The 111,514-nt window shown below is 70.7% G+C and carries 106 protein-coding genes, 1 tRNA gene, 2 pseudogenes and 1 riboswitch (2 of these 110 running past the window's edge); of the genes and pseudogenes, 55 read left to right on the forward strand and 54 right to left on the reverse strand.

The features are described from left to right. From ACTIE5_RS22130 to ACTIE5_RS22140, 3 genes are all read left to right on the forward strand, one after another. Positions 1-750, forward strand: partial view of a chromosome segregation SMC family protein gene (locus tag ACTIE5_RS22130; protein WP_439551890.1) — the 3' end only. The gene continues 3,357 nt to the left of window position 1, outside the view; the window shows 750 of its 4,107 coding nt (coding positions 3,358-4,107); its start codon lies beyond the left edge, outside the window; the stop codon is at positions 748-750. Between the two features lie 90 nt (positions 751-840). Further along, positions 841-1,296: a VOC family protein gene (locus ACTIE5_RS22135; RefSeq protein WP_439551891.1), complete on the forward strand. Its 456-nt coding sequence runs from the start codon at positions 841-843 to the stop codon at positions 1,294-1,296. Between the two features lie 89 nt (positions 1,297-1,385). Continuing rightward, a complete protein-coding gene (locus tag ACTIE5_RS22140) occupies positions 1,386-3,464 on the forward strand; it encodes a methyl-accepting chemotaxis protein (RefSeq protein ID WP_439551892.1) in 2,079 nt (692 codons plus the stop codon). Positions 3,465-3,585: 121 nt separating this feature from the next. On the opposite strand, the gene nhaA is transcribed toward ACTIE5_RS22140, so the two are convergent. After that, positions 3,586-4,782 carry a Na+/H+ antiporter NhaA gene (gene nhaA / locus ACTIE5_RS22145; RefSeq protein ID WP_439551893.1) on the reverse strand — a complete coding sequence of 399 codons (1,197 nt, stop codon included), beginning with the start codon at positions 4,780-4,782 and terminating at the stop codon, positions 3,586-3,588. Between the two features lie 189 nt (positions 4,783-4,971). Between nhaA and ACTIE5_RS22150 the strand changes: the two genes are divergently transcribed. After that, positions 4,972-5,505, forward strand: coding sequence for a DUF6653 family protein (locus tag ACTIE5_RS22150; RefSeq protein ID WP_439551894.1), 534 nt, complete (start codon positions 4,972-4,974; stop codon positions 5,503-5,505). Between the two features lie 31 nt (positions 5,506-5,536). Next, positions 5,537-7,405, forward strand: a complete 1,869-nt coding sequence (locus tag ACTIE5_RS22155) for an ABC transporter ATP-binding protein (RefSeq protein WP_439551895.1) — start codon at positions 5,537-5,539, stop codon at positions 7,403-7,405. An 84-nt stretch (positions 7,406-7,489) separates the two neighbouring features. On the opposite strand, the gene ACTIE5_RS22160 is transcribed toward ACTIE5_RS22155, so the two are convergent. Continuing rightward, positions 7,490-8,578 (reverse strand): site-specific DNA-methyltransferase, encoded by a 1,089-nt coding sequence (locus ACTIE5_RS22160; RefSeq protein ID WP_439551896.1) that lies wholly within the window; start codon positions 8,576-8,578, stop codon positions 7,490-7,492. A 62-nt stretch (positions 8,579-8,640) separates the two neighbouring features. Further along, the gene (locus ACTIE5_RS22165) at positions 8,641-9,276 is read right to left on the reverse strand and encodes a ribonuclease HII (protein ID WP_439551897.1); all 636 of its coding nucleotides are present in this window, start codon (positions 9,274-9,276) and stop codon (positions 8,641-8,643) included. 79 nt (positions 9,277-9,355) lie between these two features. Between ACTIE5_RS22165 and ACTIE5_RS22170 the strand changes: the two genes are divergently transcribed. Then, a complete protein-coding gene (locus ACTIE5_RS22170) occupies positions 9,356-9,865 on the forward strand; it encodes a cupin domain-containing protein (protein WP_439551898.1) in 510 nt (169 codons plus the stop codon). A gap of 268 nt (positions 9,866-10,133) precedes the next feature. Here the strand turns inward: ACTIE5_RS22170 and ACTIE5_RS22175 are convergent, their stop codons facing one another. Both ACTIE5_RS22175 and ACTIE5_RS22180 read right to left on the reverse strand, forming a co-directional pair. Beyond that, positions 10,134-10,499: a hypothetical protein gene (locus ACTIE5_RS22175; RefSeq protein ID WP_439551899.1), complete on the reverse strand. Its 366-nt coding sequence runs from the start codon at positions 10,497-10,499 to the stop codon at positions 10,134-10,136. Positions 10,500-10,534: 35 nt separating this feature from the next. Then, on the reverse strand, positions 10,535-10,960 hold the full coding sequence (locus ACTIE5_RS22180; protein ID WP_439551900.1) for a hypothetical protein: 426 nt from the start codon (positions 10,958-10,960) through the stop codon (positions 10,535-10,537). Positions 10,961-11,079: 119 nt separating this feature from the next. On the opposite strand from ACTIE5_RS22180, the gene ACTIE5_RS22185 reads away from it, so the two are divergent. Beyond that, entirely contained in the window at positions 11,080-13,407 is a 2,328-nt protein-coding gene (locus ACTIE5_RS22185; protein ID WP_439551901.1) for a xanthine dehydrogenase family protein molybdopterin-binding subunit, read from the forward strand. A gap of 63 nt (positions 13,408-13,470) precedes the next feature. Here ACTIE5_RS22185 and ACTIE5_RS22190 read toward each other — a convergent pair whose 3' ends face one another. Continuing rightward, the gene (locus tag ACTIE5_RS22190; protein WP_439551902.1) at positions 13,471-15,036 is read right to left on the reverse strand and encodes a sulfatase-like hydrolase/transferase; all 1,566 of its coding nucleotides are present in this window, start codon (positions 15,034-15,036) and stop codon (positions 13,471-13,473) included. 93 nt (positions 15,037-15,129) lie between these two features. Further along, entirely contained in the window at positions 15,130-16,248 is a 1,119-nt protein-coding gene (locus tag ACTIE5_RS22195; protein WP_439551903.1) for a branched-chain amino acid ABC transporter substrate-binding protein, read from the reverse strand. 171 nt (positions 16,249-16,419) lie between these two features. Here ACTIE5_RS22195 and ACTIE5_RS22200 point away from each other — a divergent pair, with 171 nt between their 5' ends. Then, positions 16,420-16,914 (forward strand): hypothetical protein, encoded by a 495-nt coding sequence (locus ACTIE5_RS22200; protein WP_439551904.1) that lies wholly within the window; start codon positions 16,420-16,422, stop codon positions 16,912-16,914. 184 nt (positions 16,915-17,098) lie between these two features. Here the strand turns inward: ACTIE5_RS22200 and ACTIE5_RS22205 are convergent, their stop codons facing one another. Next, positions 17,099-17,431: a 4a-hydroxytetrahydrobiopterin dehydratase gene (locus ACTIE5_RS22205; RefSeq protein WP_439551905.1), complete on the reverse strand. Its 333-nt coding sequence runs from the start codon at positions 17,429-17,431 to the stop codon at positions 17,099-17,101. 53 nt (positions 17,432-17,484) lie between these two features. Here ACTIE5_RS22205 and ACTIE5_RS22210 point away from each other — a divergent pair, with 53 nt between their 5' ends. The 9 genes from ACTIE5_RS22210 (at position 17,485) to ACTIE5_RS22250 (ending at position 26,885) form a co-directional block, all read left to right on the forward strand. Further along, on the forward strand, positions 17,485-17,880 hold the full coding sequence (locus ACTIE5_RS22210; protein WP_439551906.1) for a metallopeptidase family protein: 396 nt from the start codon (positions 17,485-17,487) through the stop codon (positions 17,878-17,880). Between the two features lie 219 nt (positions 17,881-18,099). After that, positions 18,100-19,791, forward strand: coding sequence for a flagellar basal-body MS-ring/collar protein FliF (gene fliF, locus ACTIE5_RS22215; RefSeq protein ID WP_439551907.1), 1,692 nt, complete (start codon positions 18,100-18,102; stop codon positions 19,789-19,791). Continuing rightward, on the forward strand, positions 19,788-20,786 hold the full coding sequence (fliG, locus tag ACTIE5_RS22220) for a flagellar motor switch protein FliG (RefSeq protein WP_439551908.1): 999 nt from the start codon (positions 19,788-19,790) through the stop codon (positions 20,784-20,786). The genes fliF and fliG overlap by 4 nt, the downstream gene beginning before the upstream one ends. After that, complete coding sequence (locus tag ACTIE5_RS22225; protein WP_439551909.1) at positions 20,786-21,409, forward strand: hypothetical protein; 624 nt, start codon at positions 20,786-20,788, stop codon at positions 21,407-21,409. Before fliG ends, ACTIE5_RS22225 begins: the two co-directional genes overlap by 1 nt. Next, positions 21,406-21,729 (forward strand): flagellar motor switch protein FliN, encoded by a 324-nt coding sequence (gene fliN, locus ACTIE5_RS22230; RefSeq protein WP_439551910.1) that lies wholly within the window; start codon positions 21,406-21,408, stop codon positions 21,727-21,729. The genes ACTIE5_RS22225 and fliN overlap by 4 nt, the downstream gene beginning before the upstream one ends. A gap of 4 nt (positions 21,730-21,733) precedes the next feature. Continuing rightward, the gene (locus ACTIE5_RS22235; protein WP_439551911.1) at positions 21,734-23,122 is read left to right on the forward strand and encodes a sigma 54-interacting transcriptional regulator; all 1,389 of its coding nucleotides are present in this window, start codon (positions 21,734-21,736) and stop codon (positions 23,120-23,122) included. A 3-nt stretch (positions 23,123-23,125) separates the two neighbouring features. Continuing rightward, on the forward strand, positions 23,126-25,225 hold the full coding sequence (gene flhA, locus ACTIE5_RS22240; RefSeq protein WP_439551912.1) for a flagellar biosynthesis protein FlhA: 2,100 nt from the start codon (positions 23,126-23,128) through the stop codon (positions 25,223-25,225). Further along, the gene (locus ACTIE5_RS22245; RefSeq protein ID WP_439551913.1) at positions 25,222-26,124 is read left to right on the forward strand and encodes a hypothetical protein; all 903 of its coding nucleotides are present in this window, start codon (positions 25,222-25,224) and stop codon (positions 26,122-26,124) included. Before flhA ends, ACTIE5_RS22245 begins: the two co-directional genes overlap by 4 nt. Then, positions 26,121-26,885, forward strand: a complete 765-nt coding sequence (locus tag ACTIE5_RS22250; protein WP_439551914.1) for a nucleotide-binding protein — start codon at positions 26,121-26,123, stop codon at positions 26,883-26,885. Before ACTIE5_RS22245 ends, ACTIE5_RS22250 begins: the two co-directional genes overlap by 4 nt. A 6-nt stretch (positions 26,886-26,891) precedes the next feature. Here the strand turns inward: ACTIE5_RS22250 and ACTIE5_RS22255 are convergent, their stop codons facing one another. Then, positions 26,892-27,779, reverse strand: a complete 888-nt coding sequence (locus tag ACTIE5_RS22255) for a polysaccharide deacetylase family protein (protein WP_439551915.1) — start codon at positions 27,777-27,779, stop codon at positions 26,892-26,894. A 92-nt stretch (positions 27,780-27,871) separates the two neighbouring features. Here ACTIE5_RS22255 and ACTIE5_RS22260 point away from each other — a divergent pair, with 92 nt between their 5' ends. Further along, a complete protein-coding gene (locus ACTIE5_RS22260) occupies positions 27,872-28,849 on the forward strand; it encodes a Bug family tripartite tricarboxylate transporter substrate binding protein (protein WP_439551916.1) in 978 nt (325 codons plus the stop codon). A 42-nt stretch (positions 28,850-28,891) separates the two neighbouring features. Here the strand turns inward: ACTIE5_RS22260 and ACTIE5_RS22265 are convergent, their stop codons facing one another. Then, positions 28,892-30,088: a tetratricopeptide repeat protein gene (locus tag ACTIE5_RS22265; protein ID WP_439551917.1), complete on the reverse strand. Its 1,197-nt coding sequence runs from the start codon at positions 30,086-30,088 to the stop codon at positions 28,892-28,894. Between the two features lie 29 nt (positions 30,089-30,117). On the opposite strand from ACTIE5_RS22265, the gene ACTIE5_RS22270 reads away from it, so the two are divergent. From ACTIE5_RS22270 to ACTIE5_RS22285, 4 genes are all read left to right on the forward strand, one after another. After that, the gene (locus ACTIE5_RS22270; RefSeq protein ID WP_439551918.1) at positions 30,118-31,299 is read left to right on the forward strand and encodes an OpgC family protein; all 1,182 of its coding nucleotides are present in this window, start codon (positions 30,118-30,120) and stop codon (positions 31,297-31,299) included. 14 nt (positions 31,300-31,313) lie between these two features. Continuing rightward, positions 31,314-32,090 (forward strand): SGNH/GDSL hydrolase family protein, encoded by a 777-nt coding sequence (locus ACTIE5_RS22275; RefSeq protein ID WP_439551919.1) that lies wholly within the window; start codon positions 31,314-31,316, stop codon positions 32,088-32,090. 61 nt (positions 32,091-32,151) lie between these two features. After that, the gene (locus ACTIE5_RS22280) at positions 32,152-32,862 is read left to right on the forward strand and encodes a hypothetical protein (protein ID WP_439551920.1); all 711 of its coding nucleotides are present in this window, start codon (positions 32,152-32,154) and stop codon (positions 32,860-32,862) included. Positions 32,863-32,908: 46 nt separating this feature from the next. After that, complete coding sequence (locus ACTIE5_RS22285; protein WP_439551921.1) at positions 32,909-33,112, forward strand: NepR family anti-sigma factor; 204 nt, start codon at positions 32,909-32,911, stop codon at positions 33,110-33,112. An 8-nt stretch (positions 33,113-33,120) separates the two neighbouring features. Here the strand turns inward: ACTIE5_RS22285 and ACTIE5_RS22290 are convergent, their stop codons facing one another. Continuing rightward, positions 33,121-33,618 (reverse strand): RNA polymerase sigma factor, encoded by a 498-nt coding sequence (locus ACTIE5_RS22290; protein ID WP_439551922.1) that lies wholly within the window; start codon positions 33,616-33,618, stop codon positions 33,121-33,123. Positions 33,619-33,739: 121 nt separating this feature from the next. Further along, positions 33,740-35,410, reverse strand: coding sequence for a formate--tetrahydrofolate ligase (locus tag ACTIE5_RS22295; RefSeq protein ID WP_439551923.1), 1,671 nt, complete (start codon positions 35,408-35,410; stop codon positions 33,740-33,742). A 92-nt stretch (positions 35,411-35,502) separates the two neighbouring features. Here ACTIE5_RS22295 and ACTIE5_RS22300 point away from each other — a divergent pair, with 92 nt between their 5' ends. Further along, on the forward strand, positions 35,503-35,712 hold the full coding sequence (locus tag ACTIE5_RS22300; RefSeq protein WP_439551924.1) for a DUF1289 domain-containing protein: 210 nt from the start codon (positions 35,503-35,505) through the stop codon (positions 35,710-35,712). Positions 35,713-35,716: 4 nt separating this feature from the next. Here the strand turns inward: ACTIE5_RS22300 and ACTIE5_RS22305 are convergent, their stop codons facing one another. Both ACTIE5_RS22305 and ACTIE5_RS22310 read right to left on the reverse strand, forming a co-directional pair. Beyond that, positions 35,717-36,868 (reverse strand): M24 family metallopeptidase, encoded by a 1,152-nt coding sequence (locus ACTIE5_RS22305; RefSeq protein WP_439551925.1) that lies wholly within the window; start codon positions 36,866-36,868, stop codon positions 35,717-35,719. Positions 36,869-36,872: 4 nt separating this feature from the next. After that, positions 36,873-37,862 (reverse strand): Bug family tripartite tricarboxylate transporter substrate binding protein, encoded by a 990-nt coding sequence (locus ACTIE5_RS22310; RefSeq protein WP_439551926.1) that lies wholly within the window; start codon positions 37,860-37,862, stop codon positions 36,873-36,875. A 174-nt stretch (positions 37,863-38,036) separates the two neighbouring features. Here ACTIE5_RS22310 and ACTIE5_RS22315 point away from each other — a divergent pair, with 174 nt between their 5' ends. Further along, positions 38,037-39,014, forward strand: a complete 978-nt coding sequence (locus ACTIE5_RS22315) for a Bug family tripartite tricarboxylate transporter substrate binding protein (RefSeq protein WP_439551927.1) — start codon at positions 38,037-38,039, stop codon at positions 39,012-39,014. Positions 39,015-39,119: 105 nt separating this feature from the next. After that, the gene (locus ACTIE5_RS22320) at positions 39,120-39,761 is read left to right on the forward strand and encodes an OmpW/AlkL family protein (RefSeq protein WP_439551928.1); all 642 of its coding nucleotides are present in this window, start codon (positions 39,120-39,122) and stop codon (positions 39,759-39,761) included. Between the two features lie 43 nt (positions 39,762-39,804). On the opposite strand, the gene ACTIE5_RS22325 is transcribed toward ACTIE5_RS22320, so the two are convergent. Beyond that, complete coding sequence (locus tag ACTIE5_RS22325; protein ID WP_439551929.1) at positions 39,805-40,152, reverse strand: hypothetical protein; 348 nt, start codon at positions 40,150-40,152, stop codon at positions 39,805-39,807. A gap of 124 nt (positions 40,153-40,276) precedes the next feature. Then, complete coding sequence (locus tag ACTIE5_RS22330; protein ID WP_439551930.1) at positions 40,277-41,161, reverse strand: LysR family transcriptional regulator; 885 nt, start codon at positions 41,159-41,161, stop codon at positions 40,277-40,279. A 125-nt stretch (positions 41,162-41,286) separates the two neighbouring features. On the opposite strand from ACTIE5_RS22330, the gene ACTIE5_RS22335 reads away from it, so the two are divergent. After that, on the forward strand, positions 41,287-41,637 hold the full coding sequence (locus ACTIE5_RS22335; protein ID WP_439551931.1) for a hypothetical protein: 351 nt from the start codon (positions 41,287-41,289) through the stop codon (positions 41,635-41,637). Here ACTIE5_RS22335 and ACTIE5_RS22340 read toward each other — a convergent pair. The 3 genes from ACTIE5_RS22340 to ACTIE5_RS22350 form a co-directional block, all read right to left on the reverse strand. Next, positions 41,621-42,598, reverse strand: a complete 978-nt coding sequence (locus ACTIE5_RS22340) for a Bug family tripartite tricarboxylate transporter substrate binding protein (protein ID WP_439551932.1) — start codon at positions 42,596-42,598, stop codon at positions 41,621-41,623. The genes ACTIE5_RS22335 and ACTIE5_RS22340 overlap by 17 nt on opposite strands. A gap of 429 nt (positions 42,599-43,027) precedes the next feature. Continuing rightward, a complete protein-coding gene (locus tag ACTIE5_RS22345) occupies positions 43,028-44,143 on the reverse strand; it encodes a 2-aminoethylphosphonate--pyruvate transaminase (protein ID WP_439551933.1) in 1,116 nt (371 codons plus the stop codon). A 60-nt stretch (positions 44,144-44,203) separates the two neighbouring features. Further along, positions 44,204-44,827 carry a DUF1194 domain-containing protein gene (locus ACTIE5_RS22350; RefSeq protein ID WP_439551934.1) on the reverse strand — a complete coding sequence of 208 codons (624 nt, stop codon included), beginning with the start codon at positions 44,825-44,827 and terminating at the stop codon, positions 44,204-44,206. Between the two features lie 86 nt (positions 44,828-44,913). Here ACTIE5_RS22350 and ACTIE5_RS22355 point away from each other — a divergent pair, with 86 nt between their 5' ends. The 5 genes from ACTIE5_RS22355 to ACTIE5_RS22375 all read left to right on the forward strand — a co-directional run bounded on the left by ACTIE5_RS22355 (position 44,914) and on the right by ACTIE5_RS22375 (position 50,737). Further along, the gene (locus ACTIE5_RS22355; RefSeq protein WP_439551935.1) at positions 44,914-45,897 is read left to right on the forward strand and encodes a Bug family tripartite tricarboxylate transporter substrate binding protein; all 984 of its coding nucleotides are present in this window, start codon (positions 44,914-44,916) and stop codon (positions 45,895-45,897) included. A 93-nt stretch (positions 45,898-45,990) separates the two neighbouring features. Next, complete coding sequence (locus ACTIE5_RS22360; RefSeq protein ID WP_439551936.1) at positions 45,991-46,803, forward strand: enoyl-CoA hydratase; 813 nt, start codon at positions 45,991-45,993, stop codon at positions 46,801-46,803. Positions 46,804-46,998: 195 nt separating this feature from the next. Further along, positions 46,999-47,607 carry an exopolysaccharide biosynthesis protein gene (locus ACTIE5_RS22365; RefSeq protein ID WP_439551937.1) on the forward strand — a complete coding sequence of 203 codons (609 nt, stop codon included), beginning with the start codon at positions 46,999-47,001 and terminating at the stop codon, positions 47,605-47,607. A gap of 73 nt (positions 47,608-47,680) precedes the next feature. Further along, positions 47,681-48,304 carry an exopolysaccharide biosynthesis protein gene (locus tag ACTIE5_RS22370; RefSeq protein ID WP_439551938.1) on the forward strand — a complete coding sequence of 208 codons (624 nt, stop codon included), beginning with the start codon at positions 47,681-47,683 and terminating at the stop codon, positions 48,302-48,304. A 39-nt stretch (positions 48,305-48,343) separates the two neighbouring features. Then, a riboswitch (cobalamin riboswitch) is annotated at positions 48,344-48,577 on the forward strand. Between the two features lie 162 nt (positions 48,578-48,739). Continuing rightward, on the forward strand, positions 48,740-50,737 hold the full coding sequence (locus ACTIE5_RS22375; protein WP_439551939.1) for a TonB-dependent receptor plug domain-containing protein: 1,998 nt from the start codon (positions 48,740-48,742) through the stop codon (positions 50,735-50,737). 39 nt (positions 50,738-50,776) lie between these two features. On the opposite strand, the gene ACTIE5_RS22380 is transcribed toward ACTIE5_RS22375, so the two are convergent. The 9 genes from ACTIE5_RS22380 to mbfA all read right to left on the reverse strand — a co-directional run bounded on the left by ACTIE5_RS22380 (position 50,777) and on the right by mbfA (position 57,615). Then, the gene (locus ACTIE5_RS22380; RefSeq protein ID WP_439551940.1) at positions 50,777-52,183 is read right to left on the reverse strand and encodes an alpha,alpha-trehalose-phosphate synthase (UDP-forming); all 1,407 of its coding nucleotides are present in this window, start codon (positions 52,181-52,183) and stop codon (positions 50,777-50,779) included. Continuing rightward, entirely contained in the window at positions 52,180-52,899 is a 720-nt protein-coding gene (gene otsB / locus ACTIE5_RS22385) for a trehalose-phosphatase (RefSeq protein ID WP_439551941.1), read from the reverse strand. Before otsB ends, ACTIE5_RS22380 begins: the two co-directional genes overlap by 4 nt. A 119-nt stretch (positions 52,900-53,018) precedes the next feature. After that, a complete protein-coding gene (locus ACTIE5_RS22390) occupies positions 53,019-53,240 on the reverse strand; it encodes a hypothetical protein (protein ID WP_439551942.1) in 222 nt (73 codons plus the stop codon). A gap of 120 nt (positions 53,241-53,360) precedes the next feature. After that, entirely contained in the window at positions 53,361-53,708 is a 348-nt protein-coding gene (locus tag ACTIE5_RS22395) for a winged helix-turn-helix domain-containing protein (protein WP_439551943.1), read from the reverse strand. Then, positions 53,708-54,838, reverse strand: coding sequence for a molybdenum ABC transporter ATP-binding protein (modC, locus tag ACTIE5_RS22400; protein ID WP_439551944.1), 1,131 nt, complete (start codon positions 54,836-54,838; stop codon positions 53,708-53,710). Before modC ends, ACTIE5_RS22395 begins: the two co-directional genes overlap by 1 nt. Continuing rightward, on the reverse strand, positions 54,838-55,536 hold the full coding sequence (gene modB / locus ACTIE5_RS22405) for a molybdate ABC transporter permease subunit (protein ID WP_439551945.1): 699 nt from the start codon (positions 55,534-55,536) through the stop codon (positions 54,838-54,840). The genes modC and modB overlap by 1 nt, the downstream gene beginning before the upstream one ends. A 10-nt stretch (positions 55,537-55,546) precedes the next feature. Then, complete coding sequence (gene modA, locus ACTIE5_RS22410) at positions 55,547-56,317, reverse strand: molybdate ABC transporter substrate-binding protein (RefSeq protein WP_439551946.1); 771 nt, start codon at positions 56,315-56,317, stop codon at positions 55,547-55,549. A 142-nt stretch (positions 56,318-56,459) separates the two neighbouring features. After that, positions 56,460-56,543, reverse strand: a tRNA-Leu gene (locus ACTIE5_RS22415). Between the two features lie 82 nt (positions 56,544-56,625). Beyond that, complete coding sequence (mbfA, locus tag ACTIE5_RS22420) at positions 56,626-57,615, reverse strand: iron exporter MbfA (RefSeq protein WP_439551947.1); 990 nt, start codon at positions 57,613-57,615, stop codon at positions 56,626-56,628. A 136-nt stretch (positions 57,616-57,751) separates the two neighbouring features. Between mbfA and yghU the strand changes: the two genes are divergently transcribed. Continuing rightward, positions 57,752-58,621, forward strand: coding sequence for a glutathione-dependent disulfide-bond oxidoreductase (yghU, locus tag ACTIE5_RS22425; RefSeq protein ID WP_439551948.1), 870 nt, complete (start codon positions 57,752-57,754; stop codon positions 58,619-58,621). A gap of 121 nt (positions 58,622-58,742) precedes the next feature. On the opposite strand, the gene ACTIE5_RS22430 is transcribed toward yghU, so the two are convergent. Both ACTIE5_RS22430 and ACTIE5_RS22435 read right to left on the reverse strand, forming a co-directional pair. Further along, positions 58,743-60,611 (reverse strand): putative bifunctional diguanylate cyclase/phosphodiesterase, encoded by a 1,869-nt coding sequence (locus tag ACTIE5_RS22430; protein WP_439551949.1) that lies wholly within the window; start codon positions 60,609-60,611, stop codon positions 58,743-58,745. Between the two features lie 139 nt (positions 60,612-60,750). Next, positions 60,751-61,653: a dienelactone hydrolase family protein gene (locus tag ACTIE5_RS22435; RefSeq protein WP_439551950.1), complete on the reverse strand. Its 903-nt coding sequence runs from the start codon at positions 61,651-61,653 to the stop codon at positions 60,751-60,753. Positions 61,654-61,773: 120 nt separating this feature from the next. Between ACTIE5_RS22435 and ACTIE5_RS22440 the strand changes: the two genes are divergently transcribed. After that, positions 61,774-62,361, forward strand: a complete 588-nt coding sequence (locus tag ACTIE5_RS22440) for a carboxymuconolactone decarboxylase family protein (protein WP_439551951.1) — start codon at positions 61,774-61,776, stop codon at positions 62,359-62,361. 3 nt (positions 62,362-62,364) lie between these two features. On the opposite strand, the gene ACTIE5_RS22445 is transcribed toward ACTIE5_RS22440, so the two are convergent. Continuing rightward, complete coding sequence (locus ACTIE5_RS22445) at positions 62,365-63,756, reverse strand: M20 family metallopeptidase (RefSeq protein WP_439551952.1); 1,392 nt, start codon at positions 63,754-63,756, stop codon at positions 62,365-62,367. Continuing rightward, positions 63,753-65,492: a M28 family metallopeptidase gene (locus tag ACTIE5_RS22450; protein WP_439551953.1), complete on the reverse strand. Its 1,740-nt coding sequence runs from the start codon at positions 65,490-65,492 to the stop codon at positions 63,753-63,755. Before ACTIE5_RS22450 ends, ACTIE5_RS22445 begins: the two co-directional genes overlap by 4 nt. A 193-nt stretch (positions 65,493-65,685) precedes the next feature. Here ACTIE5_RS22450 and ACTIE5_RS22455 point away from each other — a divergent pair, with 193 nt between their 5' ends. The 14 genes from ACTIE5_RS22455 (at position 65,686) to ACTIE5_RS22520 (ending at position 81,709) form a co-directional block, all read left to right on the forward strand. After that, positions 65,686-67,365, forward strand: coding sequence for an ABC transporter substrate-binding protein (locus ACTIE5_RS22455; RefSeq protein WP_439551954.1), 1,680 nt, complete (start codon positions 65,686-65,688; stop codon positions 67,363-67,365). Between the two features lie 7 nt (positions 67,366-67,372). Continuing rightward, entirely contained in the window at positions 67,373-68,350 is a 978-nt protein-coding gene (locus ACTIE5_RS22460; RefSeq protein ID WP_439551955.1) for an ABC transporter permease, read from the forward strand. Beyond that, on the forward strand, positions 68,337-69,197 hold the full coding sequence (locus ACTIE5_RS22465) for an ABC transporter permease (protein ID WP_439551956.1): 861 nt from the start codon (positions 68,337-68,339) through the stop codon (positions 69,195-69,197). The genes ACTIE5_RS22460 and ACTIE5_RS22465 overlap by 14 nt, the downstream gene beginning before the upstream one ends. Continuing rightward, entirely contained in the window at positions 69,197-70,210 is a 1,014-nt protein-coding gene (locus ACTIE5_RS22470; RefSeq protein WP_439551957.1) for an ABC transporter ATP-binding protein, read from the forward strand. Before ACTIE5_RS22465 ends, ACTIE5_RS22470 begins: the two co-directional genes overlap by 1 nt. Next, positions 70,207-71,181 carry an ABC transporter ATP-binding protein gene (locus ACTIE5_RS22475; protein ID WP_439551958.1) on the forward strand — a complete coding sequence of 325 codons (975 nt, stop codon included), beginning with the start codon at positions 70,207-70,209 and terminating at the stop codon, positions 71,179-71,181. The genes ACTIE5_RS22470 and ACTIE5_RS22475 overlap by 4 nt, the downstream gene beginning before the upstream one ends. A gap of 5 nt (positions 71,182-71,186) precedes the next feature. Beyond that, the gene (locus ACTIE5_RS22480) at positions 71,187-72,953 is read left to right on the forward strand and encodes a hydantoinase B/oxoprolinase family protein (protein ID WP_439551959.1); all 1,767 of its coding nucleotides are present in this window, start codon (positions 71,187-71,189) and stop codon (positions 72,951-72,953) included. Beyond that, positions 72,940-74,985, forward strand: coding sequence for a hydantoinase/oxoprolinase family protein (locus ACTIE5_RS22485; RefSeq protein ID WP_439551960.1), 2,046 nt, complete (start codon positions 72,940-72,942; stop codon positions 74,983-74,985). Before ACTIE5_RS22480 ends, ACTIE5_RS22485 begins: the two co-directional genes overlap by 14 nt. A 5-nt stretch (positions 74,986-74,990) precedes the next feature. After that, a complete protein-coding gene (locus ACTIE5_RS22490; RefSeq protein ID WP_439551961.1) occupies positions 74,991-76,322 on the forward strand; it encodes an LLM class flavin-dependent oxidoreductase in 1,332 nt (443 codons plus the stop codon). Positions 76,323-76,504: 182 nt separating this feature from the next. After that, positions 76,505-76,795: an acyl carrier protein gene (locus ACTIE5_RS22495; RefSeq protein ID WP_092955551.1), complete on the forward strand. Its 291-nt coding sequence runs from the start codon at positions 76,505-76,507 to the stop codon at positions 76,793-76,795. A 30-nt stretch (positions 76,796-76,825) separates the two neighbouring features. After that, the gene (locus tag ACTIE5_RS22500; protein ID WP_439551962.1) at positions 76,826-77,281 is read left to right on the forward strand and encodes a 3-hydroxyacyl-ACP dehydratase FabZ family protein; all 456 of its coding nucleotides are present in this window, start codon (positions 76,826-76,828) and stop codon (positions 77,279-77,281) included. 9 nt (positions 77,282-77,290) lie between these two features. Then, the gene (locus ACTIE5_RS22505; protein WP_439551963.1) at positions 77,291-78,514 is read left to right on the forward strand and encodes a beta-ketoacyl-ACP synthase; all 1,224 of its coding nucleotides are present in this window, start codon (positions 77,291-77,293) and stop codon (positions 78,512-78,514) included. After that, complete coding sequence (locus tag ACTIE5_RS22510; RefSeq protein WP_439551964.1) at positions 78,511-79,788, forward strand: beta-ketoacyl synthase N-terminal-like domain-containing protein; 1,278 nt, start codon at positions 78,511-78,513, stop codon at positions 79,786-79,788. The genes ACTIE5_RS22505 and ACTIE5_RS22510 overlap by 4 nt, the downstream gene beginning before the upstream one ends. Further along, positions 79,788-80,810, forward strand: a complete 1,023-nt coding sequence (locus ACTIE5_RS22515) for a zinc-binding dehydrogenase (protein WP_439551965.1) — start codon at positions 79,788-79,790, stop codon at positions 80,808-80,810. Before ACTIE5_RS22510 ends, ACTIE5_RS22515 begins: the two co-directional genes overlap by 1 nt. Then, positions 80,807-81,709 carry a lipid A biosynthesis lauroyl acyltransferase gene (locus ACTIE5_RS22520; protein ID WP_439551966.1) on the forward strand — a complete coding sequence of 301 codons (903 nt, stop codon included), beginning with the start codon at positions 80,807-80,809 and terminating at the stop codon, positions 81,707-81,709. The genes ACTIE5_RS22515 and ACTIE5_RS22520 overlap by 4 nt, the downstream gene beginning before the upstream one ends. Before the next feature lie 222 nt (positions 81,710-81,931). On the opposite strand, the gene ACTIE5_RS22525 is transcribed toward ACTIE5_RS22520, so the two are convergent. The 5 genes and pseudogenes from ACTIE5_RS22525 to ACTIE5_RS22545 form a co-directional block, all read right to left on the reverse strand. Beyond that, a complete protein-coding gene (locus tag ACTIE5_RS22525; protein WP_439551967.1) occupies positions 81,932-82,141 on the reverse strand; it encodes a transposase in 210 nt (69 codons plus the stop codon). Beyond that, positions 82,138-82,614: a transposase gene (locus ACTIE5_RS22530; protein ID WP_439552078.1), complete on the reverse strand. Its 477-nt coding sequence runs from the start codon at positions 82,612-82,614 to the stop codon at positions 82,138-82,140. The genes ACTIE5_RS22525 and ACTIE5_RS22530 overlap by 4 nt, the downstream gene beginning before the upstream one ends. Continuing rightward, positions 82,503-82,985: pseudogene (locus ACTIE5_RS22535) on the reverse strand (helix-turn-helix domain-containing protein); the annotation flags it as partial. The gene ACTIE5_RS22530 and the pseudogene ACTIE5_RS22535, both read right to left, overlap by 112 nt. A 1,072-nt stretch (positions 82,986-84,057) precedes the next feature. Beyond that, positions 84,058-84,294, reverse strand: a pseudogene (locus tag ACTIE5_RS22540) (integrase core domain-containing protein); the annotation flags it as partial. Between the two features lie 80 nt (positions 84,295-84,374). Beyond that, positions 84,375-85,610 carry an argininosuccinate synthase gene (locus tag ACTIE5_RS22545; protein WP_439551968.1) on the reverse strand — a complete coding sequence of 412 codons (1,236 nt, stop codon included), beginning with the start codon at positions 85,608-85,610 and terminating at the stop codon, positions 84,375-84,377. A 270-nt stretch (positions 85,611-85,880) separates the two neighbouring features. On the opposite strand from ACTIE5_RS22545, the gene ACTIE5_RS22550 reads away from it, so the two are divergent. The 4 genes from ACTIE5_RS22550 (at position 85,881) to ACTIE5_RS22565 (ending at position 90,136) form a co-directional block, all read left to right on the forward strand. Next, the gene (locus tag ACTIE5_RS22550) at positions 85,881-86,909 is read left to right on the forward strand and encodes an alpha/beta hydrolase (RefSeq protein WP_439551969.1); all 1,029 of its coding nucleotides are present in this window, start codon (positions 85,881-85,883) and stop codon (positions 86,907-86,909) included. A gap of 61 nt (positions 86,910-86,970) precedes the next feature. Then, positions 86,971-88,005, forward strand: a complete 1,035-nt coding sequence (locus ACTIE5_RS22555) for a hypothetical protein (RefSeq protein ID WP_439551970.1) — start codon at positions 86,971-86,973, stop codon at positions 88,003-88,005. Positions 88,006-88,052: 47 nt separating this feature from the next. Next, the gene (locus tag ACTIE5_RS22560; protein WP_439551971.1) at positions 88,053-89,087 is read left to right on the forward strand and encodes a hypothetical protein; all 1,035 of its coding nucleotides are present in this window, start codon (positions 88,053-88,055) and stop codon (positions 89,085-89,087) included. Positions 89,088-89,155: 68 nt separating this feature from the next. Then, positions 89,156-90,136 (forward strand): Bug family tripartite tricarboxylate transporter substrate binding protein, encoded by a 981-nt coding sequence (locus ACTIE5_RS22565; RefSeq protein ID WP_439551972.1) that lies wholly within the window; start codon positions 89,156-89,158, stop codon positions 90,134-90,136. Between the two features lie 15 nt (positions 90,137-90,151). Here the strand turns inward: ACTIE5_RS22565 and ACTIE5_RS22570 are convergent, their stop codons facing one another. From ACTIE5_RS22570 to ACTIE5_RS22585, 4 genes are all read right to left on the reverse strand, one after another. Beyond that, the gene (locus ACTIE5_RS22570) at positions 90,152-91,660 is read right to left on the reverse strand and encodes a tripartite tricarboxylate transporter permease (RefSeq protein ID WP_439551973.1); all 1,509 of its coding nucleotides are present in this window, start codon (positions 91,658-91,660) and stop codon (positions 90,152-90,154) included. 10 nt (positions 91,661-91,670) lie between these two features. Further along, positions 91,671-92,222 carry a tripartite tricarboxylate transporter TctB family protein gene (locus ACTIE5_RS22575; RefSeq protein WP_439551974.1) on the reverse strand — a complete coding sequence of 184 codons (552 nt, stop codon included), beginning with the start codon at positions 92,220-92,222 and terminating at the stop codon, positions 91,671-91,673. Further along, complete coding sequence (locus tag ACTIE5_RS22580; RefSeq protein WP_439551975.1) at positions 92,219-93,232, reverse strand: Bug family tripartite tricarboxylate transporter substrate binding protein; 1,014 nt, start codon at positions 93,230-93,232, stop codon at positions 92,219-92,221. Before ACTIE5_RS22580 ends, ACTIE5_RS22575 begins: the two co-directional genes overlap by 4 nt. A 78-nt stretch (positions 93,233-93,310) precedes the next feature. Continuing rightward, positions 93,311-94,159 (reverse strand): GNAT family N-acetyltransferase, encoded by an 849-nt coding sequence (locus ACTIE5_RS22585; RefSeq protein WP_439551976.1) that lies wholly within the window; start codon positions 94,157-94,159, stop codon positions 93,311-93,313. A 65-nt stretch (positions 94,160-94,224) separates the two neighbouring features. On the opposite strand from ACTIE5_RS22585, the gene ACTIE5_RS22590 reads away from it, so the two are divergent. Genes ACTIE5_RS22590 through ACTIE5_RS22600 form a run of 3 tightly spaced genes read left to right on the forward strand, consistent with a single transcriptional unit; the run spans position 94,225 to position 97,060 of the window. Continuing rightward, positions 94,225-95,049 carry a sugar phosphate isomerase/epimerase family protein gene (locus tag ACTIE5_RS22590; protein ID WP_439551977.1) on the forward strand — a complete coding sequence of 275 codons (825 nt, stop codon included), beginning with the start codon at positions 94,225-94,227 and terminating at the stop codon, positions 95,047-95,049. Beyond that, on the forward strand, positions 95,046-96,473 hold the full coding sequence (locus tag ACTIE5_RS22595) for a mandelate racemase (protein ID WP_439551978.1): 1,428 nt from the start codon (positions 95,046-95,048) through the stop codon (positions 96,471-96,473). Before ACTIE5_RS22590 ends, ACTIE5_RS22595 begins: the two co-directional genes overlap by 4 nt. Beyond that, positions 96,470-97,060, forward strand: a complete 591-nt coding sequence (locus ACTIE5_RS22600) for an NMCC_0638 family (lipo)protein (protein ID WP_439551979.1) — start codon at positions 96,470-96,472, stop codon at positions 97,058-97,060. The genes ACTIE5_RS22595 and ACTIE5_RS22600 overlap by 4 nt, the downstream gene beginning before the upstream one ends. Positions 97,061-97,160: 100 nt before the next feature. Here the strand turns inward: ACTIE5_RS22600 and ACTIE5_RS22605 are convergent, their stop codons facing one another. From ACTIE5_RS22605 to ACTIE5_RS22640, 8 genes are all read right to left on the reverse strand, one after another. Next, the gene (locus tag ACTIE5_RS22605) at positions 97,161-97,724 is read right to left on the reverse strand and encodes a DUF2585 domain-containing protein (RefSeq protein WP_439551980.1); all 564 of its coding nucleotides are present in this window, start codon (positions 97,722-97,724) and stop codon (positions 97,161-97,163) included. A gap of 8 nt (positions 97,725-97,732) precedes the next feature. After that, complete coding sequence (locus ACTIE5_RS22610; protein ID WP_439551981.1) at positions 97,733-98,713, reverse strand: Bug family tripartite tricarboxylate transporter substrate binding protein; 981 nt, start codon at positions 98,711-98,713, stop codon at positions 97,733-97,735. A gap of 34 nt (positions 98,714-98,747) precedes the next feature. Further along, entirely contained in the window at positions 98,748-99,557 is an 810-nt protein-coding gene (locus ACTIE5_RS22615) for a sugar phosphate isomerase/epimerase family protein (protein WP_439551982.1), read from the reverse strand. Then, entirely contained in the window at positions 99,557-100,717 is a 1,161-nt protein-coding gene (locus ACTIE5_RS22620; protein ID WP_439551983.1) for a dihydrodipicolinate synthase family protein, read from the reverse strand. The genes ACTIE5_RS22615 and ACTIE5_RS22620 overlap by 1 nt, the downstream gene beginning before the upstream one ends. A 4-nt stretch (positions 100,718-100,721) precedes the next feature. Further along, on the reverse strand, positions 100,722-101,876 hold the full coding sequence (locus ACTIE5_RS22625; RefSeq protein ID WP_439551984.1) for a Gfo/Idh/MocA family protein: 1,155 nt from the start codon (positions 101,874-101,876) through the stop codon (positions 100,722-100,724). Between the two features lie 13 nt (positions 101,877-101,889). Next, positions 101,890-102,945, reverse strand: coding sequence for a dihydrodipicolinate synthase family protein (locus tag ACTIE5_RS22630; RefSeq protein WP_439551985.1), 1,056 nt, complete (start codon positions 102,943-102,945; stop codon positions 101,890-101,892). Positions 102,946-103,014: 69 nt separating this feature from the next. After that, the gene (locus ACTIE5_RS22635; RefSeq protein WP_439551986.1) at positions 103,015-103,656 is read right to left on the reverse strand and encodes a TetR family transcriptional regulator; all 642 of its coding nucleotides are present in this window, start codon (positions 103,654-103,656) and stop codon (positions 103,015-103,017) included. Next, complete coding sequence (locus tag ACTIE5_RS22640; protein ID WP_439551987.1) at positions 103,643-104,668, reverse strand: NAD-dependent epimerase/dehydratase family protein; 1,026 nt, start codon at positions 104,666-104,668, stop codon at positions 103,643-103,645. Before ACTIE5_RS22640 ends, ACTIE5_RS22635 begins: the two co-directional genes overlap by 14 nt. A gap of 76 nt (positions 104,669-104,744) precedes the next feature. Between ACTIE5_RS22640 and ACTIE5_RS22645 the strand changes: the two genes are divergently transcribed. Next, positions 104,745-105,686 (forward strand): SMP-30/gluconolactonase/LRE family protein, encoded by a 942-nt coding sequence (locus ACTIE5_RS22645; RefSeq protein ID WP_439551988.1) that lies wholly within the window; start codon positions 104,745-104,747, stop codon positions 105,684-105,686. An 88-nt stretch (positions 105,687-105,774) separates the two neighbouring features. Here the strand turns inward: ACTIE5_RS22645 and ACTIE5_RS22650 are convergent, their stop codons facing one another. From ACTIE5_RS22650 to ACTIE5_RS22670, 5 genes are all read right to left on the reverse strand, one after another. Then, a complete protein-coding gene (locus ACTIE5_RS22650) occupies positions 105,775-106,947 on the reverse strand; it encodes a hypothetical protein (RefSeq protein ID WP_439551989.1) in 1,173 nt (390 codons plus the stop codon). Next, positions 106,944-108,434: a glycerol kinase GlpK gene (gene glpK / locus ACTIE5_RS22655; protein WP_439551990.1), complete on the reverse strand. Its 1,491-nt coding sequence runs from the start codon at positions 108,432-108,434 to the stop codon at positions 106,944-106,946. Before glpK ends, ACTIE5_RS22650 begins: the two co-directional genes overlap by 4 nt. Then, positions 108,431-109,477, reverse strand: a complete 1,047-nt coding sequence (locus ACTIE5_RS22660) for a hypothetical protein (protein ID WP_439551991.1) — start codon at positions 109,475-109,477, stop codon at positions 108,431-108,433. The genes glpK and ACTIE5_RS22660 overlap by 4 nt, the downstream gene beginning before the upstream one ends. Next, on the reverse strand, positions 109,474-110,574 hold the full coding sequence (locus ACTIE5_RS22665) for a hypothetical protein (protein WP_439551992.1): 1,101 nt from the start codon (positions 110,572-110,574) through the stop codon (positions 109,474-109,476). The genes ACTIE5_RS22660 and ACTIE5_RS22665 overlap by 4 nt, the downstream gene beginning before the upstream one ends. Before the next feature lie 77 nt (positions 110,575-110,651). Continuing rightward, on the reverse strand, positions 110,652-111,514 hold the end of the coding sequence (locus ACTIE5_RS22670; protein WP_439551993.1) for a hypothetical protein. Its footprint extends 1,060 nt past the window's final position; the window shows 863 of its 1,923 coding nt (coding positions 1,061-1,923); its start codon lies beyond the right edge, outside the window; it ends in the stop codon at positions 110,652-110,654.

Consider the following 111,514-nt stretch of genomic DNA (forward strand, 5'->3'; position numbering starts at 1 on the left):
GGCCACCCAGACCTGCCGGAGGAGGTCGGCGAGCTGACCGACCAGGCGGAGGAGAAGGCCCGGAAGAAGGTCGATCGCCTGACCAAGGAACGGGAGGAGATGGGCCCCGTGAACCTCCGGGCGGAGGTCGAGTTGAACGAGCTCGACGCCGCCCGCGCCAAGATCGAGCAGGACCGGCAGGAGGTGGCGACCGCCATCGCCAAGCTGCGCGGGTCCATCGGGCACCTGAACCGGGAAGGACGGGAACGCCTGCGCGTGGTCTTCGACAAGGTCGATGCCGAATTCCGCGGGTTGTTCACGCGGCTGTTCGGCGGTGGCCGCGCGCATCTGGCGCTGGTCGGCAGCGATGATCCGCTGGAGGCGGGGCTCGAGATCTATGCGGAGCCGCCGGGCAAGAAGCTCTCCTCACTTGCCCTGCTGTCGGGCGGCGAACAGGCGCTGACGGCGCTCTCCCTCGTCTTCGCCGTCTTCCGCTGCAACCCCGCCCCGGTCTGCGTGCTGGACGAGGTGGATGCACCGCTCGACGACGCCAACGTGGAACGCCTGTGCGACCTGCTGGAGATCATGGCCAGGCCCGCGGAGGAAGGCGGCGGCGGCACGCGCTTCCTCATCGTCACGCACCACCCCCTGACCATGGCGCGGATGCATCGCCTCTATGGCGTGACGATGCAGGAACGCGGCGTGTCCCGCCTGCTGAGCGTTGATCTCCAGCGCGCGGTTGAACTGGTGGATGGCGCCGCGCCGGGCTGAACGGCCTCGCGATTACGTTCGCTTATTGTTCTTGATACGGCGGCCCGGCCGCGCGCATCCTCTGCCCCCGCAAGGCCAGGAGGAACCGCCATGTCCGTGAAGCCGATCCCCGCCGATCATCCCCGCCTCTCCCCCTATCTCTGCGTCAAGGACGCGGCGGGCGCGCTGGCCTGGTACGCCGAGGTGCTGGGGGCGGAGGAGGTGATGCGCATCCCCCGCGACGACGGCGCCGTGATGCATGGCGAACTCCGCATCGGTGCCAGCGTGGTGATGGTGGGGGAGGAAGCGCCGGATTACGGCGCCTTCGCCCCAGGCCATTTCGGCGGTACCGCCGTCTCCCTCATGCTCTATGTCGCGGATGTGGACGCCGCCTTCGCCCGCGCGCTGGATGCCGGGGCGCGGGAGGAACGCCCCCCCGCCGACCAGCCCTTCGGCGACCGCGTGGGCACGCTGCTCGACCCCTTCGGCCATCGCTGGCATTTGGCCAGCCGGCTGGAGGAGGTTTCGGTGGAGGAGATGGTGCGGCGGATGTCCGGCGGCGCCTGAATCGCCCCTGGCGGTCGGAACGGCCGGGTTATGAATCTGGCAATGGCGCCGGGGTTAAGAAGGCTGCCTCGGTCGCCAACGGATACCCCATGCGCATCAAGGTCCTCTTCTCGCTCGTCATGCTCGGGATCGCCGGCCTCGGCGGCGGCATCGCCACCATCGCCGGGCTGGAGCAGTGGCGGACCAGCCGCGCCGCCGCCGATGCCGTCCGCACCACCGAAGCCGCCGCCACCCTGCTGCGCCTGACGGAGCGCCTGGTGATCGAGCGCGGCAACTACGTCATCCGCATGAATGCCTCCGGCGCCGCGGAGGCCGACACGATCGGCCGCCTGACCGTGATCAAGGCCGATACCGATGCGGCGCTGGCGACCACCATCGCCAGCCTGCGCGCCTCCGCCTCCGGTCGTGACCACGCCGAGAGGCTGCAGGCCGCGATCCCCACCCTCACTTCGTTGCGCCAGGCCATGGACCCGGCGGCGGTGCTGCCGCTGGCGCAGCGGGACCCCGCCATCCGCACCCGCCCGCAGGCGGTCTATGACCAGATGCTGGGCCACGTCACCGCCGCCCTCAACGACAGCCACCGCGCCCTGACCCGCACCGATGGCCCACTCGGCGACCTCATGCTGGTCGCGCGCCTCACCTGGGATCTGCGCGACCAGGCCAGCCGCCGCATCGTCGCCATCGCCACCGCCCTGAACAGCAACCGCGCCATGACGCCGGCGGAACTCGACACCGCCGCCGTCGCCTCCCGCCTCGTGGACGCGACCTGGGCGCGGGTGAAGATGGTAGCAGGGCTGATCGACGACACGCCCCGCCTCGCCGCCGCCATCACGGAGGTCGAGGCCCGCTATTTCGGCGACATCACGCGCCAGACCCAGGCGCTGATCGATGCCGGCCGCGCCGGCCCCACCTACCCCATGACCAGCCCCGCCTTCACCGCCTTCGCCACCCCCGGCCTGCAGATCCTGCTGCAGGTGCGCGACGCCGCGCTGGCGGAGGCCTCCGCCCAGGCCGCCGCGACGGAGGCCCGCGCCAACACGCTGCTCGCCCTCGTCCTCGGCGTCGCCTTCGCCGTCGGCCTGGTGCTGGCCGCGCTCGGCTGGCTGATGGTGCGCCGCGTGGTGGTGCCGGTGGTGCGCCTGACCGCCGTGGTGCAGCGCCTGGCGCAGGGGGAGAACGACATCGCCGTCCCCGACCAGGCGCGCGCGGATGAGATCGGCGCCATGGCCGATGCGGTGGAGGTGCTGCGCCGCAACGCGCTCGAAGCCGTCCGCGTCGCCGCGGAGGCCGCCGCCGAACAGCAGGCCAAGGCCGCCCGCGCCGACGCCACCGCCGCCCTGGTCCGGCGGTTCGAGGCCGAGGTGGCCGATGTGCTGGGCGCCGTCGCCGGCGCCGCCGCGCCGCTCGATGCCACCGCGGGACGAATGAGCGACGCTGCCTCCGGCGCCCGCGCCCAGGCCGATGCCATGACCCGCGCCGTGGACACCACCGCCAGCCACACCCAGACCGTCGCCAATTCGGCGGAGGAACTGGCCGCCTCCATCGCGGAGGTCGCCCAGCAGGTCACGCAATCCGCCAGGCTCGCCCAGCAGGCCTCCCGCGACGCGCAGGAAAGCAACCAGGCGGTCGCGGGCCTGGCCGATGTCGCCAGCCGCATCGGCGACGTGATCGGCCTGATCAACTCCATCGCCGGCCAGACCAACCTGCTCGCGCTCAACGCCACGATCGAGGCCGCGCGCGCCGGCGATGCCGGCAAGGGCTTCGCCGTGGTGGCCGGGGAGGTGAAGGCCCTGGCCGCCCAGACCGCGACGGCGACGGAACAGATCAGCACCCAGATCGCCGCCATGCAGGCGGAAACCAGCCGCGCCGTCGGCGCCATCCGCGGCATCGGCAAGACGATCGAGGAACTCTCCTCCATCGCGACGCAGGTCGCCGCTGCGGCCGAGGAGCAATCCGCCGCCACCCAGGAAATCGGCCGCGCCATCGCGGAAACCGCCGCCAGCACGCAGGAACTCACCAGCCAGACCGCCCAGGCGCGGGACGGCGCGGAAGCGTCCTACGCCGCCAGCGCGGGGCTGCGCGACGCCTCCGCCGGCCTGTCCCGCCAGGCCGATGTGCTGCGCGCCAAGGTCGATGGCTTCCTGGCGGAAATCCGCCAGGCGGCGTGAGGCGCCACCACGCCGCAAGCGCGCCGGGGCGGAGCTACCCCCCGCGCGCCCGCCGGGGCGCGACTATGCCCCGCGCGCCCGCCGGGGCGCGACTATGCCCCGCGCGCCCGCCGGGGCGCGACTATGCCCCGCGCGCCCGCCGGGGCGCGACGCGCAGCACCAGCCAGCCGAGCAGCCCGGCCATCAGCGACCCCAGCAGGATGCCGATCTTCACGCCATCCTGCAGCGCCGGATTGCCGGGGAAGGCCAGCATCCCGATGAAGAGGCTCATCGTGAAGCCGATGCCGCACAGCAGCGCGACACCCGCCATCTGAACCCAGTTCGCCCCCGCCGGCAGCGTCGCCAGCCCGAGGCGAATGGCGATCACCGAGGCGCCCAGCACGCCCACCACCTTGCCCACCACCAGGCCCAGCGAGACGCCGAGCGTCAGCGGCTCCGTCAGCACCCCCCAGCCGAGGCCCGTCAGCGCCACGCCCGCATTGGCGAAGCCGAAGATGGGCACGATGGCGAAGGCCACGGCATGGTGCAGCCCGTGTTCCAGCCGATGCAGCGGTGACGCCGCCATGTCGTCCTTCGCCCCAGGCTTGATGTGCAGCGGGATCGTCAGCGCCAGCAGAACGCCCGCGATGGTCGCGTGCACGCCGGACCGCAGCACGAAGAACCACAGCAGCGCCCCCAGCAGCAGATAGGGCAGCAGCCGCATCACCCCCATCCGGTTCATCACCGCCAGCGCGGCCAGCACCACCGCCGCCAGGCCAAGGTCCATCAGCGACAGCGACGCGGTGTAGAACAGGGCGATGATCGTCACCGCGCCCATGTCATCCAGGATCGCCAGCGCCGCCAGGAACACCTTGAGCGAAGCTGGCACCCGGTTCCCCAGCAGCGACAGCACGCCGAGCGCGAAGGCGATGTCGGTCGCCGCCGGAATCGCCCAGCCCGCCAGCAGCAGCGGGTCGTTCCAGGTGAAGGCCAGGTAGATCGCCGCCGGCACCGCCATGCCGCCGATCGCGCCGAGCCCAGGCAGCGCGCGGCGGGACCAGGTGGCGAGCTGCCCGTCCAGCATCTCCCGCTTGATCTCGAGGCCCACGAACAGGAAGAAAACCGCCATCAGCCCGTCATTGATCCAATGCAGCAGGCTCAGCGGGCCGACATAGGTCTTCAGCGCGCCGAGATAGGCCGGCGCCAGCGCCGAATTGGCCACCACCAGCGCCAGCGCGGCCGCGGCCATCAGCACCAGCCCGCCGGAGGCCTCGCTATCCAGGAACCGGCGGAACATGGAATGGGGCCGGCCGGCACGGTGCGTCTGGCGTTCAGCCATGATCGGGCGTCTCCTGTCGGATGGGATGGGCGCTCTATGACTATTTGGTAAGACTCGGGCAATACTTTCCGGTCCGGGCGGTCCCGGCCTCCCGCCAGCCGCCAACCCCTTGGATCGCGGCAATAAACAACGGCCAGGCGGCGCCCGACGCCCCTTCCCTCGCCTCGGCCGCCTTCTCACATCGGCGCCATGACGCTGGAAGCCCGGATCGCCCGCGCCCACCGCATGGATGACGCCGCCTGGGCCCGCCATGCGAATCCCTGGAGTGTCTGGACCCGCATCCCCATCCTGCCCGCTTTGGCGCTGGTGGCCTGGGCGCGGGTCTGGATCGGCTGGGGGGCGCTGCTGCCGGTGGCCCTGCTGCTGGCCTGGACCTGGGCGAACCCCCGCGCCTTCGCGCCCCCCGCGAATACGGACAACTGGGCATCCCGCGCCGTGCTCGGCGAAAGGCTGTGGCTGGCGCGGCGGGACCATCCGGTGCCGGCCCATCACCGGACGCTTCCGGTGGTCCTCAACGCGATGGCGGCGCTGGGCGGGCTGGCGCTGGGCTGGGGGCTGGTGGTGCTGGATGGCGTGCTGGCGCTGGCGGGGCTCGCCGTCGCGATCGGGGCCAAGATGTGGTTCCTGGACCGCATGGTATGGCTGACGCACGCCATGCGGGACGATCCGCGCCTGCGCGGCTGGATGGCCCCGGGCCGGGGCGTTCCGCCGCCATCTTGTTGACGGGCGCGCCGCTTCGGCGCGTTCTGCCGCCATGCTCCCCTTCCGCCTGTTCGAACGTGCCATCGACCCCGTCGCGCCCCCGGGCACCCCCGCGGCCCGCTGGCTCGGCGTCCCGGTGCCGGAGGAACCGCCGCCGCGCTCCCTCCTCGGCTTCTACTGGTACTTTGCCCGCCAGGCGCGGGCGCTGTTTCTTCTGTTGTTCGGCGCCGGCCTCACCGTCGCGCTGCTGGACCTGCTGATCCCGGTCTTTGTCGGCCGTGTCATCGGCCTGTTGGAGGAACACGGCCCCGCGCGCATCTGGGCCGATGCGGGCTGGACGCTGGCGGCCATGGCGGCCGTGATCCTGATCTGCCGCCCCATCGCCATCCTGGCGCAGAACCTCGTCACCCAGCAGGCCATCATCCCCGCCGTGACCGGCATGATCCGCTGGCAGAGCCACTGGCAGGTGATCCGCCAGGGCTGGTCCTTCTTCCAGGAGGATTTCGCCGGCCGCATCGCCAACCGCGTGATGCAGGGCGGCCCGGCGCTGCGGGAAAGCGTTGTCCAGTCCGTCAACGCCGTCTGGTACATCCTGGTCTATGGCACCGGCGCGGTGCTGGTGCTGGCCTCCACCGATTGGCGGCTGGCGATCCCCATCCTGGTGTGGTTCGTGATGTATGCCACGCTGCTGCGCCTGATCGTGCCGCGGATGCGCGACCGCGCGCGGAAGGCCAGCGAGGCACGGTCCCTGCTGACCGGCCGCGTGGTGGACAGCTACACCAACATCGTCACCGTGAAGCTCTTCGCCCGCGCCGCGCAGGAGGATGCCTGGGTGCGGGAAGCTGTGCAGGGGCTGAACGAGCGTTTCGCCGCGCAGACGCGCCTCGTCACCCTCAACGGCCTGCTTCTTTCCACTCTCAATGCCTCCATGCTGACGGCCACGGCGGGCCTCGCCATCTGGCTGTGGTCGAAGGGCGACATTCCGCTGGCGATGGTGGCGGCAGCCCTGCCCATGGCCTGGCAGATCGCCAACATCTCCGGCTGGGTCGCCTTCAACGTCGCCGGCATCTTCGAGAATATCGGCACGGTCCAGGAAGCCATGGGCAGCATCGCCGTGCCCCCGACGGCCCCGGACCCGCCCGGCGCCCAGGCCCTGTCGGTGCCGAAGGGCGAGATCCGCTTCGACCAAATCCGCTTCGCCTATGGCCGCGATTCCGGCGTGCTGCAGGGCTTTGACCTGACCGTAGCGCCGGGGGAGCGCGTCGGCCTGGTCGGCCATTCCGGCGCGGGCAAGACCACCGCCATCAACCTGCTGCTGCGTTTCTTCACGCCGGAGGAAGGCCGCATCCTGGTCGATGGCCAGGACATCGCCGCCGTCACGCAGGAAAGCCTTCGCGGCGCCATCGGCGTGGTCACCCAGGACACCGCGCTGCTGCATCGCTCCATCCTGGAGAACATCCGCTACGGCCGCCCCGATGCGACGCTGGCGGAGGTGGAGGAAGCCGCCCGCCGCGCCGAAGCGCATGGCTTCATCACCGATCTATCGGATTGGCGCGGCCGCAGCGGCTTCGAAGCGCATGTCGGCGAACGCGGCGTGAAACTCTCCGGCGGCCAGCGCCAGCGCATCGCCATCGCCCGCGTGCTGCTGAAGGACGCGCCGATCCTGGTACTGGATGAGGCGACGAGCGCCCTCGATTCCGAAGTGGAGGCCGCGATCCAGGAAAGCCTGGAACGGCTGATGGCCGGCAAGACGGTGATCGCGGTGGCGCACCGGCTTTCGACGCTGGCGCGGATGGACCGGCTGGTGGTGCTGTCCCAGGGGCGCGTGGCGGAAGAAGGGACGCACGCCGAATTGCTGGCGCGGGATGGGGTCTATGCGAAGCTGTGGAAGCGGCAGTCCGGCGGGTTCATCGGGGAGTAGTCGCGCCTGCCCCCCACCCCGACCCTCCCCCGCAAGCGCGGGGGTGGGTCGGGGTGGGGGATGGCGCAACTCGACCCAACCCGCTCACAGCCCCTGCGTCGCGATCTCCGTCCTGATCTCATCGATCAGCCGCAGCCGCCCGTCCCGCCCCTCGATATGCCAGAAGGTCCAGCCATTGCAGGACGGCGCCTGCTGCAATTCCGCGCCCACCTTGTGGATGGACCCCGTCGCCGCCCCGCAGCGCAGCGTGCCATCGGCGCCGACCACGGCGCGCCAGCGCTTGTGCCGATCCGTCAGCGTGGTCCCCGCCGGCACCAGGCCGCGTTCCACCAGCAGCCCGAAGGCCACGCGCGGCTGTTCCCGCTTGTTCGGCAGCGCGAGTGCCGCGCTTTCCGGCATCGCCTCGACCGCCTCGATCCGCGCCCGCGCGGCGGCGGCATAGCCCTCGTCCCGCTCGATGCCGATGAAGCGCCGACCGAGCCGCTTGGCCACCGCCGCCGTGGTCCCGGTGCCGAGGAAGGGGTCCAGCACGACCTCCCCCGGCTGGGTGCAGGAAACGAGCACGCGGTGCAGCAGCGCTTCCGGCTTCTGGGTCGGGTGCAGCTTCTTGCCGTCCTCGCCCCGCAGCCGTTCCGCGCCCGTGCACAGCGGGAAATACCAGTCGCTCCGCATCTGCACGTCGTCGTTCAGCGACTTCATGGCGGCGTAGTTGAAGCGGTAGCGGGATTCGGCGCCGCGGGCGGCCCAGATCAGCGTCTCATGCGCATTGGTGAAGCGCCGGCCGCGGAAATTCGGCATCGGGTTCGCCTTGCGCCAGATGACGTCGTTCAGCAGCCAGAAGCCGAGGTCCTGCATGGCGGTGCCGAGGCGGAACACGTTGTGGTAGCTGCCCACCACCCAGAGCGTGCCGTCCTTGCGCAGCACGCGCCGGCATTCCGTCAGCCATTCCCGCGTGAAGGCGTCATAGGCCGCGAAATCACTGAACTGGTCCCACGCATCGTCCACGCCATCGACGATGCTGTCATCCGGGCGCCGCAGCTCCCCCCGCAATTGCAGGTTATAGGGCGGGTCCGCAAAGACGGCGTGCACCGAGGCCGGCGGCAGGCGCCGCAGCATCGCGATGCAGTCGCCGACCATCACCTCATCCAGCGGCAGGTCGAGACCGGTACCCATCGTTACGCCAGCAACCCCACTGCGAATCGAGCCCCCACCATGCGCGGCGCCGAGTCGCGCCGTCAACCGACCGGCGCCACAAGCTGCAGCGAAGCCTGGTCAACCGGTGCAAATCCCCGCCGGTGGTGGCGCGTGGGACCCACTTCCGCCAGCCGCGCCCGGTGCGCGACCGTCGGATAGCCCTGGTTGCGGGCAAAACCCCAACCGGGGTGGCGCCGATCGAGCCGCGCCATCGCCCGGTCCCGTGTGACCTTCGCCAGGATGGATGCGGCGGCGATGGACAGGCTCACCCCATCCCCCCCCACCACGCAGCGCACGGGGCAGGGCAAGGGCGGCGCCATGTGCCCATCCACCAGCGCCAGGTCCGGCACCACAAGCAGCCTGGCCAGCGCCCGCGCCATGGCCAGGTGGCTGGCGCGGAGGATGTTGATCCGCCCGATCTCCGCGACGGAGGCGCCGGCAATGGCGAAGACGACCTCCCCCCGGGCGGCGGCGGCCAGGAGCGCGGCGAAGGCGGCATCGCGCCGCGCGGCGGTCAGCTTCTTGCTGTCATCCAGCAGGGCGGCCAGCGCGGGGGCGGGCGCCGCCAGGAAGACCACGGCCGCCGCCAGCACCGGCCCGGCCAGCGGCCCGCGGCCGACCTCGTCCAGCCCCGCGACCAGGCCCCCCGCTTCCGATTCCAGCGCAAAATCCGGCATGGCCCCGTGATACCGCCCCCGGCAACCCCGCGCCATCGCGCCGCGTTCGCGCCTCGAAGACGGCAAGGGATCGAGAGCGATGGACAAGCGCAGCCTGCGGCTGGCGGCGGAGAGCGTGCAGCCCGCGCCCTTCGTCATCCCCGGCGCCACCGGCGGCATCTTCCGCATCCAGATCCTGAACGAGGATGCCGGCCGCGGCGTCGTCACCAGCATCGTCCACATCCCCCCCGGCGGCGTCATCCCCGCCCATTGCCACCGCGCGGGGGCGGAGATGCACTACCTGCTGGAAGGCGACCTGACCGATGGCGGGGAAGCCCTGCCCATCGGCGGCTTCACCACCCAGGCCGCCGGCGTGGTGCATGGCCCGCATGAAAGCCGCGGCGGCGCCCGGGTGCTGACGGTGCAGAGCTGGCAATCCGCCGATGGAGATTTCGATTTCGAGCCCGCCGCCGAGGCGACGGAGGCAACCCCCACCGGAGAGCTTCAGGACGGTCGCCTGCCATCGCCCGGGACGCAGAAGGTGGATGAGGGTGCGCAGGAGCAAGCGCGAGAGGAAGCGGCCTCCCCGGAAGGCAAGGGCTACAGCTGACCCTCCCGAAATCGCTGGATTCTGGACGATATTCCCTTTATGTTCCCATCATCATCGGCCCGAGCCATGCCTGATGCGGCCCAGGGTGACTGGTCGGGGTGGCCAGTCGGGGTCGGGCGGCGGGCTCGCCGCGAAAACGGTGCTAAAAGTGCTAAAACGGCTAAATCCATAGTATTTTTGAGGGCCGCGCCCTGGGCGGGCACAGGCCGGCACCCCCCTCCGAAAACGGTGCCAAACGCGGCTGAACCCGCAGAATTCCTGGACAAAGCTAGCCCGACCGCCGTTCCGCCATGCGCAGCGCGGCCGTGAGGCGGGAGAAGGCGTACCAGAAAGCCCCGTGCCCCGGCGCCCCCTGCCCAGGCACGGCCTCCGGCCCCGCCGGATCGCCCCGCCTCAGCACGGTGAGGCGCGCCTCGTAGCGGCCGCGCATGTTTTCCAGGAAGGCGCCGGTCGCGGCCATGTACTGTTCCAGCATCTCGGCGGCGATCTCGATCTCCGCCTGCGGCCGCCCATGCAGCGTCAGCGCCTTCAGGGACCGGCTGTCGGTGGCCAGCTGGATGTGCAGGCGGTGAAGCTCCGCCAGGTGCCGGGCGATGGCCTGCCGCAGCTCCTTCGCTGTGTCGGTCTCGGTCATGCAGGAAGGCTGCGCCGGCAGGCATGAAAGCGGCGTTAAGAACCGCCCGTACCGGTATCGGCGCCGGCCAGGGAAGGCAGGGTGGCCAGCGCCTCCCCGGCCGCGGCGCGGGCGGCGGCGAGGTCGGCGCCTTCCTCCCGCACCATCGCCATGGCTTCCGAAACCTCCTTCACCGCGGTCTGCCAGGACGCGCCCCGGCGGGCATCGGCGGGCAGGCGGAGCATGGCGCGCTCCACCTCGTTCAGCGCCTGGCGGAGGCGCGATGTGCCGGCGGAGGGTGTGATGCCCCCCTCCTCCAGCCGCTTCAGCACGTCCCGCAGCCCGTCCTCGGCGTCCCGCAGGGTGCGCATCGCCTCCACCGTCGCACCGCTGGTGGCCGCGGGGGGGCTGGGCGGTGCCTGGGCAAAAGCTTGTGACAGGGAGAGGGCGGCAAGCAGGGCAAGCGCAATCGGTCGGTGCATGGGGTGCACTCCTTCCGCCCTCCGAACGCCGCGCCACCCCGCCGGTTGCCCGCCCCCCTTTTCGTCCACCCCAAAGATCGCAGATGATGGGGGCAGAGAAGATCTGGGGAACGAGAGCCATGGCGAAGTTCGGATTGAGCCAATCGGTGCGGCGCGTGGAGGACCCCCGCCTGCTGACGGGGCGCGGCCGCTACACCGACGACATCGCCATGCCCGGTGAGGCCGTGGGCGCCGTGCTCCGCAGCCCGCACGCCCATGCGAGGATTACCGGCATCGATACCAGCGCCGCCAAGGCCGTGCCGGGCGTGCTGGCGGTGATCACGGGCGCCGACCTGCAGGCGGCGGGCCTGGGCGAGGTGCCCTGCATCATCCCGCTGAAGAACAAGGACGGCACGCCGCGCGCCAACACGCCGCGCCTGGCGCTGGCCACCGACACGGTCCGCCATGTCGGCGACCCCGTCGCCTTCATCGTGGCCGAGACCGCCCAGGCGGCGCGCGACGGCGCGGAAGCGGTGATGGTGGACTATGATGTCCTGCCCGCGGCGACGGACCTCGCCACCGCCTGGCAGGCCGGGCAGCCGCAGGTCTGGGAGGGTGCCGCCAGCAACGTCGCCTTCGATTGGGAAGCCGGCGACAAGGCCAAGACGGAAGCTGCCTTCGCCCGCGCCGCCCATGTCACGCGGCTGACGGTGGTGAACAACCGCGTCGTCGTCGCCAGCATGGAAACCCGCGCCGCCGTCGCCGCCTGGGAAGGCGACAAGCTGACGCTGCACACCAACACCCAAGGCTCCTGGCTGGTGAAGAACCTGCTGGCGGGCAATGTCTTCAACATCCCGCCGGACAATGTCCGCGTCATCACCCCCGATGTCGGCGGCGGCTTCGGGATGAAGCTGTATCTCTACGCCGAACACGTGCTGGTGGCCTTCGCCGCGAAGCAGGTCGGCCGCCCCGTGAAGTGGACCAGCGAACGGTCGGAAGCCTTCCAGTCCGACACCCATGGCCGCGACAACATCACCCTCGGTGAACTCGCCACCGACGCCAACGGCAAGTTCCTGGCGCTGCGCACGCGCAACTACGCGAATATGGGTGCCTATCTCAGCACCTTCGCGCCCTTCATCCCGACCGGTGCCGGCACCAAGGTCCTCGCCAGCGTCTACGGCTTCGAAGCCATCTACGCGAATGTGATCGGCGTGCTGACCAACACCGTGCCCGTCGATGCCTATCGCGGCGCCGGAAGGCCGGAGAGCAACTACCTGGTCGAGCGCATGATCGACGCTGCCGCGGCCGAACTGAAGATCGACCGGATCGAGCTGCGCCGGCGCAACATGGTGACGCAGGCCGCGATGCCCTTCGTCTCCGCCATGGGCCAGCGCTACGACAGCGGCGATTTTCTCCAGCTGATGGACAGCGCGCTCGCCAAGATCGACTGGGCCGGGTTCCCGGCGCGACGTGCCGAAGCCGAGAAGCGCGGCAAGCGCCGCGGCATCGGCCTGGCCTACTACCTGGAAGCCACCGGCGGCGGCCCGACGGAGAACGCGAAGGTCGTCTTCGCTGATGACGGCTACGTCGATGTCTATGTCGGCACGCAATCCACCGGCCAGGGGCATGAAACCGCCTACGCCATGCTCACGCAGCATGAGCTCGGCGTGCCCATGGAGAAGATCCGCATCCAGCAGGGGGACAGCGAAACCCTGCCCTCCGGCGGCGGCACCGGCGGCGCGCGCAGCCTCTATTCCGAGGGGCAGGCGATCCTCGTCACCACCGCCTCGGTGGTCGAGAAGGGCAAGCAGGCTGCGGCGGAGCATCTGGAAACTTCCGTCGCCGACATCGAATTCACGCCGGCTGCCGGCCGCTTCGATGTCGCGGGCACGGACAGGGGCGTCGGCGTCCTGGAACTCGCCGCCATCCAGCGGAAGCGCGTGGCGGCGGGGCAGTCCACGCTGCTGCTCGACGCCATGGAGACCGCGAAGATCGAGGCCCATACCTTCCCCAATGGCTGCCATGTGGCGGAGGTGGAGGTGGACCCGGAGACCGGCATCGTCTCCGTCCCCCGCTATATCGTGGTGGACGATGTCGGCCACGCGCTGAACCCGCTGATCGTGCGCGGCCAGGTGCATGGCGGCGTGGCGCAGGGCCTCGGCCAGGCGCTGCATGAGCGCACGGCCTATGACAATGCCAGCGGCCAGCTGCTCTCGGCGTCCTTCATGGACTACACGCTGCCGCGCGCCGATGACCTGCCGGACATCGACGTCGATCTGATCGAGGTGACGTGCGAGACCAACCCGCTCGGCGTGAAAGGCGCGGGTGAGGCCGGTGCCGTGGGCTCTCCGCCCGCTGCGATGAACGCACTGGTGGATGCGCTGACGCCTGTCGGCATCACGCATATGGACATGCCCGCCACGCCGGAGACGGTGTGGAAGGCGATCGAGGCGGCGAAGGCGGCCTGACGACGGTCCAGGGGCGGTTCGCCCCTGGCGGATGGGGTCCGGGGAAGGCAGCGCCTTCCCCGTTCACCACTCCCCGTAGAAGACGCCCGCCGCCTTGTGACGGTCGGTGCGCAACTCCGCCTCCGCCCAGGTCAGCGTCGTGCGGCGCTTCAGCCGCGTGAACCATTCCAGCAGCTTCTCCCGCGCCGCCTGGCGCACGCCTTCCAGCGCAGGATCGGCGCCGAGGTCGTGGAACTCCTCCGGGTCCGCCTGAAGGTCGAAGAGCTGCGGCCGGTGCCCGCTGGTCCAGTGCACGTATTTCCACCGCGCATCCCGCAGCATCCACGCATGATGCTGCCCCGTGGGATGGCCGAGCCGCCGCCGCGCACCGCGGAAAGTCCAGTCCAGCTCGCTGACCACCGCATCCCGCCAGGGGGTCGCGACACCACGCGTCAACGGCAGCAGCGACCGGCCCTCCACCCGATGCTCTGCCGCCGGAAGCCCCAGCGCGTCGAGGATGGTGGGCACCACATCGATCGCCTCCACGAAGCGGTCATCGACCGTGCCGCGCGTGGCATCCGCGTCCGCCGAGGGATCGAACAGCAGGAAGGGAACCCGCTGGACGCAGTCGTGGAACAGCTCCTTCTCGCCGAGCCAATGGTCGCCGAGATAGTCCCCGTGGTCGGAGCAGAAGACCACCATCGTGTCGCGCCAGCGCCCCAGCCGCTCCATCGCCTCCCACACCCGGCCGAGATGGTCGTCGAGTTGCGTGATCAGCCCCTGATAGGCGGGGCGGACGGTGGTGATGCAGTCATCGTTCTGGAAGCTCTCGCTCACTTCCTCCCGCTGCCATTCCCGCAGCAGCGGATGCGCGCCCGCCTCGCGCTCCGCGGGGTGGCGTGACACCGGCAGGCATTGGTTGGGCGAATACATGGCGTGGTAGGGCGCGGGCGCGATGTAGCGCCAGTGCGGCTTCACATAGGACAAATGCAGCACCCAAGGGTCATCGCCCTGGCGGTCCATGAAGCCGATGGCCTGGTCGGTGGTGTAGGCGGTCTCGCTATGCTCCTCCCTCACGCGGGCGGGCAGGCGGGCATTGCGCATCTTCCAGCCGCTGCGGATCTGGCCTTCCTCATCCTCCACGGCGATCACGTAGTCGGTCCAGGGATCGGCGCTGTCATAGCCCTTCGCGCGCAGCCAATCGGCATAGGCGCTGTCTGGCTCGGCGTGGTGGCCATCATGGCGGTCCACCAGGGTGAACCATCCCTCCTTCAGCAGTGCCGCCAGATCGTGCTGGCCGTCCAGCTGCAGGCGCTTCATGCCATGCGCATCCGGCAGCATGTGGGTCTTGCCCGCCAGCGCCAGCGTCCTTCCGGCCTCCCGCAGATGCCAGCCCAGCGTCACCTCCCCGACCGACAGCGGCACGCGGTTATGCGTGGCGCCGTGGGAGGAGACGTAGCGGCCGGTGTAGTAGGACATGCGCGAAGGGCCGCAGATGCCGGATTGCACATAGGCCTGCGCGAAGCGCACGCCCCGCGCGGCCAGCGCATCGATGTGGGGTGTGCGCAGGAAGGGATGCCCGGCGCAGCCCAGGTGGTCCCAGCGCAGCTGGTCCACCATGATGAAGAGCACGTTGTGGATCGCGGTCATCGGTCCTGCCCGGAAAGCGTCCGGGCAAGGCTAGGCCAGGCAGCCTCGGTTCAGAAGGGGCGGCAGACCGGATCGTCACCGCCCCCCCTCAGGTCAGATCTCCGCGTAGCTGCCGTTGCGCCAGACGTAGAAGACGTAGTCAGGCACGGTCACGTCGCCCTTGGCGTCGAAGCCGATATCGCCCAGCACCGTCTGCCAGGGGCCGCCCGACTTCAGCAGGGCCGCGATGCGGCGCGGATCCACGCCGTTGTTGCGCGTGGCCGCCGCGGCCCAGATCTGGATGGCAGCATAGGTGTAGAGGACATAGCCCTCCGGATCGATGTTCCGGGCGCGGAAGGCCTGCACGACGGATGCCGCCGTCGGGCGCTTGCGCGGGTCGCTGCTGAAGGTCATCAGCGTGCCCTCGCCAGCCGCGCCGGTGATCTGCCAGAACTCGTTCGTCACCAGCGCATCGCCGCCGATCAGCGTGATGTTCAGCCCCCGCTCCTTCGCCTGGCGCAGGATGAGGCCCGATTCGGTGTGGTAGCCGCCGACATACACCACCTGGACGTTCGCCTGCTGGAGGCGGGAGACGATGGCGGAATAGTCACGCTCCCCGGGCGTATAGGCGCTGAACAGGGCCTCCGTGACGCCGGCGCCGTTCAGCGCCTTCTTCGTCTCCTCCGCCAGGCCACGGCCATAGGCGGAATTGTCGTGCAGGATGGCGATGCGCTGGCCGCGCATGTTCTGCGCCATGTAGCGCCCGGCCACCTGGCCCTGCTGATCATCCCGCCCGCAGACGCGGAAGGTGTTCCAGCCGCCCTCATCCGTGAAGCGGGGATTGGTGGAGGCCGGGCTGATCTGCAGCACGCCTTCCTCCGCATAGACCTTGCTGGCCGGGATCGAACTGCCGGAGCAGAAATGCCCCGCCACCAGCGCCACGCGGCGCGACGACAGTTGGTTGGCGACGGAGACCGCCTGGCGCGGGTCGCAGGCATCGTCACCCACTTCAAGTGCGAGCTGCCGGCCCAGCACCCCGCCCGCGGCGTTGATGTCGGCGACCGCCTGTTCGGCACCGGCGCGCATCTGGCCGCCGAAGGCCGCGTATTGGCCCGTCATCGGCCCCGCCGTGGCAATGCGGATCGGGCCCGACTGGGCGATCGCGCCGCCCGCCCCCGCCAAGAATGCCGGCGCGGCCAGCGCGCCGCCCAGCATCGTCCTGCGCTTCAGCATCCCGTCTCTCCCTCACATGGCCGGCGCCGCCGGCGCGAAACAACAACCTAGGTCAGCAGCAAGGAGGAAGGCCAGCACCCATCGCAGCCCCGGCGCAACACCCTCGTGCCCCTTGGCGCAACCGTGCGACAGCCACGGCGTTGCCGCCCCGTATCGCCGGAGGGAAGCGCCATGCGGGATACCGGCGGCTGGCGGCCCGATCTTCGGGGTATGGATGGCGACATGCCGTTCCAGCGCCCTGTCCGGCGCATGCAGCGGATTGCCTGGCTGCTGATGCCGGCTGTCCTGGCCCTGTTACTGGCGGGCGCCTTTGGCCGTGGCGGCAGGCTGGCGGCGGCGGAGCGCAACCAGGGCGGCGTCACGGTGGAATGGGCGCGCATCCAGCGGCTTGGCGCCCCGATCCCCCTGCGCGTGACGCTGCCGCCGGGCGACGGCGCCATCCGGCTGGACAGTGGCTTCCTGCGATCCTGGCGGCTGGGGGAGGTAACGCCCCAGCCCCGTGCCATCCAGGCCGGCCCCGATGGCGCGAGGCTGCTGCCCGCTGCCACCGATGCCGGCGCCACCGTGGTGATGGAGGCCGAGCCGCGGGGCTGGCCGGGCCCGAGGCGGCTTCGGATTCGCGCCGGTGGCCAGGATTTCGACCTTCCCGTGCTTGTCTGGCCGTGATGAAGGGCCTGCCCCTGTCGGCGGCCGGTTGATGGACAGCGTGCTGCGCACCGCCGCGCTCTGCCTGGCCCTGCTGCAGGTAGGGGGGGAGGCCACGCAGCAGGCGTTCAGGCCGCGCGGGAACGCCAGGGCATCACGAGGGTGGCGGAGATCCGCTGTGCGGTGCCGGAGGCGGATGGGATGATCACGGTGATCCCGCACTGGCCTCGTGACCGGACGGCGGCGTGACCAGCGCATCGATCGCGGTGGCCAGGGCGATGTCGCGGTCGGACAGCCCGCCGGCGTCATGCGTGGTCAGCAGGATGTCCACGCGGTTCCACACATTGCTCCATTCGGGGTGGTGGTCCTGCTTCTCCGCCAGCAGGGCGACGCGGGCCATGAAGCCCCAGGCCTCGTTGAAGTCGCGGAAGCGGAAGCGGCGGGTGATGGCGTCACGGCCTTCCGCCATCCGCCAGGCCGGCAACCGGTCGGGCAGGGAAGCACGGGCTTCGGCATCCAGGGGAAGGGGCTGGGGCATCGGTGGCTCCTGGTTCTGCTTGACGTGGAAGGCGCGGCGGGCTGCAAGGCGGCATGACCCGAATCAGCCACCCGCCGACCATCGAAGACATCGTGGAGATGGCCGAACAGGCGTTTTCCGCCATCCCCAAGGAACTGCGCGACCTCGTCCGCGGTGCCGCCATCATGGTGGAGGACGTGGCGGATGAGGAGACCGCGGCGGAGGTGGGCCTGGAGAGTCCCTGGGCACTGACCGGCCTCTACCGCGGCACGCCGATGACGCAGAAGAGCGTCTTCGACACGCCGTCGGAGCCCGACAGCATCACGCTGTACCGGGAACCGATCCTGCTGGAATGGGTGGAGACCGGGGAGGATCTGTTCCGCCTCGTCCGCAACGTGCTGATCCATGAGATCGCGCATCATTTCGGCTTCTCCGACGACGATATCGACCGCCTGGAAGGCGGCGACTGATTCTTCCTCGCGCGAAGGCTGAGGCTGCCCGCGAACCGGCTTTCTCATCTTTCGGCGGATCGCCGCCCCGGCATTAACCGCGTCGTTACCCGCTACCCGGCAGAACCTGCCCAGCCGACATGGTCGGCATGGGGATGGCAGGATGTCTCGCTGGGGTTCGGGTGCAGGATGCGCCGGGCAGGGCTTCGCGGCCCGGGATGATGCACCGCGGGGCGGCGCATGGGGGGGCTGATCGAACAGCTCCGTGCGCTGGGCACGCTACGCCTGGCGGCCATGGCGGGTGTCGGCCTGGCGGTGCTGGGCCTGGTGGCCTGGCTGGCGCTGCGGGCGGCGGAACCGCCGATGGCGCTGCTCTACGGGGACCTCGACCCGCGCGATGCCGGGCAGGTGGTGCAGGCGCTGGACCGCGCGCGCATTCCCTACCGCCTGGCCGCCGGCGGTGCGCAGGTGATGGTCGCGGAAGCCGATGTGCCGCGCGTGCGCCTGATGCTGGCGCGCGATGGCCTGCCGGCGGGCGGGTCGGTCGGCTATGAGATCTTCGACCGTGGCGAGAGCCTGACCACCACCCCCTTCCAGCAGGACATCAACCGCGTCCGCGCCCTGGAAGGCGAATTGTCCCGCACCATCCGCGGCCTGTCCGGCGTGCGCACCGCGCGCGTCCACCTGGTGCTGCCGCGGCGGGAGCCTTTCTCCCGCGAAAGGGGCGAAGCGCAGGCCAGCGTCGTCATCGCCATGCAGGGCGCGCAGCGGCTGGACCGCGAAGGCGTGCAGGCGGTGCTGCACCTCGTCGCCGCCGCGGTCCCCGGGCTGCGGCCGCAGAACGTCTCCATCGTGGACAGCCGGGGTGAGCTGATGGCCCGCGGCGGCCAGGCGCTGACCGGCCCCGCCGCCGCCCAGACCGGGGAGGAGTTGCGCCGCGCCGCCGAACAGCGCCTGGCGCGCGGGGTGGAGGACCTGCTGGAGCGCACGCTGGGCCCAGGCCGCGTGCGGGCGGAAGCCTCGGTCGAGATGGATTTCGACCGCGTGCAGACCACCGAGGAACGCTTCGACCCCGAGAACCAGGTGCCGCGCAGCACCCAATCCAACAGCGAGAGCAGCCGGAGCGGCGAAGCCGGCAACGTCTCCGTCGCCAACCAGCTGCCGGGTGCGGAATCGCAGGGCGGCGGCAGCCAGACGCAATCCTCCCGGTCCGAGGAAACGACGAATTTCGAGATAGGCCGCACCACGCGCAACACGCTGCGCGAACAGCCGGCGCTACGGCGCCTGTCGGTGGCAGTGCTGGTGGACGGGGTGTGGGAGCCGCAGGCGAACGGCCCGCCGCAGTTCCGCGAACGATCGGCGGAGGAATTGCAGCGCATCGCGTCCCTCGTGCGCTCCGCCGTCGGCTTCAACGAACAGCGCGGCGACCGCGTGGACGTGGTCAATCTCCGCTTCGCGGAACCGCCGCCGCTGGATGCGCTGCAGGAAGGGTTCACCATCCTCGGCCAGACCATCCCGCCGGCGCTGCTGGGGCGGCTGACGGAAACCGCCATCCTGGCGCTGGTGGCCCTGGCCGCGATCCTGCTGGTGGGCCGCCCGATGGCGACCCGCCTGACGGTGGCGCTGATGCCCCAGCCCGCGCTGGCCGGCGCCGGGGCAGGCGGCGACGCCGCCGCCGCGATCGGTCCGGACGGCGCGCCGATCGCGCTGCCCGCCGGGGCCGCCGCCACGGCGCCGGATGGCACGCCGCTGCTGCCTGGCCAGGCCGCCAAGCCCGGGGAGCCGGATGCGGAGGGCATGGTGGATGTGGCGCGGATCGAGGGGCAGATGCGCGCCTCCGCCCTCGCCGCGCTCGCGCAGCTTGTCGACCAGAACACTGATGCCAGCGTGCAGGTGATCCGCCGCTGGCTGGCGCCGGAGGATGCATCGTGAGTGGGTTCCTGACCGGGCCGCAGAAGGCCGCGACCCTGATGCTGGCGCTGGGGGAGGAGCAGGCGGCCAAGATCTTCGGCCGGCTGCATGAGGATGAGATCCGCGACCTGTCCCTGGCCATGGCAGCCCTCGGCAATGTGGGGGCGGAGGCGGTGGAGGAGGTGGTGCGGGAATTCCGCACCCAGCTCGGCCAGGCCGGGCACCTCGTCGGCTCCTACGAAAGCACCGAACGCCTGCTGCTGAAGACGCTGCCGAAGGAGCGCGTCATGCAGATCATGGAGGAGATCCGCGGTCCCGCGGGCCGCACCATGTGGGACAAGCTGGGCAATGTGAACGAGGCGGTTCTCGCGAACTACCTCAAGAACGAGTACCCGCAGACCGTCTCCGTCGTGCTGTCCAAGGTGCGGCCGGACCATGCCGCGCGCGTGCTGGCGTTGCTGCCCGAAGGCTTCGCCATGGAAGTGGTGATGCGCATGCTGCGGATGGAGACGGTGCAGAAGGAAGCACTGGAAGGCGTGGAGCGCACGCTGCGCATGGAATTCATGTCCAACCTGGCGCGCGGTTCGCGCCGGGATGCGCATGAAGTCATGGCCGAGATCTTCAACAACCTCGACCGTGCCGCGGAAGGGCGCATCCTGTCGGCGCTGGAGGAACGGTCGCGCGAGAGTGCCGAGAAGATCCGCGCGCTGATGTTCACCTTCGACGACCTCCAGCGCCTCGACCAGCAGGGCATCCAGGCACTGCTGCGCTCCGTGCCGAAGGACAAGCTGACGCTGGCGCTGAAGGGCGCGTCGGAGACGCTGCGGGACATGTTCTTCCGCAACCTCTCCGAACGTGCCTCCAAGCTGCTGAAGGACGATCTCGCGGCGCTTGGCCCCGTCAAGCTTCGCGACGTGGATGACGCGCAGGCCTCGATCGTCGCCATGGCGAAGGACCTGGCGGCGCAGGGCCAGATCCAGATCGCCGACGGGCGCGATGACGAGATGGTGGCCTGATGCTGGCGCTTCGCCTGCCGGACCTGTCGAAGCCGCCGCCACCGCCGGCGCCGCCGCCCCCACCGCCGCCGCCCGATCCGGCGCTGGTGGAGGCGATCCGCACGGAGGCGGAGGAGGCGGGCCGCGCAATCGGCCACGCGGAAGGGCTGGCGGAAGGCCGCGCGATGCAGGCGGCCGCGCAGGAAGCCGCGATGCAGCGGGCGCTGGAAGCGGTGGCGCGCGCGATGGAGGCGGCGGCGGAGGCAGGGCGCAACGTCGCGGAGGAATCGGCGGCGGCGCTGGCCTCGCTGCTCGCGCGCATGCTCGACCATGTGCTGCCCGGCGCCTGCGAACGCGCGGGCCCCGACATCGTCGCGCGGCTGGTCGTGCCGCTGCTGCCCGCCATCGCGGATCGGCCGGAAGCGGTGCTGCATGTGGCGCCCGCGCTGGTCGATCCGATCGCCGCGCGGATGCCGCCCGGCGGGCCCGAGGTGGTGGCGGATGCGGCCGTGGCGCCGGGCGATGCGCGCCTGGCATGGCGGGATGGCGCGCAGCTGGTGGAACTGGCGATGCGGCGAGCAGCGGTGGTGGATGCGCTGCGCGCGGCAGGGGTGTGGGACGATGAGCAGGGAGAGAGCGCATGAGCGCCGATGATGGCTTCGAGGCCGTGCCCGCGACCGAGGCGCAGCAGGGCGCGTCGAATGTCGGTGGCCCGCGCGACCTGGACGCGGTGTACGACATCCCCGTGCAGGTCAGCGCCGTGCTCGGCCGCGCCACCATGCAGGTGTCGCAGCTGCTGAAGCTCGGCCGCGGCGCGGTGGTGGAGCTGGACCGCAAACTCGGTGAGGCCGTGGACATCTACGTCAACAACCGCCTGGTCGCGCGCGGGGAAGTCGTGATGGTCGATGACAATCGGCTGGGCGTGACGATGACAGAAATCGTCAAGTCCGACCGGGGCGGCTGAGACCATGGCCAGGCTGCTGATCGTCGGCTCCCTGGAAGGGGAGCTCGGTTCCGCCGCCCGCGTCGCCATCGCGCGCGGCGCCAAGCTTGGCCATGCCGAGGGTGTCGCGGCAGGGCTGGAGCGGCTGCGGGCGGAGGGTGCCGACCTCGCGCTGGTCGATCTGCGGCATGACGTGGCCTGGCTGGTCCAGGCGATGGCGGCGGAACGCATCGCCTGCCCGGTGGTGGCCTGCGGGCGCGCCGAGGATGGCGATGCGGCGGTGCGCGCGATCGAGGCCGGCGCGCGGGACTTCCTGCCGCTGCCGCCGGATGCGGACCTCATCATCGCGATGCTCCAGGCCGCTGGCGCGGCGCCGTCGCGGGACGGGCCCATCGCGCGCGACCCGGCGATGACCACGCTGCTGGCGCGCGTCGCGCAGGTGGCGCGGGCGGAGGCTTCCGTGCTGCTGACAGGCGAATCCGGCACCGGCAAGGAGGTTCTGGCGCGGCACCTGCACGCGATCTCGAAGCGCGCGCGTGGGCCCTTCGTGGCGCTGAACTGCGCCGCCCTGCCGGAGACGCTGCTGGAGAGCGAGCTGTTCGGGCATGAGAAGGGCGCCTTCAGCGGCGCCGTCGCGATGCGCAAGGGCAAGTTCGAACAGGCCGAAGGCGGCACGCTGCTGCTGGACGAGATCGGGGAGATGGACCCGCGCCTGCAGGCCAAGATTTTACGAGTCATCCAGGAAAGGGAGGTGGACCGGCTGGGTGGTGGCGCGCCCATCAAGGTTGATGTGCGGTTGCTGGCGGCGACCCATCGCGACCTGGCGCAGGAAGTGGCGAGGGGACGGTTCCGGGAGGACCTTTTCTTCCGCCTCAACGTCATCGCGCTGCGCATCCCGCCGCTGCGCGAAAGGCCCGCGGATATCCTGCCTTTGGCCGAGCATTTCGCCCTGCACTACGCCCGCGCCAATGGCCTGCCGGAACGCGGCCTTTCGCTGGTCGCGCGCCAGGCGCTGCTATCCCACCCCTGGCACGGCAATGTGCGGGAGCTGGAGAACACCATCCACCGCGCCGTGCTGCTGGCGGAGGGGCATGAGATCGCGCCGGAGGCGATCGAGCTGACGCAGCGCGCGGTGATGGAGGCCACGCCGGTCCCGGCTTCGCCCAACGCGCCACCCCCGACGCCGCCCACCAACCGCGTGGCCGCGCTGGTGGGGCGGAAGATGGAGGAAGTGGAGCGCGACCTGATCCTGGAGACGCTGTCCCATTGCCTCGGCAACCGGACGCGGGCGGCGGAGATCCTCGGCATCTCCATCCGCACGCTGCGCAACAAGCTGCAGGATTACCGCGCGGCGGGGATACCGGTGCCGGCGGCACCCGGGCAGATGACGCCGCCGCTGCCGGTCGCGGTCTGACCCTTGGCCGGCATCACGCTGCCTTCCTGGTTGGGGCGTGCGCGGCCTTCGGGCGATATCGCGCTGGGCCTTGGCGTCGTCATGCTGGTGGCGGTGCTGGTGGTGCCGCTGCCGACCTGGCTGCTGGATGCGGGGCTTGCCGTCTCCATCACGGCCTCGGTCCTCGTCCTCATGGTCGCGCTGTTCATGAACCGGCCGCTGGACTTCACCAGCTTCCCGACCGTGCTGCTGCTGACCACGCTGCTGCGCCTGTCGCTGAACGTCGCCACCACGCGCGCGATCCTGACGCACGGCCATGAAGGGCCGCAGGCCGCGGGACATGTCGTCTCCGCCTTCGGCGGCTTCCTGATGGGCGGCGACGTGCTGGTCGGCCTGATCGTCTTCGCCATCCTGCTGATCGTGAATTTCGTCGTCGTCACCAAGGGTTCCGGCCGCATCGCGGAAGTGGCCGCGCGCTTCAGCCTGGATGCCATGCCAGGCAAGCAGATGGCGATCGATGCGGATCTGTCCGCCGGCGTGATCACGGAGGAACAGGCCCGGCTGCGGCGGAAGGAGCTGGAGGAGGAGAGCGGCTTCTACGGCGCCATGGATGGTGCCGCGAAATTCGTTCGCGGTGACGCCATCGCGGGCCTCATCACCACGCTCATCAACCTGCTGGCCGGCATCGCCATCGGCACGCTGCGCCAGGGGCTGCCCTTCGGGGAAGCGGTGACGACCTTCTCCGTCCTCACGGTCGGCGATGGACTGGTGGGGCAGATCCCGTCGCTGCTGGTCTCCATCGCGGCGGGCATCGTCGTCACCAAGGGTGGCGTGGAAGGCCGTGCCGACCAGGCGCTGGCGCTGCAGTTGGGCGGCGCCAAGCCGATGGCCATGGCGGGCGGCGCGGCGGTGCTGATGGGGCTGATGCCGGGCATGCCGCTGCTGCCCTTCCTGGCGCTGGCTGGCGCGGCGGCCTGGGGCGCGCGGGTGCAATACATGGCGGAGCGCGCGGCCGATGCGAAGGCCAATGCGCCGCCGCCCCCGCCGGGGGAACCGCCGGCCAGCGATGCGCTGAAGATGGATTTGCTGCGGCTAGAACTGGGCTACGGCCTGCTGTCGCTGGCGGCCGGGGACGCGCCGCGGCTGTCGGAACAGATCCGCACGCTGCGCAAGACCACGGCGCAGGAACTGGGTTTCGTGCTGCCCAGCGTCCGCATCCAGGACAATCTGCAACTGCCCCCCGATACCTATGTGATCCGGGTGAAGGAGATCGAGGCCGGGCGCGGCGCGCTGAAGCCGCCGCTGCACCTGGCGATCGATCCTTCCGGCAACCCCCCCGCGCTGCCCGGCGAACGCGTGCAGGAACCCACATTCGGTCTTCCTGCTGCCTGGATCGAGGAGATGCGGCGGGAGGAAGCACTCGCCATGGGCTGCACCGTGGTCGATGCCGCCGGCGTGCTGGCCACGCACCTGACCGAGGTGACGCGCGAGAATATGGCGGAGATGCTGTCCTTCGCGGAGACGCAGAAGCTGATCGACGATCTTGCCGTGGAGCACAAGCGCCTGGTCTCCGACCTCATCCCCGGCCAGGCCAGCCTCGGCACCGTGCAGCGCGTGCTGCAGGCGCTGCTGGCGGAACGCGTCTCCATCCGCGACCTACCGACGATCCTGGAGGGGATGCAGGAAGCGGTGGCGGGCGGGGCGCGCAGCCTCGGCCCCATGCTGGCGATGGTGCGCACCCGACTGGCGCGGCAGATCAGCGACGCGGCGCGCGGACCGCAGGGCTACATCCCGATCATCGCGCTGGCGAATGAATGGGAACAGGCCTTCCAGGAGGCGCTGATCGGCCCCGGGGAGGAGAAGCAGCTGGCCATGGCGCCCTCGAAGCTGTCCGCCTTCATGGGCGCGCTGCGATCCGCCTTCGATTCGGCGAGCAATGCGGGTGAACCGGCCGTGCTGGTATGTTCCGGCACCATCCGCGCGCATGTCCGCGCCGTGGTGGAACGCTTCCGGCCCTCCACCAGCGTGCTGGCACACACGGAAATCCATGCCCGCGCGCGCATCCGCACCATCGGCACGGTGCAGGCCATGGGGCAGGGCACCCAGGCCACGGTGCAGGCATGAGGATGCGCGTGATCCGCGCCGCGCGGATGTCGGATGCCATGGCGCAGCTGCGCGCGGAGATGGGGGAGGATGCCGTCCTGCTCTCCACCCGTCGCGTGAATGGCGGCGTGGAGATCACCGCGGCGCAGGAACAGGATGACGAGCCGCTGGTGATCCCGCCGGAGGCCGCGGCGCCATCCCGCGCCATCCCCGCCGAACTCGCGCGCCACAATGTCCCGGCGGAACTGGCGGCACGGCTGGCCGAGGGGCGGCTCGCGGGCGCGCTGGCGCAGGTGCTGTCCTTCGCGCCCCTGCCCCGGGGAACGGAGGGGCCGCTGTTCCTCGTCGGTCCCCCCGGCGCGGGCAAGACGCTCAGCGTGGCCAAGCTGGCGACCAGGCTGGTGATGGCGGGCACGGCGCCCCTGCTGGTGACGGCGGATGGAAGGCGCGCCGGCGCCACGGAACAGATCGCCGCCTATGCCCGCGTCCTCGGCCTGCCGCTGGCGGTGGCGAGTGGCCCGGCGGCGCTGGGCAAGGCGCTGGGGCGGCGGGCGGAGGGCCAGGTCGCGCTGGTGGACATGCCGGGCTGCGACCCCTTCAGCCCGGCTTCCGCCCGTGGCCTGGCCGCGCTGCTGGCGGCCGCGCAGGGGACGCCGGTGCTGGTGCTGCCCGCCGGGATGGATGCGGATGAAGCGGCGGAAACCGCCCATGCCTTCCGGCTGCTGGGCTGCCGGCACCTGCTGCCCACGCGCCTCGATGCCGCGCGGCGGCTGGGTGGCGTGCTGGCGGCGGCGGCGGCGGGGCTGGCGCTGACGGAGGCCGGCATCGGGCAGGATGCCGTGGGGGGGCTGGAACCCCTGACGCCGGAACGACTTGCCGCGCGCCTCGGCGCGCCGGCCAACAGGGAGATCGCGCCATGAGTGCGGCGCTGGAAACGCAGCCGGGACAGGTGCCGGGGCGGGTGATCGCCATCGCCTCCGGCAAGGGGGGCGTGGGCAAGACCTGGCTGTCGATCACCCTGGCGCAGGCACTGGCGCAGGCGGGGCGGCGGGTGGTGCTGATTGATGCCGATCTCGGGCTCGCGAATGTGGATGTGCAACTCGGTCTGAAGGCGGGGACGGATCTCGGCCGCGTGCTGGCGGGTACGGCGCCGGAACAGGCGGTGATCCCGCTGCCCGCGGGCTTCCATCTGTTGCCCGGCCGGTCGGGGACCGGCGCCCTGGCGGGGCTGAGCGGCGCGGCGCTGGAGGCGGCGACCGCCCTGCCCCGGCGCCTGGCGGCGGGGTGGCAGGAGGTGGTGGTGGATATCGGCGCGGGGGTGGAGGCACCACAGCGCCGCCTGGCCGCCCGGGCCGACCTGCTGCTGCTGGTGGCGACGGAGGAGCCGACGAGCCTGACCGATGCCTATGCCGTGCTGAAGCTGCACGCGCAGGACGCACCCGGGGGCGATGCACGGCTGGTGGTGAACCTGGCCGCCAGCGCCGCAAGCGGCCAGGCCACCCATGCGACGCTCGATGCCGCGGCGCGGCGCTTCCTGGGCCGGGCCCTGCCGCTGGCCGGCATCATCCGGCGGGATTCGAAGGTGCCGGACTCGATCCGCCACCAGACGCCACTGCTGACGCGCCATCCCGGCAGCGCGGCAGCCAGGGACGTTGCGGCGCTGGCGCGGGCGTTGGGGTAGCGCGCGTCAGCGCGTGGCGGCGATGAACGCCTCCGCGATCGCATCCCGCCGGGCGACCCAGATGCGGTCGCCGAGCGAGGCGAGATGCGCCAGCACGCGGTCCATCGCGGGGAAGCGCCCGGGGCGGCCACTGATCCGCAGGTGGTAGCCGATGTTGAGCAGCCGCGGCTTGCCGGCCTCGGCCTCCGCCAGCAGCGTCTCCAGCGCATCCTCGACGTACTCCACCATCTCCTGCGCGCGGACGAAGCCGTTGGGGTGGAAGAACTTGCTGTCGTTGCTGTCCAGCGCATAGGGCAGCACCAGCAGCGACGGGTGCTGTGGGTCGCGATAGGGCAGGTCGTCGTCGAAGGCGTTGGAGGTGTAGAGGAAGCCGCGTTCCGCCAGCAGCGCGCGCGTCCAGACGCTTTCCGATCCCCGGCAGAAGAAGCCGCGCGGCGTCGCGCCGCAGGCATCGCGGATCACCCTCATGCAGCGGTCGAGGTCGCGCCCCTCCGCCTCCGCCGAGGCATAGTCGGAATGCGGACGCCACAGCCAGCCATGCACCGCGGCCTCATGCCCGCGCGTCGCGATGGCGGCGGCCAGGCTGGGGGATCGTTCGACGGCGCGGCCGCACATCAGGAAGGTCGCGGTGATGCCGTGCCGGTCGAGCCCATCCAGCATCCGCCACAGGCCGGCGCGCATGCCATAGGCGAAGATCTGTTCCTGCCCCATGTCGCGCGTGCCGGGGGCGACGACGCTCATGAACTCGCCCATCGGTTCGGATCGCGGGTCGCCGTCGCCGACCTGCTGTTCGGCCCCTTCCTCGAAATTCACGGCGACCGAGACGGCAAGCCGCGCGCCGTTGGGCCAGCGGAAATCCGGCCAGGTGCCGCCATAACCCACGAGATCGCGCATCGCCGTTCCTTTCCGGTTCCCGCCCGCGCGGGACCGCGCTAACTAGGGCCTGGGAAACGCCTGTCCACCCTTCAGTGGCAGGAGCGAAACGCATGTTCATTCCACGCCGCGCGGTCATCGCCGCGGCCCCGTTGCTGGCCTATCCGCTCTCGTCGGAGGCCCAGGCGGTTTTCCCGACGCGCCCCTTGCGGGCCATCCTGTCCTTCCCGCCCGGTGGCGCGATCGACGCCGTGACGCGGCTGATCGCGCCCCGTGTCGGCGAGCTTCTGGGCCAGCCGCTGGTGGTGGAGAACCGCGGCGGCGCGGTGGGCAGCCTGGCGGCCGGGGCGGTCGCGGCATCACCGGCGGATGGCCACACGCTGCTGTTCGACGCATCGCAGCACGCCGCCGCGCCGTTTCTGATGAACAACCTTTCCTTCAGCTACGACAGCTTCGCGCCGGTGACGCAATTGACCTCGGTGCCGCTGCTGCTGGCGGCGCATCCCGCGCTGCCCGTCCAGACCCTGGCGGAGTTCCTGGCGCTGGGCCGCGCCCGGGCGGCGGCGGGGCGGCCATTGACCTATGCCTCCGGCGGCAATGGCGCCTCCACCCACTATGCCGGCGTGCTGTTCCAGAACCTGGCGGGGTTCGAGGTGCTGCACGTGCCGTTCCGCGGCGGTGGACCCGCGGTGCAGGCGCTGCTCGCCGGCACGGTCGATTTCCACATCGGCACGGCCGGCAGCACGGCGGCGATGGTGCGGGAGGGGCGGCTGCGCGGCCTGGCGGTTTCCACCGCCGCGCGGCTGCCCGCCTTCCCCGAGTTGCCGACGCTGCAGGAGGGCGGGCTGGCCGGCTATGACTGGAACGAGTGGGGTGGCGTCTTCGCCCCCGCCGGGACGCCCACGCCGGTGATCGACCGCCTGCAGGCGGTCCTGCGCGAAGCGCTGTTCCAGCCGGTGGTACTGGAACGGCTGGCGACGATCGGCATGGTGCCGGTGGCCAGCACGCCCAACGATTTCGCGGCCTTCGTCAGGGACCAGAAGGCGCTGACCGGCAGGCTGACGCGGGAGGCGCGGGTGACGATGGACTGACGCGCGCCGGGGGGAGGCGCGATCGCGCTTCCCAGCGGCGCCCTACCCCCGCCGGAACACGAAGAGCACGCCCGCCACCGGCACGCCCTTCTCCTCCCGCAGCACCGTCTCCTCCCGCGCGACCAGCCCCAGGCCGGCCGCGGCGGCCAGGGCTTCCACATGGCCGGGATCGTGGCGGTAGCGCAAACCGGCGCCGAGGGCATAGGGCGAGTCCTCGCCACGCTCGATGCTGAAGGCGGCCAGGCCGGATGGGCGCAGCGCCGCGGCGATGGCGGCCAGCGTGGGGCCGAGGTCGCCGAGGTAGTTCAGCACATCCGCCGCCGCCACCAGGTCGAACCCCGCGCGGCGCGTTGGCAGGAAGGCCAGCAGGTCGGCCTCATGCAGCGCGTCATACAGGCCCCGTTTCGCGGCCTCCGCCAGCATGCGGGGCGACAAGTCCAGCCCCTCCAGCCGCTCCGCCATGGGCTTCAGGGGGATGCCCGACAGGCCCGTGCCGCAGCCGAGGTCAAGCACCCGTCCGGTGGCGAAGCCCGCACGCGCCACCAGCGCGGCCAGCAGGCCGGGGGTACGATAGCCGAGGCGCCCTTCCAGATCCTGGTCGAAGCGCGGCGCGTAGAGGTCGAACAGGTCCCGCACATAGGCGGCCGGCGCGCGGTCCGGCACCGCCTCCGCCCCCAGTGCCGCCAGCAGGAAGCGCGCCTGGCCGGCCAAGGCGGGGTCGAGGCAGGGCAGCGCCAGGGCGCGCCGCGCTGCCTCCGCCGCGCCCTCCTGCCCTGCCTCCCGCAGCGCATGGGCCAGCGCGATCCAGGGCTCCGGCGTGGCGGGGGCGAGGTCCGTGGCACGCTTCAGGGGCGCGATAGCGGCGGCCGCATCCCCCAGGGCGCAGAGCACCTGGCCGAGGTTGCGCAGCGCGACCGGGTCGGCGGGGCGCAGCGCCAGGGCGGCGCGCAGGGCGGCGGCGGCTTCGGCCAACTGCCCGGCTTCCGCCAGCGTGCCCCCGCGATTGGCCAGGAACACCGGGCTGGTCGGCTGCCGCGCCAGGGCCTGGGCGGAATAGGCGAGCGCCGCCGGCAGGTCACCCCGCTGCCGCGCCGCCACGCCCAGCAGGTTCAACGCATTGGCATCGTCCGGGCGCAGCTTGAGGACGCGGCGGTAGAGCCGCTCCGCCATCGCGATATCGCCGCGCGCATGACGGGCGGCGCCATCGCGCAGGAGTTCATCGGCCGATGCTTGCGCCAAGGCCCCGTCCCCCGCGATGCTGTCGGCACATGTTCACATCCATCCATTCGCTCGTGCGGCCTGGCCGGGACCTCCGGGTGGATTTCATCCGCGGCCTCGCGCTCTGGTTCATCTTCATTGACCACACACCCGGCAATCTGCTGGGCCAGATGACATTGCGCAACGTGGCCTTCTGCGACGCGACCGAGGGCTTCGTCCTGCTGGCAGGCTATGCCGCCGGCATCGCCTATGGCCGCGCGATGGAGCGGGAGGGCTGGGCCCATGCGGCCGCGCGGGTCGCGGGGCGGGTCGGCACGCTCTATGTCGCGCACATCTTCCTGTTCGTGGTGTTCACGGCGCAGGTGGGCTTCTCCGCCGCGGCGCTGGACCAGGCCGCCTACCTCGATGAATTGCAGCTGGATCCGTTCGGGGCGGAGCCCTACCGCGCGATGCTGGAGGCGCTGCTGCTGCGCTACCAGCCCGCCTTCCTCGACATCCTGCCGCTCTACATCGTGGTGCTGGCGATGTTCGCGCTGGTGCTGCCGCTGATCAACCGGCCGGCCTGGCTGCTGGGGGTTTCCGTCGCGCTCTACGCCGCGGCGCGGCTGCTGGACTGGGCGCCGCCGTCCTGGACGGGGTCGGGCTGGTTCTTCAACCCGCTGGCCTGGCAGCTTCTGTTCGGCATCGGCGTGGCGCTGGGGCGGGCGGACCCGCAGGCCCTGGCGCGGCGCTTTCCCTGGAACCGCTGGCTGGCGGTGCTGGCGGTGCTGCTGCTGCTGGCCGGCGCGGTGCTGCTGAACCTGACCTGGCACGGCCCGGCGAGGGGGTGGGAGCCGCCGGAATGGCTGGCTGCCTGGATGGCCGGCGTGGACAAGACCGGGCTGCACCCCGTGCGCGTGGCGTCCGTCCTCATCATGGCGTGGCTGGTGGCGCATTGGCTGCCGGCCGGCGCGCGCTGGCTGAACGGGCCGCCGGCCGCGCCCTTCGTGCTGATGGGGCAGCAGGGCCTGGCCGTGTTCTGCGCCAGCATTTTCCTGTCCTTCCTCGGCCGGCTGGCGTTGGAAATGGCCTCCGGTGGCTGGATGCAGGCGGCGGTGAACCTGGCGGGGCTGGCGGCGCTGGTCGCCGTCGCCATCGTCTCCGCCTGGTATGGCGGCGACGGCAAGCGCCGGAAGGCCCCCGCCGTGCCGCCTTCCGCCTTGTCGCCCCCCGCCCAGGGGGCTACGCCTTGAGCCCCATGGCGCGCATGAGAGACACGCTGCGGCCGGCGCTGGTCCTGGCCGCGATCCTGCTCCCGCCCGGCATGGCCCGGGCGGAACCGGCAGGCTGTTCCGCGCCGCCCGAAACGATGGAGGCCGCGCCCCTGCCCGGTTCCGTCGCCGCCCTGTCCCGCGGGGCGCTGCGGGTGATGGTCGTGGGCAGCGCCTCCACCCAGGGGGGCGGCACCTCCGGCCCCGCCGCCACCTGGCCGGAACGGCTGGACAAGGTGCTGGGCGCGCGGGTCGCGCCGGCCACGGTGCAGGTTTCCGTCTTCGGCGCGCGGGGCACCACCGCGGCGGACCATGCGCGCATCATCGCCGAACAGGCGCCGCGGCTGCGCCCGCACCTCATCATCTGGCAACTCGGCACGGTAGAGGCCGCGCGCGGCCTGCCGCCGGACGAGATGGTGGAAGCGGTGCAGGACAGCGTCGCGAGGCTGCGCGCCAGCCGCGGCGAACGCACCGACGTTGTGCTGGTGGACCCGCAATTCAGCCGCTTCTTCCGCGCCAACGCCGATGTGGAGACCTATCGGGACCGGATGCGCCTGGCAGCCGCCGCATCCGGCGCACAGCTGTTCAGCCGCTGGTCCATCATGAAGCACTGGGCGGAGACGGAGCGCCTGGACCTGGAACGGGCCCCGCGCGCCGGTCGAATGGCCGTGGCGGATGAACTGCATGACTGCCTGGCGCGCGCGCTGACGCAGTTCATCCTGCAGGGCACGCTGCGCGGCGCCGCGGCAGGCCGCCCGGACCGATCGCCGTGAACGCCTTCCCCCGGCGAAAGGCCGTGACGATCCTCGGCGTGGTGCTGTAATCCTGGCCCGAATGGGGATCGTCCCGCACCTGCCCGCGCTACGCCGCTACGCCCGCGCCGCCATGGGCAGTGCCGCCCTGGGCGATGCGATCCTGGCCAGTTGCCTGCCCGCGCTGCGCGGGGCGAAAGCGGACCGTCACGCGTTGCTGCGGGCGCTGGTCGGGGCGATCGATCGCAGCAAGCTGGCGCTGATGGCGCGCGGGAACACGCTGCCGGAAGCCATCACCCGCCTGCCCCCCCTGGCCCGCCACGGCCTGCTGCTGACCCGGCTGGAAGGGATGGCGGAGGCCGATGCCGCCGGGCTGCTCGGCGTGACACAAGCCCGGCTGGCGGAAGCGCTAGCCCAGGCGCAGGCAGCGCTGTCGGCCCTGCGGCCAGCCCGCATCCTGATCATCGGCGATGGCTCCGGGCACCTGGCGCGGGTGGTGCGGGACCTCGGCCATGCCGTCTGCGCGCGCGCGGCGAATGAGGATGCGGCCTGGCAGGCAGCGGCGCGGACGCAGCCCGATCTGGTGCTGGCGGAAGTGGCCCTGCCCGATGGCGGCAGCGGGCTTTCGGCCGCGGCGCGCATCATCGCGAATGACGCCGTGCCGCTGGTGCTGGTGGGCGATGAGGCGCTGGCCGTGCACGGCTTTCCGCTGGTGCGGCAACCCTGGCGGGACGACGCGCTGCGCCAGGCGATCGGATTGGCATTGAGGGGGCGACATGGGCGGGCCGGGTAACAGCGGGGCGAAGGAACCCGGGGCCCCGCCGGACGCTTCCAGCGACATGAGCGTCCAACTGCACCCCGGCACCGCGCCTTCCATGCCCTTGGCGACGCCCCCGGCCGCCATGACCGGATCGGGTGCCGGTACGGATGCGGCCTTCGACCGGTGGCTGCGGCAGGAATTGTCGCGCCTCTACGATTCCGCGCTTTCGGAGCCGGTGCCGCCGGAGCTGCTGCGCCTGCTGCAGGACGACGAGAAAGCCTGACCGCCGGGCTATTCCATCGCCGCCCGCAGCGCATCCCGGGCGCGTGACAGGCGGGATCGCACCGTGCCGACCGGGATGCGCAGCACGGCGGCGGCGGCGGCGTAGTCCATCCCCTCCACCACCACCAGCCATAGCGCCTCCCGCTGCGTCGGCGGCAGGCGCAGGAAGGCGGCGGCGACATCGGTCATCGCGTGGCGTTCCTCCTGCCCACCGGAGACGGGAATGGCCTGCCCGGCTTCGTCATCGAGGGGTGAGAAGCGGCGCAGCCGGCGGAGTTCCGCGTTGCGGGCATTGCGCAGGATGACGAAGAGCCAGGCGCGAAGGTTGGTCCCGGGCGTGAATTGCGTCCGCGCGCCGATGGCGCGCAGCACCGTTTCCTGCACCAGGTCGTCCGCGGCTTCCGCCGGCCGGATCAGGACGCGCGCGAAACGACGCAGGCGGGGGATTTCCGCCGCCACGGCCGCGGCGAAGACATCGGGCGCCGCCTCGCACTCCTTCTCACCCACCACCACTTGCCCCCGTCTCCTCGGTCCGCGCGATCAACGCGGAACGAGGTACGAAGGGCGATCAACGGATGCGTGCGCTTGAACAACGTTTTGTCAGCGCAAATCGAATCAAGGCGTAACGTCAGAACAGCCCGTCGATCCGGCCGTCGACATCCAGACCGATGGTCTCCGCCGCCGGGCGGCGCGGCAGGCCGGGCATGGTCATGATCTCACCGCACACCGCCACGACGAAGCCGGCGCCGGCGGAAAGGCGGACATCGCGCACCGGCAGCACATGGCCGGATGGCGCGCCGAGCGCGGTGGGATCGGCGCTGAAGGAATACTGCGTCTTGGCCACGCAGACCGGCAGGTGGCCGAAGCCTTCCTGTTCCCACCGCGCCAGTTTCTGCAGCACCGGCGCGGGGAAGGACACATCGGCCGCGCGATAGACCTCCTTCGCAATCGTCCGCATCTTGTCGGCCAGCGGCATGGCATCGGGATAAAGCGGCTGGAAGCGCGCGGCGCCGGCAGCGATGCGCGCCTGCACCGCGCGCGCCAGTTCCTGCGCGCCCGCCGCGCCATCGCCCCAATGCGTGCAGAGGATCGCCTGGGTGTCGAGCCGCGCCATGGCGGCGCGGATGGCCTCGATCTCCGCCTCCGTGTCGCTCGTGAAGCGGTTGAGCGCAACGACGACGGGGACGCCGAATTTGTGCACGTTCTCGACATGGCGGGCGAGATTGACGACCCCGCGCTCGACCGCCGCCACATCCTCTCGCCCCAGATCGGACTTGGCGACGCCGCCATGCATCTTGAGCGCGCGCACCGTGGCGACGATGACGCAGCAGGCGGGGCTGAGGCCCGCCATGCGCGCCTTGATGTCGAAGAACTTCTCGGCACCCAGGTCAGCGCCGAAGCCCGCTTCCGTGACGACCACATCGGACAGGCCGAGGCCGAGGCGCGTGGCCACCAGGCTGTTGCAGCCATGCGCGATATTGGCGAAGGGCCCGCCATGCACGAGCGCGGGCGAGCCCTCGATGGTCTGCACCAGGTTGGGGGAAAGCGCGTCCCGTAGCAGCGCCGCCATGGCGCCATCCGCCTTCACGTCGCGTGCCGTCACGGCCGTGCCATCGCGCCGCCGGCCAACGATCATGCGACCGAGGCGTTCCTGCAGATCCTGCAGGTCGCGCGCCAGGCAGAAGACCGCCATCACCTCGCTCGCCACGGTGATGTCGAAGCCATCCTCCCGCACCACGCCCTGGCTGGCGCCGCCCATGCCGACGACGCAGTCGCGCAGGTTGCGGTCATTCATGTCCATCGCGCGGCGCCAGGTGATGCGGCGCGGGTCCAGGCCGAGCTCGTTCCCCCAATAGAGGTGGTTGTCCACCATGGCGGAGAGCAGGTTGTTGGCACTGGTGATGGCGTGGAAATCGCCGGTGAAGTGGAGGTTGATATCCTCCATCGGCAGCACCTGGGCATAGCCGCCGCCGGTCGCGCCGCCCTTGACCCCAAAGCAGGGGCCGAGCGAGGGCTCCCGCAGGCAGATCATCGTGCGGGTGCCGAGGCTGTTCAGCGCATCGCCCAGCCCGACCGTGGTGGTGGTCTTGCCCTCCCCGGCCGGGGTCGGGCTGATGCCGGTGACGAGGACCAGCGCCCCGGGCGGGCGGCCGGAGGCTTCGGCCACGAAGGCCGTGCCGATCTTCGCCTTGTACTTGCCGTAGGGTTCCAGCGCGTCATCCGGGATGCCGGCGCGCGCGGCGATTTCCTGGATCGGGCGGAGGGTCGCCTTGCGGGCGATCTCGAGGTCGGAAGCCATGGCCTGGCGATTCCCCGTGCTGGTGGCAGTTCCGCGCCTCATGACGCGAAGGTGGATTGGCGGCAAGACGGCGGCGGGCCATCTGGGGGGCCATGTCCAGCCCCTGCATCGATGTCTGCCGCCATGACGACGAAACCGGCTTCTGCCTGGGATGCGGAATGACCCGCAAGGACCGCAAGAGCTGGAAGCGGGAGAAGGAGGCGCGCCCGGCGATCCGCGCCGCCCTGCCCGGCCGCCTGTCCCTGCTGGCGGCTTCGGGCAACCCCGTGGGGGAAGCGGCGCGGCAGAAGAAGCGGAAGTAGCCCTTCAGCTTGAGACGACGATGAGGTCCTGGAACCCCGCCGTCAGGCGTTCGCCGCCGCCGGGGCGGGCCACCACCACATCCTCCGTCCGCGCGCTGAAGCTGGTGGGCTGGAGGATGCTGGGCTCCACGGTGAACATCATGCCGTCGCGCAGCACGGTCGTGTCGCCCTTGGTGAGGAAGGGCGGCTCATGCACGTCCCAGCCGATGCCGTGGCCGAGGCGATGGCGGAAATTGGGCCCATAGCCCGCCTCCTCGATCACCTGGCGCGCGATGGCGTCGACCTGTTCGCAAGTGGCCTCACCCAACTTCAACGCGGCGATGCCGGCGCGCTGCGCCTGGATGACCAGGGCATGGACCTTGATCTGCTCCGCGGAGGGTTCGCCGAAATGCACGGTGCGGCCGTAATCGTAGCAGAGCCCGCCATGGGAGGCGCCGAAGTCGAACAGCACGGAGACCGGGCTTTCGATCTTCCGCTTCCACGAATCCAGCCGCCGCCCCAGCATCAGCGGATGGTTCGGCCCGCTGTTGTAGAGCGTGGTGGTGAAGGTGGGGCCGAGGCTGTCCTGCCGCTTCATCTGGTAGTCGATCTCGGCGACCACATCGAGTTCGGTCATGCCGAAGCGGAGTTTCGGCAGCATCGCCGCGAAGGCGGCTTCCGTGCGCCGCCCGGCCTCCCGCATCAGCGCGATCTCCTCATCCGACTTGATGAGGCGGAGTTCGCGGATGATGGCGGTGGCGGAACAGAAGACGGCGTCCGGCAGCAATTGCTGGATGTGCACGACGCTGTCGGCATGGGCGCGGTCGCTGACGGCGATGCGGGGCTTCGCGGGCAGCTTGAACTTCGCGACGAGTTCGCGAACCAGCGCCGCCGGATCGTCCCAGTCGCCCAGCACGCGCAGTTCCGTCCCTTCCGGCGCGCCACGCCCGCCGAATTCCGCCGTCATGCGCGGCAGGGCCAGCACCGGTGGATGGCCCGGCGCCACCCAGGCGCCTTCCAGCCAATCCCCGGGATGCAGCGTCACGCCATATTTCGGAATGTCCCGCGCGATGCCGAAGAGGTAGTGGAGGTCGGTGCTCAGCGGGATGAAGGCGAGGTCAGCGCGGCCGCCCAGCAATTCCTGGAAGGCGGCGACGCGTTCGGCGGCAACGGGCATGTCTTCAATCCACCGTCGCGCCAGATGCGATGACCAGCGGCCGCCAGGTCTCGACTTCCTGCGCCACGAAGGCCTGCGCCTCCGCGCCGAATCGCGTGCCGGGATCGATGGCGAGCTGGCGGTAGCGTTCGACGATGGAGGGCAGCGCCAGCACTTCCTTCAGTACCGCGGCGAAGCGGTCCTGGATGGGCCTGGGCGTAGCGGCGGGCATCGCCATGCCGGCCCAGCCTTCCGCCACCAGGCCGGGGAAGCCGTGCTCCACGAAGGTCGGCATGTCCGGGAACAAGGGCTGGCGCGTCGGGCCGGTGATGCCGATGCCCTTGATCTGGCCGTTGCGCATCAGGCCGACGGAAGACGCGATGCCGTCGAGCGTGACGGGCACGACACCCGCCACCACATCATTCACCGCCTGCGCGCCGCCGCGATAGGGGATGTGCTGCATCTCGATATTCGCGACCTGGCAGTAGCGCAGCATGAAGAGATGCGGCAGCGACCCGACGCCCGAGGTCGCATAGGCAATGCCGGGCCGCGCACGGGCCGCCGCGGCGAGTTCGCCGGGATTGGCGAAGGGCGCGGCGTTGTTGGCCATCAGCGCGTAGTAGCCGGACTGGATCATGCCGACATGCGCGAAGCTGCGGATCGGATCCCAGGTGATGCGGCCGCGATAGAGCGTGCTGCCGACCGAGAAGGCGCTGATGGCGGAGAGCAGCACCGTGTAGCCATCAGGCGCCGCATCGGCGACGACACCGGTGCCGAGGGTGGCGCCGGCACCTGGCCGGTTCTCCAGCACGAAGGGCTGGCCGAGGCGCGGCGCCATCTGTTCCGTCAGAAGCCGCGCCAGCACATCCGTCGATCCGCCGGGGCCGAAGGGCACCACCAGGCGGATCGGGCGGTTGGGCCAGGGCGCCTGTGCCAGCGCCGGGGTCGCGAGGAGAGCACCGCCGGCACCCAGCAGGGCGCGGCGGGGAAGCATGGTGCGGTCGGTATCGGTCATGGCAGGTCCCTGTCGGATGGCGGTGCTGCCGCGCGGCGTTGTCGTTTCCGTATCGTGAACACTGCATCATGATGCGAACATCTTCGCAAGCCGACCCCGCCACCCCGCGGCGGCCTTTCCGGCGCATTCCGGCCAAGCCATCCTGTCAAGAACCACCAAACGGGAGAGACCGCCATGAACCGCCGCTCGCTGCTGGCCACCCTGGCCGCAACGCCCCTCCTGCCGGGCCTGGCCCATGCGCAATCACCGGAATGGCCGACCCGGCCCGTGACCGTGGTGGTGCCCTTCGTGGCTGGCGGGCCTTCCGACATCGTCGCGCGGTCCATCGCCAACCGCATGGGGCAGATCGTCGGGCAGCCCGTGGTGGCGGAAAACCGGCCAGGCGCGAATGGGGAAGTCGCGGCGCGGCAGGTGGTGCGCGCGGCGCCGGACGGGCACACGCTGTTCGTCGGGTCCATCGGCGTCTTCGCCATCAACACCGCGCTGCGGCCCAACCTGGGCTACGACCCGATCCGCGAACTGGCGCCCATCACCATGGCCGTCACCACGCCCAATGTCCTGGTGGTGAATGCGGAAAAGGTGCCGGTTCGCACGCTGCCGGAACTTGTCGCCTGGCTGCGCGCGAATGTCGGCCGCACCAGCTATTCCACCTCCGGCGTCGGGTCGTCGGACCACCTGACGATGGAATTGTTCAAGCAGCGCACGGGCACGGATCCCGTGCATGTGCCGTATCAAGGCGGCGCCGCGGCGGCCACGGACCTGATCGCCGGCAATGTGCAACTGTCCTTCCAGAACCTCGGCACCGTGGCCGCCCATATCCAGGGCGGGCGGCTGCGCGCGATCTGCGTGACGAGCGAGGTGCGCAACCGCATCCTGCCCGATGTGCCGACCGCGGCGGAGGCCGGGCTGCCCGACTTCGTCGTTACCTCCTGGCAGGCGGTCATGGCGCCTGCGGCGATGCCGGAAGCCCTCATCGCCCGCGTGCATGGCGCGGTGGTGGAGGCACTCAAGCACCCCGAGAATGTGCAGCGCCTGAACGCCATCGGCTTCGATGTCATCGGCAACTCCCCCACCGAATACAGAAGCTTCCAACAGGCGGAGATCGAGCGCTGGCGCCAGGTGGTGCGGGTGGCCAACATCCGCGCGGAATGATCGACAGCCACGCATGACATGCATCAAGGATCGATCGTGACACCTTGCCGATAACAGCCGCGGCGGCCGCGCTTGGGGCGCGCGCCGCGGATGAGAGGCAAGGCTATGACCATGAAGATGATCGCGGCCGCGGTGGCATGCGCGGTCGCCGCAGCACCCGCCATGGCGCAGGATGTGCGCGGCAAGCAGGCGGGGGACATCGTGCTGGGCGCCGGCCTGATCGGCGTGCTGCCGAGCAATGGCGGCAGCACCTCCATCGGCGGCACCCCGCATGCCAGCGACACGGTGACGCCGCAGCTCGACCTCACCTATTTCCTGACGCCCAATTTCGCCGTGAACGTCATCGCCGCGACATCGCGCCATGATGTCACGGTGCGCAACGTGCCGGGCGCCGGCACGCTCGACCTCGGCCGCGTCTGGGCGCTGCCGCCGACCGTGACCTTCCAGTACCACCCTCTGCCGGGCAGCCGGATCAGCCCCTATCTCGGCGTCGGGCTGAACTACACGGTGTTCTACGGCGAGGGCGGCGGTCGTTCCGCCGGCATCAACCGGGTCGATGTCGAGAATGCCTGGGGCTACGCCGTCAATGCTGGCGTGGACTACGAGGTTGCGCCGAACTGGATGGCGAACATCGACGTGAAGCGGCTCTGGCTCAGCCCCGATGTGCGCGTCAATGGCGGCGCGGTGCGCGGGCAGGCGGATCTCGATCCCTGGATCGTCGGCGCCAGCGTGCGCTACCGGTTCTGACAGGCAAGGCGCCCGGGGCGGGGCTGCCCCGGGCGCATCGGCGTCAGCGCGCCGGCATGTTCTGGCGCGCCTGGCGCAGTGCCGTGGCCATCATCGCGGGCACCCACACCGTCTCCGCGCTTTCGCCGCTGCCGATGGTCAGCGGCACCAGGCCCGCACGCGGCTGCTGCGAGAACAGGCCATCGAGGTGCAGCACATCCATGTTGCCCATCGCATCGGTGCGCGTGACCATGACGCGGCCACCGCCCACGACATTGCCGGGCATCGGGCCGTAATCGACCATGAAATTCTCCCCGGCACCGGTGACGCGCGGATAGCTCTGCGCGGATGCGGCGGAGACCATCATGGTCATGGCCGCGGCGGCGAGCAGGGTTGGCAGGACAGCCTTCATCGTTCTTCTCCTTGGATTGCGGCGCACCGCGTCGCGATGGGCCGGCGGTGGGACTATCCGGCAGCGCCACATGGCGCTGCCAATGCGTTGCGCGGATCGATTCCATGCGTCGCCCGTATCGCCATCACGCGTGGCACCCCGCGAAGCAGCGGCGCATGGCTTCGATGAAGGCGATGAGGGGCGGCGACCAGCGACGCCCCGCGACCGTGACCAGGGAGACGTCCCGCGCGACCGGCGCATCATCCACCGGGCGCAGCACCAGGCCGGGCTGCACGGCGCTGAATTCGGGCAGGAAGCAGACGCCCATGCCGGCGGCCACCAGGCTCTGGATCCAGTCCTCGCGCTCGCTGCAGGCCGCGCGGACCAGCGTCGCGCCGGCTTCCTGCAAGCGGTCGGCCAACTGTTCGCGATGCTCGCAATTGAGGCGGGAGAGATAGGCCTGGCCATCCATGTCGCACATGCGGATCGCGTCCCGCTGCGCGAAGGGATGCGTGGGCGCGCAGGCCACGAGGTAGCGCTCGGCGTAGAGAGGCTCCGCATCCAGCCTTTCGGCGTAGGCATCGGGCTGCGTCATCAGCGCGGCTTCCAGATCCCCATCCAGCAGCAGTTCGGACAGGCGCGACGGCGTCGCATCCACCAGCGACAGGTCGATTCCCGGACGATCGGCACGGAAGCCGCGAAGCAGACGGGCGAAGCGCGCGGGGCCGATCGAGCACATGACGCCGAGCCGCAGTTCCGCCGATTGCAGCCGGAGATGCAGGCTGGCCTGCTTCCTGACATGCGCGCTGCGCACCACGATGTCCTCGATCCGCGGCTGCACCAGGCGGCCGAGCGCCGTCAGATGCGTCTGCCCGCGTTCACGGGCGAAAAGCGGCGCGCCGAGTTCGGCCTCCAGCTTCTGGATGCCGCGCGTCAGGCTGGGCTGGGTCACGCCGCACAGCTCCGCCGCGCGGGTGAAGTTCAGCGTTTCGCAGACGGCGACGAAGTAGCGCATCTCGCGGAGTTCCATGGTCCTCTGCCTCGGCTGGGGGCCTGGACCACGCTTCGCCGGCCGCGGCCGGATGGTTCCGCACGCCCCTGCGATTGGCCTCGGGGCGCCTCGCGGCCGATCCTGCACCACAACTGCATGAGACGTTGGCCGCCGGCACCGCCGATGCGATCTGGGGCGCGCTGGCGACGCCGGTGCGGCAGTTGTCTTTCCACGCCATGTTCGCGGGGCGGGAGATCATGATCGCCCTGCCGCCGGAGGACCAGACGGTGGTCCCGCGGTGGTTGCTGCGCCGCGGCGCATCACGTTCCAAGGCGTGGCCCCGCACGGGGGCGTCTGTGCGCTGCGGCCCCTTCGCGGAGGGCCTGGCACCGCTGCCGGATGCCGTAGCGCAGCGCACCGGCCGCGGGCCGGATCCCCGGGGCCGCCGCCGCAACGGCCGCCATCAGCGGCGCGTCAACGCCCGCCGGGCGGCGCCCCCTACCCCTCCAGCATGACGTTCGCGATCCGGGCCACCTCGCGCCAGCGGGCGATCTCGGCGCGCAGGAAGGCCGCGAACTGCTCCGGCGTCTGCGGATCGGCGATCATCCCCGTCTCCTCGATGCGCCGCACGATGGCCGGGTCGCGCAGCGCGGCGACGACATCGGCGTTGATCCGCCGCACGATCTCGGCCGGCGTGCCGGCCGGCGCGGCGAGCCCGTTCCAGCCCACCGCCTCATGACCCGGCGCCACCGTCTCGGCGAAGGTCGGCACCTCCGGCGCCCAGGAGACGCGCCGCGCGGTGCTGACGCCGATCAGCTTGAGCCGCCCCGCCCGCACCTGCGGCAGCGCGGAGGCAAGGCTGTCCGTCATCAGCCGGACATTGCCCGCCACCAGGTCGGTCACCGCCGGCCCGCTGCCGCGGTAATGCACCATGTTCAGTCGCACGCCGAGGCGATGCGCCAGCAATTCGGCCGCCATATGCGCACCGGAGGCGGGGCCCGCCGTCGCGACATCCAGCGGCTGCGCGGTGGCGCGCGCGGCGGCAAGGAACCCCGCCGGATCACTCGCCGGAAAGGACGGATGCGCCACGATGCAAAGCGGCACCATCGAGAGGTTGGTGATCGGCGCGAAGTCGCGTTCGGGATCATAGGGCAGGCGCGGCATCACCGCGGCATTCACCGCCATCGGCCCGATCGAGCCCGCGACCAGCGTGGTGCCGTCCGGCGCCGCGCGCGCCACGGATTCCATCCCCGGCACACCGGCGCCGCCACCGCGATTCTCCACCACCACACGCTGCGGCCAACGCGCGGAAAGCGCATCGGCGACGAGGCGGGCGACGATGTCGGTGGACTGGCCCGGCGGGAAGGGCACGACGATCCGCACCGGCCGGTCCGGCCAGGTGCCTTGCGCGCGCGCCACCATCGGCAAGGCAAGCGAAGCCCCCGCAAGGGCAAGCAAGCGACGACGTCCCGACATGACATCCTCCCTGTTATGTATTTTGCATTACTTTTACGTAACCTTAAGGGGGTTGGTGATGCAAGCCTCGCTTGTGCTGGCATGCGCCGGCAGGCGGTCCCGCGCTCAGGCGTCGCCTTCCAAGGCGGCGTTCCTGATCCGGCTTATCGGGCCGTGGTCGTGGTGGTGGCGCTCCCGCAGCACGCCGCGCCGATGGCAGCGACACGCACCGCATCGGCCAACGCCGCCATCAGCGCCGGTCAGGGAGCACCCTCGGTCCTGGCGGGGCGGCGGAGTGCATGCCGCACTCCGCGCCTAAGGTCGCCGGATCGGCCGCAAGCGCGTGGCACGGCTGATGCGCGACATGGGGCTGGCAGCAGGCCGGCAGGGCCGGTTCTGCCGCACGAAGGACAGCGGCAGTGAAACGCGGCGCGCAAGCCCCATCGGGCGTCACGCGGCAGCGCGTCTGCCCACCCCCATCTCCTCAAGCACCTCGGCCACCTTGGACAGCGCGAAGCGGATATCCGCTTCCGCGATCGCGCCGATGCAGCCGAAGCGCATGGTCGGCACCTTGGTCGTGTAGAAGTCGCTGAGAATGATGCCCCGGCTCTTCATCGCGATCCGGAAGCTGGTGAAATTCCAGGCGGGGTCCACGGGCTGGAAGACATTGACGATGATCGGCCCCTGGTGTTCGGGGGCGACATAGGGGGTGAAGCCCAGCGCCTGCAGGCCTTCCCGCATCACGTCCCGGTTACGCATGTACCGCGCCAGGCGCCCTTCCTGGCCGCCCTCGGCCTCATAGATGTCCATCGCCTTGCCGAAGGCGCGCAGCGCCTGGACAGCGGGGGTGAAGCGGAAGCTGCCCCAGCCGTTGCGCAGCGCATGGTCATGCACATCGACCAGATCCATCACCCAGGACCCCGCATTGCCGCGGCAGGCCTCGAGCCGCGCGACCGGCGCCACGGCGAAGCCGAAGCCCGGCATGCCCTCGAGGCATTTGTTGGAGGTGAAGACCACGACGTCGCATTCCGGATGGTCCGCGATGCGGAAGGGCAGCGCGCCGAAGCCGGAGACGGCATCGCAGATCATCCGCCGCCCGGCGGCGGCGATGACGGGGCCCAGCACATTCGGGTCATTGACGATGCCCGTCCCCGTCTCGCTCACCACCAGGGCGACATGCGTGCATTCCGGGTGTGCGGCCAGCGCTTCGGCCAGGCGTTCCGGCTCCATCGGCCGGTTGTCGGGGCCGTGCAGGGCAACGACCTTGCGCCCCGCTTCCGTCGCCAGGCGCGCCAGCCGGTCGGCATAGCCGCCATTCTGCACCACCAGCAGCGTGCCCCCGGCGGGCACGAAGGTGCGCAGCGCGGATTCGATGATCATGTGCCCGCAGCCCGGCAGGGGCAGGGAGACGTGCTCCCCCCAATTCCCCCCGGCGATGGCCACGATGCGCGGGCGCATGGCGGCGTATTCGTCGCGGAAATCCTCGTCCCAGGGGGCGATGTCCTCGGCCATGCAGGTGCGGACCTCGGGGCGGGTCTGGACGGGGCCGGGGATGAGCAGGAGCATGATGGAGATCCGTGGGGCTTTGGTGGCCGGTTCAGCGGCGGGGCTTAGGCCCGGCCAGGGTCAGACCACAAGGCTTCCGCCGCCCAGTTCGCGGCGCAGCTTGCGCAGGATGGCGTCGGCGAAGTCGATGTAGTCCGCGCATTCCATGGCGAAGGCGCCGGGGCCGCCGATCACCTCCGCCTCGTAATGGTCCAGCAGGTCCGGCTCCTCGTTCAGGATGGCCAGGCCGTTGATCGTGATGCCGGCCGCGACGGCCAGGTCCCGCACCGGGCCGGGGTCCCGCCCCTGGTTGTGGCGGCCATCGCCGGAGACGTCCATGACGTAGCGCGTCGCCTCCGCCGGGCAGCGCGCCAGCGTGGCCAGGCCCGCTGCCATCCCCTCCCCCAGCGCAGTCGCGCCGGGGCGCGGCAGGCGGGGGGCGTTCTCGATCGCCTGGGCCAGGGCCTCCGCCCCCGCGGGGTCGGCAATGCGGGTCCAGCCGATGGCCAGATCCTGCTGGCCGGGGCCCGACCACAGCAGCAGGGCCACCGCCGCCGCGCGCCGCGGCCCGCCGGTCGCCGCCGCTAGCACGGAGGCGTCGCGGAAGGCGGCGGCGGTGCCGCCGGCCATCAGGCCGAACTCCTCGAAGCTGACGCTGGCGGAGACATCCATCGCCAGGCACAGGGCGATATCCACGCTACTCATCGGTGATTATGCCCTGATCCACGACTGCATTTGCACGCCCGCGCCTCCGGTGCCAGATTGATCCCGTATCGGGAACGAGGGATCGGATGATGATCGGCAGGCGCGGCATCCTCATGGCAACATCCGGTGTGTTGGCGGCGCCCCTCGCGTCCCCCGCCGTGCACGCGCAGGGGGCCTGGCCCAGCCGCAACATCCGCATGGTCGTTCCCTACCCGCCCGGCGGCGCGACGGATGCAATGTCCCGCCTCGCCGCGCAGAAGATTGGGGAGAAGCTGGGCGTTTCCGTGGTGGTGGAAAACCGCTCCGGCGCCAATGGCCAGGTCGGCAGCCAGGCGATGCTGCAGGCGCCGGCGGATGGCTACACCATCCTCGGCTCGGCCTCGATCCATGTCATGGCGCGCCATGTCATGCGCAATGTGCCCTATGACCCCGTGGCGGATTTCGTCCCCGTCGCCCGCACGGCCCGCGGGCCGCTGGTGCTGGTGATGGCGCCAGGCCGGCCGCAGCGGACGATCCCGGAGATCGTGGAGGCCGCGAAGCGCAACCCCGCGCAATGGTCCTTCGCCACCTCCTCCCTCGGCTCCGCCGGCCATCTCGGCACCATCGAGTTCAACCGGGTGACGGGCGCGAATATCGAGATCGTGGGCTATCGCGGCACCGCGCCGGCACTGACCGACGTGGCGGCCGGCAACGCGCACCTGATGTTCGACCCCGTGCTGGCGACCCTGCCGATGATCCGCGGCGGGCAGTTGCGGGGCCTCGGCATCGCGACCACCAGCCGCACATCGCTGGCGCCGGAACTGCCCACCATGGCGGAAGCCGGGTTGCCGGGCTTCGAATTCTATTCCTGGTACGGGGTCTGGGCCGCCCGCACCGTACCGGCGGAGATGGTGGCGCGGATGAATGCCGCGCTTGTCGAGGGGATGCGGGAGCCGGCGGTGGTGGAACGCCTGACCGGCCTTGGCTTCGAACCCCTTGCGGAGACGGTGGCGGAGGCCGAGCGCTTCATCGCGGCCGACGTCGCCCGCAACGCCGAACTCCTCCGGATCGCGAATTTCCAGCCTGAGTAACATTTCAGCTGCCACCCTGACGACAAAATGCCCCCCCGGGGTCATCTCTGGGTTATTGAGCCTGGGAGGGTGGTTGGAATGGATGGCGCCGGGGTGACCCCTGAATTCGTCGGTGAATTCGCAGGGTCGAAGATCCTAGCCAGCAGCGCGCAGGGCGTCGGCCGGGTGGTGTTCAACCAGCCGGAGAAGCGCAACGCCATGTCGGTCGCGATGTGGGAAGGGCTGGGCCAGGCCCTGGACCGCTTCGCCGGGGACCCGGCGGTCCGCGTGGTGGTCCTGGAAGGCGCGGGCGACAAGGCCTTCGTCTCCGGCGCCGATATCAGCCAGTTCGAGGCCCAGCGCAGCGATGCGGAGGCCCAGCGCGCCTATGAACGCCTGACCGCGGCGGGGCGGGACAAGCTCGCCGCCTTCCCCAAGCCCGTGATCGCCAAGATCCGCGGCTTCTGCCTCGGCGGAGGGCTCGGCCTGGCCATGCAGGCGGACCTCCGCATCGCGGCGGAGGATGCGAGCTTCGGCATCCCCGCGGCGAAGCTCGGCCTGGCCTACGGCTTCGGCACGGTGCAGATGCTGACCAGCCTGGTCGGCCCCGCCCATGCCCGCATGATGCTCTTCACCGGGGAACGGATCGATGCGTGGGAGGCCGAGCGGATCGGCCTGGTGAACGACGTGGTGCCGGTGGAGTTGCTGGATCGCACGGTGGACAGGCTGGCCGAGACGATCGCGGCGAATGCACCGCTCACCATCCGATCCGCCAAGCTGTCCATCGCCGCCGCCGCGCAGGATCCCGCGGCGCGGGACATGGCGGCGGTGCAGACTGCCTTCGCCGCCTGCTTCGACAGCGCGGATTACCGGGAAGGGCGGCGCGCCTTCATGGACAAGCGGAAGCCCCGCTTCACCGGCGCCTGAAGCCGGCGCCTGGAGAACGTTGCGGATGACTGCTGTTTCGGGCGTGCGGTGAGACGCCGCCGCTGTTGACGCCACGCAGGACATGCTAACCGGACCGGGACAGGGCGGGCCGCAAGAGCCTGAGGCTGGGTCCGGGATAGGAGTTGCCGCGCTATCGACCACCACCAGGGCATGTCGCCGGCGGAACCGCATGGCGTGCCCGTCTCCGTCCTCCTCGCCGACCTGGCCAGGGATTGGCCGACGGAAACCCTGACGCTCGGCGACCTGGCCGCGGCGCTGGGGCAGCGTGGCTTCGGCGTGCTGATCGTGATCTTCGCCCTGCCCAACCTGCTACCCTTCTACCTGCCGGGGCTGAGCACCGTCGCGGGCCTGCCGATGATGGTGGTGGCCGCGCAGCTGGCGGCCGGGCGCCACCGCCCTGCCTTGCCCGGCTTCGTCGCACGGCGAAGGCTGCGGCGGGATACGCTGCGCCAGGTCACGGCGCGGGCCATGCCGTGGCTGCTCCGCGTGGAACGGATGGTGCGGCCGCGCCCCTCGGCCCTGACCGGCGCGGCGGGCGAAAGGGTGGTCGGGCTCTGGGTCATGCTGCTGGGCCTCGTCATCATCCTGCCCACCCCCCTGACCAATGGCCCCCCGGCGCTGGCCTGCCTCATCATGGCCATGGGCGTGATGGAAAACGACACGGCGACCATCACCATCGGCGCGGTGCTCGGCCTGGTGGGCGCGGCGTTCAGCCTGACGCTTCTTGTCACCCTCGGCTGGGCTCTCCTCGCCGGCTTCAACCACCTGATCGGATCGCCATGACCCACGCCGCGATCGGCGGGCCGCCCGCTTCCGCCACCCCGGGTTCCGCCACCCCGGCAGGAGTATCCGCCCGATGACGAGCGAGGAGGTGCCGCACGCCGCCGACAGCGCGCCGATCTCCCGGATCGTCGCGGAAGTCGCGGCCGCCTTTCCCGGGGAACGGATCAGCCTGGGGGAGATGGCGACCGCCTTCGGCGACCGTGCCTTCGGCATGCTGCTGCTGCTGCTGCTGCTGCCCGGCCTGCTGCCTGGCATGGCGAGCGTCTTCGGCACGCCGCTGCTGATCCTGGGCGTACAGATGGGACTCGGCCTGCGGGTGCCGAAGCTGCCGGGAATCCTGGCGCGCCAGACCATCAAGCGGTCGGACCTGCTGCGGCTGGCCTCCGCCTCCTCGAAGGGTCTCGGGCGGATCGAACGCTATGTCAGGCCGCGGCCCGGCTTCTTCACCAGCCCGCTCGGCGAACGGATCATCGGCTGGATCACCGCCTATGTCGCCATCATGCTGATCCTGCCGGGGCCGGGCACCAACGGGCCGCCGGCCTTCGGCAACATCGTCATGGCGCTCGGCCTGATCGAGCACGACAGCAAGGTCACGGGCTGGGGCGTGGCGCTGAGCATCGCGGGCTGCATCTTCGCCACCGTGGTGCTGGGCGCCATGGTCTGGTTCGCCATCAAGGCGGCCGGCTGGATCTTCTGATTCACACGCCCTGATTGTGCGGGCTTCCTTAACGATGCTACGAACCCCGCATGCGCCGGTGGCCCGCAAGGGCTGAAACGGGAACGCGCGAAGGCCTGCCCCCGGCGTCAGCCAGGGACGGGTCCAGGCCGCGGCTGCCCCCGCAACTGTAGGCGGAGCGCCCCTGCCACATGCCATTGGGCCCATCGGGCCTGAGAAGGCGGCGGGGGCACCGGGGACCATTTCCCCCCGGCACTCCGTGAGCCAGGAGACCGGCCGGCGCAGAGACGTCACGCGCGTGCCGGGCGGGGTGCACCGGCGCAACGGAACGACAGGCAACGGGCCCGCTTCGGCCCGCTTCCGCTCGTTTCCGCCTGCGGCGACGACGCCAACCGCCGCCACGGCCCCGGGAACGGGGGCGGGGGGGCATGTCGTCCAGTCGCTCGGAGGGACCCGATGCGAATCCATATCCACCACCTGGCCGCACCGCTGGTGCTTGGCCTGACACTGCCTACGCTCGCGCAGACAACACAGCCTGCCACCCCGGCCGGCACCCCGCCCGGCACCCCGCCGGCCGCGATCGTGATGCCGGAGACGATCGTCACCGCGACGCGCATCCCCACCCCCGCGGAACGGGTGCCCGCCGCCATCACCGTCATCACGCGGGACGACATCCAGGAACGCGGCTACCAGACCCTGGCGGAAGCATTGGCCACCGTGCCGGGCCTGCGCCTGGTGCAGGCCGGCGGCATCGGCCAGCAGACCAGCGCCTTCATCCGCGGCGGCGCATCCCGCCACGTGCTGGTGCTGCTGGATGGCGTGCCGGTCAACGACCCGTCGGAACCCAACGGCGCCTTCAACTTCGGCAACGAGTTGCTCGGCGACATCGAGCGGATCGAGGTCGTGCGCGGCCCTGGCTCCTCGCTGTACGGATCGGGCGCCATCAGCGGCGTGATCAACCTGATCACCCGCCGCGCGCCGGCCAACACGCCGATACAGGCCTTCGGGGAGGTCGCGGGCGGCTCCCAGGGCACGGCCCGCGGCACGCTGGGCGTGGCCGGCACCATGCCGGGCTGGGACTACATGGTGGCCGGCCAGGGGCTGACCACGCAGGGCACCGACGCCACGCCCCGCCGCTTCACCCGCGACACGCGGGAGACGGAGGATTTCCGCGCCGGCGCCGGCACCGCGCGTTTCGGCTGGAACCCCGCGGAAGGCACGCGGGTGGAAGGCCTGCTGCGCTGGCGGGAGAACCGTCTCGAACTCGACAGCGTCCCCAACGACGACCCGAACTACACCGGCAATGACCGCCGCTGGTACGGGCAGTTGCGCGGCGAGACGGCGCTGCTGGACGGCATCTGGACCACGGGCATGCGCGTGGCGCTGACCGAGGATCGCCGCCGCTACCTCAACCTGGCCGACGCCCGCAGCAGCGCCACGACCGACGACCTGTTCCGCGGCGAACGCCAGGTCTTCGACTGGGGCAACCGCATCCGGCTCGGCGATGTCGGACCTTTTGCGCAATCGGCCCTTGCTTTCGGCGTGACGCATGAGCGGGAGGCGGTGGACCAGGCCTCCGGCTCCCCCACCTTCCGCACCACCACCAACGCCACCTCCCGCTCCACCGCGCTGCATGCCGGGCTGCAGGGGCAGGTCGGCGGGCGGCTCGACCTCTCGGCCGGGCTGCGGCAGGATCTGGCTGACGATTATGACGGCTTCCTGTCCTGGCGCACCGGCGCGGTGCTGGCCCTGCCGGAGGTGAATTCGCGGCTCATCCTCGCCGCCGGCACCGCCTTCAAGGCGCCCTCGCTCTACCAGCGCTATGGCCGCATCGGCACGACCTTCCGCGGCAACCCGGACCTCCGCCCCGAAACCTCCTTCTCCTGGGAAATCGGGACGGAGACGGACATCGCGCTGTTCGGGCGGGAGGATGGCGCGACCTTCGGCGCCACCTATTTCGACACACAGTACCGCAACCTCATCAACTTCAACCGCAGCTTCAGCAGCCTCGAGAATATCGAGCGGGCGATGTCGCGCGGCGTGGAGCTCGGGCTGACGATGCGGCCGGCACCCTGGCTTGATGGGCGCGTGGCCTGGACGGCGACGGAGACGCGGGACGAGGCCACGGGCGCACCGCTGGCACGGCGGCCGAAGAATGTCGTCGCCGTCAGCGCCAGGATCTCGCCGACGAACAGGCTGACCATCGCGCCGGAAGTGCTGTTCACCGGCCCCTCGCCGGAAACCGCATCCTATACCAACAGCGGCGCCTTCGTCGGCGGCGTGAACTACAACAAGGCCGGCACGGTCGCGAACCTGACCGGCAGCTACCGGGTGATGGAGGGGATCACGGCCTTCGCGGAGGGCCGCAACCTCACCAACAGCCGGTATGAGCCCGCCAACGGCTTCACTACCTATGGCCGCAGCCTGCTGGTCGGCGCGCGCTTCGTGTTCTGACCGGGGACGGGGCGGGGGTCGGCACCTCCGCCTCCTCTTTCACGCCGCCTTCCTCTTCCGGGGCCGCGGCACGCGCGTGCCGCCGGTACGGCCGGCCTCCGCCACTTCCTCCTCCCCCTCCAGCGCCGCCAGGAAGCGGCGGCACCAGACGGAGGCGGTGTTCGTGCGCACCGTCGCCGCCATGCGGGTCCAACGGTCCAGCCTCTCATCCGCCGGCATGTCCATCGCGACATCGAGCGCTTCGGCGATGTCATCGGGATCGAGCGGATTGACCAGCAGTGCGCCATCCAGTTCCAGCGCCGCGCCGGCGAAGCGGGACAGCACCAGCACGCCGGGATCGGCCTGGTCCTGCGCCGCCACGAATTCTTTCGCCACCAGGTTCATGCCATCGCGCAGCGGCGTGACGATGCCGATCCGTGCCATGCGCATGAAGCCCGCCAGCGTGGGCCGCGCGACGGCACGGGTGATGTAGCGGATCGGCGCCCAGTCCGGCTCCGCCATCTGCCCGTTGATGCGCCCCACGCTCTCATCCAGTTCGCGCCGCAGCGCGCGGTACTGCGCGACGTCGCCGCGGCTGACGGGGGCGACCTGGAGGAAGGTGATCTTGCCGCGATGCTTAGGGAAGCGGGACAGCAGCGCGCCAAAGCCCGCGATGCGCTGCGGCAGGCCCTTCGTGTAGTCGAGGCGATCCACCCCGATCGCGAGCGACCGTCCCGCCAGCGAATCCCGCAGCCGCGTGACCTCCTTCTGCGTCGCCAGCCGCGCCGCCAGGTTGGCGAAGCCCGCCGCATCGATGCCGATGGGAAAGCCGCCGACGCGCAGCGCCGCGCCCGCATGGCCGTGGGAGATCAGTGCGCCGCGCAGGTTCTCGGCATCGTCTTCCGTCTGCACGCCGATGGCATCGATCGAATCCATCGCCGCCAGCACGTCATGCGCGTGCGGCAGGCCGGTGAAGACGGCGCGGGGTGGGAAAGGCACATGCAGGAAGAAGCCGATGCGCTGCTTGCAGCCCAGCGCCCGCAATTCCTTCGCCAGCAGGAACAGGTGGAAGTCGTGAATCCAGATGGTGTCGTCCGGCCGCAGCAGGGGCACCAGCGCGGCGGCGAAGGCCGCGTTCACGCGCTGGTAGGCGAACCAGTCCAGCCGGTCGAAGCGCGCTACGCCCAGCCGGTAGTGCAGCACCGGCCACAGCGCGGCATTGGAGAAGCCCTGGTAGTAGTGGCGATAATCGTCATGGCCGAGGTCGATGCGCGCATAGGCGGTCTGGCCGACCTTTGCCTCCTGCGGCGTGGTGCCGGTTTCGGCCGCGGTCTTGCCGGACCAGCCGAACCACAGCGCATCCCGCTTCGCCAGCGCATCCTTCAGCGCCACGGCAAGCCCGCCGGCGACAGCGCCCGTCTCCTTCGGGTCGGGGACCCGGTTGGCCACGATGACAAGCCTGCTCATGGGGCGGAAACCGGCTCCGCCAGGCCGGCAAGCCAGCGCCGCAGCACCGACGGTGTGCCGAAACTGTCCTGCAGGCGAAAGCCGAGCCCGCCGGCCGCCCGTGCCGCGGCCATCCCGGCCTCATCCGTCACATCGTCGCCAATGAACACGGGCACGCGGCCCGCGAAAGGCGGTCGCGCCAGCAGCGCCGCCACCGCCGTACCCTTGGACACCGCCCGGGGCTTCACCTCCCACGCCATGCGCGCCGGCATCAGCGTGAATTCGTCGGGCGCCTCCGCCACCAGGGCTTCCAGCAGGCCCTGCGCCATGCCCGCGGCTTCCGGCGCCTGGCGGTAATGCAGCACGAAGCCATGCCGCTTCGGCTCGATGAAGGCACCGGGGAAGGCATCCGCCAGCACCCGCGCGCGGTGGAGCCAGGCGGCGGGCGGCACCGCCAAAGGCGGGCCCTCCACCCGCCCGGCGGGGTCCGCCCGCAGCGCGCCGCCATGGTCGCCGACCTTGGCGATCGGCACCGGCAGGTGTTCGTCCAACTGCCCCAAGGGCCGGCCGGAGACGACGGCCAGCGCGCCACCCAGCCGCGCGGAAAGGCGCAGCAACAGGCCCGGCAGGCCGGGCGGCACGTCGATCGCCTCCGGCCGCTCGGCGATGTCCACCAGCGTGCCGTCGAAATCGAGGAAGAGCGCCATCGGGTCTGGCGCGGTCGGGAGAGGGTCCATTGCGGTGGGGGCAACCCCGCAGGACCGATCCGGTTTGCCAGGCCTCACGGCCTTGTGTGGGCATATCCGCGCGTCATCCGGCCGCGATCATGGCCGGACCTGAACACCCCGCCCGGGCGTCAGGCGCCGTCTGGCAGCCGCGTCTGCCACAGCGCCAGCGCCGGCGGCAGCACGCCCACCACCAGCCAGTGCAGCAGCGCCGCCTTGCGCGTCAGGTACCCGGCATCCCAGGCCAGCACGGCACCAAACTGAACGACGAGCAGCCAGATGATGGCGATGGCGAGCGCCGCGCTACCCGCGCGGATGCTGAGGCGGAGGCGGCTGGCGAAGGCGTTCTTCATGGAACGGGGGTCCGATCTCGAAGCCGGTTGGGAAGCCCTTCGCGCGGCTCGTCGCGCCGCACATTCCATACAGTACACGAAAGCTTGATTCCGTCCACACGAAACCGAGAGCGGCCCGCATCACCCCTCGGACCGCCGGAGCAGCAAAGCGAGGCGCGGTGCCGCCGCCTCCCGCGCCGCCGCCTCGATGGCCCGGTAATCCGCCACCAGGGCGCGACCCGCCTCGGTCAGCGCCGCCCCGCCGCCTCGGTGGCCCCCCGGAGTCGCCGTCACCACGGGCGTGCCGACCAGCCGGTTGGTCGCATCCACCAGGTCCCAGGCGCGCCGGTAGCTCATCCCCAGGGCACGGCCGGCGGCGGAGATCGACCCTTCCCCGTCGATCGCTTCAAGCAGCGCGATCTTGCCCGGCCCGATGCGGCCCCGCGGCAGGTCGATCCGCAGGCTGAGCCCCGCCCCGCCGCCCGCCATCAGCCCTTCCCCACCCGGTCGCCCACCCGGTCGCTCGCCTGCGCGCGATGGTCGAAGGTGACGGCCTTGATGAGCGCCCAGGCCGGCATGCCCGGCCGCAGCGCCAGGCGCCGCGCGCTGTCCGCCGTGATGCGCGCCAGCAGGATGCTCGGCCCCACGGCCAGGCGCGCGAAGACTTCCGCCGTGCCCGGAATGGGCTCGATGCCCATCAGCGTCGCGGGCAGGATGTTGCTGGTGGACAGGCCGCGCGGTTCCTCCACTGCCAGGGCGACGTCGCGCGCCCGGATGCGGATGCGCAGCCGCGTGCTGGGCGGGCCGGGATGCAGCGTGGTCCGCAGCGCGCCGCCCTCGAAGTCCAGGCGTGCCAGGCCCTCCCCCATCCCGGCGGCAGTCGCGGCCACGACGCAGGGCAGCACCACCCCGGCATCCCGCCGCACCGCCAGGGGCAGGTCCGCGCGGGCGGACAATGCCTCCACCGTCCCGCTCGCAAGAACCCGCCCCCCCTCCAGCAGCACCATGGCATCGGCCAAGGCGTCCACCTCCTCCAGCGCATGCGTGACGTAGAGGATCGGGATATCGGCGGCATCGCGCAGCCGGGCGAGGAAGGGCAGCACCTCCGCCCGCCGCGCCGCATCCAGCGCGGCCAGCGGTTCGTCCATCAGCAGCAATTGCGGCCGGGCGAGCAGCGCGCGGCCCAGCGCCACGCGCTGGCGTTCGCCACCCGACAGGCCGAAGGGGCGCCGGCCCAGCAGCGGGCCGATGCCGAGCAGCGCCACCACCTCCTCCAGCCCCGGCCCTTCAGCACCGCGCGGCGCGCGCTTCAGCCCGTAGCGCAGGTTGGACAGCACCGAGAGATGCGGGAACAGCCTGGCATCCTGGAACACCACGGCGCAGCGCCGCGCTTCCGGCGGCAGGGCGATGCCCTTCGCGGTGTCCAGCAGCACCCGGTCGCCGAAGGCGATCCGCCCGGCCTGCGGCCGCAGCAGCCCCGCTATCGCCGCCAGGATGGTGGACTTCCCGCAGCCGGAGGGGCCGAACAGCGCCGTCACGCCCCGCGGCGCGGCCTGGAAGGCGACATCCAGGGCGAAGCCATCGGCGCCGAAGCGGTGGCGCAGCGCGGCATCCAGCATCAGCCGCGCCCCAGCCAGCGATGCATCCGCCGCGCGATCACCTCCGCCAGCAGCAGCCCGCCCACGGCCAGGGTGAAGGACACGAAGGCGAGCCGCGCGGCCACCCCTTCCCCCCCCGGGGTCTGGGTGGCGCTGTAGATCGCGAGCGGCAGGGTCTGCGTCTCACCGGGGATGTTGGAGGCGAAGGTGATGACGGCGCCGAATTCCCCCAGCCCCGCGGCGAAGGCGGTGACGGTGCCGGCCAGGATGCCAGGCGACATCAGCGGCAGCGTCACGGTCACGAAGCGATCCACCGGCCCGGCGCCCAGCGTCCGCGCCGCGGCCTCCAGCCCCGGATCCACCGCCTCCAGCCCCAGCCGCACGGCGCGCACGATCAGCGGGAAGGACATCACCGCGGTGGCCAGCGCCGCGCCTTCGGTGGTGAAGACCAGCCGGATGCCGAACCAGTCATGCAGCGGCGCGCCGATCGGGCCGCGGATGCCGAACAGCATCAGCAGCCCCCAGCCCACCACGACCGGCGGCACCACCAGCGGCAGATGCACCAGCGCATCCAGCAGCATGCGCCCCGGGAAGCGCCCCCGCGCCAGCAGCCAGGCCACCGCGATGGCCGGCAGGAGGGAGACGGCGACGGACCGCGCTGCGACCTCTACGCTCAGGCGGACCGCCTGCCATTCCTCCGGCGAAAGGCCAGCCGTCATCGAAGGCGGGTCATTGCGGGCGGGTGAAGCCGAAGCGTCGCCAGGTCGGCGCCGCTTCCTCCCCCGCCAGGAAAGCCAGCAGCGCGCGGGCGGGCGCGCTGCCCTCCGCCCGCCGCGTCAGGGCAAAGGGGTAGGTGATGGCCTCGTGGCTCTCCGCCGGGAAGGTGCCAGCAACACGGACGCCCGGGCTGGCGGCGGCATCGGTGGCATAGACGATGCCGAAGGGGGCCTCCCCCCGATCCACCAGCAGCAGCGCGGCGCGGACATTGTCGGCCCGCGCCAGGCGCGGCGCGATGGCGCCCCACTGCCCCATCCAGGTCAGCGCCGCCTGGGCGTAGCGCCCCACGGGCACATGGGCGGGATCGCCGGTCGCGATGCGCCCCCCCGGCCCGAGCAGCGCCGGCAGGTCCGTCCCGCGCGCCAGGGTCACGGCGCGGGGCGCATCGGCCGGCGTGACCAGCACCAGCGCGTTGCCGATCGGGCTGCTGCGCGTCGCCTCCACCAGCAGGCGGCGTTCCTGCAGATAGGTGGCCCAGGCCTCGTCGGCCGACATGAACAGATCCGCCGGAGCGCCCTGTTCGATCTGGCGCGCCAGGGCGGATGACGCGGCGAAGGAGAAGCGCGGCGCCGGGTTGCCCCGCACCGCCCATTGCGCGCCGAGGTCGCGCAGCGCGTCCGTCAGGCTGGCTGCGGCGAAGACGGTGACGGGCTGCTGCGCCAGGGCGGGGGGCGCGGATAGCAGCAGGCCGGCAAGGCCGGGGACCAGGGCACGGCGGCGCATGGGGGTTACTCCTTGCGGCACGGTCTCGCTATATATCACCGAACATAGCCCTTGGCCGCAGAGCATGTCCATCACAGCCGCGCCGCAGGACGGGTTCGATCATGCCAGGGGATGATGCTGGGGGATCATGTTGGGGAAGGTCTGGTGCGGGCGGTCGGACTCGAACCGACACTCCTCTCGGAACCGGATTTTGAGTCCGGCGCGTCTACCATTTCACCACGCCCGCGCGGCCATGCAGGCCAAGACGACCACGCCAGAATTAGCAGAGCCCCCGCGCGGCGCCAAGCACGCGCGCCCACCGGTCCGACTCAGGCGCCGCCGATCAGGATGCCCACCGCCAACACCAGGCCGCCACCCAGCAGGATCTGGAACATCGCCCGGCTGATCGGCGTTTCCATGAAGCGATGCTGGATCCAGACGATCGCCCAGAGTTCCAGGAACACCACCACCAGCGCGATCGCCGTCGCGGTCCAGAAATGCGGGATCAGGTAGGGCAGCGCATGGCCCAACCCGCCCAGCGTCGTCATCACGCCGGATGCCAGGCCCCGCTTCCACGGCGCGCCGCGGCCCGACAGCTTGCCATCATCATGCGCCGCTTCCGTGAAGCCCATGGAGATGCCCGCGCCGACCGAGGCCGAGAGCCCGACCAGGAAGGTGGTCCAGGGGTTCTGCGTGGCGAAGGCGGTGGCGAAGATGGGGGCGAGGGTGGAGACGGACCCATCCATCAACCCCGCCAGCCCCGGCTGCACCCAGGTCAGCACGAATTGCCGCTTGGCGGTCGCCTCCTCCTTCTCCCCTTCCCCGCCCGCGAGAAGGTCCGCCGACAGCTTCGCGGCATCGTCATCATGCCGCGCCTCCGCCGCCGCCAGATCGCCCAGCAGCTTGCGCACCTCCGCATCCGTCGTGCGCGCCGCCGCCGCGCGGTAGAAGGCCAGCGCCCCCTGTTCCATCGCGCGCACCTCCTCCCGGATCCGGTCGAGGCCGAGGTTCTCCACCAGCCAGATCGGCTTGCGCACGTAGAAATCCGCGATGTGTTCCCGCCGGATCGGCAGGATCAGGTCGCCGAAGCGCGCGCGGTAGAGGTCGATCAGCAGGCGGCGATGCTCGTTCTCCTCCGCGGCCATCGCCTCGAACACCGCGGCGGAGGCCGGATATTCGTCCCGCAGCCGGCTGGCATAGAGCGCGTAGATGGCGGCGTCCTCCTCCTCCGCCCCGATGGCGAGGGAGAGGATCTCCCGTGGCGACAGGCTGTCGAAGCGGCGGGAGCCGGTGGAGAAGAAGGGCAGAACGGATCGCATGGGGCAGGATCCTCTGACGGCGGTCGATCCCGCGACATAGCGACGCGGGGCAGCAACGCGAAGCGGGGGGCAGCCATGCCCCTGGCGCCGGGCCGGCCCGGGCCTAACATGGGGTCAAGGACAAGGAGTTCCCTGCATGAGCGACGAATACACGCCCCCGAAGGTCTGGACCTGGGACAAGGCCAATGGCGGCCGCTTCGCCAACATCAACCGCCCCATCGCCGGCGCGACGCATGAGAAGGAGTTGCCGGTCGGCCGGCATCCGCTGCAACTCTACTCCCTCGGCACGCCCAATGGCGTGAAGGTGACGGTGATGCTGGAGGAATTGCTGGCCGCCGGCCATGCGGGCGCGGAATATGACGCCTGGCTCATCCGGATCGGGGAAGGCGACCAGTTCGGCAGCGGCTTCGTGGGCGTGAACCCCAATTCCAAGATCCCCGCGTTGCTGGACCGCAGCGGGCCCACGCCCGTCCGCGTCTTCGAATCAGGCGCGATCCTGATGTACCTGGCGGAGAAGTTCGGCGCCTTCCTGCCGCAGGGCGGTGCGGCGCGGGCGGAATGCCTGTCCTGGCTGTTCTGGCAGATGGGCAGCGCCCCCTATCTCGGCGGCGGCTTCGGGCATTTCTATGCCTATGCGCCGACGAAGATGCAGTACCCGATCGACCGCTTCTCCATGGAGACGAAGCGGCAGTTGGATGTGCTGGATCGCCGCCTGGCGGAATCCGAGTTCATCGCCGGCCCCGACTACACCATCGCCGATATCGCCATCTTCCCCTGGTATGGCGGGCTGGCGAAGGGCTGGCTGTATGGCGCGGCGGAGTTCCTCGACGTCGCCAGCTACACCCATCTGCAGCGCTGGGCCGACCGGCTGCTGGAACGCCCGGCGGTGCGGCGCGGCCGCATGGTGAACCGCGTGCAGGGCGAACCGTCCAGCCAGCTGCATGAACGCCACGACGCCAGCGACTTCGACACGAAGACGCAGGACAAGCTGGCGCCCAAGGCCTGATCAACCGCGCATGGCGGGCGCTCAACCCGCTATGCGCCTCGGGCGCTCAGCCCGCTATGCGACTCGGGCGCTCAGCCCGCTATGCGACTCGGGCGCTCAGCCCGCTATGCGACTCGGGCGCTCAGCCCGCCATGCGACGCGGGCGTAGCGGAACCGTGGCGCCGGCCACATTCGTCTGGCACTCCGCGAGCCAATCCGACAGCGCCTGACGGTCCATCGGCCGCGCGAAGAGATATCCCTGCGCCCGGTCACAGCCCAGTGCGGCCGCCATGGCGGCCTGCTGCGGCGTCTCGATCCCCTCCGCCACCACCGTCATGCCCAGCCCGTGGGCGAGGGAGACGGTGGCGCGGATGATCTCCTCCGCCCTGTTGTCGATGCCCAGCCGCTGCACGAAGCGCTTGTCGAGCTTCACCGAATCCAGCGGCAACCGCAGCAGCTGCGCCAGCCCCGAATGGCCCGTGCCGAAATCATCCAGCGCCAGCTTCGCGCCGCGCCCGCGCAGCGCCGCCAGCTGGTCGAGCGTGCGGTTGCTGACGCGGTCCAGCAGCACTTCCTCCGTGATCTCCACCTCGATCGCATCGAGGCCGAGGCCCGCCCTCTCCACCTGGTCGGCGATATGCTCGACGATGTCGGCGCGCGCGACCTCCGCCGCCGACAGGTTGAGGGCGATGCGCGCCGTCGTCAGGCCGCTGGCCCGCAGCACCGCGAGCGCCGCCAGCGCCTGGTCACGCACCGCCTCGCCGAGGCGGGAGGCGCGCAGCGGTCCGATGGCCGGGAACAGTTCCGCCGGCGGCACGCCGCCGAGTTGCGGGTGGCTCCACCGGGCCAGCGCCTCGATCGCCACCGCGCCGCGCGCACCCGGCCCGCCCCGCGCGCCCTGCAGCGCGATGATCGGCTGCAGGTGCACGGTGGCGCCGGGCAGGACCGTTGTGTCGCCGAGATCGGAATCGAAGGCCCTGATGATCGCCGCCACGCGCTGCACGCGTTCGGCATCGGCACGACTCGCCCAGCCGATGCCGCCGCGGTTCTCCCGCTTGGCCTGAACCATCGCCTCATCCGCCATGCGCAGCGCGGTCTCCGCCACATCAGCATCGGCGGGCATCATGGCGGCGCCGATGGTCGCGCCCAACCGCAGGCTGGCACCGGCATAGGAGACGGGCTTGTGCAGGATGGCGCTGATGCGCCGCAGCGCCTCCGTCGCCGCCGCGCGATCCGCCAGGCCCACCAGCAGCACGGCGAATTCGTCCCCGCCGATGCGCCCGACGATATCGCTGCCGCGCACGCATTGCCGGAGCCGCTGCCCCACCTCCCGCAGCACGGCATCGCCGGCGGCGTGGCCGGCGGAATCATTCGCCTCCTTGAAATGGTCGAGATCGATGGTGACGACCGCGGCTGGCTGGCGGTCCCCCATCGCGCGTTCCAGCGCCGCGGCGATGCCGCGGCGGTTGGGCAGCCCCGTCAACTCATCCGTCAGCACCATGGCTTCCGACCGGCGGAGTGACCGCTGGAGTTCCAGGTTGGTGACGACGGCCTGCGCCAGGGTGCGGACCAGCAGCACCGACCGATCGTCCGGCATCTTCGGCACGCGATCCAGGACACACAGGGTGCCAAGCGCGAAGCCGTCCGAATCCACCAGCGGAACGCCGAGATAGGATCGCAGCCCGGTATCCCCCGTCACCAGCGGGTTATCCCGGAAGCGAGGATCGCAGGTGGCGTCTGCCACCACCATCGCGTCCTGCGGCGACAGGATGGCATGCGCGCAGAAGGCCTGGTCGCGATGCGTCTCCCGCACAGGCAAGCCGATACCCGCCTTGAACCATTGCCGGGCCTCATCCACCAGCGACACGAGCGCGATCGAATTGCCCGTCATGTCGGCGGCAAGGGTGACGATCCGATCGAAGGCCTGCTCGGCTTCCGTGTCGAGGACGTCATAGGAGCGTAGCGCCGTGAGGCGCCCGGCCTCATCGGCCGGCAGCGGTGCGGGCGGCATCGGGACTCCGTAAGGCGCGGCAGGCGTGGGCGGAGCCGGAAAGGCAGGGCGACTGCCCCTTGGCATCCTGCGCCAGCCGCGTTGCGGAAATCTTATCGAGCGCGCGAATCGCTGCCGTGGAAGGGGCGCCGCGGCGCCCTCAGGCGAGGTAGCGCCGGAACCACGCCATGGTGCGATCCCAGGCCAGCTTGGCGGCTGCCTCCTGGTAGCGGGGCGTGGAGTTGTTGTGGAAGCCGTGCTGCGTGCCTGGATAGAAATGCGCCTCATGCGGCACGGCATTCGCCTTCAGCGCGGCCTCGAAGGCCGGCCAGAGGTTGTTGATATTGGCGTCGTTCTCCGCGTAGTGGATCAGCAGCGGCGCCTTGATGCGGGCGACGGCCTCGGCAGGTTGCGCGGCGCCGTAGAAAGGCGCGCCGGCCTGCATCTCCGCCCCCAGCGTCGCCGCCAGCCAATTCGTCGTGCCGCCGCCCCAGCAGAAGCCGGTGACGCCCAGCCTGCCGGAGGACGCCGCATGCGCCTTCAGGAAACGCGCGCTGTTCAGCATGTCCTGCCGCAGCTTCGCCTGGTCCAGCCCCGCTTGCAGGGCGCGCCCGTCATCGTCGTTGCCGGGATAGCCGCCGGCCGGGAACAGGCCGTCAGGGGCCAAGGCGAGAAAACCCTCGGCCGCCGCACGCCGCGCCACATCCTCGATATAGGGGTTCAGGCCGCGATTCTCGTGGATCACGAGCACCACCGGGAAGGGGCCGGTGCCGGTGGGCTGCACCAGGTAGCCCCGCATCATCCCTGAATTGCCGCCGGGCGAGGGATAGGTGACGTAATTCGCCTTGATGCGCGGATCGGTGAAGGAGATGGTCTGCGCCTGCGCGTAGCGCGGCAGCAGCGACTGCGCCATCAGCAGTCCGCCCGCCGTGACGGCGGCGGAAGCCTGCAGGAAGGACCGGCGGTCCATCCGCCCATGGCAGTATTCGTCATAAAGGTCGAAGACCCGCTGGTCGATCTGGTCCTGCGTCAGCGGCACGAAGCCGTCCTGGCCGTCGGGCATGGTCGCTTCCTTCCTGGTTCCCGGCGGCAGGATAGCGACGGCCCCACCGGCTGTCCGCAGGGATTTCCGGCGGCGCCGATCCGGTGTTGGATCGCGGTCAGACAAACGAGGAAACGCATCATGACCCCGCGCATCACCCTGCCCGAGCCCGAGGCGATGAACGAGGCGCAGCGCGCGCTGCGCGACCAGATCCTGGCGAGTGGCACCGGCAGCATGGTTGGCCCGCAGCGCGCCAACATCCACAGCCCCGATCTGGCGGAGGCCTGGTGGAAGCTGGGCGACATGCTGCGCCTGCGGACCGTGATCCCGAAGCCGCTGCTGGAACTGGCGATCATCGTCGCGGGCCGCCGCTGGAACAGCCAGCTGGAATTCCACTTCCACGGTGCCGCCGCCATCAAGGCCGGCATCGCCCCCGCGGTGGTGGAGGCGATCCGCGCCTGCGCCCCGCCCGTCTTCGAGGACGACGCCGCGCGGGAGGTCTACGAATACACGCGCCAGATCCAGGTGAATGGCGCACCCGACGATGCCAGCCACGCCGCCATCACCGCGCGCTGGGGTGAGCGCGGCGTGGTGGAGCTGACCGCGATGATCGGCTTTTACACCATGGTCTGCATCGCGCTGAACGCGCACCGCATCCCGCTGCCGGAGGGTCTGGAACCCCCCTTCCCCGCCGAACCCGGCTTCAGCACCCTGCCGCCGGCGGCGTAGAGGTCACCGCGGCCAGGGTTGTTCGCCGAGGTCCCAGAACACACCCGCCATGATCTCCATCCCCTCCCGCATCAGCGGCCGCAGCGCATGCTCATTGGGCGCGTGCTGCGAACAGCCGGTGTAGGAATGCGGCAGGTAGACCGTCGGCAGCCCGAGCGTAACGGCGAAGGTATCGTTCGGCAGCGAACCGCCGGCATTCGGCACGATCATCGGCACCTTGCCGGTGGTGCGCTGGACGGAAGCCGCAACCAATTGCGGCCAGGGCCCGTCAGGATCCATCCGCGTCGCCGCCCATTCCGCGCCCTGTTTCACGGCATCGACCTGCACGTCATCGAAGCCGGCTTCGGCCAGGTGCTTGCGGATGGCGGGGATGAAGGTGGAGGGATGACGATCAACGGTGTAGCGGATCTGGCACCGCGCGAAGGCTTCCGGCGGCACGGCATTCACCGGCGCGGCGGGATGGCCGCATTGGAAGGCCAGCACCTCGAAGGTGTTCCAGCCGAAGACCTTCTCCGCCGCCGTCAGCCCGGGCTCGCCCCACCAGGCATTGATCTCCGGCCCATCCGCCCCGCCATCGACATGGCACGAAGCCAGCGCCGCGCGGACGCTGTTGGGGATGCGTTCCGGCACCAAATCCCGCACCAGCACGCGGCCCTCGCGGTCGATGATGCTGGCGATGGCATGGGCAAGCCGCACGCCGGGGTTCGCGAGCAGCCCGCCCCAGTTCCCGGAATGGTGCCCGCCCTCCCGGTATTTCACGCGGAGATCGAGCGCCAGCGCGCCCCGCGTGCCGAGCACGAGCGCCGGCACATCCGGCACCAGGCGCGGCCCGTCGGAGGCGATGAGCACATCTGCCTTCAACTCATCCCGATGCGCACGGGCGAATTCGTCGATGCCGGGGGACCCGACCTCCTCGCTCATCTCCAGCAGCAGCGTGACGTTGAAGCCGAGTTTCCCCCTGACCTTCAGCACGGCTTCCAGCGCCGCCAGATTGGCGCTGTGCTGACCCTTGTTGTCCACGATGCCGCGGCCGTAGAGGCGATCGCCCCGCTCCGTGATGGTCCAGGGCGCGAGCCCCTCATGCCATTCCTTGTCGAGGCCCGGGACGACGTCGCCATGCCCGTAGGTCAGCAGCGTCGGCAGCCCAGGGTCCTCCACCCGCCGCGCGATCATGAAGGGACCGCCCTTGCCGGAGGGGTTCGGATGGACCGTGCAGGTAAAGCCGATGCGTTCCAGGTCCGGCGCCATCTCCTGCTCCAGGTAGCGCATGAGGTGCGGATAGGCACCGGGCTCCTGGCTCGCGGTCGGGCAGGCGATGCGGCGCTGGAGGATGGCAAGGAAGCTGCCATCGTCGAACATGGCCCGCGCGGCGGCGATGGCGGCGTCGCGGCTCATGCGCCGGTCGCCTGCATCACGCGGCGCGTAGCGGCGCGGAGCGCTGCCACGAAGCGATTCTGGCCGCGCATCAACTCCACCATCGCGGGTTTCGCCAGGCTCGCATCCAGCGCCGGCAACTCCGCCGCCACGGCCAGCGATGGCAGGGGCGGGACCGTGAAGGCGGGGTCATGCGCGAAGCGTGCCTCCCGCGTGTAGTTGATCGGCACCAGGATGCGGGACAGGTCGTGCACGGCCGCGTTGCGCGCGGCGACGGGAGCCTGGTCCAGCGCCGCCAGCGCGGCGCGCAGCCCCGCTACCGCGGTCTTGGCGGGGGAGAGGTCCGCCATGCCCTTCGAGGCCCCCTCATACTGCGCGATGGTGGCAGCGAACTCGTCGCAGGTCGCGGCCCAGTCGAAGGGCAGCGCCTCGGCATTGGCGATGCGCAGCACCGACAGCAGGTAGATCTTCATGTCGACCAGAAGGATGTCGCGATCCGCGATCTCCAGCGTGTCGTTCTCCGTGTGCCAGGCGATGTTGGCGCCGCAGCCGGAGACGTCGTAGTAGTTCTTCTCACGCCGCAGCGCCTCCGGCATCGTCGAGGACAGCATGAAGAAGCTGGGCAGGCCGATATTATTGAAGGAATAGTCGCCGGCCTGGGGCGGGCGGATGCACTTGATGTCGGCATCCGGCAGGATATCGCGAATGGCACCAGCCGCCAGCGCGGCGCTTTCGGTGAAGGCGCGGGTCTGGTGATAGGACGTCGCCCATCGGCAACCCGGGCTGTCGCAATTGATCTGCGCGAGGCAATTCTCGTCGAGGTCCTGCGCGAAGGCATCCGTGAACCAGGTGGAGCCCGCATAACGCCCAGTCGAATGGCCCGGCCACCAGGCGATGCGGACGCTGCGCTTCAGCGAACCCCGCTTCGCCCACAACACGCGCGCGATCTCCAGCATCGTCGCATCGCCCGTGGCATTGTCGCCGACGCCCACTTCCCAGCTGTCATAATGGCCGTGCAGCAGGACGAATTTCTCGGGGTCTTCCGTGCCCGGGATGGTAACGACGGGGATGGATTGCGGGAACCAGCCTTCCTCCATCACCGTGCGGATCGTGGCCTCGCCCCCTTCCTCCGCCAGCGCCATCAGCGCCTTGCCGTCCGGGTTGTTCACCGCCACCACGGGAATCCTCGGCTTGCGCGGCAGATCGTGCAGGTCCGGGCTGCCCCAGATGGTGGTGCAGGTGCCCCAATGGATATCGATGCCGGGGTTTACCGCGATCAGGCCGACGCCGCCCCATTCCTCGATCAGGCTGGTCAGCGCCGGATTACCGAAGCCCTCCATCACCACGATGCAGCCGCCGATCTTCGCGCGCACTTCCTCCACCGAACCGATGCTGCCGCCGAACAGCAGGCCGATGTCGCGGCTGTAGGACCGCAGCGCCTTCGGATTGGCCGTCAGCTTCACCAGCCTCGCCGTACGCCCTTCCGGCGCATGCAGTGCGGAGGATGGCGGCTTGGCGCGGTAGCGCACGCCATTGGCCGTGACGGAGGCATCATGCGGCACGGAGAGGCAGATCTCCGGCTGGTGAACCTCCACCGGGATGCCATGGCAGCGCAGGCGCTCCACGATGACCGCAGCCGCCTTGTTCACGTCATCCGGCTTCCAGCGATGCATGCCGGCGAAGGTTGTCACCAGATCCCAGGGCGCATCCAGTGTGACGGCATCGAGGAATGGCTGTTCCTCGGGAGTGATCGGCATGGCGCGGCCTCCTGGCTGGATAGGGAGGAATGGCAGCACCGCCGCGCCGCGCGCGCAAGCAGGCGGCACGCGCGATAGCGGCCCGGCATGGCGGTGATCGCGCGCCACAATGAACAATTTGCAACGCGCTTTCAGCATGGCAGGCGCGGCACGGAATGTGCTGCACTCAGCGCGACGCCCGAGGATGCCGCCCATGAACCGCCGCTCCGTCCTGCTCGCCGCCACCGCGCTCACCGCCCTGCCACGCCTGCCCGCCCTCGCCCAGGGCGCGCCTGGTGACCCGATCCGGCCGCTCGTCCTCATCACCCGGCCGCAGGCGGCGGCACCGGCGCCCTTCCAGGCGGCGGAGCTGATTGCCCAGGAATGGCGCAAGCTCGGCCTGCAGGTGGAGCTTCGGCCCCTGCCGGGCCAGCAATACAGCCAGGTGATCTGGTATGAGCGCCAGCGCTGGGACGCGACGATGTGGCAGATGGTCGGGCGGCCGGAACGCGGCGACCCCGATGAGATGGTCTACAACCTCCTGCACTCCGCCAACATCGCCACCGGCTACAACTTCGTCGGCTACAGCAACCCCGAATATGATCGGCTCGCCGAAGCCCAGCGCGGAGAGATGGACATGGCGCGCCGCCAGCAGCTGGTCCGGGAGGTGCAGGAGGTCGTGAACCGCGACCAGCCCTACGCCTTCCTCGTGCACCCCGTGAACCTGCAAGCCTTCAACAAGCAGGTCTTCGCGGAGGGCAGCGCGGTCAACCAGGCCGGCCTCGGCATCCGCAACTTCTGGAACTGGATCAGCCTGCAGCCCACCGGCCGGCAACGCGACATCATCGTGAACAGCACGGAGCCGGTGAAGGCGACCAACCCCTTCTATGTCAGCGGCGCGCCCGACAGCTGGGTCACGGACCTGGTCTGGGACCGGCTGATGCGCGTCGGCCCCGATGGCCTGCCGCGCCCCTGGGCGGCGGAAACCGTCACGCAGCCCGATCCGCTGACCATCGACTGCGTGCTGCGCGCCGGCATGACGCATCATGACGGCACGCCAGTGACGGCGGAGGATGTGGTCTTCTCCTATGAGGCACCGGGCATGGGCGACGAATCGCCGATGTACAAGCCTTTCGTGCAGAACATCGCCTCCGTCGTGGCCACGAACGACCGCACCGTGCGCTTCACCCTCAAGCGCCCTGATGCCGCCTTCCGCATCGCCGTGCTGGCGAAGCTCAACATCGTCTCCAAGCGCATCTGGGCGCCGGTGGTGGCGGATTATCTGAACCGCCCGCAGAACCTCGAATCCCATGTCGAGGAGCGGCCCATCGGATCCGGCCCGTACCGCTTCGTCCGGTCCCGCGTGAATGAGGAAGTGGTGCTGGAGGCGAATCCGAACCACTGGTCCCGCCCCAAGGCGGATCGCTGGATCATGCGCATCATCCTCAACGTCGAGGCGACGCTGGGCGCGCTGCGCCGCGGCGAGATCAACGTGCTGGCCGACTACTTCGGCGACCCCGACCTGGTGAAAAACATGGCGCGGCAACTGCCGAACATGATCGCGATCCGGGAGGAGGTGGATATCGGCTTCCAGTTCGTCGGCATGAACCTCCGCCGCCCGCCCTTCAACGACCCCGCCTTCCGCCGAGCGATGTCGGCCGCCGTGAACCGGGAGATGATGGCGGGCGCGGCGTGGAACGGGCAGGCGGTGCCTTCCAATTCCATGGTATCGCCCGCACTGGCCGCCTGGCACGACCAGGGGATCGCCGGCCGCGTGCCCGGCGGCAATCTGGAAGGGGCGCGGCGGATGTTGCAGGAAGCGGGTTACCGCATGGTCGGCAATCGGCTGCACTACCCCAGCGGCGTGCGCGAAACGACGACGCCGTATCAGTGATCCCGCATTGAAGCGCATCCTCGGGCGGCTGGGACACGCCGCCTTCGTCCTGTGGGCGGTGGCATCCCTGACCTTCGTCATGTTCCGGCTGATGCCGGGCGATCCCACGCTGAACTTCCTCTCGGAATCCTTCAGCGAGGAGATGCGCACGGCGCTGCTGGTCTCCTTCGGCTTGGACAAGCCGTTGCCGGAGCAATACGTGCTCTACCTCGGCAGCCTGCTGCGCGGCGACCTTGGCGTCTCCTTCCTGCAGAAGAAGCCGGTGCTGGACATCCTGCTGGACGCGCTGCCGAACACGGTGGCGCTGACCGTCACGGCGCTGGTCGTCGCCTACGCCTTCGGCATCATCGCCGGCGCCTTTCTCGCCTTTGCCCGCGGGTCGGTCACGGAGGGCATCGCGATCCCGGCCGCGTTGATCACGCGCGCGGCGCCGGAATTCTGGCTGGGCATGATCCTGCTGGCCTGGCTCAGCTTCTCCTGGGGCATCTTTCCGTCGAGCGGCGCGAATGAGGCGGGCTCCGAGTTCACCTCAGAATGGGCACGGCTGACCTCGGCCGATTTCCTCTGGCACCTGGCGCTACCGGCGCTGACGCTGGCGCTGTATCTGCAAGGCCTGCCGCTATTGCTGATGCGCGCCACGATGCTGGAAGTGCTGAACGACGAATTCATTGTGATGGCACGCATGAAGGGCCTGTCGCGCTGGGCGATCGTGATGCGCCATGCCGCACGCAATGCGCTGCTGCCGGTCGCGACGGCCTTCGCGCTCGGCCTCGGCAGTTCCTTCGGTGGCAATGTGGTGATCGAGACAGTGTTCTCCTGGCCCGGGCTCGGCCGCGTGCTCGTCTCCGCCGTGCAGGGGGCCGACTATCCGCTGGCGCAGGGCGCCTTCATCCTGATCGCGGCGGTGCTGGTGACGATGAACATGGTGGCGGACCTTCTGTACGCCTGGCTCGACCCGAGGGTGTCCGTCGGTGCAAGGCGCTAACGCGGTGTGGCGCTTCCTCCGCAGCCAGCCCTTCGCGCTGGTCGGCATCGGCATCTATTTGCTGTTCCTGGTGCTGGCCGTCTTCGCGGACCAGATCGCGACACATGACCCGCGGCAGATCCTGTTCAGCGGCGCCTACCGGGTGGCGCGCTACCTGCCGCCCTCCGCCACGCATTACCTCGGCACGACATCGGGCGGGCGCGACATCTTCTCCCAGCTCGTGCACGGCACGCGATCCGCGCTGACCGTCGGCGTCACGGCCGCCTTCTGCGTGGTGGTGCTGGGGTCGCTGATGGGGCTCCTGGCCGGCTATCTCGGCGGCTGGGTGGACCGCATCATCATGCGCGTTTCCGACATCGTCCTTGGACTGCCCTTCCTGCCGTTCATCCTCGTCATCTCCGCGCTGACCAGGCCGGGCACCACCACGCTCGTTGCCTCTGTCGCGCTGCTGCTCTGGCCCAACACGGCGCGCGTCATCCGGTCCCAGGTCCTGTCCTTGCGCGAACGCGGATGGGTGGAGGCTGCGCGCGTCACAGGCTGTTCGCCCATGCGCATCATCTTCGTCCACATCGCGCCGCAGGTGGCGCCGCTTGCCGCACTCTACGGCTCCATCGCCGTCGGCTGGGCCATATTGACGGAGGCCTCGGCCTCCTTCCTCGGCTTCGGCGATCCCGCCGCCATCTCCTGGGGCCTCATGCTGCAGGACGCCTTCGCCAACCAGGCCCTGTCGCGGGAGGCATGGAACTGGTTCATCCCGCCCGGTCTCTGCATCGTGGCGCTGGTGCTGGCGGGGTTCCTGGTCAGCCGGGGGTCGGAGAAGCTGCTCTTTCCGAAGCTGGGGGATTGATGGAAGCGCTGCTCTCCGTCCGCGACCTGGCGGTCCACTACGCCACCTCGGCCGGACCCGTTCGCGCCGTGGATGGCGCCAGCTTCGACGTGCCAGCACGCTCCATCGTCGGCCTGGTCGGCGAAAGCGGCTGCGGGAAATCCACCCTCGGCCGCGCGCTGATGGGCGTGATGCCGCGCAGCGCCAGCATCGCCGCGGGATCGGCGGTGTTCGAGGGCCAGGACCTCGTCACCCTGCCGGCAAAGGCCCGGAAGGAATTGCTCTGGCGGCGCCTCTCCTTCGTCCCGCAGACCGCGATGAACGCGCTGGACCCGGTTCAGCGCGTCGGCGCGCAACTCATGGAAGTCCTCACCGAGCGCGGCGGCCTCTCACGCAGCGCGGCGGCGGCACGGGCGGAGGCGCTGTTCACCCTCGTCGGGCTGGACGCGAAACGCCTGCGGGACTGGCCGCACCAATTCTCCGGCGGCATGCGGCAACGCGCCTCCATCGCGCTGGCGCTGGCGCTCGACCCCGCTCTGGTCATCGCGGATGAGCCGGTGACGGCGCTGGACGTGATCGTGCAGCGGCAGATCCTGGACGTGATGAAGGAACTCCAGGCGCGGCTCGGCCTCGCGATGATCCTGGTGACGCATGATGTCGCCGTCGTTGCCTATGCCTGCGACCGCGTGGTGGTGATGTATGCCGGCCGCGTGGTGGAATCGGGGCCCGTGCGCGCCGTGCTGGAAGCGCCCTTGCACCCCTACACCATGGGCCTGATGAACGCCTTCCCGGACCTCGATCGCGTCGGCGGCGAACTTGTCCCGATCGAGGGTTCGCCCCCTTCCCTGCTCAACCCGCCCGCCGGCTGCCGCTTCGCCGCGCGCTGCCCCTTCGCCGTGGCGCGCTGCGCCGATGACCCGCCCCTGATCGAGGACGCGCCAGACCACCACGCCGCCTGCTGGCGCAGCGCGGAGGCCGCTTCACTCCAACCGCAAGCCGCGCGATCCGAGACCTGGGCGAGCGTCGCCGCATGAACCACGTCATCGCCGCCCAGGATCTGGTGAAGGCCTTCCCGGCATCGCGCCGCCTGCCGGACCTGCTGCGCGGCCATCGCCCGATGGTGCGCGCCGTCAATGGCGTGACGCTCGGCGTCGGCGCCGGCCGCGCACTCGGCATCGTCGGTGAAAGCGGCTGCGGCAAGACCACCACCGCGCGGCTGCTGCTGCGGCTGGAGGAAGCAACGTCAGGCACCGTGCTGTTCGACGGCCAGGACGTGACCGCGCTGCACGGCAAGGCGCTGCTGCCCTTCCGCGCCAGCGTGCAGCTGGTGTTCCAGAATCCCTTCGATGCGCTGAATCCCCGCTTCACCATCCGCCGCACGCTCACGGAGCCGCTGACGAATTTCGGCATCCCCGCGGACCAGCAGGATGCGCGCATCCGCGAAGCCATGGCGCGCGTGCGCCTCGACCCCGCCGAGGCCTATCTGGACCGCCACCCGCATGAACTCTCCGGCGGGCAGTTGCAGCGCGTGGTGCTGGCGCGCGCGCTGGTCGCCCATCCCCGCGCCATCATCGCGGATGAACCGGTCTCGATGCTCGACGTCTCCGTCCGCGCCGGCGTGCTGAATGTGCTGCGGCGGGCGCGGGATGATCTGCAATTGGCCGCCATCTACATCAGCCACGACCTCGCGCTAATCCGTTATGTGTGTGAGGATGTGGCGGTGATGTATCTCGGCCGCGTGGTGGAAAGCGGCCCGACGGCGGAGATCATCGCCTCCCCCGCCCATCCCTACACCCGCGCCCTGGTTGCCGCCGTGCCGGTGCCGCGCGTGGACCAGGACCGCGGCGCCCTGCCCATCCAGGGCGGACTGCCGGACCAGGTGAACCAGCCCACAGGCTGCGTCTTCCGCGACCGCTGCCCCCTCGCCATCCCCCGCTGCGCGGAGGAAGTGCCCGCCCTTCGCAGCATCGCGCCCGGGCGTCTTGCCGCCTGCCACCTGGTATGAGGTCCATGACCACGCCCCGCCCCTGCAACCCCGTCACGCTGGAAATCATCCGCGGCGCCATCCGCGCCGCGCAGGCGGAGATGGAGGCGCTGATCGAGCGCACCGCCATGTCCGCCTTCATCCGGGAGAAGAAGGATTTCTACACCGCCCTGTTTGATGCCCAGGGCGTCATGGCGGTGGGTTCCAACGTGCCCGTCTTCGGTGACATCTGTGGCCCGGTCTTCCGCGACTTCCCGATCGAGACGATCCGCGAGGGAGACCTCTACTGGTACAATGACTGCTACGGATCGCGCGGCGCCGTCAGCCATTCGAATGACCAGGTGTTCCTGGCGCCCGTCTTCCTCGATGGCCGCCGCGTCGCCTTCGTCATGGGCTGGGCGCATTTCGCGGATATCGGCGGGCTCCGCCCCGGCTCCATCAGCCCCGATGCGACCGAGATTTTTCATGAGGGCGTCATCATCCCGCCGACGCGGCTGATCCGGGATGGGGAGGTCAATCAGGCCGCGCTCGCGATCTTCTACCGCAACTCCCGCTACCCCCGCACCGCCCAAGGCGACACGCGCGCATTAATGGCGAGCGTGGAACTCGGCGTGACCCGGATGCGTGAGATCGCAGCGAATTTCGGCGCGGATGTGCTGGGCGACGCGCTGGCGCAACTGCTCACCCGCACACGGGACACGGTGCGCGGAAGGCTGATGGAAACCTTCCCGGTGGGCACGCACCGCTTCACCGACCGCATCGATGGCGATGGCCATGGCAGCGGGCCGCTGCGGCTGCGCTTCGCGCTGACGCGCACGCCGGAAGACCGGCTGATCCTGGATGCGTCGGAGACGGATGACCAGTCCGTCGGCCCCGTGAACTTCCTGATGAATCCTGATGTGCCGGGCATGGCGCTCGGCCTCTATTTCCTTGGTGGCGATCCAACGCAGGTCGTGAATGCCGGCGGGCCGCGATCGCTGGATGAGGTGATATTGCGGGAGGGCTCGCTGCTCTTCCCGCGTTTCCCCGCCGCCCTCGGCATGCGCGGCCTCACCATGATGCGCATGCTGGCGGCGCTGAACGGGCTCGTCTCCGTCGCCGGCGGCGAAGCCCCGGCAGCCCACGCGGCCTATGTCATCATGCTGCTGCGCGGCACCATCGGGGGAAAGCACTTCCTGATGAGCGACGGTCTCGGCGTCGGCTATGGCGCGCGCGGCTTCGCGGACGGGATCGATGGCGTCTATTTCGTGGCGCAGGAGAATTACCCGGTCGAGTTCCTCGAACTCGAATACCCCGTGCGCCTGCGCAAATACGCGCTGAACCGGGACAGCGGCGGGCCCGGTCGCTTCCGCGGCGGCTGCGGGATCGTGCGGGAATATGAGGTAATGGCCGAGGAATCGATCCTCGCCGTCCGCCTCGATGGCGTGGAGAATCCGCCCTGGGGTGCGGCAGGCGGGCAATCCGGCAGGCCGGGGCGCGTGGTGCTGAATCCGGGCCTGCCCAACGAACGCGTGCTGAAGCCGCTGTCGGATGGCAACCGCGTGGTGCGCGGCGATATCCTGCGCATCGAGACCGGCGGCGGCGGTGGCCGCGGCCATCCCTTCGACCGTCCACCAGAAGCGGTGCTGGAGGATGTGCTTGGCGGCCTGGTCAGCGCCGATTCCGCCCGCGCCGACTATGGCGTCGTCATCACCGGCCGCACCATCGACGAGGCCGCCACCAAGGCACTGCGCGCCACCCGCCCCGCCACGCTCGCCTTCCATCGCGGGAGCTACGCCGATGCTCTTGATTGACCCGGCGACTGATCCGCGCCCGCTCTCGGTCGCGGTCGATATAGGCGGCACCTTCACCGATGTGACGCTCCAGGATGCCGCCACGGGCCGCGCCTGGACGGCCAAGACGCCATCAACGCCGCATGACCCGTCGGAAGCCTTCCAGAACGGCGTGCGCCTGGCGCTGGGGACAGCGCGGGAGAACGCCGCCCGCATCGGCCGCGTGCTGCATGGCACGACCATCGCGACGAATTTGATCCTGGAAGGCAAGGGCGCGCGCACTGCCCTCATCACCACCGCGGGTTTCCGGCATGTGCTGGAGATCGGTCGGCAGGACATTCCCCGCCGCGCCAACCTCCATGCCTGGATCAAGCCGCGGCGCCCCGTCCCGCCCTCCCGCGTCTTCGAAGTCACCGAACGCATCGCCGCCGATGGCAGCGTCCTGGTGCCACTCGACGAAGCCAGCGTCCATCGCGCGGCGGAGGCGTGCCGGGAGGCCGGTGTCACCGCCATCGCCATATGCCTGCTGCACGCCTTCACCACCTCAGCGCATGAACGCCGCGTGGCAGAGATGCTGCGGGACGCGCTTCCTGACGTCGCGATCACTGCTTCGGTCGATGTGCTGCCGGTGGTGCGGGAATATGAACGCTCGCTCGCCGCCATCCTCAACGCGCAGGTCATGCCCGCCGTCTCCACCTATGTCCAACGTCTGGAGCGCCGCCTGGCGGAGGATGGCATCGCCGCACCGCTGCTGCTGATGAAGTCGAATGGGGGCGTGGCGGGTGCGGGTTCGATCCGCCGCGCGCCGGCCGTCACCGCGCTGTCCGGTCCCGCGGCCGGCGTGGTGGGCGCGCGGGCGGTCGCGGCGGCGGCGGGGATTCCGAACATCCTGACCGTCGATATCGGCGGCACCAGCGCCGATATCTGCCTGATGAAGGACGGCGCCATCGCGCTGACGCAGCGCGGCTCCGTCGGCGACTGGCCGCTGCCGCTGCCGATGCTGGATATGGTGACGATCGGCGCCGGCGGCGGCTCCATCGCCCGCGTGACGCGCGATGGCGCGCTGGCCGTGGGGCCGGAGAGTGCCGGCGCACAACCCGGCCCGGCCTGCTACGGGCGGGGCGGCACACTCGCCACCGTCACGGATGCGCATGTCGTGCTGGGGCATCTGCCGCCCTCGCTGCTCGGCGGGCGGATGACGCTGGATGTGGCGGCGGCTGAGGAGGCCGTACGCAGGGGCGTCGCGGAACCGCTCGGGCTCGGCCTGCACGAAGCGGCGCGGGGCATTCTGGCGGTTGTCGATTCCAACATGGTCGGCGCGCTGCGCGTCGTCTCGGTGGAGCGCGGTCACGATCCCCGCGACTTCACGCTCGTGCCCTTCGGCGGGGCGGGGCCGCTGCATGGCTGCGCGCTGGCGGCGATGCTCGGCATCCGCCAGGTGCTGGTGCCGCCATCGCCCGGCGTGCTCTGCGCGCAGGGGCTGCTCTTCGCCGATATGCGGGCGGAATTCAGCCGGTCCGTCCTGCCCGGCCAGGCGGAGGAAGCCGCCGCCATCGACACGGCCTTTGCCGCCTTGGCGTCGGACGCCGATGCCTGGTTCGAGGAGGAAGCGATCCCGCAAGCCGCGCGCGGCACCGCCCCCGTCGCGCTGATGCGCTACGCCGGCCAGGGCGCGGAACTTCCCGTGCCCTGGCGCGGCCTGTCCCACGCGGCCGCCGACTTTGCCGCCGCGCATCGCGCGCTCTACGGCTTCGACCTGCCGGAAGGACGCGCGGAGATCGTCACCCTGCGCCTTGAAGCCGTCGGCACGCTGCCGCCCCCTTCCGCGCAGACCCTGCATCCCGGCACCGGCGCCACACCGATCGGCACGCATCCCGTCCACCTGCCCGGCGGCACCGCCGAGGCTGCGCTGTATGACCGTGCGAGCCTCGGCGCGGGCGACCGCATCGCCGGCCCCGCCATCCTCACCCAGCTCGATGCCACCACCCTGCTGCCGCCCGGCTGGACGGCGGAGGCACTGCCCAGCGGCGCCCTGCTGCTGCGCCAGGATTAAAAACGATGATGCACCTCGCCGCCTTCATGTTCACGCCGGGCAGCCATTCCGCGGGCTGGCGGCACCCCGAAGCCGTGCCGGAATGCGACATGGACTTTCGCCAGTACGCCCACATCGCGCAGGTGGCGGAGAGCGGGAAGCTCGACGCCATCTTCTTCCAGGACACGGTGGCGGTGAATGGCAGCGCGTCCCTGGACGGCGCCGGGCCGTATCGTCCGCGGCAGGGGCGCACGGCGTATCTGGAGCCGACGACGCTGCTCTCGGCGCTTGCCGTCATCACCCAGCGCATCGGGCTGATCGCGACGGCAACCACCACCTACAACGAGCCCTACAACCTGGCCCGCCGCTTCGCCTCCATCGACCACATCAGCAATGGCCGCGCGGGGTGGAACCTCGTCACCTCCCAGATCGAGGACGAGGCCGGCAATTTCGGCGCCGACCACCACATGGCCCATGCCGAGCGCTATGAGAGGGCGGAGGAGTTCTTCGACGTCATGGCCGCGCTGTGGGACAGCTTCGGCGACGGCGCGCTGATCCGGGACAAGGACAGCGGGGTCTATGTGGACACCGCCAAGGTCCACCTGCAGAACCACAAGGGCAAGCATTTCGCCGTGCGGGGGCCGCTCAACATCGCGCGCTGCCCGCAAGGCAGGCCGATCATCACCCAGGCCGGATCCTCCGGCCCCGGCATGGACCTCGCCGCCCGTACCGCGGACCTGGTCTTCACCGCGCAGTCGGACCTGGCGGAGGCGCAGGCCTTCTACGCAGACCTCAAGGCCCGCGCCGCGAAGCACGGCCGGAACCCCGACCACATCAAGATCATGCCAGGGCTGATGACCATCATCGGCGCGACGGAGGAGGAGGCAGAGGCCCGCTACCGTGAATTGCAGGGCCTGCTGGCGGATGAGAATTCCATGCGCCTGCTGGCCCGGCTTTGCGGGGACCTCGACATCTTCGCCTTCCCGCCGGACGCCCCCCTGCCGCCCTTGCCGCTGAGCAACGCCGCGCAGGCGCGGCAGCGGCACCTGGTGGAGAAGGCGAAGCGGGAGAACCTCTCCATCATCCAGGTGGCGCGCTACCTCGCGACGTCGCTCGGCCATCACCTGCTGGTGGGCACGCCGGCCCGGATCGCGGACACGATGGAGGCCTGGGTGAAGGGGGGCGCCTGCGACGGCTTCACCCTGCTGTCCCCCTACTACCCTGCGCCGCTGGAGCGCTTCGTGGGCCAGGTGGTGCCGGAATTGCAGCGGCGCGGGCTGTTCCGGACGGAGTATGCCGGCACCACGCTGCGGGACCATCTGGGCCTGCCGGTGCCGCCCAACCGCTACGAGATGTAACGCGACCGCGGGCGTTGCGCGGGCGCATCGGGCCAAGTCCCTGTTTTTGCTGGCATGAGCCGGCGGCGGGCCGGCGCCGCCAGCCGCCCGTGCTGGACAAGCCGGCCGGATCGCGCCAAACCGCGCCCAAACCCCTGACATCCCCCTCTGGCGCCCCCTGGCCGCCCCCCGGAGCACGCCCCATGACTTCCCCCGTGTTCGACCGCATCGCCGACATCATCGCGGAGAACAGCGAGGTCGCCCGCGACTCCATCACGCCGGAGGCGCATGTCATCAACGACCTCGGCATCGACAGCCTGGACTTCCTCGACATCGTCTTCGCCATCGACAAGGCCTTCGGCATCAAGGTGCCGGTGGAAGCCTGGACGCAGGAAGTGAACGCCGGCACCGCGCCGGCCGAGCAGTACTTCGTGATGGGCAATCTCGCGCTCCGGATCGAGGAACTGGTGGCGGCGAAGGCGGCCAAGGGCTGAACCCTGCGGCCAGCCCGCGGAACGGAATCCATGCGCCTCGAATACTTCCAGATGGTGGACCGGGTGGTCTCGCTCGGCCCCGATTCCATCGTGGTGGAAAGCCGCGTCCCGGAAGCGAGCCCGGTCTTCGAGGGCCACTTCCCAGGCTACCCCATCGTGCCCGGCGTGCTGCTGGTGGAAACCATGGCCCAGGCCGGCGGCTGGCTGATCCTGGCGCTGGAGGGGATGCAGCGCATGCCCTTCCTGTCCACCGTCAAGACCGCCAAGTTCCGCGGTTTCGTCGGCCCCGGTGCCCCTTTGGTGGTGGAGGCGAAGCGCACGCATGACGGGTCGGGCTTCGCCGTCGCCGAAGCGCGCATCCTGTCCGACGGCAAGCGCATCGCGGATGCCGAGATCACCTATCGCATCATGCCCTTCCCCGCCGATGCGCTGCGCGAGGCGATGACCGCCACGGCGAAGCGGATCGGCCTGCCAGGGCATAGCTGAAGGTGGGGCATGGTTGAGATGACGAATCCCTCCCCCATCTGGGTCACCGGCGTCGGCCTGGTGTCCGCGGCCGGAGAGGGCCGGGACGCGCATCGCGCCGCCCTGCTGGCCGGCGCGGCGCCCACGCTGGACGACGCCGCCTACGCGCCCTTCGCCATCCATCCCGGCCCGGCGCTGGAACTGGACCGCCAGATCCCCAAGAAGGGCGACCAGCGGCAGATGGAGCCGTGGCAGCGCCTCGGCACCTATGCCGCCGGCCTGGCGCTGGACGATGCCGGCGCGCGCGGCCTGGTGGCGGAGATGGACCTGATCGTCGCCGCCGGCGGGGGCGAACGCGACATGGCCCTCGATGAGAGCGTCGTCGCCGCCCTCGGCCACCTGCCCCCCGCGGAAGCCGCGACGAAGCTGAACGAGATGCTGGCCGGCGGGCTGCGGCCGACGCTGTTCCTGGCCCAGTTGTCGAATCTGCTGGCGGGCAACATTTCCATCGTCCATGGCGTGACCGGTGCCTCCCGCACCTTCATGGGTGAGGAACAGGCCGGCGCCGATGCGGTGCGCGTCGCGGCCGCCAGGCTGGCCGAAGGGCGCGGCCAGGCGGCGCTGGTGGGCGGCGCCTTCGTGGCCGCGCGCTGGGACCTGATGATCCTCTATCACGCGGGCGGACTGCTGCGGCGCGCGCCCGCGGGCGTTGCCGCCTGGGCGCCGGTCTTCGACCGGGGCGCGGCACCCGGCGCCATCCCCGGCACGCTCGGCGCCTTCCTGGTGCTGGAGACGGCGGAGGCCGCCCGGGTCCGCGGGGCGCGTGGCCTGGCGCGGATCCGCGGCGTGGCCTGCGAACAGGCGCGGCGAGACGGGACCGATGGCAGCGCGCAGGCGGCGGCGCGGGCCTTCGCGCGGCTCGACCTGCCGGCGGGGCCGCTCGCGGTGATCTCCGGCGCCACGGGCATCGCTGGGCCGGTGCAGGCGGAGCGTGAATTCCTGGCCGGGCTCGGCCGGCCTTTCGCGCTGCGGGCGGCGGGCAATCGCCTCGGCTGGGGCGCGGAGGCGACCTTCCCGGGCAGCATCGCGCTGGCCGCCCTCGCGCTGGCTGACGGCGCGCTGCCGGCCGCCATGGGCGATGGCGAGGCCGCCTTCGACGGCCCCCTCACCGACATCCTGGTCACGGGCTTCGCGGGTTGGCGGGGCGAGGCGCTTGCCCATCTCCAGGCGATCCCGGCGGAGGATCAGCCATGAACACGACCGATCATAAGGGCCGCCCGATCGTCGCCGTCACCGGCATCGGGCTGGTGACGCCACTCGGCTTCGGCGTCGATGCCAACTGGCAGGCGCTGTTGGCGGGCCGATCCGGCATCCGCCGCATCACCCGCTTCCCCACCGACCACCTGCGGACCACCATCGCCGGCACCGTCGATCTGCCGGAGGAAGCGGGCGGCGCGGTCCTCACCTCCTCCGACCGCGTGCGGCTGATGGCGCAGCGGGCGGCGGATGAGGCGCTGGCGCAATCCGGCCTGCCAGGGCCGTTTCCTGGGCCCTTCCCCGGCCCGCTGATGCTCGGCATGCCGCCGGTGGAGTTGGAATGGCCCGGCCGCTTCCGCCTGGCCGCCGAGACCGGCGAGGATGCGCCGAGCTATGCCGCGCTGACGGAAGCCGCGGCGGGGCGCGACGACCTGTATCGCACCACCGCCTTCGCCGGCATCGGCGAACAGCTGGCCGCGCGCTTCGGCACGCGGGGCGCGCCCATCGCCATCTCCACCGCCTGCGCCACCGGCGCCTCCGCCATCCAACTTGGTGTCGAGGCGATCCAGCGCGGGGAGACGGAGGCCGCCATCGCCATCGGCGCTGATGGCACGGTGCAGCCGGAGGCGCTGATCCGCTTCTCCCTCCTCTCCGCGCTCTCCACGCGCAACGAGGACCCGACGGCGGCGTCACGCCCCTTCGAGAAGTCCCGCGGTGGCTTCGTGATGAGCGAGGGCGCGGCCTGCCTGGTGCTGGAAAGCCTGGCCCACGCCACGGCGCGCGGCGCTACCATCCTCGGCGTGCTGCGGGGATGCGGGGAGAAGTCGGACAGCTTCCACCGCACACGGTCGAACCCCGATGGCGGCGCGGTGATCCGCGCCATGCGCAACGCGATCGAGGATGCGGGGCTCACGCCCACCGACATCTCCTACGTCAATGCGCATGGCACGGGGACGCCGGAGAACGACAAGATGGAGACCTTCGGCATGCGCGCGGTCTTCGGCAATGACGCGCCGCCGATCTCCTCCAACAAATCGATGATCGGCCATACGCTCTCGGCCTCCGGCGCCATCGAGGCGGCGTTCAGCCTGCTCGCGATCCGCGACCAGATGCTGCCGCCGACCATCAACCATGTGGAGCCCGACCCGGCCATCACGCTCGACGTGGTGCCGAATGTCGCGCGGCCCGCGAAAGTGGTGAACGTGCTCTCCAACAGCTTCGGCTTCGGCGGGCAGAATGTGTGTCTCGTCCTCAGTGGGGCTCCTGCCTGATGCGTGCGCTGCGGCTGCATGGCGACCGTGACCTCCGGATCGAGGATATCGATCCGCCGCCGCCGCCCGGCGAGGGCGAGGTGCGGATCCGGCTGCGGGCCATCTCGCTCAACCACATCGATGTCTGGGGCTGGCGCGGCATGGCCTTCGCGCAGCGCAAGCTGCCGCTGGCCGTGGGCGCGGAGGCGTCGGGCGAGGTGATCGCCGTCGGCCCCGGCGTGACGGGCTGGAAGGAAGGCGACCGCATCGTGCCCTATGGCGCGCGCACCTGCGGCACCTGCCCCGCCTGCCGGGAGGGCCGCGACAACCACTGCGAGAACGTCCAGGGCGTGGCGGGCTTCCATGTGGACGGCTTCGCGCGGGAGGAAGCCAATGTCCCCGCCCGCCTGCTGGTCCGCGTGCCCGATGGCGTGTCCTTCGAGGATGCGGCCTGCGCCACCGTCACCTTCGGCACCGTCGAGCATATGCTGTTCGACAATGCCAAGCTGAAGCCTGGCGAGACCATCCTGGTGCAGGCGGCGGGATCGGGCATCGGCTCCGTCGCCATCCGCGTCGCCAAGGCGCTGGGCTGCACCGTCATCGCCACCGCCGGCGATGACGAGAAATGCGCCAAGGCGCTGGCGCTCGGCGCCGATCATGCCGTGAACTACACGGACAAGAATTTTTCGACAGTTGCACGGCGCGTCACGGGCAAGCGTGGTGTGGATGTCGTCTTTGAGCATGTAGGCGCCACCACCTGGGCGGGATCGCTGCTGAGCCTGCGCATGGGCGGGCGGCTGGTGACCTGCGGCAGCACCTCCGGCGTTTCCGCCGAGACGAATCTGATGATGATCTTCCAGCGGCAGATCCACATCTTCGGCAGCTTCGGCTGCGCCATGCGCAATGTGAGCGACGGGCTGGCGAAGATGGCGCAGGGCATCCGGCCGGTCCTCGATACCGTCGTGCCGCTGGAGCGCTTTACCGAAGGGCTGGAACGGCTGGAATCCCGCCGGGTCTTCGGGAAGATCGTCGTCACGCTGTGAGCAGCGCCCTTCGGCGTCTGGGCGATGAGGCGCTGGCCGCGCTGATCCGCGGCGGCTTCGCGGTGGTGAAGGCGCTGGGGCCGGACCGCGCCGGGGCGATCGGCGCGGCCGCCGCGCGGACCCTGGGCCCGCTGACCTCCGCCAACCGGATCGCGCGGGAGAATATCGACGCGGCCTTCCCGGAGAAGACCGCTGCCGAACGCGCGGCGATCCTGCGGGAGAGCTGGGAAAATCTCGGCCGGACGGCGAGCGAATACGTCCATCTCGGCGATCTCTGGGACTTCGACATCGAGAACCCCGGCGCGGGCCGGATCGAACTTCTTCCCGACAGCATCGAGCGTTTCGTCAGGCTGCGCGACGATGGCAAGCCCGCGATCTTCTTCGCGGCCCACCTCGCCAACTGGGAACTGCCGGCCGTCGCGGCACAGCGCAACGGGCTGGCCTCGGCCGCGCTCTATCGCCGCCCGAACAACGAGGCGATCGCGCGGGACATCCTCGCGATGCGGGAAGGCGTGATGGGCACGCTGATCGCGGCGGGGCATTCCGCGCCGATCCGCATGATGGAGGCCCTCGATGAGGGCCTGCACCTCGGCATGCTGATCGACCAGCGCTTCGGGCGCGGGCCGAAGGTGGAGTTCCTGGGCCGCACCGCCGCCGCCAACCCGCTGCTGGCCAGGCTGGCCAGGCGCTTCGACTGCCCGGTGCATGGCGCGCGGGCGATCCGGCTGCCGGGCGGGCGGTTCCGGCTGGAGCTGACGGAAGCGATCGAGTTGCCACGGGATGCCAAGGGCCAGGTGGATATCCAGGCGGCGACGCAGTTGATGAACGACATCGTCGCGGGCTGGATCCGGGAACATCCGGGGCAGTGGCTGTGGCAGCACCGGCGCTGGCGGGACTGACCGCGCGGCTTTTTAGAAATACTACGGATTTAGCCGATTTAGCCGATTAGGTGCATTTAGCACCGTTTTCGCGGGGCCTGTCCGGGCCGGGGAATTCCAGATGCGCGGGGCCACGCAGCGCGGCATGCGAGAACCGCATGATGGTGGGCGTGGGTCGGGTAGCGGCGCACAGAACGTAGCGCGAACGAGAGTTGGGACTCCAGGGAAATCATACCGCTGCGCCTAAATCCTGACCTGTTGAAGGTAGGGATAGCTGGTGAGTGAGCGTAGGCGGTCGGGGGTGAGCGCGTTCCATACCTGGCAGAGCGCCTCGACGACTTGGTCGTAGTCGTCGAGGAAACGGTGGCTGAGGTGGCGCTCCGGCAGGCAGAGCCAGACGCGCTCGACCGGGTTCAGTTCTGGGGAGTAGGGCGGCAGGCGGACGAGGGTCACGTTCGCGGGCACCCGGCTGTGTGCCAGCCTGCACCATCGCGCACGAGCACGGCGTGCTCATCGCAGAGGAGCGTTGCCGCGAAGCGCTTCAGGAACTCGGTCATGGCGGCAGTCGAGACGTGCGGCAGCACCAGGGCGAAGTCTTCACCGGTGGCGGGGCGCACGGCGGCAAACAGGTGAGCCCAGGTGTAGCGCTGATCGCAGAGGCCGGGCGGGCGCTGCCCACGGGTGAACCAGCGGTGGCACACGCGTCCCTTCTGGCCGAAGCGGGCCTCGTCCTGAAACCAGAGGGTCGGGCGCTTGCCCGGATGCGCCGCGCGCGCGGCGTCGAGGGCGGCCTGCAGCCCCCTTTTGCGAACACCTCCCGCGCTGCCGGGTCTGCCATCGTGTGGCTCGGCCGCGCCTTCTGCCGCGACATACCGAGGTCGCGCACGATCCGGCTCATGTGTCCGGGGTGGTAGGCCACACCCCAGCGCGCCTCCACCTCGCGACAAAGATGGGCCAGGGTCCAGGCACTCAGCCCGCCCCGCTCCATGTCGGGGCCAGCGAGCACCAGCCTCCGCAACTGCTCTCGCTGCCCCTCGTCGAGCCGCGACGGCCGCCCCGGACGCGCCCGGTCATTCAGACCGTCCAGCCCCTCGGCGTTGTAGCTCGTCACCGCATCGCGCAGCGCTTGGCGCTCCATGCCCGCCAGCCGCGCCGCCTCCGCGCGGCTCAGGCTCTCCCACGCACCCGCAATCGCCAGCATCCGCGCCGCGGCCGCGCGGTCCCTCTCGCGCCGTGCCAGCCGCCGCAACTCCGGTGCCGACACCTCGTCGCGCATTGCCAGACTCTTCGATCCCATCGCGTCCCCCCCTCGAGGTCGGACACCATCCCGATCAGAGCCCGCCGCGTCGAATCAACTCACTTCCGGGTCAGCTTTTCAGCGCAGCGGTATTACTGCCACCGTGACCGCGGAAAGCTCCGTGGGTCAAAGCAGCTTACTGGGAGTAAGAGCCCCGCGCAGTTTGCGAATTAACAGGCCCGGCGCACTTTCAAAACCGCCGCCTGACGCGTGTCCGGCCCCAGGGGCCCAATCCAGTCCTGCGCCAAAATACCTTGACTGCGGGCATGAGAGCGGCTGGCCGGGGAAGCCGCGTCCAGCAGGGATTTTATTGACTTGATCACGCAAACAGGAATCTAACGCAAAGAACTAACGATACGATTCGCTATAAACGTAAATTTTTCATTTTGAAAAAGAACTGTTGGCCAAATTTTTTGAGAAGCCCCCCTATTGAAGAAAATAAAATTAGGCGCCCATATCAAATTACCCGAGTGAACACTTGCGTTTCTGATCTCGCTCCATTGAACATCAATCTCACGGAAGAGAAATAAGGATCGGCCTGTGGAAAAAAAAGTCGCTTATCTGTAAGTAATATATTTCCCGATCGCGCTGGCCATTCATCGCTATACTGGTGCCCACCTGGAGAACTGAAAAATACCATTTCGCCTCTTGAGTTTTCTCTGGCGAATGAGGCGGAAGCATATTCATCGTAGATTCGTTCGCCAAAATTACTTATAAAGGATTTTACTAGTTCGGATTGCCAGCTCATTTATTGCTCCGTGATCTTTGCTCGATTTGCAAGAATCCTACTTAGCCATGTTGTGGCTTGGGTTTTTCTCTGCCGAATATTTCATTTGAGCAAAATATAATAATGCTCTGATACACTCGACCGCTGCACACCGTGCATGTGATTTGCGAGTCTTACGGCAAGGCCAAGACCGTATGCATGATCGTGAACCCGGCCGACAGGCGGCGCCTTGAGGCGATCATCGCCGACCGCAACTGACCCTGCAAGCACGTCGAGCGCGCGGACTATGAGAGACTTGGCCCGTGTTCTGGCCTGGCCGGCTGGCCCTTCCGGACCGGAAGCGTAGGCGGGGCCAGCCGGCCAGGGCAACACCGCTTCCGGCGCCGGCGGCCGATAGCCCAGCGCGCTGTGCGGCCTGACCGTGTTGTAGTGGCGTCGCCAGCGCTCAATCAGCACCTCGGCCTCCCGCAGCGAATAGAAGATCTCCCGGTCCAGCAACTCGTCCCGCAGCTTGCCGTTGAAGCTCTCGTTGTAGCCGTTCTCCCAGGGGCTGCCGGGCTCGATGAAAAGCGTCGTCACCCCGCCCCCCACCCCGACCAGCCTTCGGCGTTGCAGCAGCGCCGCAACCCCCGCGCAAGCGCGGGGGAGGGAGTAGCGGCTGGTTACAGCGCGCCGCCCTTGCGGCCGGCCATGGCGCCGAGGCGAAGGCGCAGCGCGTTGAGCTTGATAAAGCCCTGGGCGTCGAACTGGTCGTAGGCGCCCTGGTCGTCCTCGAAGGTCACGTGCTTCATGGAATACAGGCTGTTGGGCGACTTGCGGCCGCTGACGATGGTGTTGCCCTTGTAGAGCTTCAGGCGGACCGTGCCCGTCACGCTCTTCTGGCTCTCATCGATCAGCGCCTGCAGCATCCGGCGTTCCGGGCTGAACCAGAAGCCGTTGTAGAGGATCTCCGCGTAGCGCGGCATCAGGCTGTCCTTGAGGTGCGCGGCCTCACGGTCCAGCGTGATCGATTCCATCGCGCGGTGCGCGACGTAGAGGATCGTGCCGCCGGGCGTCTCGTAGCAGCCGCGGGACTTCATGCCGACGAAGCGGTTCTCCACCAGGTCGAGGCGGCCGATCCCGTTCTCCTTGCCCAGCGCGTTCAGCTTGGTCAGCAGGGTCGCGGGCGAGAGGCGTTCGCCGTTGATGCCCACCGCGTCGCCGTGTTCGAACTCGATGGTGATTTCCGTCACCTTGTCCGGCGCATCGGTCGGGCTGATCGTGCGCTGCCAGACCATCTCGTCAGCGGCGTCCCAGGGCTCCTCGAGGATCTTGCCCTCGCTGGAGGAATGCAGAAGGTTGGCGTCCACGCTGAAGGGCGCCTCGCCGCGCTTGTCCTTGGCGATCGGGATCTGGTGCTGTTCGGCGAAGGCGATCAGCGCGGTGCGGCTGGTCAAATCCCATTCGCGCCAGGGGGCGATGACCTTCACGTCGGGCTTCAGCGCATAGTAGCCGATCTCGAAGCGGACCTGGTCGTTGCCCTTGCCGGTCGCGCCATGGGCGACGGCGTCGGCGCCGACCATTTCCGCGATCTCGATCTGGCGCTGCGCGATCAGGGGGCGGGCGATGGAGGTGCCCAGCAGGTACATCCCCTCATACAGCGCGTTCGCGCGGAACATCGGGAAGACGAAGTCCTTCACGAAGGTCTCGCGCAGGTCGTCGATGAAGATGTTTTCCGGCTTGATGCCGAGCAGCAGGGCCTTGTCCCGGGCCGGGCCCAGTTCCTCACCCTGGCCGAGGTCGGCGGTGAAGGTCACCACCTCGCACTGGTAGGTGGTCTGGAGCCACTTCAGGATCACGCTGGTATCGAGACCGCCGGAATAGGCGAGCACGACCTTCTTCACGTCCTTAACGCGCATCGGGAGTCCCCTGGCAGGCCGGGAAGGCCCCGAAGGGGGCGCCCGGAAAGGGGGCGGAAGATGCCGTCCCGGGGGCGTTACGGCAAGGGCGGGGGGTGTGGGATCACGCAGGGGGGCGCTGCCCACCTGCACCCCCCGCCAAGGGCCAGCGGGCCCTTGGAACCCAGGCCATTGACGATGGTCCGGGGAAGCCAGCGCCTTCCCCGAACTCACCCTTGCCGCCCCCGCTCCCGCTCCCGCATTCTCGCCCCCGCAACAATCCGGGCCGCCATGCTCCGCCTCGTGCTCCTCCTCCTGCTGCTGGCGGCGCCGCTGCGGGCGGAGACGGTGCCTCTGCTGGACCCCTCCGGGGTGCCTGGGCTGGGGCGCAACGGGCAGGCGGAGTTGTCCCGCACCCTGCTGCGCAACCTGCCCCGCGCCTTCGCCATCGGCCCGGGCGGCGCCTATGCCAGCCGGGGCGGCAATGCGGCGCCGGAGGTCCTGGCCCAGGCGGCACTGGACGCCTGCCAGGCCCATACGCCGGGCAGATCACCGTGCCAGTTGTGGCTGCGGGACCTGGAGATCGTCTTCCCGGGCCGCGAATGGGCGACGCCCCCCGCCCCCGCTGAGTCCGGCTGGCGCGACGCGATGCGGGAGACGCTGCCCGATGCGCGCTTCCTGTGGTGGGGGCCGGACCGGGCGCGGGGCGTCGTGCTGTGGGCGCATGGGCGCGGCGCGTCCGGGGAGGATAGCCGCGGGCGGCAACCCCAGGCCTGGCTGCGGCACCTCAACAATGCCGGCTTCGATGTCTGGCGCTTCGACCGCGACCCGGCGGCGGATTTCACGAACCGCGCGGCGGGGTGGATGCGCGCCGACCTGGCAACGCTGCGGGCGCGGGGCTACCGGCGCGTGGTGGTGGCGGGGCAGTCCCGCGGCGGCTGGAACGCGCTGCAGGCGCTGGATACGCCGGGGCTGGCGGAGGTGACGATCGCCATCGCCCCTGCTGCCCTGGCCTCGATGGATGAGGCCGGGCAGGCCCGGCAAATGGCGGCGCTGCGGGCCGTGGTGGCTGGCGCCCGGCCCGCGGCCCAGGCGCGGGTGGCGGTGGCGAATTTCCGGGACGATCCCTTCGATGGCCTGCCGGAGGACAGGGCGGCGGCGCTGCGGGCGCTGGCGCCAGGCGCGGCGGCCTTCCTGCTGATCGACCGGCCGGACGGGCTGGCGGGGCATTCGGCAGGCGCCAGCAGCGCCTTCGCGTTCCGCTTCGGGCCCTGCCTGCTGCGCTTCGTGGTTGAGGAATCCCCGCCCATTTCGTGCTGAGGGCGTTGCCAACCACGCGCGCCGCATGGTGCCATCACGGCCTGGACCGCGGAGCCGCTTGATGCGCCTGACACCCCTACTGGTCCCCCTTCTGGTCGGCATGCTGCTGGCCCTGCCGGCTTCCGCGATGGCGCAGGACCGCCCCGCCATCCTGGACCTGCCCGCCCTGCCGGGGCTCAGCGAACGGGCGAAGGCGGAGGCGGCGCGGATGCTGACGCGCAACCTGCCTCGCGCCTTTGCCCTGGCGCCCACGGGGCAATTCGCCTGGCAGTCCGGCGGGCCGGATGGGGAGGCGGAGCAGAAGGCGCTGGAGGCCTGCGGCCGCGGCGGCGCCGCCTGCCGGATCATCGCGCGGGATCTGGCGATGGTGGCGCCGGCACGCGCGTCGGCGCCGGCACCATCGGGGCTGGCGATCAGCAGCATGAACCATGAGACGCTGCCCGACCCGCGCTTCCTGTGGTGGGGGCCGCAGCGGGCGGCGGGGGTGCTGGTCTATGCCCATGGGCGCGCCCCGCGCGGGGGCGACAGCCGGGGCGGGCAGCCCCAGGCCTGGACGCGGCATTTCAACAATGCGGGCTTCGATGTCTGGCGCTTCGACCGCCACCCCAATGTGGACGAGGCACCCCGCGCGGCCGGCTGGCTGAAGGCGGATCTGCAGGAATTGCGGCGGCGCGGCTACCGGCTGGTGGTGGTGGCGGGCCAGTCGCGCGGCGGCTGGAACACGCTGATGGCGCTGGATACGCCGGGGCTGGCGGATGCCCATATCGCGATCGCCCCCGCCGCCCATGGCTTCGAGGGCGGGCCGAGCCATGGGCGGCAGCTGGACGACCTGCGGCAGATCGTGGCCGCGGCAGCGGGGGCGCCGCGGGCGCGCGTCGCGGTGGCGAATTTCCGGGACGACCCCTTCGACGCGCAGCCGGATGCCCGGGCGGTGCTGTTCAACCAGCTCGGCGCGCGGGCGGGGGGCTTCATCTTCCTGGATCGGCCGGAGGGCCTGACCGGCCACGGCGCGGGGGCGACCAACGCCTTCGCGGATCGCTACGGCGCCTGCCTGCTGCGCCTGGCCACCGCCAGCCCGCCGCCGCGGAGTTGCTGAGAAGGCGCTGGACTCACCCGTGACGATCTGGTTTCCTCGTTCACGGCATGTTGAATACGATCTACCGCATCGTGATCGCCTGTGCCCTTCTCGGCCCGATCGCCGCGAGGGCGGAAACGCCCGCGCTGCTGGACCCCGCCGGGGTGCCGCATCTGTCGGAGGCGGGGCGGCTGGATTACCAGCGCTTCCTGCTGCAGGCCGTGCCGCGGGCCTTCGCGCTGTCGGAGGACGGCGCCTGGGGCTGGGCGGCGGCGATCGAGGACGATCCCGTCGCGACCGAAACCCGCGCGGTGCAGAACTGCGCGGCCTGGGGCGGGCGGGGCTGCCGGGTCTATGCGCGGGACCTGGATGTGGTCTGGCCGGGGCGGGAAGCGGTGGCGCCGGTCGCTCCCGCCATGCCGCTCAGCGGGGGCATCGGCTGGCGGGTGCAGGCGGATCCGCGCTTCCTGTGGCAGGGGCCAGGCCAGGCGCGGGGCGTCTACCTCTGGGCGCATGGGCGGTCCGCGGGCGGGGCGGATAGCCGCGGCAGCCAGCCCCAGCCCCATGCGCGGGCCTTCAACAATGCGGGCTACGACGTGGTGCGGCTGGACCGCGATCCCTCGACGGATGAGACGGAGGCCGGCGCGGCCTGGATGCGCCTGGCGCTGGCGGACCTCCGCGCGCGGGGCTACCGGCGGGTGGTGGCGGCGGGACAGTCCCGCGGGGCCTGGAACGCGCTGCAGGCGCTGGATGCGCCGGGGCGGGCGGATGCGGTGATCGCCATCGCGCCGGCCGCGCATGGCCCCACGGGCAGCATCGCGCATGGCTGGGCGCTGGACGATTTGCGGCGCGTGGTGGCGGCCGCGCGGTCCCCGGGCACGCGGATCGCCATCGCCAACTTTGCCGGCGACGAGTTCGACCCGGATCCGGAGGGTCGGGCGGCGATCTTCGGGGCTTTCGCGGGCCGTGGGTCGGCGCTGCTATTGCTGGACCGGCCGCCAGGCCTGTCGGGCCACGGGGCGGGGGCGGATTGGCGCTTCACGCTGCGCTACGCCACCTGCCTGCTGGATTTCGCGGAAGGACGGGTGCGGGGCTGTCCGTGAACGGCGCTTGGCGATGGGGGGCGCGGTGTCGTAACCCTGGGGCCATAACGCTCCGGGAGAATTTCGCCATGACCCTGATCCGACGCCGCGCGCTGGCCGCCGGCGTGCTGGCCGCGCCCTTCGTGAATGCGGGCACCGCCCGCGCCCAGGCCAGCCGCCCGATCGTGCTGGTGGTGCCCTATGCCCCCGGCGGCGGCACGGACCTGACGGCGCGCGAATTCGCCCACACCTTCAGCGAGGCGCTGGGCGGCCAGACCGTCATCGTCGAGAATCGCGGCGGCGCGGCGGGGCATATCGGGTCCGTCGGCGTGTCCCGCGCCCGGCCGGATGGCAACACGCTGCTCTTCGCCGTCTCCACCAATCTCGTGGTGAACCCGCATATGCAGCGGGACGGGATCGACCTGCTGCAGGTGCTGGCGCCGGTCGCGCAGATCACCTCCTACCAGTACGTGCTGGTGATCGACCCTCGGCTGCCGGTGAACACGCTGCAGGAATTGATCGCCTATGCGCGGTCGAAGCCGAAGGGGGAGCTGACCTATTCTTCCGGCGGCGTGGGCAATGCCAACCACCTGGCGGGCGTGCTGTTCAGCGACGCGGTGCGGATCGAGATGGAGCATGTGCCCTATCGCGGCACAGGCCCGGCGCTGCTGGATGTGGTGGCGGGGCGGATCACGATGAACTTCTCCTCCCCGCCGCCCGCCATCCAGCTGGCGCGGGAAGGGCGGCTGCGCGCCATCGCCGTGACGGGCGACAATCGCATCGGCACGCTGCCGGAGATCCCGACGCTGGCGCAGGCCGGGCTGCCCGGCGTTTCCATCACGGGCTGGCACGGCATTTTCGCCCCCGCCGGCGTGCCCGCGGATCAGATGGACCGGCTGGAACGCGCCGCCCGCCAGGCCGCCGCCACGCAGCGCTTCGCGGGACGGCTGGAACAGGACGGGCTGGAACCCTCCCCCGTCCGCCCGCGCGCCGAGTGGTTCAACGCGGTGCGGGAGGAGCATGGCTTCTGGGCCAGGAAGATCCGGGAACTGGACCTCAAGCTGGAATAGGGGGCGCGCGCCTGTTCAGGCAGCCCCGCGCCGCCTGAACAGGCCCGTCACGCGGTCCATGAAACCGGGGATCGCCCAGAGCGCGGCCAGCACCGTCAGCGCGCAGAGCGCCGCGCTGATGGGGCGGGTGAAGAAGGGCGAGACATCGCCGCCGCTCAGCACCAGGCCGCGCAGCAGGTTCTTGTCCAGCAGATCGCCCAGCACGATGCCGAGCACTAGCGGCGCCATCGGGAAGCGCAATTCCCGCAGGATGAAGCCGACCAAGCCCGCGCCCAGCATCACCCAGATGTCGAATAGCCGCGACGTGATGGCGAAGGCGCCGACCGTGCACAGCACGAAGACCACGGGCATGAGGCGCGAGCGCGGGATCAGCAGCACCCAGAGCAGCGGCTTCACCAGGATCAGCCCGTAGACCAGCTTCACCATGTCGGCGATCACCAGCATCGCCACGATCTGGTAGATGAATTCCGGTGCCGTGATCGCGAGCATGGGCCCCGGATTGAGGCCATGGATCATCATCGCCGCCATCAGCACGGCGGCCGGTGCGGAACCGGGCACGGCCAGCGTGAGCACCGGGATGATGGCGCCGGGGACGCAGGCGCTTTCGCCGGTCTCGGCGGCCATCAATCCCTCGATGCTGCCCTTGCCGAACTGGTCGCGCTCCGCGCTCGCGCGCTTGGCGGCGGCGTAGCTGGTCCAGGCGGCGATGTCCTCGCCGAGGCCCGGCATGGCGCCGATGAAGGTGCCGATGGCGCCGGAGCGGAAGATGGTGCGCCAGTACTGCGTCACATCCTTCACGCGGGGGATGACGCTGTCGATCTTGGACGACACCGCCTTCACCGCCGGGCCGCGCATGGCATTCATCACCTCCGCCACGCCGAAGACACCGACAAGGACAGGCAGCAGGCCAAGCCCGCCGGCCAGGTCGCCATTGCCGAAGGCGAAGCGGGGATAGGCGTGGTTCGTCTCCTGCCCCACCGTCGCCACCAGCAGGCCGAGGAAGCCCGCGATGTAGCCCTTCAGCGCATCGCCGCCGGACAGCGACCCCGCGATGACGATGCCGAAGAGGGCGACCCAGAACATCTCGTAGCTGCCGAATTCCAGCGCGAATTCGCCGAAGGTCGGCGCGAACATCGCCAGGATCAGCGTGCCGAACAGCGTGCCGAGCCAGGAGCCCAGCGTGGAGATGCCCATGGCGCGCCCGGCCATGCCCTTCTTCGCCAGCGGGAAGCCATCCAGCGTGGAGGCCGCGGAAGCGGGGGTGCCGGGGATGTTGAGCAGGATGGCGGAACGCGACCCGCCATAGATCGCGCCGACATAGACGCAGACCAGCACCAGCATCGCCACGTTGGCGCCCATGGTGAAGGTCAGCGTGGTGAGCAGCGCGACGCCCATCGTCGCCGTCAGCCCGGGCAGCGCACCGATGACGATGCCGATCAGCACGGCCCAGAGCGCGTGGAAGATGGCGCCGCCCTGCAGCACATGGGCGAAGCCGTCACCGAGCATGACGAAGGGATTGTTCACGCGGGGGCTTTCAGGGCAGTCGCACGAGGAAGACGCGTTCGAAGACCAGCGTCACCGCGATGCCGGTGCCGATGCCGAGCAACGCCGCCTCCACCAGGCGGCGCGTGCGGCCCTGCGGCCCGGCATCCCATTCGAAGGCGGCGGTGAAGGCGAAGACGAAGAGCGCGGCGGCCAGCCAGAAGGGCAGCGTGCCGATCATGAAACCCGCATAGAGCACGCCAAGGAAGGCAGCGGTGCCGAGTTGCCTGGCATCGCCGGGTGCCAATGCGCGGCCCTGCGTGGCGCTGGGGTTCAGCGCGCCGCGACGCACCGCACGCAGCGCCAGCAGCCCGGCCAGGAAGGTGATCACCAGCCCATGGAAACCCGGCACGATGCCGGGCGCGGTCAACCCGCTATGCGACTGCTCCGCGAAGGTCGGCATGGACCAGGCGAGCGAGATGACGGCGAGCCCGAAGGCGAGAAGCACCGCCGCGGTGTAGAGATCGACGCGCGGCGGCAGCGGCGCGCGGTCGCCGGAGAACGGCGATTCCGCCGCCTCCGGCGTTTCCTGCGCCTGGCTCAAAGCCGCTGGATCCCGAGCGTATCGGGGCTCACGCGGGCGGTGCCGCCATCGAAATAGAGCCAGGCGGTCTGGCGAACCATCTTCCAGGCCTCGTCATGCGCGGCCTGGCCGGCGATGGGGGTGAAGACGGCGGCGCGCTGGGCGGCGTAGTCCTTCAGGCGCTGGCTGTTGGCGATCTTCTCCCGCCAGACCTGGCCGACGGTATCGACGACATTCTGCGGCACGCCCTTCGGGCACCAGATGCCGAAATAGTTGAGCGGCGCGGGAATGTCCGGCAGCCAGCGGCGGATGGAGGGGATCTCCCCCACCCCCTGCAAGGTCACCGCCTGTTCCGCCTGCACCGCGAGGGGGATGAGGCGGCGTGCGCGGATCATCTCGGCGGCTTCAACCAGCAGCACCGCGCCCATCGGCGTCTCGCCGCTCACGGTCGCGATCATCGCGGGGTTGCCGCCATCATAGGTGGCGTGGCGGTAGTCGATGCGCGTCGCGGCCTTCACGGCGGACATCATGTTGTGGCCCGCGGAGGAAACGCCCGCCGTCGCGACCGCGAGCGAGGCGCCGCGCGCGCGGAAGGCCTCCATCGCCGCGCCGAAATCGGCGATGTTGGCGCGGGGGTTGGCGACCAGGACGTTCACGTTGGCGACGGCGAAGAACAGGTTCCAATCCTGCAGCTGCGTGTCCAGCAGGCCGAGAACCTTGTAGCAGCCGACATCGACGGCGGCGCCGGCGGCCCAGGTCATGCCATCCTTCGCCGCTTCCAGCGCGTTGCGCGTGCCGATGGAGCCCGAGGCGCCGGGCTGGTTCACGACGACGAAGCGCTGGCCGAGGGCCGCTTCCATCTCCGCCGCCACGATCCGCGCCATCTGGTCGGTGGACCCGCCCGCGGCCCAGGGGACGATCAGCGTCACCGGCCTGTCCGGGCGCCAATTCGTGCCCTGCGCACTTACGAAGGCCGGCGCGGCGAGCACGCCGCCCGTTGTGGCCAGAAGCGTCCTGCGGCTGATCGTCATCGGTTTCGTCTCCCTCTCCGGCATCGCTTGGGTAACCCACCGGTTACCGGGGATGGTGAGGCCGCTTCGCGCGGGACGTCAACCGAACTCCGGCCCCGCAAAGACGAAGTTTTGTTCAGGTTTGGCGGAGGGCACGCGGCCGCGCGCCATGCGGGTGAAGGGACGGAGGGATTCGCCGCCCGCCGCCGCGATCGATGCCGCGATGGTTGTCGCGCTATCCGCAAGATCGATCACCGCAGACGTGCCGAGCGCGGCGCGCGCGGCGGCGAGCAGCGACAGCGCCTGGCCTTCGTCGCGCGCCACCACCGGGCCGATCTGCGGCGCGCGCAGGCCATCGCGTGCCAGGACGAAGCCGCTGCGGTCCGGCGTGACGAGAGCGGCCTGCGGCAGGCGCCGTGCGAAGCCGCGCAGCAGCGCCGGGCGGGGCGCACCGAAGGCGGCGCGGTCCAGCGCCAGCACCCAATCCCAATCGGCTTCCTCCATCGGTCGCGTCGCGGCGCCGGGCTGCAAGGCCTGGGGCAGCGACCAGCGGGCGAAGCCGAAGACATCCTCGAAGCCGAGGCGGCGATAGACCTCCCTCCCCGCTGGCGTTGCATCCAGCATCAGGCACGGCCTGGCGGCATGGTCGATCGCCCAGCGCATGAGTTGCGTGGCCAGGCCTTCCCGCCGTCGGTCGGGGCGGACCAGCACCATCGAGACCCAGGCGAGGTCCGCGCCGCAGGGCAGCGTCGCGGCGCTGGCGGCCAGGCAAGCAGCATCGCCATCATCCAGCACGCGCACCGCGCCCTGGTCGAGGAAGACGCGCCAATCCGCCGGCAGCTGATTCCAGCCGATGCGGGCGGACAGCGCCGCGGCGCGGGGCAGATCCTGGGGCGTCGCGTCGCGGAAGGCGGGCATGGCGCGAAGGCTCGCGCGCAGCGAGGTCATGGTCAAGCATACTGGACGCCGCGCGGCGTTCCGCGCATGAGGATCGCGGGCCTTGGATCGGGTGGATGATGCGCATCTCGCTGTGCAACGAAGTCGTCGCCGGGGTGCCCTTCGCGGAGCAGGCGAAGCTCGCCGCCGCGCTGGGCTATGACGGGCTGGAGGTCGCGCCCTTCACGCTGGATGGCGATGCGCCGCATCGCATCCCGGCCGCGCGGCGTGCGGAGTTGCGGCGGATGGCGGCGGATGCCGGCGCGCCGATCACCTCCCTGCACTGGCTGCTGGTGGCGCCGGCGGGGCTTTCGATCACGACGCCCGATGCGGCGGTGCGGGCGACGACGCTGGATGTGATGCGCGGCCTGGTGGAACTGGCCGCCGATCTCGGCGCGACGCTGCTGGTGCACGGGTCGCCGAAGCAGCGCCATGTCGCGGCCGATGGCGATGCGGCGCGGGCCGAGGAGGCGATGGCCATGGCCGGCGCCTGGGCCGCGCAGCACGGGCTGACCTATTGCCTGGAACCGCTGGATGCCGGCCAGACCAACTGGGCGCGGACGGTGGAGGAGGCGGTGGACATCGTCTCCCGCATCAACCTGCCGGGGTTGAAGACGATGCTGGATGTGAGCGCGGCGGGGAATGGGGAGGCGGAGGCGGCTTCGGTGCTGCTGCGGCGCTTCATCCCCACGGGCTGGATCGCGCATGTGCATCTGAACGACCGCAACCGGCGCGGGCCCGGCCAGGGCGATGACCGCTTCGGCCCCGTGCTGACGGCGCTGCGCGATGCGCGCTACACGGGCTTCTGCGCGGTGGAGCCCTTCGACTACCATCCCGATGGCGCGACCAGCGCCGCCCGCGCGATCGGCTACCTCCGCGGCATCCAGGAGATGATGGCATGAACGCGCCCCGCTTCACGCTGCTGGAAACCCAGCGCTTCGAATGGCCCTTCACGCTCCGCCTGCCCTTCCGCTTCGGCGTCATCACCGTGACGCAGGGCCGCCAGGCCGTGGTGCGCGCGCGCATCCGGCTGGAGGATGGGACGGAAGCCTGGGGCATCGCGGCGGAAACGCTGGCGGCCAAGTGGTTCGACAAGAACCCGGCGCTGAGCGACGCGCAGAACGAGAGCCAGCTGCGCCGCGCGATCGAGCTGGCGACGGACGCCACCCTGGCCGCCGGCGCCAACACCGCCTTCGGCCATTTCGCCGACAGCTACGCCGATGTGACGAAGGCGGCGGGCGCGGAGGCGCTGAACCCCCTCGTTGCCAGCTATGGCCGCGCGCTGCTGGACCGCGCCATGCTGGATGCGGTGCTGAAGGCGAAGGGTGTGTCCTTCTGGACGGGCATGCGCGCCAATATCGGCGGCATGGCGGCGCATGGCGTGGCGCCGGACCTCGCCGGCTTCGATTTTCAGCAACTGCTGTCGGGGCTTTCGCCGCTGAAGCAGGTTCATGCGCGGCACACCGTTGGCTTGGTGGACCCCATCACCGCCGCGGACCAGGAAAGCCGGGTGGATGACGGTCTGCCGGAGACGCTGGAAGAAATCGCGGCGGGGTATCGGCACCGCTACTGGAAGCTGAAGGTCGGCGGGAATGTCGCGGCGGATGTGGAGCGCCTGACGCGCATCGCCTCCGTGCTCGACCGGCTGCACGGCGGCTACCACGCGAGCCTTGATGGCAATGAGCAGTATGAGGACGCCGAGGGCGCGCTGGCGCTGTGGCGGGCGATGCAGGCGGAGCCGCGGCTCGCGAAACTCTGCGCCTCCATCCTGTTCATCGAACAGCCGGTGAAGCGGGCGCGGGCGCTGGAGACGGGGATGGCGGTGCTGGCGGCCGAGCGGCCCGTCATCATCGACGAGAGCGACGGGCCGCTGGATGCCTTCGTGACCGGGCGCGCGCTGGGCTATGCGGGCGTCTCCAGCAAGGCGTGCAAGGGCGTGTGGCGGTCCCTGGTGAACCTGGCGCGCTGCCGGGCCTGGAATGCGGAGGAAGGGCGCGAGCGCTACTTCATGTCGGCGGAGGATCTGACGACGCTGGCTGGTGTCTGCGTGCAGCAGGATCTGGCGCTGATCTCACTGCTCGGCCTGCCGCATGTCGAGCGCAACGGCCACCACTTCATCGATGGCTTCAACGGCAGGCCGAAGGCGGAGGCGGTGAGGTTCATGGAGGCGCATCCGACGCTCTATGCCGATACGCCGCGCGGGCCGCGGCTGGCGATCCGCGACGGGATGCTGGACCTGTCGAGCCTGGAGACGCCGGGGATGGGCGCGACGCTGGAGCCCGACACGACGGCGATGGAGGCGATGCCGAAGGCCGCCTGGCCGTGAAGCGGGCGCTGGCCGCGCTGGCACTGCTGCTGGCGGGCTGCGCCACGGCGGTTCCGCCGAAGCCGGCGATGGTGGCGACGCCGGCGGAACCCGTGCTGCTGCGCGCGGCCACGGACCTCGCGATGGGTGGCTTCGCGCATTACTGCATGGGGGCGGTCGGTCGACCTGAACTGATGACGGAACGGCTGAAGGCGGATGGCTTCGCGCCGGTGCCGGCCACGGAGGTGCCGGCCGCCCCCTTCCGGCAGGAGATCTGGCGCGGCCCCCTGCGGCCCTTCCTCGTCTCGGTGGTCGAAGGCGGCGTGGGCTGCACGGTGGTGGCGGCGCGCGCGGATGCGGAGCACGCGATGGCGCTGCTGTCCCGCGCCATGCAGCGCGTGGCGGATGAGGGCGGGCCCGTGGCGCCGCTGCTGGTGCCGGCGAATGAGGTGCCGGCCGATGGCGTGCGGGAAGATCGCTACCAGATCCGTCCACGCAACGGGCCGCTGGTGATGGACATCACCATCCGCACCAACGCCACCAACCCCGCGCGCCCGGCGCTGATCCTGGTGGCGACGATCCGGCGGGACAACGCCACGCGGACCTAGATACTGCCCTCAAGCGCGGGGCGGCCCCTCCGGGGCCTTGGCTACGCCGCACAGGCGGCGGCGCCCATTCGGGCGCTTGGCCGCCAGTGGCGGCCGCCAATCACCCGCCCGCCTGCCAGGCCTTCACGCTGTCCAGCGGCCAGACCAGCATCAGGACATTGAGGGCAAGGTTGTCGCGGATGACGAGGGCGACGCCGATCTCGAACACCAGGGCGATGGCGATGGTGGCGCGCACAGGCAGGCGGGATGCCAGCAGGAAGCCCAGCGCCATGGCACCGATGTCACTGACGGAATTGATGACGCTGTCGCCGAAATAGTCGAGCGAGATGGTGGCTTCGCGGTAGCGCTGGATCACGGCTTCGGTGTTCTCCGCGATCTCCCAGGCGGCCTCCACGATGGTGGACGCGACCAGGCGCGGCATCAGGCCGGCGCGGCGCATTAGCCAATGCGCGGCGCCATAGAACAGGAAGCCGTGGATGATGTGGGACGGCGTGTACCAATCCGTGATGTGCTGCGAGTTCTCGCTGCTCATCACCACGCCATGCCACAGCTTCACCGTGCCGCAGGTGCAGATCGGCACGCGCCCCATGGCGAGCAGGATGGCCGCCGTGGCCGCGACGATGGCGGCGAAGGCGGCGATCCAGGGCCAGGGGCGCGCGGCCATGGGTGCGATCAGTTCACCGTGATGCGCGCCTCGCGCACGACGCGGCCCCACTTCTCCGACTCCGACCGCATGGTGGTGGCCAGGTCGGCGGGGGTGGAGAAGACGGCATCCGCGCCGGCGGCGGCCAGGCGCTGCTGCACGGCGGCATCGGCCAGGATCTCCCGCAGCGCCGTGCTGTAGCGATCGACGATCGGCGCCGGCGTGCCGGCGGGCGCCATCACCGCGCCCCAGCTGGTGGCCTGCGCATCGGCAAGGCCGATTTCCGCCAGCGTCGGCAGGTTCGGCAGCAGCGACGAACGGCGCGGGCCCGTGACGGCGAGGGCGCGGACGCGGCCGCCCTGGATCATGCCGAGGGCGGAGGGAAGCTGGTCCAGCATCACCTGCACCGTACCCGCGACGGTGTCGTTCAGAGCAGGCGCGCTGCCGCGATAGGGCACGTGCTGCATCTCCACCCGCGCGACCAGCTTGAAGAGTTCCGGCACGAGATGGGTGGATGAGCCATTGCCGCCGGAGCCGTAGGAGAGCGCGTTGGGACGCGCCCGCAGCAGGGCGATGAATTCCTGCGCGGTCTGGGCGGGGACGGAGGGATGGACGATCAGCACATGGTCCGTCGCGAAGGCCATGGAGACGGGCGCCAAATCCGTCGCGGGGTTGAAGCCCATGTTGCTGTAGAGATGCGGGTTGATGGTCAGCGTGCCCGTCGTGCCCATCAGGATCGAGTAGCCATCGGGCGCACTGCGGACGACGTTCTCCACGCCCAGGTTGCCGCCGGCGCCGGTGCGATTCTCCACCGTGACGGGCTGGCCTAGCCGGTCCTGCAGGCGTTCGCCCAGCACGCGCGCGACCACATCGGTGGCACCGCCCGGCGGGAAGGGCACGACGAAGCGGATGGGGCGCGTGGGCGCCCAGGCCTGGGCGCGGGCGGTGCCCGGGAGGAAGGGCGCGGCGAGCGCCGCGGCGGCGAGGTGGCGACGCGTGAGGCGGATCATGGTTGTTTCTTCTCCCGGGTTTTGTTGGTGGCGTTCAGACGGCGCTGAGATGGCGTTCCTTCAGCAGGGGCAGGACCTCTTCCGGGTCTCGCGCCCACCAGGCTTTCGACAGGATCTCGACTTCCGCGTAGTTGCCGCTGTAGCCGGCGGCGGTGACCATGGCGCGGATGGCGGGGATGTCGATCACACCCTCGCCGGGGATGCCGCGGTCGAGGACCAGGTCGGTGGTGGGGGATTTCCAGTCGCAGACATGGAAGGCGGCGATGCGGCTGCCCGCGCGGGCGACCTGGCGCGCGAGGTCGGGGTCCCACCAGACGTGATAGACATCGAGCGCGACGCCGGTGCCATCACCGAGTTCATCGCAGAGGTCGAGCGCCTGGCCGAGCGTGGAGAGCACGCTGCGATCGGCGCAGGTCATGGGGTGGAGCGGTTCGAGGGCGATGGTGACGCCGGCGGCGCGGGCATCGGCCATGATGGCGTGCAGGCCATCCCGCACCTGGGCGCGGGCGCCGGGCAAGTCCTTGCTGCCAGCGGGCAGGCCGCCGCAGACCATGACGAGGCAGCGGGCGCCGAGGGTGTGCGCTTCGGCGATGGCGCGGCGGTTGTCCTCGATCGCGGCGGCGCGGCCGGCGGCGTCGGCGGCGGGGAACATGCCGCCGCGGCAGAGGCCCGTGACCGTCAGGCCGGCATCGCGGATCTGCCGCGCCGCGGCATCCACGCCCATGGCGTGCAGCACGTCACGCCAGGGAGAGATGCCGGGGATTTCGTGACGGGCGCAGCCTTCGATGCAATCGGCGAGGCCCCACTTCTCCTTCACCGTGACGGTGTTGAGCGACAACTCCATCACGCGACACCGTGCAGGGCGAGCAGCGTGCGCATACGGGTGGTGGCCATCTCGGGGTCGCGCAGCAGGCCGGCCTTGTCGGCCAGGCGGAATAGCTCGGAGAAGTGGCCGATGCTGCGCGTGGATTGCTGGCCGCCGACCATGACGAAATGGTCCTGGTGGCCGTTGAGCCAGGCCATGAAGACGACGCCCGTCTTGTAGAAGCGTGTTGGCGCCTTGAAGATGTGGCGGCTAAGCGGAACCGTTGGCGCCAGGATGTCGTGGAAGGTGGCGAGGTCGTTGCGCGAGAGGGACGCCAGCGCGCCGCCGACCGCGGGGGCGATGGGGTCGAAGATGCCGAGGAGCGCGTCGGAATAGCCGTGCTCGTCACCGGCGATGAGTTCGGCGTAGTTGAAGTCGTCGCCGGTGTACATGCGCACGGCCTTCGGCAGGCGCCGGCGCATGAAGATCTCCTTCTTGTCGTCCAGCAGCGAGACCTTCACGCCATCGACCTTATCGGCCTTGGCGTGGATGACAGCCAGCGCCGTCTCCATCGCCTGCATGTGGTCGTGGTTGCCCCAATAGCCTTCGAGGGCGGGGTCGAACATCTCACCCAGCCAATGGATGATGACGGGCTGCTTTACCTGCGACAGCACGCGGGCATAGACGCGTTCGTAGTCGGCGGGGGATTTCGCGGCTTTCGCGAGGGCGCGCGACGCCATGAGGATGATGCGGCCGCCCATGGCCTCCACCGCCTCGCACTGTTCCTCATAGGCACGGATCACGTCGTCCACGGTGACATCGGGGCCGGGGGTGAGGTGGTCCGTGCCGGCGCCGGAGGCCATCACCGCGCCGGGGTGGTCCTGCATCACATCCAGGCTGCGGCGGATGAGTTCCTGGGCCGCGGTCCAGTCGAGGCCCATGCCGCGCTGGGCGGTGTCCATCGCCTCCGCCACGCCGAGGCCGAGCGACCACAGGTGTTTCCGGAAGGCGATGGTGCGGTCCCAGTCGATCTTCGCATCGAGCCAGGGGTCCTGTTCCACGCGCGTGTCGGCGACGACGTGTGCCGCCGCCAGCGCCACGCGCGGGAAGGGTGGCGTGGCCTTCGGGAAATCGCGCGGGGCGCTGAGGGTGAAGGGGCTCAGGCCGCCCTGTTCATCCGGCAGGGTGATGGTCGGCATGGGCTCAGACCTCCAGCTTCGGAAGGTCGATCCAGCGGCGTTCCGCCCAGGATTGCAGGCCGGCTTCCGCAAGCTGCACGCCCTTGGCGCCAGCCAGCAGATCCCACGGGTAGGTCGCGACTTCGCCGGCGAGGTAGCGGAAGAAGAGTTCCCACTGCACGCGGAAGCCGTTGGGATAGGGCTCCACGTCGGGGACTTCCTGCCAGCCCTCGTAGAAATTGATGGGTTGCGGGATGTCGGGGTTCCAGACGGGCTTGGGCGTGTTCACGCGGCTCTGCGTCCAGCACTTCTGCAGCCCGGCGACGGCGGAGCCATGCGTGCCATCGACCTGGAAGGTGACGAGGTCATCGCGGCGGACGCGTGTGACCCAGCTGGAATTGATGTGGGCCACGACACCACCGGCCAGCTGGAAGGTGGCGTAGGCGGCATCGTCGGTATCGGCGGTGTAGGCGCGGCCAGCTTCGTCGATGCGCGTCGGGATATGCGTGGCGCCGAGGCAGGAGACGCTCTCGACCTCCCCGAACAGATTGTCCAGCACGTAGCGCCAGTGGCAGAGCATATCGAGGATGATGCCGCCGCCCTCGGCCTTCTTGTAGTTCCAGGACGGGCGCTGCGTCGGCTGGAGATCACCCTCGAACACCCAGTAGCCGAACTCGCCCTTCACGGAGCAGATGCGGCCGAGGAAGCCGCTGTCGATCACCATCTTCAGCTTGCGCAGGCCGGGCAGGAACAGCTTATCCTGCACCACGCCGGCCTTGATGCCACGCGCCTTGGCCAGGCGCGCGACGGCCATGGCCTCCGCCAGATTGTCGGCGGTCGGCTTCTCGCAATAGATGTCCTTGCCGGCCTCGATCGCCTTGGTCAGCAAGCCGGCGCGAAGCTGCGTCGTGGCGGCATCGAAGAACAGCGTGTCATTGGGATCGGCCAGGCAGGCATCGATGTCGGTGGAGACGCGGGAGATGCCGTGCGCCTTGGCCAGCGCCTCCAGCTTTTCCCGGTTGCGGCCGACCAGGATGGGGTCGGGCATCACGCGGTCGCCGTTCTTCAGCATCACGCCACCATCCTTCCGGATGGCCGCGATGGAACGGATGAGGTGCTGGTTCATGCCCATGCGTCCGGTGACGCCGTTCATGATCATGCCGATGCGGCGTTCCGCCATTGTCGTCAGTCCTTCAGGAGAGCCAGGTGTTGAGGTTGGCGCGGACGAAATCATCATCCGTCAGTTCGGGGTAGTGCAGCGCGGCGGCGGAGATCAGCTCCGCCTGGCCGGGGGACAGGTCTTCATGCGGGTCCAGGCACCAGATGCCTTCCAGCAGGCCCTGGCGGCGCAGAACCTCGTGGCAGCCGGGGATGCAGCCGGCGAAGGCGTTGGCGGTATCGAAGATGGCGGCGTTCATCTCCGTCACCTGCGCGTCCTTCGCCAGCAGCGCGGGGGGGATGGGGGCGCCGGTGGCCGCGGCGCATTCCTGCTGCAAGGCCACCGCGGCCTGAGTCCAGACGGACCAGTGGCCGAGCAGCCCGCCCACGATGCGCAGCGGCGCCTCGCAGCCCGTGACGCGCAGCGCAAAGGGCGTCAGCAGGTCGCCCACGATGTGGTCGTCATTGCCGGTGTAGAGCGCGATGCGCTGGGCGGCGCCAGCTTCCAGCACGCCGCGCAGCACGTCCAGCGTGGCGTAGCGGTTGAAGGGCGCGATCTTGATGGCGACGACGTTTTCGATGAGGGCGAAGCGCTTCCAGAAGGAAGCGGAGAGCGGCACGCCGCCGACGGCGGGTTGCAGGTAGAAGCCGAAGACCGGCATCTCCTCCGCCACCGCGCGGCAATGCGCGATGATTTCGTCCTCGCTCGCGCCCTTGAAGGCGGCGAGGCCCAGCAGCACGGCGTGGTAGCCGAGCGCGCGCGCGGTGCGTGCTTCCGCCAGCGCCTGGTCGGTGCGGCCGATGGCGCCGGCGATCAGCATCGGCTGGGACTGCACCTCGGCAGCGGCCTCGGCCGCGATCTTCAGCACGGGCTCGAACAAGCCGACGTCACGGATGGCGAATTGCGTGGTGTGGACACCGACAGCGAGGCCGCCGGAGCCCGCAGCCAAATAGTAGCGCGACAGCGCCTTTTGCCGGCGCGGATCGAGTTCCCGCCTCGCGTTCAGCGCCAGCGGATGGGCGGGGATGGCGCAACCCGCGCGCAGCCGCTCGACCATGCCCGAAGGCCAGTCCTGCCATCGCAGTCCCACGCCCGTTCCCTCCCCAGGTAACTGGGTGGTTACTTACCGGGGGTTGCGCCTGGCGGTCAAGGGCGCCGATCAGGGACGCAGGAAGCCCAGGACAACGTCGGAGATATGCGCCTCCCGCGCCGCGATGGCGGCTTCGGTATCGAGCGCCGTGTGGAAGATGGTGGAGAGGGTGTGGCGGTTGGCCACGTAGAAGTGACCGAGGCCGAGGATGGAGATGTATAGCTGCATCGCATCAACGCCGCCCCGGAACACGCCCGAGGCAGCGCCGCGTTCCAACACGTGTTTCAGGGCTTCCAGCATCGGGGAGTAGAGCGCGGGCACATCCTCCGACCGTCGCAGATAGGCGGCGCGGTGGAGGTTCTCCTGGTTCAGCAGGGCCACGAATTCCGGGTGGCGGCTTGTGTAGCGCAGGTTGAAGGCGACCAGGCGCGTCATCGCCTCGGCCGGCGGCAGGCTCGCGACATCGAGCTGCCGTTCCTCCTCCCGCTTCGCGGCATAGGCGCCTTCCAGCACCACCAGCCACAGCTCCTCCTTGCTGCCGAAATGGGCGTAGAGCATGCGCTTGTTGGCGCCGGCGCGGGCGGCGATCTCATCCACGCGCGATCCCGCCAGGCCCTTCTCCGCGAATTCCACCAGGGCGGCATCGAGGATGCGCTGGCGTGTGGCCGTGGCGCGGGCGGATAACGGCGCGCGGGGGCTAGAACTTCCCATCCCGGACCTCGAACTTGGTGGCCTTGCCGAGCGCGCGGCCGCCACCGGCGACCCAATCCGCGACCCAGTCGATCAGCGTCAGCAGCGGCACGCTGGGATAGCCGAAGCTGGCGAAGGCGCGGGCGGCGTTGGACAGCAGGGCGGTCGGCGCCTCCTCTCCGGCAAACTCCGGCACGCGGTCCATGCGGCAGCCGAGTTGCTGCGCCAGCCAGCGGATGGAGACGGTCTCCGGCCCCGTCACGTTCAGGATCGGGCAGGTGGCGTCGGCGCGGGCCAGGGCGCGCAGGGTCCAGGCATTGGCGTCGCCCTGCCAGATGACATTCGCGTGCCCCATGGCCAGCGGCACGGGCGTGCCGTGCCAGACCTTGGTCGCGATGTCGTGGATCACGCCGTAGCGGCAATCGATGGCGTAGTTCAGCCGGATGCCGAAGCAGGGCGTCCCGCGCGTGGCGGCGGCGTGCTGGAAGGCGCGTTCGCGGCCGAGGCAGCTCGCGGCATAGTCACCGATGGGGGATGGGGCCGCATCCTCATCCGGCGCGGGGCCGTTCACGGGCCACATCGGCAGGACATTGCCGGTGGAGAAGAAGACGATGCGCGATGCCGCCCAGCGCGCCGCCACGCGGGCGGGAAGCTGGACGTTCATGGCCCAGGTCAGCGCCTCGTTCCCCGTGCTGCCGAATTTCCGCGCCGCCATGAAGATGACGTTGGGCGCATCGGGCAGCGCGGCGAGTGCCGCATCGTCCAGCAATTCGGCGGTGAGGCATTCGATGCCCCAGCTTTCCATGCGCTCCCGCAGCCCCGGCTCGCTCCATCGCGCCACGGCGATCACGCGCCGCGCGGGGTCCGCGCGCTTCGCCAAGCGGCAGAGCGTGGGGCCCATCTTGCCGGCGGCGCCGAGCACCAGGATGTCGCCGGGCACGGTCGCGAGGTCCGCGACCAGCGCGGGGTCCGGGCGGGACATCACGTCTTCCAGCATCGCCTCATCGGCGATGCGCGCCGGCCAACTGCCCATGTTCCCCTCCCGCCTCGATCGGGGCAGCATGGGGGGGAGAAGGCCCGGCGCCAAGATGCCGAGAGGAGACGCCCCGATGAGCTGGCAGGAAAGCCTGCGCTACCCCGACCCCGCCGTGCGGTCGCTGGATCCCTCCTTCAATCGCCTCCGCCTGCCGCTGGCCAGCGTGGAGCGGCTGTGGACGGGCAGCCGATGGGGGGAAGGGCCGGTGTGGCTGGGCGACCAGCGCTGCCTGCTGTGGTCCGATATCCCCAACAACCGCGTGCTGCGCTGGGAGGAGGAGACGGGCGCCGTCACCCATTTCCGCAAGCCGTCCAACAACGCGAACGGCCATACGCGGGACCGGCAGGGGCGGATCGTGGCCTGCGAGCATCTGGGCCGCCGCGTGATCCGGCATGAATATGACGGCAGCATCACCGTCATCGCCGACAGCTACCAGGGCAAGAAGCTGAACAGCCCGAACGACGTGGTGGTGAAGTCGGATGGCAGCATCTGGTTCACCGACCCGCCCTTCGGCATCGGTGGGTTCTATGAGGGCGAGAAGTTCACGCCGGAACATCCGCACACCAACGTCTATCGGGTGGATGGACAGACCGGTGCCATCACCTGCGTCTGCGACGATGTGGACCATCCCAACGGGTTGGCCTTCAGCCCGGATGAGAGCGTGCTCTACGTCGTGGAATCGCGCAGCGATCCGCGCAACATCCTGGCCTATGATGTCAGCGGCGCGACGCTGTCGAACAGGCGCGTCTTCATCCGTACGGAACCCGGCGAGACGCCGGACGGGTTCCGCGTGGATATCGAGGGAAACCTCTGGTGCGGCTGGGGCATGGGCGGGCCGGGGCTGGATGGGGTGAAGGTGTTCAACAGCGCCGGTGCCCCCATCGGCTTCATCGACCTGCCGGAGCGCTGCGCGAATCTCTGCTTCGGCGGGCGGCACCGGAACCGTCTGTTCATGACGGCGGCGCATTCGCTGTATGCGCTGTACGTGAACACGCAGGGCGTGGCGGGAGGATAACAAGCGAGGCTCCGCCCCGGCCTCGAAGCGGGGACGCTACGCCGGCGGGCGTGGCGCGCCCCGCCCGGAACCGCGCCGGCGATCGGCGTTACAGTGCCGACAGGCACGCCTCTCGTAGCGCGACGCCGAGCGGCACCAGGTCGCGCTCCGCCAGCGCCAGCGGGTTCACCACCAGCACGCCGTCGCGCAGCCGGCCCTGGCCGACATGGATGTCGCGCCTGCGGAGTTGCGCCTCCGCCGCGCGGGCCTCGGCGGGGCTGTCCATCGTGATCAGCAGCATCGGCACGGGGCCGTCCGTGATCGTCACGCCGGGCGCATTGCCCAGCGTGGCGCGCACGGTGTCGAGCCTGGCGCGCAGCCGTGCCGTGCGGGGCGCGTCGCCCTCCGCCACGAAGCGTTGCAGGGCGATGATGAGGCCCACGATCTCCTCCTTCCCCGCCTTGCAGGGGCGGCCGATGCCGTGGCGCGGCAGGTGCCGGGCCGCGGCGTCGCAGGCGAATTCCGCCGGCAGGGCGAATTGCGCGGCGGGCAGATCGAGGTCGAGCATCTGCATCAGGGCGGAGGCGACGAGGTCGCGCCGCCCGGCCAGGATGCCACTGGCCTGCGGGCCGCCAATGGCCTTGCCGCCGGAGAAGCAGACGAGGTCGGCGCCGGCCTCGAAGAACCGGCGGAGATTGGCGGCGGGGGGAAGCTGCGCGGCGGCGTCCACCATCACGGGGATGCCTGCTGCGTGGGCGACGCGGACCACATCCTCCAGCGCCGGTTCCGACCAGGGCTGCGCGACCCAGAGCACGCCGGCCGTGCGGTCGGTGAAGGCGGCGGCGAAATCCTCGGGCTCGGCATCGCGGATGCCGGCGCCGCTGACGCGATCGGGGATGCCGACTTCGTCGATCCGGCAGCCCGCCCCCGCCAGCGCGCGGTCGTACATGTTGCGGTGACTGCGGGCCATCACGAAGCGGTCGCGCTTCATGTCGAAGGGGATGGCGTTCATGACTGCGACATCGAGGCCGGCGGCGCAGGCGGCGGCGCCCAGCAGCAAGCCGGCGGCGGCACCTGACGTCACGATGCCGGCCTCCGCCCCCGTGGCCTGGCTGATGGCGCGCGACGCCGCGGCCTGGAGGTCCGGCATCTCCACGCAGCGATCCGCGGCCTCCGCCATCGCGGCGCGAACCTCCGGGTGCATCATGCCGCCGGACAGGCGGGTGTTGGTGCCGGCGGCGTTGATGATGGGCGTGACGCCGAGGCGTTCGTAGATCGTCACTTCGTGAGAACCCGCTGCACGGCGCCCTGCCATCCCGCATGCAGGGCATCGGCCTCCGCCCGGGCCATGCGGGGGCTGAAGCGGCGTTCCAGCCGCCAATGCGCCACCGCCGGGCCGGGGGGCGGTAGCAGCCCGGCCTGGAGGCCTGCGAGGTAGGCGGCGCCGAGCGCCGTCGTCTCCTGCACCTCCGGCCGGTCCACGGGGGCGCCGAGCAGATCGGCCAGGAACTGCATCGTCCAGTCGGAAGCGGTCATGCCGCCATCGACGCGCAGCACGGGCTGCCCCTCGGCGCCCCAATCGGCGCGCATGGCCTCCACCAGGTCCCGCGTTTGGAAGGCGACGGATTCCAGGGCGGCGCGGGCGATCTCGGCGGGGCCGGTGCCGCGCGTCAGGCCGAGGATGGCGCCGCGCGCATCGGCATCCCAATGCGGCGCGCCGAGGCCGACGAAGGCAGGCACGAAATGCACGCGCTGGGCGGGGTCCGCCTGGGCGGCGAGGGTGCCGCTCTCCGCGGCGTCCGCGATGATGCGCAAGCCGTCGCGCAGCCATTGCACGGCGGCGCCGGCGATGAAGATCGCGCCCTCCAGCGCATAGGTGCGGCGACCATTGAGTTGCCAGGCCAGCGTGGTCAGCAGGCGGTTGTTCGATTCCACCGCGGCATCGCCGGTGTTCAACAGAAGAAAACAGCCGGTGCCGTAGGTGGATTTCACCATGCCGGGCTCGAAGCAGGCCTGGCCGAGCATCGCCGCGTGCTGGTCGCCCGCCATGCCGCGGATCGGCACGGCGGCGTCGAGCAGGCCGGGGGCGGTGGTGCCGAATTCGGCGGCGCAGTCGCGGACCTCCGGCAGCACGGCGCGGGGGATGCGGAACAGGCGGAGCAGATCGTCGTCCCAGTCGCCGGCGCGGATGTCGAACAGCATGGTCCGCGCCGCGTTGGTGGCGTCCGTCGCGTGCACCCGCCCGCCCGTCAGGCGCCACAGCAGGAAGGAATCCACGGTGCCGAAGGCGAGGTCCCCGCGTTCCGCCGCCGCGCGCGCGCCCGACACATTGTCCAGCAGCCAGGCGAGCTTGGTGGCGGAGAAATAAGGGTCGCACAGCAGCCCCGTCCGCGCCGTCACCAGCGGCGCCGCGCCACGATCGACCAGCGCGGCGCAATCCGCCGCCGTGCGCCGGTCCTGCCAGACGATGGCGCGCGCGATGGCGCGGCCGCTGGCGCGGTCCCAGAGCAGCGTCGTCTCCCGCTGGTTGGTGATGCCGATGCCGGCGAGCTGCCGGGCCTGCGCCCCGCCCCGCGCCAGGGCCTCGCGCATGGTGGCCAGGGTGGCGGCCCAGATGTCCTCCGGCTCATGCTCCACCCAGCCCGGGGACGGGTAGTGCTGCGGCAGGGCCTGCTGCGCCACGGCGCGCGGCGCCAGGTCGGCGCCGTGCAGGATGCTGCGGGTGGAGGTGGTGCCCTGGTCGATGGCCAGGAGCAGGGCTTCGGTCATGGCGTATCCTTCGGCAGGCGGGCCACCAGCCAGGCCGCGAGGGCCGTCGCGGCCAGCGGGGCCAGCAGCATCCCGATCGTGGCATCGATGGCGCTGGCCAGGGCGGCGAGCAAGGCGGAGAGCAGCGCGGCCAGCGCGGCGCGGCCGAAGGCGCCGGCGGCCAGCAGCACGGCCAGCAGCGCGGCGAAGACCGGCAGGAAGGCGGCGCCGAGCAGCGCGGCGCGGAAGGCGGCCAGTTGCTCCGCCGGCATCAGCCCGGCGGCCACGGGCGCACCCTCCGCCGCCAGGGCCAGCACCACCACCAGCGTCTGCAGGGCCAGCAGCAGGGTGGCCAGGCGCAGCGGCGGCAGCCGCCATGGGCGGGTCATGCCGCCCAGCGCGGCCACCAGCCCCAGGCCGGGCACGGCCACCAGGGGCGCCAATGCAAGCGCGGCGGCCGGGCCATCCCGCAGCAGCGCCGTCCCCGGCCCCGCCAACACAGCCAGCGCCATGGCGATGCCGGCCAGCGCCGGGCCGGTGCCCGCGCGCAGCTTCACGGGGGCGAAGGCACCAGCTGCCAGGCCGGGCAGCGCGGCCAGGACCGCGCCCAGGCCCAGCGCCAGCAGGCCCGTCGCCGGCCCCGTCCCCGCCGCCACGCAGGCCAGCGCCGCCGCGGCGCCGACCGCGCCGGGCACCAACAGCGAGGCACCATTGATCCGGGCCGCCACCAGCCCGACCCAGGCCGCCACCAGCGCCGCGGCGGCCAGCGCGCCGGCCCCGGCCAGGGGAAGGCTCGCACCATCCGCCAGCAGCAGGGCCATCGCCGCCAGCGCGCCGGCCAGGGCCGCGATGCCCACCGGCCCCGCCACCGCCCCCCGGAACACCGCCAGCATCGCCGCCGGCGCACCAGCCAGGACGGAGGCGGCGATGACAGGCCCGAGCAGCGCGCCCCAATCGGCCGCCCCGGGGCTGCCCGAAAGCCGCAGCAGCGCGCCCCCCAGCCCCAATGCCAGCAGGGGGCCGAGCCAGGCACCGGCCGCGACCATGCCCGCGCCGGGCCTCATCCGCGCCATTCCCCCCAGCCGGGCCCGGCCGTTTCCGTCAGCCAGAGGCGCCATGGCGCGGCCAGCGCGCCGACGCCCAATGCCTCCTCCTCCAGCACCGGGCGCCAGCGCGTGACCAGCGCATCCATCGCGGCGTAGTCGCGCAGGCGGAACAGGCATTCGGCCAGCCAGCCGATCACCGCGGGGGTGGCGACTCCGCGGGCCAGGGCGGATTCCAGCGCCAGGCGCGCGGCGGCCAGATCCCCCAGCGCCAACAGGTCACGCCCCAGCGCGGCCTGCGCCTCCGCATCCTCCGGCAGCGCCTCCCCCAGCGCCTGCCACAGCCCCGCGGCTTCGGCGCGGCAGGCATCGGCGCGGGCGGGGTCCAGCAGGCCGGAGAAGGCGGCGCGGTCCAGGTGACGGGCCAGCGCGCGCCGATCGGCCAGGCGGCCAGCGCGGGCCGCGGCGCGCAGCGTTTCCGCCCGCGCCAGCAGGCGGCGTTCCACGGCGGGGCGGACCTGTTCGGCGCGGTCGCGCACCGCTGCATCGGGATCGCCAAGCGCCACGCGCAGCAGCGCCTCCCCCCCCGGCCGCAGCGCATCCTGCGCGATGTCCAGCGCGCGGGCCTTCTGGGGCGCCGTACCCCAGTGCAGCACATCGCCCAGCGCCTCCACCAGCAGGCCATCCGGCACGCCGGGGGCGGCGGCGATGGCGGCGAGGCGGGCTTCGAGTGGATCCTCCGGCGGCGGCCCCGCCGGCAGGCGGAAGCCGCGCGGCGCGCCCATCGCCACGGCCAGCAGCCCCCCCAGCGCCGCCAGCGGGCCGAGCGCGGGCAGAAGCGCCATGGTCACGCGCAGCACCGCGCCGGGCCAGCCGGCGGGTGGGGGATCCAGCCGCCGCACCAGCAGCAGGGCCAGGCAGACCGGGATGTGCAGCAGCAGCGCGCCGGCCAGCCAGCCCAGCAGCAGCGCGGTGGCCACCAGCGATTGCGCCAGCGCGATGCCCAGCAGGACCAGGAGGGCCGATTCCTCACCGCGGGAGGAAGCGGCGCGCGCCACCAGGCGGGGCATCAGGCGGCGATCGGCGCCGCAGCGTTCCGCCGGCTGCCCGTCATCCACCCTCGGCTCGGCCCTCGGCTCCCCACTCGCCCCCCCCCTCGGCCGGCGTGGCATGACGCGCCTATCGGCCATGGGAATCAGCCACGCGCGGTGCCGGCCTGGTTAAGCTGCGCGACGCCGACGATCACCTGCTGCGTCGCGGCGGGCGCGCGGTCGGCCAGCAGGGCACGGAGCCGGGCGGCGGCGATCTCCGCCCCCCCCAGCCCGGCGGCGGGCAGCAGGACGGAGAGGCGGCGTTCATCGAGCCGCGCCTCCACAATCACGTCGGAGCCGCGGAAGGCCTCCGCCATGGCGGCGCGCGTCGCCTCCATCGCCGCGGCGGCGCGGGGGCCGGCGGGGATCTGGGCGGAGAGCAGCGCCAGGTCGAAGCCGACGCGGCGGGCCAGGGTGGCCATGGCGGCGATGGCGCGGGCCGCGTCATCCCCGGACACCATCACGCCGCCGCCCGGCAGCGCACCGCCGGCCGCGGCGGCGGCGGCATCGGCGGCCTCCCGCGCCCGGGCATCGGCCAGCGCGGCGCCCAGCCAGCCGGCCGCCGCTTCCAGCGCCGCCACCGTGTCCACCGCCAGCTCCGCGAAGCCGATATCCTCCACCTTGACCATGCCGAGCATCAGCCCGTCCCAGGGGGAGAGCACGGGGGCGGCCAGGATCCCCTCCCCCGCCATCGCCAGGCGGTCCGAGGGGCGGGTGACGACGAGGGCGCCACGGCCGCGCTCCATCGCATCCACCAGCGGGCCGCGCAGGAAATGGTGGGACAGCGCGGCATCGGCGGGCCAGCCCTCCGACGCCACCAGGTGCAGCGTGCGGTCCTCCGCCAGCCAGAAGGAACAGGCGGTGCAGCCGGTGGCGGCGCGCAGCAGGCCGGTGGCGCCGCGGATCACGCCCTCCGTCCCATGGCCGAGGGCGCGCGAAGCCTCGAACACCGCCGTCGCGGCCTGCA

The organism is Falsiroseomonas sp. (assembly GCF_051859025.1).
In the GTDB taxonomy this organism is placed as follows: Bacteria; Pseudomonadota; Alphaproteobacteria; order Acetobacterales; family Acetobacteraceae; genus Falsiroseomonas.

Bases quoted from the DNA above. Each gene is read 5' to 3' on its own strand.
- ACTIE5_RS22135 (WP_439551891.1), top strand. From the start codon at position 841: ATGTCCGTGAAGCCGATCCCCGCCGATCATCCCCGCCTCTCCCCCTAT.
- ACTIE5_RS22140 (WP_439551892.1), top strand. From the start codon at position 1,386: ATGCGCATCAAGGTCCTCTTCTCGCTCGTCATGCTCGGGATCGCCGGC.
- nhaA (WP_439551893.1), bottom strand. From the start codon at position 4,782: ATGGCTGAACGCCAGACGCACCGTGCCGGCCGGCCCCATTCCATGTTC.
- ACTIE5_RS22150 (WP_439551894.1), top strand. From the start codon at position 4,972: ATGACGCTGGAAGCCCGGATCGCCCGCGCCCACCGCATGGATGACGCC.
- ACTIE5_RS22155 (WP_439551895.1), top strand. From the start codon at position 5,537: ATGCTCCCCTTCCGCCTGTTCGAACGTGCCATCGACCCCGTCGCGCCC.
- ACTIE5_RS22160 (WP_439551896.1), bottom strand. From the start codon at position 8,578: ATGGGTACCGGTCTCGACCTGCCGCTGGATGAGGTGATGGTCGGCGAC.
- ACTIE5_RS22165 (WP_439551897.1), bottom strand. From the start codon at position 9,276: ATGCCGGATTTTGCGCTGGAATCGGAAGCGGGGGGCCTGGTCGCGGGG.
- ACTIE5_RS22170 (WP_439551898.1), top strand. From the start codon at position 9,356: ATGGACAAGCGCAGCCTGCGGCTGGCGGCGGAGAGCGTGCAGCCCGCG.
- ACTIE5_RS22175 (WP_439551899.1), bottom strand. From the start codon at position 10,499: ATGACCGAGACCGACACAGCGAAGGAGCTGCGGCAGGCCATCGCCCGG.
- ACTIE5_RS22180 (WP_439551900.1), bottom strand. From the start codon at position 10,960: ATGCACCGACCGATTGCGCTTGCCCTGCTTGCCGCCCTCTCCCTGTCA.
- ACTIE5_RS22185 (WP_439551901.1), top strand. From the start codon at position 11,080: ATGGCGAAGTTCGGATTGAGCCAATCGGTGCGGCGCGTGGAGGACCCC.
- ACTIE5_RS22190 (WP_439551902.1), bottom strand. From the start codon at position 15,036: ATGACCGCGATCCACAACGTGCTCTTCATCATGGTGGACCAGCTGCGC.
- ACTIE5_RS22195 (WP_439551903.1), bottom strand. From the start codon at position 16,248: ATGCTGAAGCGCAGGACGATGCTGGGCGGCGCGCTGGCCGCGCCGGCA.
- ACTIE5_RS22200 (WP_439551904.1), top strand. From the start codon at position 16,420: ATGCGGGATACCGGCGGCTGGCGGCCCGATCTTCGGGGTATGGATGGC.
- ACTIE5_RS22205 (WP_439551905.1), bottom strand. From the start codon at position 17,431: ATGCCCCAGCCCCTTCCCCTGGATGCCGAAGCCCGTGCTTCCCTGCCC.
- ACTIE5_RS22210 (WP_439551906.1), top strand. From the start codon at position 17,485: ATGACCCGAATCAGCCACCCGCCGACCATCGAAGACATCGTGGAGATG.
- fliF (WP_439551907.1), top strand. From the start codon at position 18,100: ATGGGGGGGCTGATCGAACAGCTCCGTGCGCTGGGCACGCTACGCCTG.
- ACTIE5_RS22225 (WP_439551909.1), top strand. From the start codon at position 20,786: ATGCTGGCGCTTCGCCTGCCGGACCTGTCGAAGCCGCCGCCACCGCCG.
- fliN (WP_439551910.1), top strand. From the start codon at position 21,406: ATGAGCGCCGATGATGGCTTCGAGGCCGTGCCCGCGACCGAGGCGCAG.
- ACTIE5_RS22235 (WP_439551911.1), top strand. From the start codon at position 21,734: ATGGCCAGGCTGCTGATCGTCGGCTCCCTGGAAGGGGAGCTCGGTTCC.
- ACTIE5_RS22245 (WP_439551913.1), top strand. From the start codon at position 25,222: ATGAGGATGCGCGTGATCCGCGCCGCGCGGATGTCGGATGCCATGGCG.
- ACTIE5_RS22250 (WP_439551914.1), top strand. From the start codon at position 26,121: ATGAGTGCGGCGCTGGAAACGCAGCCGGGACAGGTGCCGGGGCGGGTG.
- ACTIE5_RS22255 (WP_439551915.1), bottom strand. From the start codon at position 27,779: ATGCGCGATCTCGTGGGTTATGGCGGCACCTGGCCGGATTTCCGCTGG.
- ACTIE5_RS22260 (WP_439551916.1), top strand. From the start codon at position 27,872: ATGTTCATTCCACGCCGCGCGGTCATCGCCGCGGCCCCGTTGCTGGCC.
- ACTIE5_RS22270 (WP_439551918.1), top strand. From the start codon at position 30,118: ATGTTCACATCCATCCATTCGCTCGTGCGGCCTGGCCGGGACCTCCGG.
- ACTIE5_RS22275 (WP_439551919.1), top strand. From the start codon at position 31,314: ATGAGAGACACGCTGCGGCCGGCGCTGGTCCTGGCCGCGATCCTGCTC.
- ACTIE5_RS22280 (WP_439551920.1), top strand. From the start codon at position 32,152: ATGGGGATCGTCCCGCACCTGCCCGCGCTACGCCGCTACGCCCGCGCC.
- ACTIE5_RS22285 (WP_439551921.1), top strand. From the start codon at position 32,909: ATGAGCGTCCAACTGCACCCCGGCACCGCGCCTTCCATGCCCTTGGCG.
- ACTIE5_RS22295 (WP_439551923.1), bottom strand. From the start codon at position 35,410: ATGGCTTCCGACCTCGAGATCGCCCGCAAGGCGACCCTCCGCCCGATC.
- ACTIE5_RS22300 (WP_439551924.1), top strand. From the start codon at position 35,503: ATGTCCAGCCCCTGCATCGATGTCTGCCGCCATGACGACGAAACCGGC.
- ACTIE5_RS22305 (WP_439551925.1), bottom strand. From the start codon at position 36,868: ATGCCCGTTGCCGCCGAACGCGTCGCCGCCTTCCAGGAATTGCTGGGC.
- ACTIE5_RS22310 (WP_439551926.1), bottom strand. From the start codon at position 37,862: ATGACCGATACCGACCGCACCATGCTTCCCCGCCGCGCCCTGCTGGGT.
- ACTIE5_RS22315 (WP_439551927.1), top strand. From the start codon at position 38,037: ATGAACCGCCGCTCGCTGCTGGCCACCCTGGCCGCAACGCCCCTCCTG.
- ACTIE5_RS22320 (WP_439551928.1), top strand. From the start codon at position 39,120: ATGACCATGAAGATGATCGCGGCCGCGGTGGCATGCGCGGTCGCCGCA.
- ACTIE5_RS22325 (WP_439551929.1), bottom strand. From the start codon at position 40,152: ATGAAGGCTGTCCTGCCAACCCTGCTCGCCGCCGCGGCCATGACCATG.
- ACTIE5_RS22330 (WP_439551930.1), bottom strand. From the start codon at position 41,161: ATGGAACTCCGCGAGATGCGCTACTTCGTCGCCGTCTGCGAAACGCTG.
- ACTIE5_RS22340 (WP_439551932.1), bottom strand. From the start codon at position 42,598: ATGTCGGGACGTCGTCGCTTGCTTGCCCTTGCGGGGGCTTCGCTTGCC.
- ACTIE5_RS22345 (WP_439551933.1), bottom strand. From the start codon at position 44,143: ATGCTCCTGCTCATCCCCGGCCCCGTCCAGACCCGCCCCGAGGTCCGC.
- ACTIE5_RS22350 (WP_439551934.1), bottom strand. From the start codon at position 44,827: ATGAGTAGCGTGGATATCGCCCTGTGCCTGGCGATGGATGTCTCCGCC.
- ACTIE5_RS22355 (WP_439551935.1), top strand. From the start codon at position 44,914: ATGATGATCGGCAGGCGCGGCATCCTCATGGCAACATCCGGTGTGTTG.
- ACTIE5_RS22370 (WP_439551938.1), top strand. From the start codon at position 47,681: ATGACGAGCGAGGAGGTGCCGCACGCCGCCGACAGCGCGCCGATCTCC.
- ACTIE5_RS22375 (WP_439551939.1), top strand. From the start codon at position 48,740: ATGCGAATCCATATCCACCACCTGGCCGCACCGCTGGTGCTTGGCCTG.
- ACTIE5_RS22380 (WP_439551940.1), bottom strand. From the start codon at position 52,183: ATGAGCAGGCTTGTCATCGTGGCCAACCGGGTCCCCGACCCGAAGGAG.
- otsB (WP_439551941.1), bottom strand. From the start codon at position 52,899: ATGGACCCTCTCCCGACCGCGCCAGACCCGATGGCGCTCTTCCTCGAT.
- ACTIE5_RS22390 (WP_439551942.1), bottom strand. From the start codon at position 53,240: ATGAAGAACGCCTTCGCCAGCCGCCTCCGCCTCAGCATCCGCGCGGGT.
- ACTIE5_RS22395 (WP_439551943.1), bottom strand. From the start codon at position 53,708: ATGGCGGGCGGCGGGGCGGGGCTCAGCCTGCGGATCGACCTGCCGCGG.
- modC (WP_439551944.1), bottom strand. From the start codon at position 54,838: ATGCTGGATGCCGCGCTGCGCCACCGCTTCGGCGCCGATGGCTTCGCC.
- modB (WP_439551945.1), bottom strand. From the start codon at position 55,536: ATGACGGCTGGCCTTTCGCCGGAGGAATGGCAGGCGGTCCGCCTGAGC.
- modA (WP_439551946.1), bottom strand. From the start codon at position 56,317: ATGCGCCGCCGTGCCCTGGTCCCCGGCCTTGCCGGCCTGCTGCTATCC.
- mbfA (WP_439551947.1), bottom strand. From the start codon at position 57,615: ATGCGATCCGTTCTGCCCTTCTTCTCCACCGGCTCCCGCCGCTTCGAC.
- yghU (WP_439551948.1), top strand. From the start codon at position 57,752: ATGAGCGACGAATACACGCCCCCGAAGGTCTGGACCTGGGACAAGGCC.
- ACTIE5_RS22430 (WP_439551949.1), bottom strand. From the start codon at position 60,611: ATGCCGCCCGCACCGCTGCCGGCCGATGAGGCCGGGCGCCTCACGGCG.
- ACTIE5_RS22435 (WP_439551950.1), bottom strand. From the start codon at position 61,653: ATGCCCGACGGCCAGGACGGCTTCGTGCCGCTGACGCAGGACCAGATC.
- ACTIE5_RS22440 (WP_439551951.1), top strand. From the start codon at position 61,774: ATGACCCCGCGCATCACCCTGCCCGAGCCCGAGGCGATGAACGAGGCG.
- ACTIE5_RS22445 (WP_439551952.1), bottom strand. From the start codon at position 63,756: ATGAGCCGCGACGCCGCCATCGCCGCCGCGCGGGCCATGTTCGACGAT.
- ACTIE5_RS22450 (WP_439551953.1), bottom strand. From the start codon at position 65,492: ATGCCGATCACTCCCGAGGAACAGCCATTCCTCGATGCCGTCACACTG.
- ACTIE5_RS22455 (WP_439551954.1), top strand. From the start codon at position 65,686: ATGAACCGCCGCTCCGTCCTGCTCGCCGCCACCGCGCTCACCGCCCTG.
- ACTIE5_RS22470 (WP_439551957.1), top strand. From the start codon at position 69,197: ATGGAAGCGCTGCTCTCCGTCCGCGACCTGGCGGTCCACTACGCCACC.
- ACTIE5_RS22475 (WP_439551958.1), top strand. From the start codon at position 70,207: ATGAACCACGTCATCGCCGCCCAGGATCTGGTGAAGGCCTTCCCGGCA.
- ACTIE5_RS22480 (WP_439551959.1), top strand. From the start codon at position 71,187: ATGACCACGCCCCGCCCCTGCAACCCCGTCACGCTGGAAATCATCCGC.
- ACTIE5_RS22485 (WP_439551960.1), top strand. From the start codon at position 72,940: ATGCTCTTGATTGACCCGGCGACTGATCCGCGCCCGCTCTCGGTCGCG.
- ACTIE5_RS22490 (WP_439551961.1), top strand. From the start codon at position 74,991: ATGATGCACCTCGCCGCCTTCATGTTCACGCCGGGCAGCCATTCCGCG.
- ACTIE5_RS22495 (WP_092955551.1), top strand. From the start codon at position 76,505: ATGACTTCCCCCGTGTTCGACCGCATCGCCGACATCATCGCGGAGAAC.
- ACTIE5_RS22500 (WP_439551962.1), top strand. From the start codon at position 76,826: ATGCGCCTCGAATACTTCCAGATGGTGGACCGGGTGGTCTCGCTCGGC.
- ACTIE5_RS22505 (WP_439551963.1), top strand. From the start codon at position 77,291: ATGGTTGAGATGACGAATCCCTCCCCCATCTGGGTCACCGGCGTCGGC.
- ACTIE5_RS22510 (WP_439551964.1), top strand. From the start codon at position 78,511: ATGAACACGACCGATCATAAGGGCCGCCCGATCGTCGCCGTCACCGGC.
- ACTIE5_RS22515 (WP_439551965.1), top strand. From the start codon at position 79,788: ATGCGTGCGCTGCGGCTGCATGGCGACCGTGACCTCCGGATCGAGGAT.
- ACTIE5_RS22545 (WP_439551968.1), bottom strand. From the start codon at position 85,610: ATGCGCGTTAAGGACGTGAAGAAGGTCGTGCTCGCCTATTCCGGCGGT.
- ACTIE5_RS22550 (WP_439551969.1), top strand. From the start codon at position 85,881: ATGCTCCGCCTCGTGCTCCTCCTCCTGCTGCTGGCGGCGCCGCTGCGG.
- ACTIE5_RS22555 (WP_439551970.1), top strand. From the start codon at position 86,971: ATGCGCCTGACACCCCTACTGGTCCCCCTTCTGGTCGGCATGCTGCTG.
- ACTIE5_RS22560 (WP_439551971.1), top strand. From the start codon at position 88,053: ATGTTGAATACGATCTACCGCATCGTGATCGCCTGTGCCCTTCTCGGC.
- ACTIE5_RS22565 (WP_439551972.1), top strand. From the start codon at position 89,156: ATGACCCTGATCCGACGCCGCGCGCTGGCCGCCGGCGTGCTGGCCGCG.
- ACTIE5_RS22580 (WP_439551975.1), bottom strand. From the start codon at position 93,232: ATGACGATCAGCCGCAGGACGCTTCTGGCCACAACGGGCGGCGTGCTC.
- ACTIE5_RS22585 (WP_439551976.1), bottom strand. From the start codon at position 94,159: ATGACCTCGCTGCGCGCGAGCCTTCGCGCCATGCCCGCCTTCCGCGAC.
- ACTIE5_RS22590 (WP_439551977.1), top strand. From the start codon at position 94,225: ATGATGCGCATCTCGCTGTGCAACGAAGTCGTCGCCGGGGTGCCCTTC.
- ACTIE5_RS22595 (WP_439551978.1), top strand. From the start codon at position 95,046: ATGAACGCGCCCCGCTTCACGCTGCTGGAAACCCAGCGCTTCGAATGG.
- ACTIE5_RS22605 (WP_439551980.1), bottom strand. From the start codon at position 97,724: ATGGCCGCGCGCCCCTGGCCCTGGATCGCCGCCTTCGCCGCCATCGTC.
- ACTIE5_RS22610 (WP_439551981.1), bottom strand. From the start codon at position 98,713: ATGATCCGCCTCACGCGTCGCCACCTCGCCGCCGCGGCGCTCGCCGCG.
- ACTIE5_RS22615 (WP_439551982.1), bottom strand. From the start codon at position 99,557: ATGGAGTTGTCGCTCAACACCGTCACGGTGAAGGAGAAGTGGGGCCTC.
- ACTIE5_RS22620 (WP_439551983.1), bottom strand. From the start codon at position 100,717: ATGCCGACCATCACCCTGCCGGATGAACAGGGCGGCCTGAGCCCCTTC.
- ACTIE5_RS22625 (WP_439551984.1), bottom strand. From the start codon at position 101,876: ATGGCGGAACGCCGCATCGGCATGATCATGAACGGCGTCACCGGACGC.
- ACTIE5_RS22635 (WP_439551986.1), bottom strand. From the start codon at position 103,656: ATGGGAAGTTCTAGCCCCCGCGCGCCGTTATCCGCCCGCGCCACGGCC.
- ACTIE5_RS22640 (WP_439551987.1), bottom strand. From the start codon at position 104,668: ATGGGCAGTTGGCCGGCGCGCATCGCCGATGAGGCGATGCTGGAAGAC.
- ACTIE5_RS22645 (WP_439551988.1), top strand. From the start codon at position 104,745: ATGAGCTGGCAGGAAAGCCTGCGCTACCCCGACCCCGCCGTGCGGTCG.
- glpK (WP_439551990.1), bottom strand. From the start codon at position 108,434: ATGACCGAAGCCCTGCTCCTGGCCATCGACCAGGGCACCACCTCCACC.
- ACTIE5_RS22660 (WP_439551991.1), bottom strand. From the start codon at position 109,477: ATGAGGCCCGGCGCGGGCATGGTCGCGGCCGGTGCCTGGCTCGGCCCC.